The sequence below is a fragment of the Streptomyces sp. NPDC051041 genome (assembly GCF_044456065.1).
GTDB classification, from domain to species: Bacteria; Actinomycetota; Actinomycetes; order Streptomycetales; family Streptomycetaceae; genus Streptomyces; species Streptomyces glaucus.
The window spans coordinates 365736-449801 of the sequence record NZ_JBITFM010000004.1 but is presented as its reverse complement, the minus strand read 5'-3'; the positions used below and the strand labels follow the sequence as shown (position 1 = coordinate 449801).

77 protein-coding genes, 1 pseudogene and 1 riboswitch (1 of these 79 cut by a window edge) are annotated in these 84066 nt (G+C 74.0%); of the genes and pseudogenes, 46 read left to right on the top strand and 32 right to left on the bottom strand.

Annotated elements, in window-relative coordinates; genetic code table 11:
- Window positions 1–376: 376 nt before the first annotated feature.
- The gene (locus tag ACIBAI_RS10665) at window positions 377–1018 is read right to left on the bottom strand and encodes a DNA-3-methyladenine glycosylase (RefSeq protein WP_399032884.1); all 642 of its coding nucleotides are present in this window, start codon (window positions 1016–1018) and stop codon (window positions 377–379) included.
- Window positions 1019–1211: 193 nt separating this feature from the next.
- Between ACIBAI_RS10665 and ACIBAI_RS10660 the strand changes: the two genes are divergently transcribed.
- The 3 genes from ACIBAI_RS10660 to ACIBAI_RS10650 all read left to right on the top strand — a co-directional run bounded on the left by ACIBAI_RS10660 (window position 1212) and on the right by ACIBAI_RS10650 (window position 3268).
- Window positions 1212–1994, top strand: coding sequence for a sporulation protein (locus tag ACIBAI_RS10660; RefSeq protein ID WP_399032882.1), 783 nt, complete (start codon window positions 1212–1214; stop codon window positions 1992–1994).
- Window positions 1995–2034: 40 nt separating this feature from the next.
- Window positions 2035–2574, top strand: a complete 540-nt coding sequence (locus ACIBAI_RS10655) for a YbhB/YbcL family Raf kinase inhibitor-like protein (protein WP_399032880.1) — start codon at window positions 2035–2037, stop codon at window positions 2572–2574.
- A gap of 187 nt (window positions 2575–2761) precedes the next feature.
- Window positions 2762–3268 (top strand): HNH endonuclease, encoded by a 507-nt coding sequence (locus tag ACIBAI_RS10650; protein ID WP_344608227.1) that lies wholly within the window; start codon window positions 2762–2764, stop codon window positions 3266–3268.
- Window positions 3269–3335: 67 nt separating this feature from the next.
- On the opposite strand, the gene ACIBAI_RS10645 is transcribed toward ACIBAI_RS10650, so the two are convergent.
- The 3 genes from ACIBAI_RS10645 to ACIBAI_RS10635 all read right to left on the bottom strand — a co-directional run bounded on the left by ACIBAI_RS10645 (window position 3336) and on the right by ACIBAI_RS10635 (window position 5696).
- On the bottom strand, window positions 3336–4280 hold the full coding sequence (locus tag ACIBAI_RS10645; protein ID WP_399032877.1) for an SPFH domain-containing protein: 945 nt from the start codon (window positions 4278–4280) through the stop codon (window positions 3336–3338).
- Between the two features lie 131 nt (window positions 4281–4411).
- Complete coding sequence (locus tag ACIBAI_RS10640; RefSeq protein WP_399032875.1) at window positions 4412–4843, bottom strand: NfeD family protein; 432 nt, start codon at window positions 4841–4843, stop codon at window positions 4412–4414.
- A gap of 55 nt (window positions 4844–4898) precedes the next feature.
- Complete coding sequence (locus ACIBAI_RS10635) at window positions 4899–5696, bottom strand: ABC transporter ATP-binding protein (RefSeq protein WP_399032873.1); 798 nt, start codon at window positions 5694–5696, stop codon at window positions 4899–4901.
- Window positions 5697–5847: 151 nt separating this feature from the next.
- Between ACIBAI_RS10635 and ACIBAI_RS10630 the strand changes: the two genes are divergently transcribed.
- Window positions 5848–6672, top strand: coding sequence for a hypothetical protein (locus ACIBAI_RS10630; protein WP_399032871.1), 825 nt, complete (start codon window positions 5848–5850; stop codon window positions 6670–6672).
- A gap of 141 nt (window positions 6673–6813) precedes the next feature.
- Here ACIBAI_RS10630 and chpE read toward each other — a convergent pair whose 3' ends face one another.
- The 3 genes from chpE to ACIBAI_RS10615 all read right to left on the bottom strand — a co-directional run bounded on the left by chpE (window position 6814) and on the right by ACIBAI_RS10615 (window position 9005).
- Complete coding sequence (gene chpE, locus ACIBAI_RS10625) at window positions 6814–7062, bottom strand: chaplin ChpE (protein WP_399032869.1); 249 nt, start codon at window positions 7060–7062, stop codon at window positions 6814–6816.
- Between the two features lie 163 nt (window positions 7063–7225).
- The gene (locus ACIBAI_RS10620) at window positions 7226–7867 is read right to left on the bottom strand and encodes a response regulator (RefSeq protein WP_399032867.1); all 642 of its coding nucleotides are present in this window, start codon (window positions 7865–7867) and stop codon (window positions 7226–7228) included.
- Complete coding sequence (locus tag ACIBAI_RS10615) at window positions 7860–9005, bottom strand: GAF domain-containing sensor histidine kinase (protein ID WP_399032865.1); 1146 nt, start codon at window positions 9003–9005, stop codon at window positions 7860–7862. The genes ACIBAI_RS10620 and ACIBAI_RS10615 overlap by 8 nt, the downstream gene beginning before the upstream one ends.
- A gap of 594 nt (window positions 9006–9599) precedes the next feature.
- Here ACIBAI_RS10615 and ACIBAI_RS10610 point away from each other — a divergent pair.
- Entirely contained in the window at window positions 9600–10346 is a 747-nt protein-coding gene (locus tag ACIBAI_RS10610) for a transglycosylase SLT domain-containing protein (RefSeq protein WP_399032863.1), read from the top strand.
- An 89-nt stretch (window positions 10347–10435) separates the two neighbouring features.
- On the opposite strand, the gene ACIBAI_RS10605 is transcribed toward ACIBAI_RS10610, so the two are convergent.
- A complete protein-coding gene (locus ACIBAI_RS10605; protein WP_399032861.1) occupies window positions 10436–12934 on the bottom strand; it encodes an FHA domain-containing protein in 2499 nt (832 codons plus the stop codon).
- Window positions 12935–13076: 142 nt separating this feature from the next.
- Between ACIBAI_RS10605 and ACIBAI_RS10600 the strand changes: the two are divergent.
- Together ACIBAI_RS10600 and serB are read left to right on the top strand one after the other, a co-directional pair.
- Window positions 13077–13547: pseudogene (locus tag ACIBAI_RS10600) on the top strand (streptophobe family protein); the annotation flags it as partial.
- 222 nt (window positions 13548–13769) lie between these two features.
- On the top strand, window positions 13770–14978 hold the full coding sequence (gene serB / locus ACIBAI_RS10595; RefSeq protein WP_399032905.1) for a phosphoserine phosphatase SerB: 1209 nt from the start codon (window positions 13770–13772) through the stop codon (window positions 14976–14978).
- Window positions 14979–15218: 240 nt separating this feature from the next.
- On the opposite strand, the gene ACIBAI_RS10590 is transcribed toward serB, so the two are convergent.
- The 4 genes from ACIBAI_RS10590 to ACIBAI_RS10575 all read right to left on the bottom strand — a co-directional run bounded on the left by ACIBAI_RS10590 (window position 15219) and on the right by ACIBAI_RS10575 (window position 17743).
- Entirely contained in the window at window positions 15219–15737 is a 519-nt protein-coding gene (locus ACIBAI_RS10590; protein ID WP_399032860.1) for a SixA phosphatase family protein, read from the bottom strand.
- Window positions 15738–15874: 137 nt separating this feature from the next.
- Window positions 15875–16081 (bottom strand): hypothetical protein, encoded by a 207-nt coding sequence (locus ACIBAI_RS10585; protein ID WP_344608205.1) that lies wholly within the window; start codon window positions 16079–16081, stop codon window positions 15875–15877.
- Window positions 16082–16267: 186 nt separating this feature from the next.
- Window positions 16268–16384, bottom strand: a complete 117-nt coding sequence (locus tag ACIBAI_RS10580) for an SGM_5486 family transporter-associated protein (RefSeq protein WP_344608203.1) — start codon at window positions 16382–16384, stop codon at window positions 16268–16270.
- Between the two features lie 66 nt (window positions 16385–16450).
- Complete coding sequence (locus ACIBAI_RS10575) at window positions 16451–17743, bottom strand: CynX/NimT family MFS transporter (RefSeq protein ID WP_399032857.1); 1293 nt, start codon at window positions 17741–17743, stop codon at window positions 16451–16453.
- A gap of 70 nt (window positions 17744–17813) precedes the next feature.
- On the opposite strand from ACIBAI_RS10575, the gene ACIBAI_RS10570 reads away from it, so the two are divergent.
- Window positions 17814–18515, top strand: coding sequence for a FadR/GntR family transcriptional regulator (locus ACIBAI_RS10570; RefSeq protein WP_399032855.1), 702 nt, complete (start codon window positions 17814–17816; stop codon window positions 18513–18515).
- A 16-nt stretch (window positions 18516–18531) separates the two neighbouring features.
- Here ACIBAI_RS10570 and ACIBAI_RS10565 read toward each other — a convergent pair whose 3' ends face one another.
- The 3 genes from ACIBAI_RS10565 to fabG all read right to left on the bottom strand — a co-directional run bounded on the left by ACIBAI_RS10565 (window position 18532) and on the right by fabG (window position 20566).
- Window positions 18532–18879 carry a hypothetical protein gene (locus ACIBAI_RS10565; protein ID WP_399032853.1) on the bottom strand — a complete coding sequence of 116 codons (348 nt, stop codon included), beginning with the start codon at window positions 18877–18879 and terminating at the stop codon, window positions 18532–18534.
- 194 nt (window positions 18880–19073) lie between these two features.
- Window positions 19074–19841 (bottom strand): enoyl-ACP reductase FabI, encoded by a 768-nt coding sequence (fabI, locus tag ACIBAI_RS10560; RefSeq protein WP_344608195.1) that lies wholly within the window; start codon window positions 19839–19841, stop codon window positions 19074–19076.
- A 5-nt stretch (window positions 19842–19846) separates the two neighbouring features.
- A complete protein-coding gene (fabG, locus tag ACIBAI_RS10555) occupies window positions 19847–20566 on the bottom strand; it encodes a 3-oxoacyl-[acyl-carrier-protein] reductase (RefSeq protein WP_399032851.1) in 720 nt (239 codons plus the stop codon).
- Between the two features lie 580 nt (window positions 20567–21146).
- Here fabG and ACIBAI_RS10550 point away from each other — a divergent pair.
- Genes ACIBAI_RS10550 through tyrS form a run of 3 tightly spaced genes read left to right on the top strand, consistent with a single transcriptional unit; the run spans window position 21147 to window position 25385 of the window.
- The gene (locus ACIBAI_RS10550; protein ID WP_399032849.1) at window positions 21147–22670 is read left to right on the top strand and encodes a TldD/PmbA family protein; all 1524 of its coding nucleotides are present in this window, start codon (window positions 21147–21149) and stop codon (window positions 22668–22670) included.
- Window positions 22667–24061 (top strand): metallopeptidase TldD-related protein, encoded by a 1395-nt coding sequence (locus tag ACIBAI_RS10545; RefSeq protein WP_399032848.1) that lies wholly within the window; start codon window positions 22667–22669, stop codon window positions 24059–24061. The genes ACIBAI_RS10550 and ACIBAI_RS10545 overlap by 4 nt, the downstream gene beginning before the upstream one ends.
- Window positions 24062–24116: 55 nt before the next feature.
- A complete protein-coding gene (gene tyrS / locus ACIBAI_RS10540; RefSeq protein ID WP_399032846.1) occupies window positions 24117–25385 on the top strand; it encodes a tyrosine--tRNA ligase in 1269 nt (422 codons plus the stop codon).
- Between the two features lie 66 nt (window positions 25386–25451).
- Here tyrS and ACIBAI_RS10535 read toward each other — a convergent pair whose 3' ends face one another.
- On the bottom strand, window positions 25452–25727 hold the full coding sequence (locus tag ACIBAI_RS10535) for a GlsB/YeaQ/YmgE family stress response membrane protein (RefSeq protein WP_399032844.1): 276 nt from the start codon (window positions 25725–25727) through the stop codon (window positions 25452–25454).
- A 259-nt stretch (window positions 25728–25986) separates the two neighbouring features.
- Between ACIBAI_RS10535 and ACIBAI_RS10530 the strand changes: the two genes are divergently transcribed.
- Together ACIBAI_RS10530 and ACIBAI_RS10525 are read left to right on the top strand one after the other, a co-directional pair.
- Window positions 25987–26376 (top strand): DUF3099 domain-containing protein, encoded by a 390-nt coding sequence (locus tag ACIBAI_RS10530; RefSeq protein WP_399032842.1) that lies wholly within the window; start codon window positions 25987–25989, stop codon window positions 26374–26376.
- Between the two features lie 217 nt (window positions 26377–26593).
- Window positions 26594–26818: a hypothetical protein gene (locus ACIBAI_RS10525; RefSeq protein ID WP_344608237.1), complete on the top strand. Its 225-nt coding sequence runs from the start codon at window positions 26594–26596 to the stop codon at window positions 26816–26818.
- A 117-nt stretch (window positions 26819–26935) separates the two neighbouring features.
- Here ACIBAI_RS10525 and moaA read toward each other — a convergent pair whose 3' ends face one another.
- From moaA to ACIBAI_RS10510, 3 genes are all read right to left on the bottom strand, one after another.
- The gene (gene moaA, locus ACIBAI_RS10520; RefSeq protein ID WP_399032840.1) at window positions 26936–27925 is read right to left on the bottom strand and encodes a GTP 3',8-cyclase MoaA; all 990 of its coding nucleotides are present in this window, start codon (window positions 27923–27925) and stop codon (window positions 26936–26938) included.
- Between the two features lie 156 nt (window positions 27926–28081).
- Window positions 28082–29707: a cation acetate symporter gene (locus ACIBAI_RS10515; RefSeq protein WP_399032838.1), complete on the bottom strand. Its 1626-nt coding sequence runs from the start codon at window positions 29705–29707 to the stop codon at window positions 28082–28084.
- Window positions 29704–30060, bottom strand: coding sequence for a DUF485 domain-containing protein (locus tag ACIBAI_RS10510; RefSeq protein WP_399032836.1), 357 nt, complete (start codon window positions 30058–30060; stop codon window positions 29704–29706). Before ACIBAI_RS10510 ends, ACIBAI_RS10515 begins: the two co-directional genes overlap by 4 nt.
- A gap of 316 nt (window positions 30061–30376) precedes the next feature.
- Here ACIBAI_RS10510 and ACIBAI_RS10505 point away from each other — a divergent pair, with 316 nt between their 5' ends.
- The 8 genes from ACIBAI_RS10505 (at window position 30377) to ACIBAI_RS10470 (ending at window position 39962) form a co-directional block, all read left to right on the top strand.
- Window positions 30377–31906: a S8 family peptidase gene (locus ACIBAI_RS10505; RefSeq protein ID WP_399032834.1), complete on the top strand. Its 1530-nt coding sequence runs from the start codon at window positions 30377–30379 to the stop codon at window positions 31904–31906.
- Between the two features lie 58 nt (window positions 31907–31964).
- Complete coding sequence (locus tag ACIBAI_RS10500) at window positions 31965–33506, top strand: S8 family peptidase (protein ID WP_399032833.1); 1542 nt, start codon at window positions 31965–31967, stop codon at window positions 33504–33506.
- 462 nt (window positions 33507–33968) lie between these two features.
- Window positions 33969–34976 (top strand): CopD family protein, encoded by a 1008-nt coding sequence (locus ACIBAI_RS10495; protein ID WP_399032831.1) that lies wholly within the window; start codon window positions 33969–33971, stop codon window positions 34974–34976.
- Window positions 34977–35066: 90 nt separating this feature from the next.
- Window positions 35067–36098, top strand: coding sequence for a DEDDh family exonuclease (locus ACIBAI_RS10490; protein WP_399032830.1), 1032 nt, complete (start codon window positions 35067–35069; stop codon window positions 36096–36098).
- Window positions 36099–36161: 63 nt separating this feature from the next.
- A complete protein-coding gene (locus tag ACIBAI_RS10485) occupies window positions 36162–36395 on the top strand; it encodes a hypothetical protein (RefSeq protein ID WP_399032829.1) in 234 nt (77 codons plus the stop codon).
- Between the two features lie 92 nt (window positions 36396–36487).
- Entirely contained in the window at window positions 36488–37282 is a 795-nt protein-coding gene (locus ACIBAI_RS10480; protein WP_399032827.1) for an SURF1 family protein, read from the top strand.
- A 134-nt stretch (window positions 37283–37416) separates the two neighbouring features.
- Entirely contained in the window at window positions 37417–39201 is a 1785-nt protein-coding gene (locus tag ACIBAI_RS10475; protein WP_399032825.1) for a glycoside hydrolase family 15 protein, read from the top strand.
- Window positions 39202–39206: 5 nt separating this feature from the next.
- Complete coding sequence (locus ACIBAI_RS10470; protein ID WP_399032823.1) at window positions 39207–39962, top strand: SDR family oxidoreductase; 756 nt, start codon at window positions 39207–39209, stop codon at window positions 39960–39962.
- A gap of 103 nt (window positions 39963–40065) precedes the next feature.
- On the opposite strand, the gene ACIBAI_RS10465 is transcribed toward ACIBAI_RS10470, so the two are convergent.
- From ACIBAI_RS10465 to ACIBAI_RS10440, 6 genes are all read right to left on the bottom strand, one after another.
- A complete protein-coding gene (locus ACIBAI_RS10465; RefSeq protein ID WP_399032821.1) occupies window positions 40066–40869 on the bottom strand; it encodes an enoyl-CoA hydratase/isomerase family protein in 804 nt (267 codons plus the stop codon).
- Window positions 40870–41052: 183 nt separating this feature from the next.
- Entirely contained in the window at window positions 41053–41274 is a 222-nt protein-coding gene (locus ACIBAI_RS10460; protein ID WP_003976983.1) for a helix-turn-helix domain-containing protein, read from the bottom strand.
- 335 nt (window positions 41275–41609) lie between these two features.
- On the bottom strand, window positions 41610–43208 hold the full coding sequence (locus ACIBAI_RS10455; RefSeq protein WP_399032819.1) for an ABC-F family ATP-binding cassette domain-containing protein: 1599 nt from the start codon (window positions 43206–43208) through the stop codon (window positions 41610–41612).
- Between the two features lie 250 nt (window positions 43209–43458).
- Window positions 43459–44709 (bottom strand): hypothetical protein, encoded by a 1251-nt coding sequence (locus ACIBAI_RS10450; RefSeq protein WP_399032817.1) that lies wholly within the window; start codon window positions 44707–44709, stop codon window positions 43459–43461.
- Between the two features lie 550 nt (window positions 44710–45259).
- The gene (locus ACIBAI_RS10445) at window positions 45260–46387 is read right to left on the bottom strand and encodes an alpha/beta hydrolase (RefSeq protein WP_399032815.1); all 1128 of its coding nucleotides are present in this window, start codon (window positions 46385–46387) and stop codon (window positions 45260–45262) included.
- A 189-nt stretch (window positions 46388–46576) separates the two neighbouring features.
- Window positions 46577–47248, bottom strand: a complete 672-nt coding sequence (locus tag ACIBAI_RS10440; protein ID WP_399032813.1) for a class II aldolase/adducin family protein — start codon at window positions 47246–47248, stop codon at window positions 46577–46579.
- Between the two features lie 420 nt (window positions 47249–47668).
- Between ACIBAI_RS10440 and ACIBAI_RS10435 the strand changes: the two genes are divergently transcribed.
- The 15 genes from ACIBAI_RS10435 (at window position 47669) to cobC (ending at window position 66917) form a co-directional block, all read left to right on the top strand.
- Window positions 47669–48907, top strand: a complete 1239-nt coding sequence (locus tag ACIBAI_RS10435; protein ID WP_399032811.1) for an anion permease — start codon at window positions 47669–47671, stop codon at window positions 48905–48907.
- Between the two features lie 33 nt (window positions 48908–48940).
- Window positions 48941–49162, top strand: a complete 222-nt coding sequence (locus ACIBAI_RS10430; protein WP_399032809.1) for a hypothetical protein — start codon at window positions 48941–48943, stop codon at window positions 49160–49162.
- Between the two features lie 140 nt (window positions 49163–49302).
- Window positions 49303–49445, top strand: a riboswitch (cobalamin riboswitch).
- Between the two features lie 125 nt (window positions 49446–49570).
- Entirely contained in the window at window positions 49571–50521 is a 951-nt protein-coding gene (locus ACIBAI_RS10425) for a cobalamin biosynthesis protein (protein ID WP_399032807.1), read from the top strand.
- Window positions 50518–52026 carry a cobyric acid synthase gene (locus tag ACIBAI_RS10420; protein WP_399032805.1) on the top strand — a complete coding sequence of 503 codons (1509 nt, stop codon included), beginning with the start codon at window positions 50518–50520 and terminating at the stop codon, window positions 52024–52026. Before ACIBAI_RS10425 ends, ACIBAI_RS10420 begins: the two co-directional genes overlap by 4 nt.
- Entirely contained in the window at window positions 52023–55676 is a 3654-nt protein-coding gene (gene cobN / locus ACIBAI_RS10415) for a cobaltochelatase subunit CobN (protein ID WP_399032803.1), read from the top strand. Before ACIBAI_RS10420 ends, cobN begins: the two co-directional genes overlap by 4 nt.
- Window positions 55673–57676 carry a putative cobaltochelatase gene (locus ACIBAI_RS10410; protein WP_399032801.1) on the top strand — a complete coding sequence of 668 codons (2004 nt, stop codon included), beginning with the start codon at window positions 55673–55675 and terminating at the stop codon, window positions 57674–57676. Before cobN ends, ACIBAI_RS10410 begins: the two co-directional genes overlap by 4 nt.
- Window positions 57676–58275 (top strand): cob(I)yrinic acid a,c-diamide adenosyltransferase, encoded by a 600-nt coding sequence (gene cobO / locus ACIBAI_RS10405; protein WP_399032800.1) that lies wholly within the window; start codon window positions 57676–57678, stop codon window positions 58273–58275. The genes ACIBAI_RS10410 and cobO overlap by 1 nt, the downstream gene beginning before the upstream one ends.
- Window positions 58269–59633, top strand: coding sequence for a cobyrinate a,c-diamide synthase (locus ACIBAI_RS10400; RefSeq protein WP_399032798.1), 1365 nt, complete (start codon window positions 58269–58271; stop codon window positions 59631–59633). The genes cobO and ACIBAI_RS10400 overlap by 7 nt, the downstream gene beginning before the upstream one ends.
- Window positions 59630–60361: a precorrin-2 C(20)-methyltransferase gene (gene cobI, locus ACIBAI_RS10395; protein WP_399032796.1), complete on the top strand. Its 732-nt coding sequence runs from the start codon at window positions 59630–59632 to the stop codon at window positions 60359–60361. The genes ACIBAI_RS10400 and cobI overlap by 4 nt, the downstream gene beginning before the upstream one ends.
- A gap of 205 nt (window positions 60362–60566) precedes the next feature.
- Window positions 60567–61385 (top strand): precorrin-4 C(11)-methyltransferase, encoded by an 819-nt coding sequence (cobM, locus tag ACIBAI_RS10390; protein ID WP_344607879.1) that lies wholly within the window; start codon window positions 60567–60569, stop codon window positions 61383–61385.
- A complete protein-coding gene (gene cbiE / locus ACIBAI_RS10385; RefSeq protein ID WP_399032794.1) occupies window positions 61382–62614 on the top strand; it encodes a precorrin-6y C5,15-methyltransferase (decarboxylating) subunit CbiE in 1233 nt (410 codons plus the stop codon). Before cobM ends, cbiE begins: the two co-directional genes overlap by 4 nt.
- Window positions 62611–64293: a precorrin-3B C(17)-methyltransferase gene (gene cobJ / locus ACIBAI_RS10380; protein ID WP_399032792.1), complete on the top strand. Its 1683-nt coding sequence runs from the start codon at window positions 62611–62613 to the stop codon at window positions 64291–64293. The genes cbiE and cobJ overlap by 4 nt, the downstream gene beginning before the upstream one ends.
- Before the next feature lie 14 nt (window positions 64294–64307).
- On the top strand, window positions 64308–64901 hold the full coding sequence (locus ACIBAI_RS10375; RefSeq protein ID WP_399032904.1) for a precorrin-8X methylmutase: 594 nt from the start codon (window positions 64308–64310) through the stop codon (window positions 64899–64901).
- Complete coding sequence (locus ACIBAI_RS10370) at window positions 64895–65827, top strand: sirohydrochlorin chelatase (protein WP_399032903.1); 933 nt, start codon at window positions 64895–64897, stop codon at window positions 65825–65827. The genes ACIBAI_RS10375 and ACIBAI_RS10370 overlap by 7 nt, the downstream gene beginning before the upstream one ends.
- Window positions 65817–66917, top strand: a complete 1101-nt coding sequence (gene cobC / locus ACIBAI_RS10365) for an Rv2231c family pyridoxal phosphate-dependent protein CobC (RefSeq protein WP_399032790.1) — start codon at window positions 65817–65819, stop codon at window positions 66915–66917. The genes ACIBAI_RS10370 and cobC overlap by 11 nt, the downstream gene beginning before the upstream one ends.
- A gap of 63 nt (window positions 66918–66980) precedes the next feature.
- On the opposite strand, the gene ACIBAI_RS10360 is transcribed toward cobC, so the two are convergent.
- From ACIBAI_RS10360 to ACIBAI_RS10345, 4 genes are read right to left on the bottom strand one after another with little or no spacing between them, the layout of a single operon-like run.
- Window positions 66981–68066, bottom strand: a complete 1086-nt coding sequence (locus ACIBAI_RS10360; RefSeq protein WP_399032788.1) for an amidohydrolase family protein — start codon at window positions 68064–68066, stop codon at window positions 66981–66983.
- Between the two features lie 10 nt (window positions 68067–68076).
- On the bottom strand, window positions 68077–68898 hold the full coding sequence (locus ACIBAI_RS10355; protein ID WP_399032786.1) for an amino acid ABC transporter ATP-binding protein: 822 nt from the start codon (window positions 68896–68898) through the stop codon (window positions 68077–68079).
- Window positions 68895–69728, bottom strand: a complete 834-nt coding sequence (locus ACIBAI_RS10350) for an amino acid ABC transporter permease (protein ID WP_399032784.1) — start codon at window positions 69726–69728, stop codon at window positions 68895–68897. The genes ACIBAI_RS10355 and ACIBAI_RS10350 overlap by 4 nt, the downstream gene beginning before the upstream one ends.
- Entirely contained in the window at window positions 69725–70567 is an 843-nt protein-coding gene (locus tag ACIBAI_RS10345) for a transporter substrate-binding domain-containing protein (protein ID WP_399032782.1), read from the bottom strand. Before ACIBAI_RS10345 ends, ACIBAI_RS10350 begins: the two co-directional genes overlap by 4 nt.
- 218 nt (window positions 70568–70785) lie before the next feature.
- Here ACIBAI_RS10345 and ACIBAI_RS10340 point away from each other — a divergent pair, with 218 nt between their 5' ends.
- The 6 genes from ACIBAI_RS10340 (at window position 70786) to thpD (ending at window position 76215) form a co-directional block, all read left to right on the top strand.
- Window positions 70786–71886, top strand: a complete 1101-nt coding sequence (locus tag ACIBAI_RS10340) for a pyridoxal-phosphate-dependent aminotransferase family protein (protein ID WP_399032781.1) — start codon at window positions 70786–70788, stop codon at window positions 71884–71886.
- Between the two features lie 147 nt (window positions 71887–72033).
- A complete protein-coding gene (locus ACIBAI_RS10335; protein ID WP_399032779.1) occupies window positions 72034–72576 on the top strand; it encodes a DinB family protein in 543 nt (180 codons plus the stop codon).
- Between the two features lie 327 nt (window positions 72577–72903).
- Window positions 72904–73422, top strand: coding sequence for a diaminobutyrate acetyltransferase (gene ectA / locus ACIBAI_RS10330; protein WP_399032778.1), 519 nt, complete (start codon window positions 72904–72906; stop codon window positions 73420–73422).
- Between the two features lie 92 nt (window positions 73423–73514).
- Complete coding sequence (ectB, locus tag ACIBAI_RS10325) at window positions 73515–74786, top strand: diaminobutyrate--2-oxoglutarate transaminase (protein ID WP_399032776.1); 1272 nt, start codon at window positions 73515–73517, stop codon at window positions 74784–74786.
- A gap of 119 nt (window positions 74787–74905) precedes the next feature.
- The gene (locus ACIBAI_RS10320; protein ID WP_399032774.1) at window positions 74906–75310 is read left to right on the top strand and encodes an ectoine synthase; all 405 of its coding nucleotides are present in this window, start codon (window positions 74906–74908) and stop codon (window positions 75308–75310) included.
- 5 nt (window positions 75311–75315) lie between these two features.
- Window positions 75316–76215 (top strand): ectoine hydroxylase, encoded by a 900-nt coding sequence (gene thpD / locus ACIBAI_RS10315; protein ID WP_399032773.1) that lies wholly within the window; start codon window positions 75316–75318, stop codon window positions 76213–76215.
- An 87-nt stretch (window positions 76216–76302) separates the two neighbouring features.
- On the opposite strand, the gene ACIBAI_RS10310 is transcribed toward thpD, so the two are convergent.
- From ACIBAI_RS10310 to ACIBAI_RS10300, 3 genes are all read right to left on the bottom strand, one after another.
- Window positions 76303–77355, bottom strand: a complete 1053-nt coding sequence (locus ACIBAI_RS10310; RefSeq protein ID WP_399032771.1) for an aminotransferase class V-fold PLP-dependent enzyme — start codon at window positions 77353–77355, stop codon at window positions 76303–76305.
- Window positions 77356–77452: 97 nt separating this feature from the next.
- Complete coding sequence (locus ACIBAI_RS10305) at window positions 77453–78166, bottom strand: DsbA family oxidoreductase (RefSeq protein WP_399032769.1); 714 nt, start codon at window positions 78164–78166, stop codon at window positions 77453–77455.
- 361 nt (window positions 78167–78527) lie between these two features.
- A complete protein-coding gene (locus ACIBAI_RS10300; RefSeq protein WP_399032767.1) occupies window positions 78528–80057 on the bottom strand; it encodes an aldehyde dehydrogenase (NADP(+)) in 1530 nt (509 codons plus the stop codon).
- Between the two features lie 152 nt (window positions 80058–80209).
- On the opposite strand from ACIBAI_RS10300, the gene ACIBAI_RS10295 reads away from it, so the two are divergent.
- The 4 genes from ACIBAI_RS10295 to ACIBAI_RS10280 form a co-directional block, all read left to right on the top strand.
- Window positions 80210–80983 carry an IclR family transcriptional regulator gene (locus ACIBAI_RS10295; RefSeq protein WP_399032765.1) on the top strand — a complete coding sequence of 258 codons (774 nt, stop codon included), beginning with the start codon at window positions 80210–80212 and terminating at the stop codon, window positions 80981–80983.
- Window positions 80984–81149: 166 nt separating this feature from the next.
- Entirely contained in the window at window positions 81150–82607 is a 1458-nt protein-coding gene (locus tag ACIBAI_RS10290; protein ID WP_399032763.1) for a peptidoglycan D,D-transpeptidase FtsI family protein, read from the top strand.
- A 409-nt stretch (window positions 82608–83016) separates the two neighbouring features.
- Complete coding sequence (locus ACIBAI_RS10285) at window positions 83017–83583, top strand: SigE family RNA polymerase sigma factor (RefSeq protein WP_399032762.1); 567 nt, start codon at window positions 83017–83019, stop codon at window positions 83581–83583.
- Window positions 83580–84066 carry the 5' portion of a hypothetical protein gene (locus tag ACIBAI_RS10280; RefSeq protein WP_399032760.1) on the top strand. 374 nt of this gene lie beyond the right edge of the window, so the window shows 487 of its 861 coding nt (coding positions 1–487); the start codon lies at window positions 83580–83582; the stop codon falls past the right edge of the window. Before ACIBAI_RS10285 ends, ACIBAI_RS10280 begins: the two co-directional genes overlap by 4 nt.

The following is an 84066-nucleotide window of genomic DNA, read 5'->3' as shown; positions in this document are numbered from 1 at the left end:
CGTTGACTTTTGGCACGCTGTTGAGTTCTCAAGGAACGGACGCTTCCTTCGTACTCACCCTCTCGGGCTTTCCTCCGGGCGCTTCCCTTCGGTGTCTCCGACTCTATCAGATCCTTTTCCGATCCGATTCCCAGTCGGCGGGATTTGTCTACGGGCTGGGCTTTCGCCCGGCGGCCTTTCGACATTCACTACGTTAGCCGATTCCCCGCTCGACTCATAATCGAGTCCCACAGGTTTCGAATTCAGACATGCGGACATGCCGAATTCATCCCCGCTGAGGGAAAGGCGTAGGTAGTGGATTGGCCGCTCCGGCTGCTGACGATCACAGTACCCGGTTCAGCGGCTCGGACTACATTACGTATCTCCCCGGCCCGCGTCAACCCCGGCGTCGCCTCGGTACGTGGGCCCGGTACGGGCTGACCGTCGGGTCGTCGGCGATCCAGTAACGCCAGGGGTGGACGCCCCCCTCACCCGCCACGCCGGTGCGCGGTCCGCTGCGTACCTGCTCGGAGGGGACGGGCGCGCCCGTCAGTACGCGCAGTGGCGTCTCGCCGGCGGCGCACGCGTCCGTGCCGTCCAGGGCCCGGTCCACGTCCAGGGCCGTGCACAGGCGGGCCGGCCCCTTGGCGAGTTCCTTGTCGTTGCGGGCCGAAAGACGGCGTTCCCGGGCCAGCTCCGCGCCCTCGACGATCTCGCCGGCGCGGAGCAGGACGGCGCTCGCCCTGCCCTCCGGACCGCAGACCAGGTTCATGCAGAACCACATGCCGTAGGTGAAGTAGACGTACACGTGGCCGGGGGGACCGAACATCACGCCGTTGCGGGCGGTGCGGCCCCGGTAGGCGTGGGAACCGGGATCGTTGGGGCCGTCGTAGGCCTCGACCTCGGTGAGGCGGAGCGCGATCGGACCGTCCGGGGTGGTGCGTACGAGGATGCGGCCCAGGAGGTCGGGGGCGACTTCCAGGACGGGTCGGTCGAAGAACTCCCGGGGCACAGGGGTACGGTCAGAGGTCGCGATCATGCCGTCCGAGGGTAACGCAGACGGACGGGGCGGCAGGGGCGGTCGGGGGCCGCTCGCCCTGCCGGGGCGAGGAACCGGCCACGGCCGGATCGCGTTTGTAGGGGTCAGGGGTCCGCTCGAGGATTCCCTCGCAAGTCAGAGGCCGGACGACGGAACGGGCGCCGCCCCTGGGGCCGCCTGGAAAGGGAGAGACATGGCGTTCAAGAAGCTGCTCGCGAGCCTGGGGGCCGGCGGGGCTTCGGTCGAGACGGTGCTGAACGAGGTCAACGTCGTTCCGGGCGGTGTCGTCCAGGGCGAGGTGCGGATCCAGGGCGGGTCCGTGAACCAGCAGATCGAGGGACTGTCGGTCGGGCTGCAGGCCAAGGTCGAGGTCGAGAGCGGGGACCAGGAGTACAAGCAGGACATCGAGTTCACGAAGGTGCGGCTCGGCGGGGCCTTCGAGCTGCAGGCGAACGCCGTGCACGCGGTGCCGTTCGGGCTGGAGATCCCGTGGGAGACGCCGATCACGATGATCGACGGGCAGGCGCTGCGCGGGATGAACATCGGCGTGACGACGGAGCTGGAGATCGCGCGGGCCGTGGACTCCGGTGACCTGGACCCGATCAACGTGCACCCGCTGCCGGCCCAGAAGGCGATCCTCGACGCCTTCGTCCAGCTGGGCTTCCGTTTCAAGAACGCGGACCTGGAGCGCGGCCTGATCCGGGGCACGCGGCAGAAGCTGCCGTTCTACCAGGAGATCGAGTTCCTCCCGCCGCAGCAGTACCGCGGTCTGAACCAGGTCGAGCTGAGCTTCGTGGCCGACGAGCAGGCGATGGACGTCGTGCTGGAGATGGACAAGAAGCCGGGGCTGTTCAGCGAGGGCAGCGACACCTTCCGGTCGTTCCAGGTGGGGCTGAACGACTATCAGGGGACCGACTGGGCGGCGTACCTCAACCAGTGGCTGGCCGAGGTCGGCAGCAAGCGCAACTGGTTCTAGGCTCGACCCGCAGGCAACGAACCGATCAGGAGGTACCCAGGTGACCGAGCTCAAGCGGCGGCCGCTCCCCCACGACTTCCATCCGCCCGTGCCGTCCTTCACGGTCACGAGCGAGGACGTCCAGGAAGGGGCCACGCTCAAGGACGCTCAGGTCTACGCGGCCGGCAACACCTCGCCGCACCTGCGGTGGGAGGGCTTCCCGCCCGGGACCAAGAGCTTCGCCGTGACCTGCTACGACCCGGACGCCCCGACGGGCAGCGGGTTCTGGCACTGGGTGGTGTTCGACATCCCGGCCTCGGTGACCGAGCTGCCGGCGGGTGCGGGCAGCGGCGAGTTCGAGGGTCTGCCGGAGGGCGCGATCCAGGCGCGCAACGACTACGGCACCAAGGACTTCGGCGGTGCCGCGCCGCCGGCCGGGGACGGACCGCACCGGTACGTGTTCACGGTGTACGCCGTGGACCAGGAGAAGCTCGGGCCGGACGCGGACGCCACGCCCGCGTTCGTGGGGTTCAACCTGCGGTTCCACACGATCGCGCGGGCCCAGCTGATCGGTGAGTACGAGGTGCCCGCCGAAGCCTGACGTTCACGGGACGTTTGCCCGTCTCCGGTCTTGGAAGTGATCGGAGGCGGGCATTTTTGTCGTGGGGGGCCGCGGGGTCACTCCCCGTGGGAGCAGCGGATATTGCGTTGTCCGTCCCGGCGTGCCCGGCCAGAGTTGATCCCAGCCCGCCAAGGGGTGGGCCAGGGCACACGGGAGGTGGGCTGGTATGCGGGACACGCTGGTGCTGAACGCGAGCTTCGAGCCGCTGTCGACGGTGACGCTGAACCGAGCCGTCGTTCTGGTCCTGCAGGACAAGGCCGTCGTCGAGCAGGCCCACCCCGAACTGCGGATGCGTGGAGCCGCGGTCGACATACCGGCGCCCCGCGTGATCCGGCTGTGCAGGTACGTACGGGTGCCCTTCCGGAGACAAGCGCCGTGGTCGAGGCGGGGCGTGCTGGTCCGGGACCGGCACCGCTGCGCGTACTGCGGCAGGCGGGCGACGACCGTGGACCATGTGGTGCCGCGGTCGCAAGGCGGCCGGGACACATGGCTGAACACGGTCGCCGCGTGCGCCGAGGACAACCACCGCAAGGCGAACCGGACTCCGGAGGAGGCCGGTATGACGCTGCTGCGGCAGCCCTTCGAGCCGACGCCGGCGGACGCGATGCTGCTGGCGCTGGGGCAGGAGGACTTCGACGCGCTGCCCGGGTGGCTGGCGCGCGACGCCGCGTAGGACGTACGGCACGGCACCGGGGCCCGCCTCCGTGAGGAGGCGGGCCCCGGTGCCGTGCGACGGCCGGTCAGTCGATGGACGGCTTCTCGCGGCGCTCCGCACCGTCGGGGCCGCCCTTGCCCGGCGCCCCGCCGCCCATGGCGCCGAAGTTGCCGACGGCGCCGGACAGGCCCTTGAGGGCGTCGCCGATCTCGCTGGGGACGATCCAGAGCTTGTTGGCGTCGCCCTCGGCGATCTTCGGGAGCATCTGGAGGTACTGGTAGGAGAGCAGCTTCTGGTCCGGGTCGCCGGCGTGGATCGCCTCGAAGACCGTACGGACGGCCTGGGCTTCGCCCTCGGCGCGCAGGGCGGCGGCCTTGGCCTCACCCTCGGCGCGCAGGATCTGGGACTGCTTCTCACCCTCGGCGCGCAGGATCTCGGACTGCCGGACGCCTTCGGCCTGGAGGATCGCGGCGCGCTTGTCGCGGTCGGCGCGCATCTGCTTCTCCATCGAGTCCTGGATGGAGGTCGGCGGCTCGATCGCCTTGAGTTCGACGCGGTTGACGCGGATGCCCCACTTGCCGGTGGCCTCGTCGAGGACGCCGCGCAGGGCCGCGTTGATCTCCTCGCGGGAGGTCAGGGTGCGCTCCAGGTCCATGCCGCCGATGATGTTGCGCAGCGTGGTGACGGTGAGCTGCTCGATGGCCTGGATGTAGCTGGCGACCTCGTACGTCGCGGCCCGGGCGTCGGTCACCTGGTAGTAGATGACGGTGTCGATGTTGACGACCAGGTTGTCCTGGGTGATCACCGGCTGCGGCGGGAACGGGACGACCTGTTCACGCAGGTCGATGCGGTTGCGGATGGTGTCGATGAACGGGACGACGATGTTGAGGCCCGCGTTCAGCGTCCGCGTGTAGCGGCCGAAGCGCTCGACGATGGCGGCGCTGGCCTGTGGGATGACTTGGATGGTCTTGATCAGGGCGATGAAGACCAACACCACCAGGATGATCAAGACGATGATGACCGGTTCCACCGTCGTTCCCCGTACCCTTCTCCGCCTTGGCGCTCTCGGCAGATCTTATGGTTGTCGAAGATCTTGCTGGTCGAGTCTGACAGACCGTCGCCTGCCTTGCGAGGTGTTCGCCCCAGTTGCGCCCCACGAGGTCAGATGACGATCGCCGTGGCCCCCTCGATGTCCACGACATCCACTTCCTGGCCTGCTTCGTAGGCGCGGTCGGTGTCGAGGGAGCGCGCCGACCAGACCTCGCCGGCGAGCTTGATCCGGCCGCCGGAGCCGTCGACGCGCTCCAGCACGACGGCCTGCCTGCCCTTCAACGCGTCCACACCGGTGGCGAGTTGGGGCCGCTGCGTGCGGTGCCGGGCCGCGATGGGCCGTACGACGGCGATGAGGGCGACCGAGACGACGACGAAGACGAGCACCTGGACGACGATGCCGGCGCCGAATCCCGCGGCGCCCGCGGCGGCGACGGCGCCCACCGCGAACATGGCGAACTCGGGCATCGCGGTCACAACGAGCGGGATTCCGAGCCCTGCTGCGGCGACGAGCCACCACACCCATGCGTCGATGTCGTTCACACGGTCATGGTAGGTCCGCGGGCGCCGCCGGGGACAGGGCGCGAAGCGGGCGCTGTCAGGACAGCGGCAGGCCCTGCGCGGTCCAGCGGTCGCCGACCTGCTCGACGACGAGCGGCAGTCCGAAGCAGAGGGAGAGGTTGCGGGAGGTCAGTTCGAGCTCCAGGGGGCCGGCGGTGAGGACCTTGCCCTGGCGGATCATCAGGACGTGGGTGAAGCCCGGGGGGATCTCCTCGACGTGGTGGGTGACCATGATCATCGAGGGGGCGATGGGGTCGCGGGCGAGGCGGCCGAGGCGGCGCACGAGGTCCTCGCGCCCGCCGAGGTCGAGGCCGGCGGCCGGCTCGTCGAGGAGCAGCAGCTCGGGGTCGGTCATCAGGGCGCGGGCGATGAGGGTGCGCTTGCGCTCGCCCTCGGAGAGGGTGCCGAACCTGCGGTCCAGGTACTCGGACATGCCGAGGCGGTCGAGGAAGGCGCGGGCGCGCTGCTCGTCGATGTCCTCGTACTCCTCCCGCCAGCCGGCCGTCATGCCGTACGCGGCGGTCAGCACGGTCTGCAGGACGGTCTGGCGCCTGGGCAGCTTGTCGGCCATGGCGATGCCGGCCATGCCGATGCGGGGGCGCAGCTCGAAGACGTCGGTGCCGGGCTTGCCGAGGGTCTCGCCGAGGATGGTGGCGGTGCCCCTGGTGGGGAAGAGGTAGCTGGACGCGACGTTCAGGAGGGTCGTCTTGCCGGCGCCGTTCGGGCCGAGGATGACCCAGCGCTCGCCCTCCTTGACCGACCAGGAGACCTGGTCCACCAGAGCCCGGCCCTCGCGGACCACGGATACGTCCTGAAGCTCCAGAACATCGCTCATGAGCGCGTTGTCTCCCCTTGCAGTGTGGCCGGTCTCGGCTGTCGCGTACGCCTGTGGCTCGGTCCGCCGCGCCGGTGGGCGCAGCCCTCAACGAAATCTACGCCACCGGTCGGCCCGGGCATTCCATCGGTCCGGTCCTTAGGGTGGAGGCATGCTCTCGGAACCACGCTCAGGACGCCTTGCCGCCTGGGGAAACGCCCTGATTGCCGGACTTGTGTCTCCGGATGACGCCGTGCTCGCGATCGTCGGCGAGGACGCGGCGCACCGGGTGGAGGGGCTGCCCGGCGAGTCGGCCCCGGTCGGTCTGACGCTGGCGCTGGGCCGGCTGCGGACGCTCGGCGCCTCCGGGCTGCGGGTCGCGCTGCCCGTGCCCGGGCATCCGCTGGGGCTGAGCGGGCCGCCGGAGTTCAACGCGCGGGCGCTGGAGGCTCGGGAGGCGGTGGTCTGCCACGGCGCCGCGCTGGGTCTCGTGCCGGAGGTGCACGAGGCCGGGCCCGAGGGCGACGTGCACGTGGAGGTCGTCTGGCACTGCCTGCCGGTGCGGGAGGCGCCGCCCGCCGACGTGCCGTCGCTCGGGGAGGCCGAGCGGGAGCTGGCGGAGGCGCTGCGGGAGGCGACCGAGGTGCTGACGCGGCTGGACGTGGCCGGGTCGGGGCCGGCGGCGCAGGCGGCGATCGACGCGTACCGGGCGCGGGTCGGCGGGGCGGCGCGCAGCGGTGGCCGGGTGACGGGCGGGCGGGGGCGGGAGGTGCCGGCGCCGGGGTATCCGCCGCGGGCGGTGCGGGTGCTGGAGCTGGCGCAGCGGGTGGGGGTGCTGATCTCGCTGGCGTACCGGAGCGGGGAGGGGGGCGCGGTGAGCGCCTCGGAGATGGCGGCGCGGGCGGCCGCGTTGCGGCCGGTGGAGCGGACGGCCCGGCGGGCGCAGGTCGCCGCGTACAACTCCGTCGTGGAGGAGCGGGAGCGCGGCAGGGGGTGAGGCGGGTGTCCGTGACCGGCGGCGCCCTGGGCGTGCCGGGGCGCCGCCGGTCCCCCGGGCCGCGGGCGCCGGTGACGTGCGTGACCGGTCTCCCGGGCGGCCCGGGAGACCGGAGGTCGGCGCCGGCCCGGCGGGCCGGGGTCAGCGGTTGACGGCCAGGTTGCCGAAGGCCGGGTTCAGCACACCGACGACGTTGACGCTGTTGCCGGACACGTTGACCGGGACGTGCACCGGGGCCTGGACGACGTTGCCCGAGGCGACGCCCGGCGAGCCGACGGCGGTGCCGTGGGCCACCGCGTCGCCGTCGGTGGCGGAGGCCATGCCGCTGCCGGCCGCGAGCAGACCGCCGGCCACCATCGTCACAGCCGCTGCCTTCTTCAGGTTCTTCACTTCTCAGTCCTCCTTGCGATTCCGCGGCAGTCGCCGCGGCACGCACTGGAGAACGGCGGAGACCGCCGCGGGATACGCCGAGTGGGGGACATTCCCACGACAGTATGAATCTCAGTCCGGAGGGGAACCTTTCGGGGCTCCGCGTGCCGTGAGGGGCGCGGTTTCAGCCCGTCAGGCCGTGGCGTACGGCCCACAGGGCCGCCTGGGTGCGGTCCGCCAGGTCGAGTTTCATCAGGATGTTCGAGACGTGGGTCTTCACCGTCTTCTCGGAGAGGACCAGCGCGCGGGCGATCTCCCGGTTGGAGCGGCCGTCCGCTATCAGACCGAGCACCTCGCGTTCCCGGTCCGTGAGGGAGGCTCCCCGGCCCTGTCCGGCGCCCGCCTCCTCCTGGGCGAGCAGGGCGCCCGCGACCTCCGGCTGGAGCAGGATGTGACCGGCGTGGACGGAGCGGATGGCGCCGGCCAGCGCGTCCGGGTCCACGTCCTTGTACACGTACCCGGCGGCGCCGGCCCGCAGGGCCGGGACCACCGTGCGCTGCTCGGTGAAGCTGGTGACGACGAGCACGCGCGCGGGGTGGTCCAGCTCGCGGAGCCGGCGCAGCGCCTCGACGCCGTCCGTGCCCGGCATCTTGACGTCCATGAGGATGACGTCGGGTCCGAGTTCCTCGGCCCGCCGGACGCCTTCGGCGCCGTCCGCGGCCTCGCCCACGACCTCGATGTCGTCCTGCACCTCGAGGAACGTGCGCAGACCCCGGCGGACCACCTGGTGGTCGTCCACGAGCAGCACCTTGATCGCGTCAGCCACCGGGAACCTCCATCTCGATCGTGGTGCCCTTGCCGGGCGCCGATTCCACGCCCAGCCGGCCGCCGACGCCGCTCGCCCGGTCCCGCATGGAGACCAGGCCCAGGTGGCGTCCCGCGCGGCGCACCGCCTGCGGGTCGAAGCCGCTGCCGTCGTCCGTGACCCGCAGGACCGCTCCGGCGCCGCGCCGCTCCAGGGTCACGTCGACGTGCTCCGCCCCCGAGTGCCGCAGGGCGTTGTGCAGCGCCTCCTGGGCGACGCGGAGCACGGCCTCCTCCTGGGCGGACGGCAGGGCCCTGACACCGCGGCCGGTGAAGGTCACGCGCGCGCTGTGGGCGCGGTCGAGGACCTGGGTCTGGGTGCGCAGGGTGGCGACGAGGCCGTCCTCGTCGAGGGCGGCCGGCCGCAACTCGACGACGGCCGCCCGCAGTTCGTCGGCGGCCTCGGCGGCGAGGGCGGCCACCTGCTGGAGCTCGCCCTTGGCGCGGGAGGGGTCGCGGTCGACGAGGCGGGCGGCGGCCTGGGCGGTCAGGCGGAGGGAGAAGAGCTTCTGGCTGACCGCGTCGTGCAGTTCGTGGGCGAGGCGGGAGCGCTCCTCTGCGATGGTCAGTTCGCGGCTGCGCTCGTACAGGCGGGCGTTGGTGAGGGCGATGGCGGCGTGCTGGGCGAGGATGGAGAGCAGTTCCTCGTCGTCGGCCGTGAAGCCGCAACCGCCTTCGGGCTTCGGGCAGTTCTTGTTCGCCAGGAACAGCGCCCCGATGACCTCGTCGCCGTCGCGGATCGGCAGGCCCAGGAAGTCGGCCAGCTCGGGGTGGGCGGACGGCCAGCCCCCGAAGCGGGGGTCCCGGCGGACGTCGGCGAGGCGCTCGACCTCGGCCTCGTGCAGCATCGCGGCGAGGATGCCGTGCTGGCGCGGGAGGGGGCCGATGGCCTTCCACTGCTCGTCGCTGACGCCGTCGACCACGAACTGGGCGAAGCCGCCGTGGTCGTCGGGGACGCCGAGGGCGGCGTACTGCGCGTCGAGCAGCTCGCGGGCGGAGGCGACGATCGTCTTGAGGACGTCGCGCACCTCCAGGTGCCTGCTCATGGCCAGCAGCGCGGAGCTCACCGCGGCGAGGCCGGACCGGGGGCCGTGACTCATGTCTTCACGGTACCGGCGGGTCGCGGCAGCGCGGATCGGACCGGCGACGGCCCTCTGCTACGCCGATGGCCCAGGACCCCGCCCGCGCGGCCCGGGGCCGGGACGGTCCCGGTTCCCTCGTCGAGGACACGCGTACCGGAGGGCGCCGGGACCGGGGAAGGGATGCCGCGCCGGCGTCGGTCACCGGGGCGCCGCCCGGTCCGCGCCCCGGCACGGATCCCGGGGGCGGGCCTTCCTCCGGGAGGACGGGCCTCACCCAGTGCATTGCTTACGCAACCGAGTGCGAGACCGGGGCGGGGTCCGTGTGAGCCCTCCCATAGGGCGCACGTCACGTACGAAGGGGAATAGGAGGAAGAGGGTTCGGCCTGATCGGGGAGAACAAGGGGATCTGCGCCGCTTCGCCCGCCCCCGTTCCACTACCGGGCTTCGTACGTCACGCCTTTGTTCCGGCTTTTCGCGGCCGCTAAGAATGGCTCCCGTCGCTCAACGCCGCGGGCCCTCGCCCGCGGCGTTCGCGCGGGAGGCACCCGCGCCCGCCGCCGGACGAACCGGCCGAAGAGCGACCTCCGCGCTATTCGAAGAGGTCCGTTCCGCATGTCCGATAGCTCCGGCCCCGGTGGCCGTGGTCGCGCCCTGCCTCGTACCCACAGGATCGCGGCAGCCGGTGTCGCGGCGCTCGGCGCCGCCGCCGTCGCCTTCTCCGCCGTACCCGGCGGCGCGCGGACGACCGCGGTCGAGGCCGTCCCGGCGGACCGGGTGACCTACAGCGCCGAGCGGATCACGGACGTCAGGGCCGGCGTCACCGACCAGCTCGCCGGCGCGAGCCTGAAGATCGAGCGGATCGAGGCCAAGCGGAAGGCCGACGCCGCGGCCGCCGTGCGGAAGGCCGCCGAGGCGGCCAGGAAGAAGGCGGCCGCGGCGGCCGCGGCCCGGAAGGCCGCGCAGGAGCGCCGGGCAGAGGAGGCCGCGAGCCGCGCCGCGCGGCGCACCGGGGTCGAGCGGGTCGCCGCGAGGAGCTACCCGGACAACCTCGACGGCTGGATCCGCGAGTCGCTCGACATCATGCGGAAGCACGGCATCCCGGGGTCCTACAGCGGCATCCACCGCAACATCATGCGGGAGTCCTCGGGCAACCCGAACGCCGTCAACGACTGGGACATCAACGCCGCCAACGGTGTCCCCTCCAAGGGTCTGCTGCAGGTCATCCCGCCGACCTTCCAGGCCTACCACGTGCCCGGCACGTCCTGGAACATCTACGACCCGGTCGCCAACATCACCGCCGCCTGCAACTACGCGGCCGACCGGTACGGCTCCATGGACAACGTCGACAGCGCGTACTGAGGCCGGCGCGGGCCCCCTCCCGCGCACGGACACGCCGAGGGGCGGCGCCCTCCTGACGGGGTGCCGCCCCTCGGCGTCGTACGGCGGTGCTACTTGCGCATGACCTCGGGCTCGTGGCGGCGCAGGAAGCGGGCCACGAAGAAGCCGCAGATCACGCCGAGGGCGATCAGCGCGGCCATGTCCATGGCCCAGGTGCCGACGGTGTGGTCCCACAGCGGGTCGGTTCCGGCCCCCTCCTCCGGCGGGCTGATCCTGTTGAAGTCGAGCGTGGCGCCCGCGGCGGCGACCGCCCAGCGCGACGGCATCAGGTACGAGACCTGGTTGACGCCGACCGTGCCGTTCAGGGCGAACAGACAGCCCGTGAACACGACCTGGATGATCGCGAACATCACCAGCAGCGGCATGGTCTTCTCGGCCGTCTTCACCAGCGACGAGATGATCAGGCCGAACATCATCGAGGTGAAGCCCAGCGCCATGACCGGCAGGGACAGCTCGACGAGCGTGGCGCCGCCGAGGACCAGGCCCTCCTGCGGGATCTCCCGGCTCGCGAGGCCGATGACGCCGACCAGCAGGCCCTGCCCGACGGTGATCAGGCCGAGCACGAACACCTTGGACATCAGGTACGCGGACCGCGACAGGCCGGTCGCGCGCTCCCGCTCGTAGATCACCCGCTCCTTGATCAGCTCGCGGACGGAGTTCGCGGCGCCGGCGAAGCAGGCGCCGACCGCGAGGATCAGCAGGACGGTGGTGGCCGTGCCGTTGGGGACGATCCGGCCCGTCCGCGGGTTCGGCGGGTTGGGCAGCAGGCCGCGGTCCGGGTCGATGAGCAGGCTCACCGCGCCGAGCACGGCCGGCAGGATCACCATCAGGGCGAGGAAGCCCCGGTCGGAGGCGATCACCGACAGGTAGCGCCGCACCAGCGTGCCCCACTGGGAGAACCAGCCCTGCGGCTTCGGCGGCTTCATCGCCTGCATCGGCGCGACCTGCACGGACTGCGGCGCGACCGCGTCGATGTCCGCGGCGTACATCTGGTAGTGCTGCGAGCCCTTCCAGCGGCCCGCCCAGTCGTAGTCGCGGTAGTTCTCGAAGGCGGAGAAGACGTCGGCCCAGGTGTCGTAGCCGAAGAAGTTCAGCGCCTCCTCCGGCGGGCCGAAGTAGGCGACCGCACCGCCCGGCGCCATCACCAGCAGCTTGTCGCACAGCGCCAGCTCGGCCACCGAGTGGGTGACGACGAGGACGGTGCGGCCGTCGTCGGCCAGGCTCCGCAGCAGCTGCATGACGTCGCGGTCCATGCCCGGGTCGAGGCCGGACGTCGGCTCGTCCAGGAAGATCAGCGACGGCTTGGTGAGCAGTTCCAGGGCCACGGAGACGCGCTTGCGCTGGCCGCCGGAGAGGGAGGTGACCTTCTTCTCCTTGTGGACGTCCAGCTTCAGCTCGCGCAGCACCTCGTCGATGCGGGCCTCGCGCTCGGCGGCCGTGGTGTCGGCGGGGAAGCGCAGCTTGGCCGCGTACTTGAGGGCCTTCTTGACGGTCAGCTCCTTGTGCAGGATGTCGTCCTGCGGGACCAGACCGATGCGCTGCCGCAGCTCGGCGAACTGCTTGTAGAGGTCGCGGTTGTCGTACAGGACCTCGCCCTGGTCGGCGGGGCGGTAGCCGGTGAGCGCCTTGAGCAGGGTCGACTTGCCGGAGCCGGACGGGCCGATGACCGCGATCAGCGACTTCTCCGGGACGCCGAAGGAGACGTCCCTCAGGATCTGCTTGCCGCCGTCGACCGTGACGGTCAGGTGGCGGGCGGAGAAGGACACCTCACCGGTGTCGACGAACTCCTCAAGCCGGTCGCCGACGATCCGGAACGTCGAGTGGCCGACGCCGACGATGTCGGCCGGGCCGAGCAGCCGCGCGCCGCCCTTGGGGATCGGCTGGCCGTTGACGTACGTGCCGTTGTGCGAGCCCAGGTCGCGGATCTCCATGCGGCCGTCGGGCGTCGCGTGGAACTCGGCGTGGTGCCGGGAGACCTGCAGGTCGGAGACGACCAGGTCGTTCTCCAGGGCACGGCCGATGCGCATCACGCGGCCGAGGGAGAACTGGTGGAACGTGGTCGGGCTGCGGTCGCCGTACACCGGCGGCGCCCCCGCGGCACCGCCGGGACCCTGCTGCTGCGGTATGTGCGGGGCGGCCTGCTGCGGCTGCTGCGGGACCTGCTGCGGCGCCGGCCCGGCGGGGGCCTGCCGGGCCCAGCCGGGGCCCGCGCCCTGGGGGGCGTACGGCTGCTGCCGGGGCCGGGCGGCCGGCGCCGCGGCGCCGGAGAGGTTCAGGCGCGGTCCGTCGGTCGCGTTGCCCAGGTGCACGGCCGTGCCGGGACCGAGCTCCACCTGCTGGATCCGCTGCCCCTGCACGAACGTGCCGTTGGTGCTGCCGTGGTCCTCCATGACCCATCCGCGGCCGTCGAAGCTGACCGTGGCGTGCCGCCAGGAGACCCTGGCGTCGTCGAACACGATGTCCGCCTGCGGATCGCGTCCGAGCGTGTAAGACCTGGACGGATCGAGCGTCCACGTCCGTCCGTTGGTTTCCAGTACGAGTTCCGGCACTCCATGCCCCACTGAGTTGTCCCCCGAGTCGCCCCCGACATGGGGAGTCCAGGGATGTCGAACATCGGGGGGAACTATTTCAGGCCCGGCCCTCTGACCGAAAGTCGGACCTTGTGAAAACCGCGTACGGGCGTACGGGCCGGTGCCGTTGACGCGGCGGAAACCGGGCCGGGGAGTGGTGATCCGCGCGAGGGGAACATGCGCGGCGGCCGGGCCGCGCCGCGGATCGGGGGTCCGCCAGGGGCGCGTCCACGAGCGCCGGCGCCGCCGGGTACGGCGCGAGGATGCCCGGGCGGACGTCCTGCTGTCCGTGATCGCCTCCGTGAGCTGGGCGTTGATCGGGACGGCGGGCACCGCGGCGCTCGGTCCGCGGTTGCTGGAGGTTGACGCGGCGGGCTCGCCGGGGCCGGCGACCGTGGCTGTCGTGGTCCTGGGGGCGGGGGGTCCGGTCGTTCCGTCCGGCGATGTGTCCGTCTTCGGTCTCATGGGCGCGGAGGCGGACGCCACCGTCGAAAACACGTCACTCGGGGTGAGCCTGGCCGGTGCGCTGCTGCTGTCGGGCTTCTTCCTGCGGTCCTTGCGGGCGGCGGGCGGCGTGGTCGCGCCGGCCGGACTCCTCGCGCGCGGGCGCGGTGGTCGCGCTGTTCCCGGGGGCCGTGCGGGGTGCGGGCGCCGGGGCCGCCGGGGCGCTGCCGGCGCGGGCGAGCCCGCCGGCGACCGGGGGACACGGACGGAACGCAAGGTTCCCGACGCCGGTGCGCCACCCGCTGTTCCCTGTCCGCTGAGCGGACCTCGGCAGCGCGGGGCACCGGGTGCCGGATACCGTGGAAACACCATGAGCGCATCGCAGACCTCCGACGTCCCCACCCTCCTTGTCAAGATCTTCGGCAAGGACAGGCCGGGCATCACGGCCGGCCTCTTCGACACCCTCGCCGCCTACTCGGTCGACGTGGTCGACATCGAGCAGGTCGTCACCCGTGGCCGGATCGTGCTGTGCGCGCTCGTGACCGAGCCGCCGCGAGGGCTGGAGGGCGATCTGCGGGCGACCGTCCACAGCTGGGCGGAGTCGATGAAGATGCAGGCGGAGATCATCTCCGGCATCGGCGACAACCGGCCGCGCGGGCTCGGCCGCTCCCTGGTGACCGTGCTCGGCCACCCGCTCACCGCGGAGGCGACCGCCGCGATCGCCGCCCGGATCACCAAGGCCGGCGGCAACATCGACCGCATCTTCCGGCTGGCGAAGTACCCGGTCACCGCGGTCGAGTTCGCGGTGTCCGGCGTGGCGACCGAGCCGCTGCGCACCTCCCTGGTGACCGACGCGGCGGCGCTGGGCGTGGACGTGGCGGTCGTCGCGGCCGGACTGCACCGGCGGGCGCAGCGCCTGGTCGTCATGGACGTGGACTCGACGCTCATCCAGGACGAGGTGATCGAGCTCTTCGCCGCGCACGCCGGCTGCGAGGACGAGGTCGCCGAGGTGACCGCGGCGGCGATGCGCGGGGAGCTGGACTTCGAGCAGTCGCTGCACGCGCGCGTGGCGCTGCTGGCGGGGCTGGACGCCTCGGTGGTGGAGAAGGTGCGCAGCGAGGTGCGGCTGACGCCGGGCGCCCGCACGCTGATCCGTACGCTGAAGCGGCTCGGGTACCAGGTCGGTGTCGTGTCCGGCGGTTTCACCCAGGTCACCGATGATCTGAAGGAACGGCTGGGGCTGGACTTCGCCCAGGCCAACACGCTGGAGATAGTCGACGGCAGGCTGACGGGCCGGGTGGTCGGCGAGATAGTGGACCGGGCGGGCAAGGCGCGGCTGCTGCGCCGGTTCGCCGCGGAGGCGGGCGTCCCGCTGTCGCAGACCGTGGCGATCGGCGACGGGGCCAACGACCTGGACATGCTGAACGCGGCCGGCCTCGGGGTCGCCTTCAACGCCAAGCCGGTGGTGCGCGAGGCGGCGCACACGGCGGTGAACGTGCCGTTCCTGGACACGGTCCTGTACCTGCTGGGCATCACCCGGGAAGAGGTCGAGGCGGCGGACACGCTCGACCAGCGCTGAGCGGCCGGCAGCGGCGGCCCGCCCTGATCCGCGCGGACGGCGGCTTCCCGGTACGGCGCGGGCGGCCTCCCGGCGCGACGTCCGGGGTCCCTTCGACGGCTCCCCGGGCAGGAGCGGAGTGGCGTTCGGTGCGTGCGGCGCGCGAGGGGCGGGCGGCTGCGCCGCGCAGGCTCCGGCCCGGGGGCTTGAGGCCCGGCGCCGCGGCGGTGCCGGGCCCCGGCGCGTGGCCGGACGGTCGGGTCAGTCGGCCGGCGCCCAGTAGTCGAGCAGCGTGGCCACCCCGGGCTCCACGGTCTTCCATGAGCCGGTGAAGGACAGCACGGCGAAGGCGGCGGCCGGGAAGCCGCGGCGGGCCATCCGCTCGCGGGCGTCGCCCTCGGCCGAGCCGGCCAGGATGTCGGCGAGTCCCTGCACGCCCGGGTTGTGGCCGACGAGGAGGACGTTGCGCACGTCGTCCGGGGTTTCGTCGAGCACGGCGATCAGCTCGCCCGGCGAGGCCTCGTAGATCCGCTCCTCGTAGACGGTTCTCGGCCGCTGCGGGAACTCGTGGACGGCCAGCTTCCAGGTCTCCCGCGTCCGGGTGGCGGTGGAGCAGAGGGCCAGGTCGAAGGGGATGCCGGTGTCGGCCAGCCGGCGCCCGGCCTCTGTGGCGTCCTTGCGGCCCCGCTCGGCGAGCGGTCGCTCGTGGTCGGTCACCTGTGGCCAGTCGGCTTTCGCATGCCGGAGGAGGACGATCCTGCGGGGTTCTTCGACGCTCATGAGCCCAGCTTCGCATGAAACAGGCCACGCGGCGCAGGGAGTTGACTCGCGGCTCCACCGATGCGAGACGCGGCCGGGGTGCCCGGTCCGGCCTCGCGGCCCGCCGGCACGCTCCCGCCTGCTCGTGGTCAATACACCTAGCGCGCGGTGAGCTGCCGGACCCGCTCCAGGAGCTGGCTGAGCGCGGGGTCGCCGGTGGCCGCGTGCGCGTCCGACGGGTCGAGTATCAGGGTGAGCAGCGCGATGAAGGCGAGGACGGGCAGGGCGAGGGCCCACCAGGGGAGCCGGATGTCCGCGCCGGCCCGCGTCGCCGGGTGGGGCCGGGGGTGCATGGGGGCCGACATGGGTGCCTCCGCTGTCGTCGAGTGGTCCGTGAGGCCGCCCCGCACGGCCCCACCTCGAAACTACGGAAGGCCCGGTGCCCCGCCCATCCGGTGTCCCACCCACTCGACCCTGACCCTCGCCCCCTAGGGGGCAGGGGGGTTAGCCCCACCATCGGCCGCGCGGCGGGCGCGCGCCGGCCGGCGGCGTCACGGCGAGGCGATGGACGCGATGATCCCGATGACCACGAAGATCGCGAAGAAGGCGCCGAAGACGAGCAGCATCTTCTTCTGACCGTGCTGGGGGTTGGGGTCGAGCACTGGCATGCGGCAAGTCTCCCATCCCTCACCCGGCCCGGTGCCACCGGGTCGGCGGCCCGGCGGGTCGGCCGGTCAGCGGGCGGCCTCGTCCTCCACCGTGCGGGCGCGCCCCGCCAGCACGCCCACCACCATCTGCGGGACCATCAGGGCGCACATCAGCGCGATCGGCAGGCCCCAGCCGCCGCTGTGCTGGTAGAGCACGCCCACCAGGAGCGGGCCGGGAATGGAGATCAGGTAGCCGGTGCTCTGCGCGAAGGCCGACAGCTGGGCGACGCCCGCGCCCGTCCTGGCCCGCATCCCGACCATGGTGAGGGCCAGCGGGAAGGCGCAGTTGGAGATCCCGAGCAGCACGGCCCAGGCCCAGGCACCGCCGACCGGGGCGAAGTGGAGGCCGGCGTATCCGGCCAGGCCGCAGAGGCCGAGCGCGAGCACGATCGGTCCCTGGTGGGGCAGCCGGGTGGCCAGGCGCGGGATGACGAAGGCCAGCGGCACGCCCATCACCATCGTCAGGGACAGCAGCAGCCCGGCCGTGCCCGCGGGCACGCCCGCGTCCCGGAAGATCTGCGCCATCCAGCCCATCGTGATGTAGGCGGCGGTGGCCTGGAGCCCGAAGAACACGGCGAGCGCCCAGGCGGTACGGCTCCGGGTGATCCGCAGCGCGGGCGTCTCCCCGCGCGCGGGCGCCTGCTCGGCGGCTCCGGCGCCCCGGTCCCGTACGAACGGGATCCACGGCAGTACGGCCGCCGCCGCGAGCGCCGCCCACACGGCGAGCCCGGGCTGCCAGCCGCCGCCCAGCGCGTCGGTCATCGGCACCGTCACCGCGGCCGCGAGCGAGGTGCCGAAGGCGAGGGCCATGGAGTACAGGCCGGTCATGGAGCCCACCCGGTCGGGGAACCAGCGCTTGACGATGACCGGCATCAGCACGTTGCCGACCGCGATGCCCGCGAGCGCGAGGGCGCTGGCGGCCAGGAAACCGGCCGTGCCGCCGGCGTACGGGCGCGTCAGCAGGCCCGTCGCGATGGCGGCCAGGCCGGCGCACACCACCGCGCCGGGCCCGAAGCGGCGGGCGAGCCGGGGGGCGACGGCGCCGAAGACGGCGAAGCAGAGCGAGGGCATGGAGGTGAGCAGGCCGGCCACGCTGCCGCTCATGCCGAGCCCGTCGCGGACCTCCTCGAGGAGCGCGCCGAAGCTGGTGATGGCGGGGCGGAGGTTGAGCGCGGACAGCACGATGCCGAGGACGAGCAGACGGGTCGCCCACGCGCGCGGGGCGCCGGCCCCGGCTTCCCGGGCGTCGCCTCCGGCCGGTTCGCGTACGGTCGTGGACTTCGGCGTCCGGGTTTCCTCGCCAGTCATGAAGCTCATCATAGAATCATAGGATGATTGGTTGTCCATTCCCGGGTCCGCGGTTGCGGGACCCGGTGTGCGAAGGTGTGCCGTGCCCCTGAGCCATCCCCGCCGTTCGGTGCTGTCCGAGCAGGTCATCGCCGCGCTGCGGCAGCAGATCACCTCGGGCGAGTGGCCGGTCGGCTCCCGCATCCCCACGGAGCCGGAGCTGGTCGAGCAGCTCGGGGTCGCCCGCAACACGGTCCGCGAGGCCGTCCGCGCGCTGGCGCACAACGGCCTGCTGGACATCCGCCAGGGCTCCGGCACGTACGTCGTGGCGACCAGCGAGCTGGCGGGCGTGATGCACCGCCGCTTCGCCGGCACCGATCCCCGGCACATCGCCGAGCTGCGCTCCACCCTGGAGTCGGCCGCCGCCAGACTGGCCGCCGAGCGGCGCACGGAGAAGGACCTCAAGCAGCTGGACGCGCTCCTGGCGCGGCGGGAGGAGGCCTGGGAGTCGGGTGACACGGAGGCGTTCGTGACGGCGGACGCGACCTTCCACCTGGCCGTCGTGGCCGCCTCCCACAACGACGTGATGAGCGCGATGTACGCCGATCTGGGCGAGGTGCTGCGGGACTGGCTGCGCGAGGACGTCGGCGCGGCGCTGACGCCGGAGACGTACATGGACCACGCGCGCCTGGTCGACGCGATCCGCGCGGGCGACGCCGGGACGGCCGGAGCGGAGGCGGCGGGCTATCCGCTGCTGTGCCGTCCGGGCCGGTTCGGCCCGCCTCCCGACCAGCCCGCCCGGTGACCGGCCCGCCTCCTGATCAGCCCGCCCTCCGGTGACTGATCCACACCGAACCGACCTCTTTCCAGCAGCGCCCGGTCAGCCGCACGGTCTGCGCGGGCCCGGCCTCCACCGGGGAGGTGTCGGTGTCGAGGTCCCACCAGCGGGCGCACTCGATGTGCAGGCGCACCCGGTCGGGGTCCGGGTAGGGGTTGTGGCAGTACGCGGTCACCTCGGAACCGGTGACCCGGATCCGGCACGCGGCGCCGAACGGCCGCCCCGGCGACTTTCCGGTGTCCACCCGCGCGTGCGGCATCGCCTCGCAGGCGAGGGACAGCACGAGAGCGACGGCGACGGTCGCTGAGGCCAGGCTGCGGGACAGGCGCACAAGGGGACCTCCTCGGCCGTGCTGGGGAGGGGATCGCGTGGTGGACGCGTACTCCACAGTGCGCGGTCACCGGGCGCCGCGCCCGGCCGGTGGCCCGATCGGGTGACGCGCGGGATCCGCGGACCCGCCGGACACGCCGAGGGCCCGCGCCCTCCCGGGGTGCGGGCCCTCGGCCGCCGGTCAGCCCGGCGGCGTCACGCGCCGATGGCGTGCAGACCGCCGTCCACGTGGATGATCTCGCCCGTGGTCTTCGGGAACCAGTCGCTCAGCAGGGCGACGACGCCGCGGCCGGCCGGCTCGGGGTCCTTCAGGTCCCACTCCAGCGGGGAGCGGGTGTCCCAGACGGAGGCCAGCTCGCTGAAGCCCGGGATGGACTTGGCGGCCATCGAGCCGATCGGGCCCGCCGAGATCAGGTTGCAGCGGATGTTCTGCTTGCCCAGGTCGCGCGCCATGTAGCGGTTGACGGCCTCCAGGGCGGCCTTGGCCGGGCCCATCCAGTCGTACTGCGGCCAGGCGTACTGGGCGTCGAAGGTGAGGCCGACGACCGAGCCGCCGTTCTGCATCAGCGGCAGGCAGGCCATGGTCAGCGACTTCAGGGAGAACGCCGAGACGTGCATGGCGGTGGCGACGGACTCGAACGGCGTGTTCAGGAAGTTGCCGCCGAGCGCGTCCTGCGGGGCGAAGCCGATGGAGTGGACGACGCCGTCGAGGCCGCCGAGCTCCTCGCCGACGATGTCGGCCAGGCGCCCGAGGTGCTCGTCGTTCGTCACGTCGAGCTCGACGACCTTGGTGGGCTTGGGCAGCTTCTTGGCGATGCGCTCGGTCAGCGTGGGCCGCGGGAACGCGGTCAGGATGATCTCGGCGCCCTGCTCCTGGGCCAGCTTGGCGGTGTGGAAGGCGATGGAGGACTCCATCAGCACACCGGTGATCAGGACGCGCTTGCCCTCGAGGATTCCGCTCATGGTGATCAGTGACCCATTCCCAGTCCGCCGTCAACGGGGATGACGGCTCCAGTGATGTACGAGGCGTCGTCGGAGGCGAGGAACCGCACCGCCGCGGCGATCTCCTCGGGCTGCGCGTACCGGCCGAGCGGCACCTGCGCCACGATGCCCGCGCGCTGCTCCTCGCTGAGCACCTTGGTCATGTCGGTGTCGACGAAGCCGGGCGCGACGACGTTGAAGGTGATGTTGCGCGATCCCAGCTCGCGGGCGAGGGAGCGCGCGAAGCCGACCAGGCCGGCCTTGGAGGCGGCGTAGTTGGCCTGCCCCGCCGAGCCGAGCAGACCGACGACGGACGAGATGAGCACCACGCGGCCCTTCTTGGCGCGCAGCATGCCGCGGTTGGCGCGCTTGACCACGCGGAAGGTGCCGGTGAGGTTGGTGTCGAGGACGGACGTGAAGTCCTCCTCGGACATGCGCATCAGGAGCTGGTCCTTGGTGATGCCGGCGTTGGCGACGAGGACCTCGACGTTGCCGTGCGCCTCCTCGATCTCCTTGTAGGCCTGCTCCACCTGCTCGGCGTCGGTGATGTCGCACTTGACGGCGAGGACGCCCAGATCCGTCAGGGCCGCGGGCGGCTCGCCCGAGCGGTACGTGATCGCGACCTTGTCGCCGGCGTCGGCGAACGCGCGGGCGATGGCGAGGCCGATGCCCCGGTTGCCCCCTGTGACGAGAACCGAGCGGCTCAACGGATCACCCTTTCGATAAGCGTTTGGAATACCCCGCCCCGGCACCTGGACGACAGGCGGCGATGACAGGCGGCTTCCTCGAAAACCTATCGGTCCGGGGCCGACCGCGGACAATCGGGCACCCACAGCGGCTCACCCGGCCTCCTGTCGGTTTCCTACAGTCGGCGCTCCCGGATCGGCTCGTGGCTCCGGGGCACGGGCGGCCGGGCCCGCGCGCGGGCACGCGTGTGCCGCGGACAACCGGACAGCCGGGGCGCCGGCGGGCGCGGGGGCGGAGGCGGTGGCCGTCCCCGAGCGGCCCCCGCCCCCGGCGACGGGCCCGCGGTACCGGGCGGCCGGTCCGGGGCCGGGCGGCGGCCCACCGCGCGCACCCGCCCGGGCCCGGGGTTCCGGCCGGGCTTCCCGGCCGCGCCGGCAGGGGCCGCCGCGAGGCGGGGCCGGCCGGCGGGGCGTCCGGCGTCCCCCTGTCACCGAGGAATGTGCCGGTGTGCGGCGTGGTGCGACATGCTTCACTTCCGTCCTGCGCGCCACCGGCTCGGACAGGACGGACCCAACGGTCGCCACGAAGGGAATCCCACCCGTGCCCCATGACATCGATCAGTCGTTTCTGGCACTCCCCCTACGCCCCCTCGCCGACGCCGCCCTGGCCCGCGCCCGTTCGCTCGGCGCCGAGCACGCGGACTTCCGCTTCGAGCGGGTGCGCAGCGCCTCCTGGCGGCTCAGGGACGCCCGGACCGCCGGGTCGTCGGACACCACCGACCTCGGGTACGCGGTGCGCGTGGTGCACGGCGGCGCCTGGGGCTTCGCCTCCGGCGTCGACCTGACGCCGGACGCCGCCGCCAGGGTCGCCTCGCAGGCGGTGGCCATGGCGAAGCTCTCCGCGCAGGTGACCGAGGCCGCCGGGTCGGACGAGCGGGTGGAGCTGGCCGACGAGCCGGTGCACGCCGACCGGACGTGGGTCTCGTCGTACGAAATCGATCCGTTCACCGTGCCCGACGAGGAGAAGACCGGGCTGCTGGCCGAGTGGAGCGCGCGGCTGCTGGCGGCCCACGGGGTCGACCACGTCGACGCCTCGCTGCTCACCGTGCACGAGAACAAGTTCTACGCGGACACCGCCGGGACCGTGACCACGCAGCAGCGGGTGCGGCTGCACCCGGTGCTCACCGCGGTGTCGGTGGACGACTCCAGCGGCGAGTTCGACTCGATGCGCACCCTCGCGCCGCCGGCCGGACGCGGCTGGGAGTACCTCACCGGCACCGGCTGGGACTGGGAGGGCGAACTGGAGCAGATCCCGGAGCTGCTCGCCGAGAAGATGCGCGCCCCGAGCGTCGAGCCGGGAGTGTACGACCTGGTCGTCGACCCGTCGAACCTGTGGCTGACCATCCACGAGTCCATCGGCCACGCGACCGAGCTGGACCGGGCGCTCGGCTACGAGGCCGCCTACGCCGGCACCTCCTTCGCCACCTTCGACCGGCTCGGCAAGCTGAAGTACGGCTCGGAGCTGATGAACGTCACCGGCGACCGCACCGCCGAGCACGGCCTGGCCACCGTCGGCTACGACGACGAGGGCGTCGAGGCGCAGTCCTGGGACCTGGTGAAGGACGGCGTCCTGGTCGGCTACCAGCTGGACCGGCGCATCGCGCGGCTGACCGGGTTCGAGCGGTCCAACGGGTGCGCGTACGCCGACTCCCCCGCCCATGTGCCGGTGCAGCGCATGGCCAACGTGTCGCTGCGGCCGGACCCGGCCGGGCTGTCTACCGAGGACCTGATCGGCAGCGTGGACCGGGGCGTCTACGTCGTCGGGGACCGGTCCTGGTCGATCGACATGCAGCGGTACAACTTCCAGTTCACCGGGCAGCGGTTCTTCCGGATCGAGAACGGGCGGCTCGCCGGGCAGCTGCGGGACGTCGCCTACCAGGCGACGACGACCGAGTTCTGGGGGTCGATGACCGCGGTGGGCGGCCCGCAGACGTACGTCCTGGGCGGTGCCTTCAACTGCGGCAAGGCCCAGCCGGGCCAGGTGGCCGCCGTGTCGCACGGCTGCCCCTCCGCCCTCTTCAAGGGAGTCAACATTCTGAACACCACCCAGGAGGCCGGTCGATGAGCCCGCGTACGAACAAGCCGCACGAGCTCGTCGAGCGCGCCCTGCAGCTGTCCCGGGCCGACGGCTGCGTCGTGATCGCCGACGAGCACTCGACCGCCAACCTGCGCTGGGCGGGCAACGCGCTCACCACGAACGGCGTCACGCGCGGACGCACGCTCACCGTCGTCGCCACCGTCGACGGCCGGGAGGGCACCGCCTCCGGCGTCGTCTCCCGCTCGGCGGTGACCGCCGACGAGCTGGAGGCCGTGGTGCGGGCGGCCGAGGCCGCCGCGCGGGGCGCCGGGCCGGCCGAGGACGCGCAGCCGCTGGTGGCGGGCGTGCCGGAGTCCCCCGGCTTCGCCGACGCGCCCGCCGAGACGTCGTCGGCGGTGTTCGCCGACTTCGCGCCGGCGCTCGGGGAGGCGTTCGCCCGGGCCCGGGCGGGCGGGCGGGAGCTGTACGGCTTCGCCCACCACGAGGTCGTCTCGACGTACCTGGGCACGTCGACGGGGCTGCGGCTGCGGCACGACCAGCCGACCGGGACGCTGGAGCTGAACGCCAAGTCGCCGGACGGGCTGCGGTCGGCGTGGACGGGCCGCTCCACCCGGGACTTCACGGACGTCGACCCGGCGGCGCTCGACGCCGAGCTCGCCGTACGCCTCGGCTGGGCCGAGCGGCGCGTCGAGCTGCCCGCGGGGCGGTACGAGACGCTGCTGCCGCCGACCGCGGTGGCGGACCTGCTGATCTACCAGCTGTGGTCGTCCTCGGGCCGGGACGCGGCCGAGGGGCGGACCGTGTTCTCCCGGCCGGGCGGCGGCACCCGCGTCGGCGACCGGATCAGCGGGCTGCCGCTGACGCTGCGCAGCGACCCGGCCGAGCCGGGGCTCCAGACCGCGCCCTTCGTCATCGCGCACTCCTCCGGGGGCGACCAGTCGGTGTTCGACAACGGGCTCCCGGTCCGGGGCACCGACTGGATCCGCGAGGGGAAGCTCGCGCACCTGACGACCACCCGGCACAGCGCGGCCCTGACCGGGCTGCCGGTGGCCCCGGCGATCGGCAACCTGGTGCTGGACGGCGGCGCGGACCGCTCCCTGGACGAGATGGTCGCGGACACCGGGCGCGGGCTGCTGCTGACCTGCCTGTGGTACATCCGCGAGGTCGATCCGGCGACGCTGCTGCTGACCGGCCTGACCCGGGACGGCGTCTACCTGGTCGAGAACGGCGAGGTCGTCGGCGCGGTGAACAACTTCCGGTTCAACGAGTCGCCGGTCGGCCTGCTGGGCCGGGCCACGGAGGCGGGGCGCACGGAGAAGACGCTGCCGCGGGAGTGGAGCGACTGGTTCACCCGGGCGGCGATGCCGCCGCTCAGGGTCCCGGACTTCAACATGAGCTCGGTCAGCCGGGGCGTATAACCTCGTAGTCGGCTGTCGCCCCGGCAGCCGAGGATCTTCGAGGAGAACGAGAACCGTGACGGACATCGTCGACGACCTGAAGTGGCGCGGGCTGTTCGCCCAGTCCACCGACGAGGACGCTTTGCGCAAGGCGCTCGCGGACGGTCCCGTCACGTTCTATTGCGGCTTCGACCCGACGGCGCCGTCCCTGCACGTGGGCCACCTGGTGCAGGTGCTCACGGTGCGCCGGCTCCAGCAGGCCGGGCACCGGCCGCTGGCGCTGGTCGGCGGCGCCACGGGCCTGATCGGCGATCCGCGCCCGACCGCGGAGCGCACGCTGAACTCGCCGGAGACCGTCGCGGGCTGGGTCGAGAGGCTGCGCCGCCAGATCGAGCCGTTCCTGTCCTTCGAGGGTGGGAACGCGGCCGTGCTGGTCAACAACCTCGACTGGACGCAGGGCCTGTCCGCGATCGAGTTCCTGCGGGACGTCGGCAAGCACTTCCGCGTCAACAAGATGCTGACGAAGGAGTCCGTGGCCCGGCGTCTGGAGTCCTCCGAGGGCATCAGCTACACGGAGTTCAGCTACCAGCTCCTGCAGGCCATGGACTTCCTCCAGCTGTACCGGAAGTACGGCTGCACGCTCCAGCAGGGCGGCAGCGACCAGTGGGGTAACCTCACGGCGGGCCTGGACCTGATCCACCGGCTGGAGCCGGACGCCACCGTGCACGCCTTCGCGACGCCGCTGATGACGAAGGCGGACGGCACCAAGTTCGGCAAGACCGAGGGCGGCGCCGTCTGGCTCGACCCGGAGATGACCACGCCGTACGCGTTCTACCAGTTCTGGCTGAACGTCGACGACCGGGACGTCAACCGTTACCTGCGCATCCTGTCCTTCCGGTCCCGCGAGGAGCTCGAGGAGCTGGAGCGGCAGACCGAGGAGCGCCCGCAGGCCCGCGCGGCGCAGCGCGCGCTCGCCGAGGAGCTGACGACGCTGGTGCACGGCGCCGGGCAGACGGCCGCCGTGATCGCCGCGTCCAAGGCGCTCTTCGGCCAGGGCGAGCTGGCGGAGCTGGACGAGGGGACGCTGGCCGCGGCGCTGGCGGAGGTGCCGCACATCAAGGTCGCCGAGCCGGGCCCGGTCGTGGACCTGTTCGCCGGGACCGGTCTGGTGGCCAGCAAGTCGGCCGCGCGCCGCACGGTCAAGGAGGGCGGCGCCTACGTGAACAACGTCAAGGTCGCCGGCGAGGACGCGGTCCCCGCCCGGGAGGACCTGATCCACGGGCGCTGGCTGGTGCTGCGCCGGGGGAAGAAGAACCTGGCGGCGGTCGAGGTCACCGGCGCGTGACGCGCCGCGCGGGTCCGCGTGCCCCGACGGGGCGCGCGGACCCGCGCGCCGGGCGGCGGTGCGGGTTCACGCCCGGCGCCTCTTGCCGCGGATCTGCAGGTACGCCATGTCGACGAAGAAGACGATGACGACCGCGGCCACCAGCTGGAAGATGTGCCGGCTCCAGTCGATGCCCCTGGTCTCGTCGACGCCGATGCCCCGGGCGATGGCGTTGCCGACGATCGCGCCGAGGATGCCGCAGAGGGTGGTCAGCCACAGCGGACTGTGCTGCTTGCCCGGGATGACCGCCTTGGCGATCAGGCCGAGCACGAATCCCACGATGATCGCCCACAACCAGCCCATGGCTGCCTCCTCGTCCGGCTCCACGTGAGCAGTACGGCCAGTGTCGGCCGGTACGGGGTCCGGCGCACGCCCCGTACGGCCATCCGGGGCACCCGGTGTGCGGAACCCGGCGTACGCCGTTCGTGCAGGCCGGGGTGGACCCGGTCTCGTGGACGGCGCAGGCGCGGCGTACCGTGGGAGCTGTCCGGGTCCGGTTCCCGACCGGCCCGGGCCGGTGCGGGGGCGAGAACGGTCCTATGCGGGCGGATGGTGGAATGTGATGCGGAAGCAGCATGGCGGCGGCAACGGCCAGGTGTTCCGGATCACCGGAGCCCGGACGGGCCTTCAGGAGGACGTGCGCGGCCGGCAACGCCGGTACGTGATCTCGATGTCGGTCCGTACGCTGTCGGTGATCCTCGCGGCGACGCTCTGGAACGTGGAACGGCACGTCGCGATCGTGGCCCTGGTGCTCGGCGCGGTCCTGCCCTACATCGCGGTGGTGATCGCCAACGGCGGGCGGGAGAACGCGCCGTCGCTGCCGTCGACGTTCGTGGCGCCGCCGGCGCGGCCGATGCTCGCGCCGCCCCGGGCGGAGGACGGCTCCGCGGAACCCGCCGCGGAGGACATGGCGTCCGGCTCGGCGCCGGGCGCGCGGAGCGAGCGGCCGTGACCGCGGCGGGCCGGGACGGTGGCGGGCCGCTCCGGCCGGGCCCGGGAAAACCTCAGATCAATCATGTTGTTCCGGTGCCGGGCGGCAGGCCGACCGTGACATACTTCGTAGGCGCTCCGCATCCCCCGTCGGAGCGACGGACCGACGCCGGGCAGCTCCCCCCGTGGCTGCTCGGCGTCGTCCTTGTGTGCGCCGACCGGGTTAGGGTCGGCGTGTGATGGTCCCTGATCCCGATACGCCGATCTGTTCCGCCAAGGGCTGCCGTGCCGCCGCCGTCTGGGTGCTCGCCTGGAACAACCCGAAGATCCATCCGCCGGAGCGACGCAAGACGTGGCTGGCGTGCGAGGAGCACCGGGAACACCTGTCGCAGTTCCTCGGGGTGCGCGGGTTCCTGAAGGACGTCGTCGGCTTCGAGGAGTGGGCGGCGGCCGGGAACTCCTAGCCCCGGCGCGGGCTTCCGGAGCGCTCGGCTCCGGTGCCCCGGCGGGCCTCGTACCGGACGCGGCCGGGTGCGGCGGGAGCGGGCGCCGGGCGTCGCGCCGGGGTGGACCCGGCCGGCCTAGCCCCCGATCGCGGACATCGGCCGGTCGGGCTGGACGAACGAGGGGTCGTCCAGGCCGGCGCCCGCCTTCTTGCCCCACATGGCCAGCCGCCAGATGCGGGCGATCTCCTCGTCGGGGGCGCCGGAGCGCAGGGCGGCGCGCAGGTCGGTCTCCTCGCGGGCGAACAGGCAGGTGCGTATCTGGCCGTCGGCGGTGAGGCGGGTGCGGTCGCAGGCGGCGCAGAACGGGCGGGTGACGGAGGCGATGACCCCGACGCGGTGCGGGCCGCCGTCGACGATCCAGCGCTCGGCGGGGGCCGAGCCGCGCTCCTCGGAGCCCTCGGGGGTCAGGTCGAAACGGGTGCGCAGGGAGGCCAGGACGTCGCCCGCGGTGATCATGCCGTCGCGCTTCCAGCCGTGCTGGGCGTCCAGGGGCATCTGCTCGATGAAGCGCAGCTCGTAGTCGTGCTCGATCGCCCAGGCGAGCAGGTCCGGGGCCTCGTCGCCGTTCAGTCCCGGCATCAGGACCGAGTTCACCTTCACCGGGGTCAGGCCCGCCTCGCGGGCCGCTTCGAGACCTTCGAGGACGTCCTTGTGGCGGTCGCGGCGGGTGAGGGCCTTGAAGACGTCGGGACGGAGGGTGTCCAGGGAGACGTTGACCCGGTCCAGGCCCGCCGCCTTCAGAGCCCGCGCCGTGCGCTTCAGGCCGATGCCGTTGGTGGTGAGGGACGTCCGGGGGCGCGGGTCGAGGGCCGCGACACGCTCGACGATGCCGGTCAGGCCGGGGCGCAGCAGGGGCTCGCCGCCGGTGAAGCGGACCTCCTCGATACCGAGGGAGGCGACGGCGATGCCGATCAGGCGGACGATCTCGTCGTCGGTGAGCAGGTCGGGCTTGGCCAGCCACTGCAGGCCCTCCTCGGGCATGCAGTAGGTGCACCGCAGATTGCACCGGTCGGTCAGCGAGACCCTCAGGTCGGTGGCCACTCGGCCGTAGGTGTCGATGAGCACGTGGGCCCCTCCCTCGACGCGGATCGTGCGCGGAGCACGTCCCCTCGGTGTCTGCGAGCCTACGCGACCCCGCCGACAACGTCACAGGACCGGCCCACCACGTGGGACGCGGCCCCGCCGTGGAAAGCCACGGCGGGGCCGCGCGCCGGCGTCCGCTCAGTGGGCGCCGGTGCCGGTCAGGGACCGGACCTCCAGCTCCGCGTACTTGGCGGCGTCCGGTTCCTCCTTGGACAGGACCGTGCCGAGCCAGCCCATCAGGAAGCCGAACGGGATGGAGATCAGGCCGGGGTTCTTCAGCGGGAACCAGGCGAAGTCGACGTCGGGGAACATCGCCTTGGGGTCGCCGGAGACCACGGGCGAGAACAGCACCAGCCCGACCGCCACGATCAGGCCGCCGTAGATCGACCACAGCGCGCCCTGGGTGGTGAACCGCTTCCAGAACAGGCTGTAGAGGATGGTCGGCAGGTTGGCGGACGCGGCGACCGCGAAGGCCAGGGCGACCAGGCCGGCCACGTTCAGGTCGCGGGCGAGCGCGCCGAGCGCGATGGAGACGATGCCGATGAAGACGGTCGCCCAGCGGGCCGCGCGCACCTCCTCCGCGCCGGTGGCCTCGCCCTTGCGGATGACGTTGGCGTAGATGTCGTGCGCGAAGGAGGAGGACGAGGCGAGGGTGAGGCCGGCGACGACGGCGAGGATCGTCGCGAAGGCCACCGCCGAGATGGTGGCGAGCAGGATCGCGCCCCAGGCCGAGTCGACGCCGCCGATGTGCAGGGCGAGCAGGGGGGCCGCCGTGTTGCCGGACGGGTTGGACTCGATGATCTCGTCCTGGGAGATCAGCGCGGCGGCGCCGAAGCCGAGGGCGATGGTCATCAGGTAGAAGGCGCCGATGATGCCGATGGCCCAGTTCACGGACTTCCGGGCGGCCTTGGCGTTGGGCACCGTGTAGAAGCGGATCAGGATGTGCGGCAGGCCGGCGGTGCCGAGCACCAGGGCGATGCCGAGGGAGATGAAGTCCAGCTTGGAGGTGCCGGTGGCGCCGTACTGCAGGCCGGGCTCCAGGAAGGCGGCGCCCTTGCCGCTGTTCTCGGCGGCCCGGCCGAGCAGGTCGGAGATGTTGAAGTTGAACTTCAGCAGCACCAGGAAGGTGATCAGCAGGGTGCCGCCGATGAGCAGCACGGCCTTGACCATCTGGACCCAGGTGGTGCCCTTCATGCCGCCGATGGACACGTACACGATCATCAGGATGCCGACCAGGGCGACGATGAGGATCTTGCCGGCGTCGGAGGTGATGCCGAGCAGCAGCGAGACCAGGACGCCCGCGCCCGCCATCTGGGCCAGCAGGTAGAAGATCGACACGACGATCGTGGAGGTGCCGGCGGCGGTGCGGACCGGGCGCTGGCGCATCCGGTAGGCGAGGACGTCGCCCATGGTGTAGCGGCCGGAGTTCCTGAGCGGTTCGGCCACCAGCAGCAGCGCCACCAGCCAGGCGACGAGGAAGCCGATGGAGTACAGGAAGCCGTCGTAGCCGAAGAGGGCGATCGCGCCCGCGATGCCGAGGAAGGACGCGGCCGACATGTAGTCGCCGGAGACCGCGAGCCCGTTCTGGAAGGCGCTGAACTGGCGGCCGCCCGCGTAGAAGTCGGCCGCGTCCTTGGTCTGCCGGCCCGCCCAGACGGTGATGACCAGGGTGGCCAGGACGAACACCGCGAACAGGGAGATGATCAGCGGCCGGTGCTCGCTCGCCTCGCCCGCGGCGAGAAGGGTCTGCTGTGCGGGGCTCATGCGCCGCCCTCCATCCGGGTCTTGATGGCCTCGGCCTTGGGGTCGAGCTTCGCGGCGGCGTGCCGCGAGTACCACCAGGCGATGACGAACGTGGTGACGAACTGGGCGATGCCGAAGACGAAGGCGACGTTGATGTTGCCGAACAGCTTGGTGCCCATGAAGCCGCCCGCGTAGTTCGACAGCAGCACGTACAGCAGGTACCAGGCGACGAAGGCGATGGTCAGCGGGAACGCGAAGGAGCGGAAGGAGCGGCGCAGTTCACCGAACTCCGCGCTCTGCTGCACCTCGTTGAACTCCTCGGCGGAGGGAAGGGTGCGTTGCTCTCTCGAGGGGGGCGGTGCGTCGGTGGCCACGGAGTCTCCTCGTACGACGGACATGAGCGGTATGGACCTCACAGTGATGTGGATCACGTGGGCCGGGTGGCGATGGTAGGCGTCCCCGGCGCGATCCGACAGGGGGGCTCGATCGTGCTCGTGCTCCCTGCCCAACGTCACGGCGGCGCGCGAGTACCGGTTCAACCCTCCGGGGCTCTTTCCGAACTCACTTCCGGGAAATCATTGCTGGCCAGCGGCTTCGGGAGATAGCTTCACCCTGCACCACCGTCATGTACCTGCCCGAGCACCACCTGTGTCTCGGGCCGGTTTCGTTTCAGGATGATGTGGAGACCCCATGGCTCATCTGCGTCCCAGACGCCGGCTCGCCCTCGCCGTGCCCGTCGTGCTGTCGCTGACCGCCTCGCTCGGCTTCCTGCCGGCGGCCGCGTCGGCGGCCCCGCGGACCGCCTCCGCCGCGCAGGCCGCGGACGCGCCGGAGCTGGCGTACGTCGTGAACACCAGGGCGGACGCCCGCACCATCGCGTCGGTGAAGAAGGCGATCACCGCGGCCGGCGGCACCGTCGTGGCCACCTACGGCAAGATCGGCGTGATCGTCGTCCACTCGGCGAACCCGGACTTCGGCCCGCAGATACGCGCGGCGCGCGGCGTGCAGTCGGCGGGCGCCACGCGGACGGCGCCGCTGGTCGCCGCGGGCACCACGGACGAGGGCGCGGCCGACTACCTGACGGCCGCGGAGGCCGCGAAGGTCGAGGCCGCCTCGGCGGCCGCCCCCGGCAGCGAGCCACTGGAGGCCGACCAGTGGGACCTGCGCGCGATCGGCGCCGACCGGGCCGCCCGGATCAACCCGGGCAGCAGCAAGGTGACCGTCGCCGTGATCGACACCGGCGTCGACGACACCCACCCCGACCTCGCGCCGAACTTCTCCGCGTCCCAGTCGGCGAACTGCGTCGGCGGCGTCGCGGACACCAGCGAGGGCGCCTGGCGGCCGTACACCGCCGACGACTACCACGGCACCCACGTGGCCGGTGAGATCGCCGCGGCCCGCAACGGCATCGGCGTGGCCGGTGTCGCGCCGGGCGTGAAGGTGGCCGGCATCAAGGTCAGCGACCCGCACAACGGCCTGTTCTACCCGGAGAACGTCGTGTGCGCCTTCGTGTTCGCCGCCGACCACGGCGTGGAGATCACGAACAACAGCTACTACGTGGACCCGTGGCTGTACAACTGCGAGGACGACCCCGACCAGAAGGCGATCGTCGACGCGGTCAACCGGGCCCAGCTGTACGCCCAGAAGAAGGGCATCCTGCACCTGGCCTCGGCGGGCAACTCCAACCACGACCTGGACGCGGACGCCATCGTCGACGACTCCAGCCCCGACGACTCCACGCCGGTGACGCGCACGATCGACCCGCACGAGTGCTTCGACGTGCCGACCCAGCTGCCGGGCGTGGTCACGGTCAGCGCGACGGGCGTGCAGAACCTCAAGTCGTACTACTCCTCGTACGGCGAGGGCGTCGTCGACGTCGCGGCGCCGGGCGGCGACCGCCGCTACCAGATTCCGGACACGCCGTCGAAGGACGGCCGGATCCTGTCCACCATGCCGAACAACCAGTACGCCTTCCTGCAGGGCACCTCGATGGCCTCGCCGCACGCCGCGGGCGTCGCCGCGCTGCTGAAGTCGAAGTACCCGCACGCTACGCCGGCCCAGCTGCAGGCGCTGCTGAAGGCGCAGGCGAACGAGACGGCCTGCCCCGCCTCCTACGACCAGGACGGCGACGGCACGCAGGACGCGGTGTGCGAGGGCGGCAAGCGCGGCAACGGCTTCTACGGCGCCGGCATCGTCGACGCGCTGCGCGCGGTCGAGTAGCCCGCGCCCGGGACCGCAGCTCCCCGAAGCCTTCCGAACGAACTGGAGACACTCACCTATGACAGCGCCTCACCCGCGCCTGCGGCGCGCGATCGCGATCCCGCTGGGCATGGCCATGGCGTCCGCTCTGGCGTTCCTGCCCCAGGCCACGGCCACCGCGGCGGACCTGCCCGCGGCGGACGCCCTGACGGCCGCGGCCGACGGGACCTCGCTCAGCTACGTCGTCAACGTCCGCCCCGGGCACGCCCCCTCGGCGCACGTGAAGAAGGCGATAGCCGAGGCCGGCGGCACGATCGTGACGTCGTACGACCAGATCGGCGTGATCGTCGTCCACTCGGCGGACCCCGGCTTCGCCGAGGCCGTGCGCACGGTGCGCGGCGTGCACTCGGCGGGCGCCACCCGCACCGCGCCGCTGCCCTCGGCCGCGACGACCGACATGGGCACGCCGAAGGTGCTCAGCGCGCGGGAGGCCGCCCAGGCCGCCGAGGCCGCCGGGGCCGCCGACGGGCAGGACCCGCTGCAGCCGCTGCAGTGGGACCTGCCCGCCATCAAGGCGGACCGGGCGCACGAGAAGTCGCTCGGCAGCAGCGAGGTGACGGTCGCCGTCATCGACACCGGCGTCGACGACACCCACCCCGACCTCGCGCCGAACTTCGACCGGGCCGCGTCGGTCAACTGCGTGTCGGGCAAGCCCGACACCACCGACGGCGCCTGGCGGCCGGGCGCGGCGGAGAGCCCGCACGGCACGCACGTGGCGGGCGAGATCGCCGCCGCGAAGAACGGCGTCGGCATGACGGGCGTCGCGCCCGGGGTGAAGGTCGCCGGCATCAAGGTGTCCAACCCGGACGGCTTCTTCTACACGGAGGCCGTGGTCTGCGGCTTCGTGTGGGCGGCCGAGCACGGCGTCGACGTGACCAACAACAGCTACTACACCGACCCGTGGTACTTCAACTGCACCGACGACCCCGACCAGAAGGCGCTGGTGGAGGCCGTCACCCGGGCCGCGAAGTACGCGGAGCGCAAGGGCGCGGTCAACGTCGCGGCGGCCGGCAACGAGAACTACGACCTCGCCGCCGACGAGATCGCCGACCCGTCCTCGCCGAACGACTCCACGCCCGGGGAGCGGGTCGTCGACCCGTCCCGGTGCTACGACATCCCGACCCAGCTGCCGGGTGTCGTCACGGTCGCGGCGACCGGCGCCAAGGGCCTGAAGTCGTCCTTCTCCAACTACGGCCGGGGGGTCGTCGACATCGCGGCTCCCGGCGGTGACTCGACGGCGTACCAGACGCCGGCGCCACCCGCGACCAGCGGCCTGATCCTGGGCACGCTGCCCGGCGGCCAGTGGGGCTACATGGCCGGCACGTCGATGGCGTCGCCGCACGTCGCGGGCGTCGCCGCCCTGATCAGGTCGACGCACCCGCACGCCTCCCCCGCGCTGGTGAAGACCCTGCTGTACGCGCAGGCCGACGCCACGCCGTGCACGGACCCCTACGACATCGACGGCGACGGCAAGGTCGACGCGGTGTGCGAGGGCCCGAAGAACCGCAACGGCTTCTACGGCTGGGGCACGGCCGACGCGCTGGACGCGGTGACCAGGTAGCGGCGCGGGCACGACGCGCGCGTGCGGCGGGCCGGACGGGGCGATCGCCCCGTCCGGCCCGCTTCGTCCGCCGGGCGGGAGGCCCGGCACGCGCCGGGACGGGAGTCCCCGCGCCCGGCCGCCCGAACGCCCGCGGCCGCCCGGCCCCGGCGGCGGCCGGCCCCGCGGTCCGCCGCACCCCCGGTGCGCTTCCGGGCGCTGTGCGCGAAGCGGCCGGCGGTCGCGGACAGCGCCGGGCGGCCCTCCCCGGTCCCGTGGACGACGGCCGGCGCACACCGTGGGCGCCGTACGCGCGGCGGCCCGGCCGGCCGGGCGTGTCCCCCGGGGCGCGCGGGGGCGGTTCCCCCCGGTGGGCCGGGACCGGGGCGGCCGGGGACGCGCTCCCGCGCGCCCCGCCCCGTACCGCCCGCCCGTCGTCCCCCTGACTTGCCCGGTCCTGCGGCCGGTGGCGAAGATCCCGGAGTGACCCTGACACGACCCTCCTCCGGGGTGGCCGGCGCGCGCGGCGCCCCGGAGCGTTCCGGCGCCGGCCGCGCCGTGGCCGTCCTCGTGCTGGTGGCGCTGGCCGCGCTGATCCCGCTGCTCGGCCCGTCCGCCGCGCTGCACGGCACCGGGGAGGCCGCCCCGCCCGGCGCCGGGGGCATAGCCCTGCTGCGCACGGTGCTGTTCGCGGCGCTGTGCGTCCCGGCCGGTGAGCTGTTCGTCGCCCGGCTGGCCCGCGCCGTGCCCGGCGCTCCCCCGGCCCGGCCCCGCAGCTGGTCCCCGTACGCGGCCGCCGCCGGCCTCCTCGCCGCCCTGGGACTCGCCTCGGTGGTGGCCACGGGCAATCTCGTGCCGCGCTCCCTCGCCGACATCGACGTCGGCGGCCTGTACGAGACCCGCGAGGGCGCGCTCGCCCTGCTGGAGGTCAACGCCTTCGTCGTGGCCGGGCTGTGCGCCCTCTCGGGCCGGCCCGCCGCCCAGGTCTGGCCCCTCGCGGCGGTCGTCGTCGCGGAGGCCCTGCGCGCCCATCCGCCCACCGAGCACACCCCCCTGGCCGGTTCCGGGCTGACGCTCGTGCACCTGACGTGCGCGGCACTGTGGACGGGCGGCCTGCTGCACGCGCTGCGCACCCTGCGGCGGTGGCCCCGCGCCGGGGCCGGCGCGGCCCTGCTGGGCCTGTACGCGCGCGTGGCGGCCGTCCTGCTGGCCGCCGTCACGGCGACGGGCGTGTGCAGTTCGCTGCGCCGGATGCCGCCGGACACGGTGGTGGACCAGCTGACGGCGACGGCGTACGGGCGCACCCTGCTGGCGAAGGTGCTCCTGGTGGCGGCCGTCGCCGCCCTCGCCCTGTGGGCGCGGGTCCGGCTGCGCCGGGCGGCCGACCCGCTGGCGGCCTGCTCCCCCGCGTGGGCGGAGGTCGCGGCCCTGGGGGCGGTGGTCGCGGTGTCGGGCCTGCTGACGGCGCTGCCGCTGCCGATCAGGTGGTGATCCCGGCGTCGTCACCGGGGCCGGAGGGGCGGTCCGCACCGGGCACCTGGCCCACGGTGCTGTCAGTCGCGGCCCGTATCCTCAGGGACCATGCTCGAAGACCACACGACCGCAGCGTCCTCCCCCGCACCGTGGCCGGCCGCGTATCCGCAGGGGTACGCGGTCGTCGACGTGGAGACCACCGGCCTGGCCCGGGACGACCGCATCGTCTCCGCGGCCGTCTACCGGCTGGACGCGCGCGGCGAGGTCGAGGACCACTGGTACACGCTGGTCAATCCGGAGCGCGACCCCGGGCCGGTGTGGATCCACGGCCTGACGAGCGAGGTGCTGCAAGGGGCTCCCCTCTTCGCGGACATCGCCGAGGAGTTCGCGGCCCGGCTCCGGGGCCGCGTCCTCGTCGCGCACAACGCCGTCTTCGACTGGCAGATGATCGCCCGGGAGTACGCCCGCGCCCGGTGCGAGGCGCCGGTGCGGCAGCGGCTGTGCACCATCGTGCTCGCCAAGGAGCTGGGCCTGCCGCTGCCCAACCACAAACTGGAGTCGCTCGCCGCGCACTTCGGCGTGGTCCAGCGGCGGGCGCATCACGCGCTGGACGACGCGCGGGTGCTGGCGGAGGCGTTCCGGCCGAGCCTGCTGGCCGCGGCGGCGGGCGGTCTGCGGCTGCCGCTGCACGAGTGCCGGCCGCTGACCGAGTGGACGGACCGGCCCGCGCCCCGGACCGGGCAGGGGGCGGGGTACGGCGGTCACCGGGCGGGCGGCTGGCGCCCCTCCCGCAGGAGGCCCGCGTGCCCCTACCCCAACCCCGGGCGGTACGAGGAGGGCGGGCGTCTCAAGCAGGGCATGCGGGTCGCCTTCTCCGGGGACACCTCCGTCGAGCGGGAGCTGCTGGAGGACCGCGCGACCGAGGCCGGGCTGCACGTCGCCACCAGCCTGTCCCGGCTCACCAGCCTGCTGGTGACGAACGACCCGGACTCGGGCACCTCGAAGGTGGCCAAGGCCCGGCAGTACGGCACGCCGATCGTGGACGAGGCGGCGTTCGGGCAGCTGCTGCGGGACGTCGAGCCGGCGGACGGCCGGCCCGGGCAGGCCCCGGACCCGCACGGCACCCGTACGGACGGGTGATTGCCGGGCGACTCGCCCGGCGCCCGCTCGCCCGCGCCGCGCCGACCGCCCACCCTGTGGCGCATGGCGACATGTGAAGTGTGCGGCAACGACTACGGAATGACCTTCGAGGTCCACGCGCAGGGCGCGGTGCACGTGTTCGACTGCTTCTCCTGTGCGATCCACCGCATGGCACCCATCTGCGAGCACTGCCGGGTGCAGATCATCGGGCAGGGGGTCGAGGTCGAGGGCCACTGGTACTGCGGTGCCCACTGCGCCCGCGCCGAGGGGAGGACGGGCATCGTCGACCGGGTCTGAGCACCCCGCGGACGGTTTCCGGACGCGCCCCGGGGACGGGCCCGGGCGCACCCGCCCGAGTGCACCCCGCGACCGGGTTGTACCGTCGTGGGGTGTACCGCTTCCTGCTGTCCCGCCAATGGGTGATCCTCACCCTCGTGGCGCTCGCGCTCATCCCCACGATGATCGAGCTGGGCTTCTGGCAGCTGCACCGCCATGAGCACCGCGTCGCGCTGAACCGGGTGATCGCCGACTCACTGGCGGCGAAGCCCGTGCCGGCCGAGTCCCTGACCTCGCCCGGGGCGGAGGTCGGGCGCGAGAACCTGTACCGCCGGGTGACGGCGAAGGGCCGCTTCGACGCCGCGGACGAGGTCGTCGTGCGCCGCCGCACCAACGCGGACGACGAGGTCGGCTACCACGTCCTGACCCCCTTCGTGCTCGACGACGGCAAGGTCCTCGTCGTCAACCGGGGCTGGATCCCCGCCGACGGGCCGAGCCAGACCTCGTTCCCGGAGATCCCGGCGCCCCCCTCGGGGGAGATCACCGTCACCGGGCGGCTGATGCCGGACGAGACGACCGAGGGCAGCGGGATCAAGAACGTCCGGGGCCTGCCGGACCGCCAGGTCATGCTGATCGACAGCGAGCAGCAGGCCGAGCGCCTCGGCAAGCAGGTCCTCGGCGGCTACATCGAGCTGACCTCGCCCGCACCGAAGGGCGACACGCCGGAGCTGATCCCGGCCCCCGGCCACGACGACATCGGCCCGCACCTGGCGTACGCCATCCAGTGGTGGCTGTTCTGCGCGGGCGTTCCCGTCGGCTGGTTCGTCCTGGTCCGCCGCGAGGCCCGCGAACGCGCGGAGGCGGCGCGGCGGGAGGAGACGGCGCGGGCGGAACCGGCAGCGGTGTGACCCGCGCGCGGCCCGTCCCGGGCCGCGCGCACCCGCGGGCCGGCGCTCCCCGTCCCCTGCGCCGCCGGCCTGTTCCGCTCCTCTTCCCCGTCCCGCCCTGATTGCCGCCGCGGCCCGCCGGGAACCCGGATCCCGTGCACCCCCGTATCGAGGACTACGCACTCATCGGCGACGAGCAGACCGCGGCCCTGGTCGGCATGGACGGGTCCGTGGACTGGCTGTGTCTGCCCCGCTTCGACTCGGCCGCCTGCTTCGCCCGGCTGCTCGGCGACGAGGAGAACGGCCACTGGCGGATCGCCCCCGAGGGCGCCGGGCGCTGCACCCGGCGCGCCTACCGCCCCGACACCCTGGTCCTGGACACCGAGTGGGAGACCGACCAGGGCGCGGTCCGCGTCACCGACCTGATGCCCCAGCGCGACCGCGCCCCCGACCTCGTACGCATCGTCGAGGGCCTGCGCGGTGAGGTGACCGTGCACAGCGTGCTCCGGCTGCGCTTCGACTACGGCTCGATCGTGCCGTGGGTGCGCAGGGCCGACGGGCACCGGGTGGCCGTGGCCGGGCCGGACTCGGCGTGGCTGCGCAGCGAACCCGAGGTGCGCAGCTGGGGCGAGGAGAACGCCACCCACGCGGAGTTCACCGTCACCCCGGGCGACAAGGTCGCGTTCGTGCTCACCTGGCACCCCTCGCACGAGCCGCGGCCGCCGCTGGTCGACCCGTTCGAGTCGCTGCGGCACAGCGTGGCGGACTGGCGGGCCTGGGCGTCCCGCTGCCGCTACCACGGGCCGTACCGGGACGCCGTGGTGCGTTCCCTGATCACCCTCAAGGCGCTCACGTACGCCCCCACCGGCGGCATCGTCGCCGCCGCCACGACCTCGCTGCCCGAGGAATTGGGCGGGGTGCGCAACTGGGACTACCGCTTCTGCTGGCTGCGCGACTCCACCCTCACCCTGGGCGCGCTGCTGGCGGCCGGCTACCAGGAGGAGGCCGAGGCCTGGCGCGACTGGCTGCTGCGCGCGGTCGCGGGCGACCCGGCGGACCTGCAGATCATGTACGGCCTGGCGGGCGAGCGCCGGCTGCCCGAGTTCGAGCTGCCCTGGCTGTCCGGCTTCGCCGGCTCCCGGCCCGTGCGGATCGGGAACGGCGCCGTGAAGCAGCTGCAGCTGGACGTGTACGGCGAGGTCATGGACACGTTGTCGCTGGCGCGGGACGCGGGTCTGCCGGCCAAGCCGGACATATGGGCGGTGGAGTGCGCCCTGATGGACTTCCTGACGACGGCCTGGCGGCAGCCGGACGAGGGGCTGTGGGAGGTGCGCGGCGGGCGCCGCCACTTCGTGCACTCGAAGGTGATGGTGTGGGTGGCCGCCGACCGGGCCGTGCGCACCCTGGAGCGGTACCCGCGGCTGGACGGCGACCTGGAGGGCTGGCGGAGGCTGCGCGAGGAGGTGCACCGGGAGGTGTGCGAGCTGGGCTACGACCCGGAACGCAACACCTTCACGCAGTCCTACGGCTCGCGCGAGCTGGACGCCGCGCTGCTGCTGATCCCGCGCGTGGGTTTCCTGCCGCCGGACGATCCGCGGGTGCTGGGCACCATCGACGCGGTCCGCAAGGAGCTCGGCCACGAGGGCCTGCTGCACCGCTACAGCACCGAGGACACCGCCGTCGACGGGCTGCCGGGCGGCGAGGGCACGTTCCTGGTGTGCTCGTTCTGGCTCGCGGACGCGCTGCACATGACGGGCCGTACCGAGGAGGCCCGGGAGCTGTTCGAGCGGCTGGTCGGACTCGCCAACGACGTGGGCCTGCTGTCCGAGGAGTACGACCCCGTCTCCGGCCGCCAGCTCGGCAACGTGCCGCAGGCGTTCAGCCACATCGGCCTGGTGAACACCGCCCTCGCCCTGTTCGGGACCGAGGGGGCAGGATAAGGGCCATGGATCTTGGACTGAAGGACCGGGTGTACGTCGTCACCGGGGCCACCCGGGGGCTCGGCAACGCCTCCGCGCGCGAACTCGTCGCCGACGGCGCGAAGGTGGTCGTGACGGGACGGGACGACAGGAGCGTCGCCGACGCGGCCGCCGCGCTGGGCCCGAACGCGGTCGGCCTGGCCGCGGACAACGCCGACGCCGCGACGCCCGCGCGCCTCATCACGGCCGCGCGCGAGCACTTCGGCCGCTTCGACGGCGTCCTCGTCAGCGTGGGCGGACCGCCGCCGGGCTTCGTCGCCGACACCTCGGACGAGCAGTGGCAGGCGGCGTTCGAATCGGTGTTCCTGGGGGCGGTGCGGCTCGCCCGCGCGGCGGCGGCCGAGCTGGCCGCGGGCGGAGTGATCGGCTTCGTCCTGTCGGGGTCGGTGCACGAGCCGATTCCGGGGCTGACCATCTCCAACGGGCTGCGGCCGGGGCTCGCCGGGTTCGCCAAGTCCCTCGCGGACGAGCTGGGACCGCGCGGGATCCGGGTCGTGGGGCTGCTGCCGGGGCGTATCGACACGGACCGGGTCCGTCAGCTGGACAGCCTGTCCGCCGACCCGGAGGCGACGCGGGTGGCCGCCGAGTCCCGCATCCCGCTGCGGCGGTACGGCACGCCGGAGGAGTTCGGGCGTGCGGCGGCGTTCCTGCTGTCGCCGGCCGCCTCGTATCTGACGGGCGTCATGCTGCCGGTGGACGGCGGGGTGCGGCACGGGTTCTGACGACGGCCGCCCGCCGGTCCTCTGCCTCGGCCCGGTCGCGCGATGCCGTCGCGCGACCGGGCGGGGCGCCGGCGGCCGGGGCGGCGTGCGCGCCCGGCACGGCTCATTCGCCGAGTCCGGCCAGGTCCCGCAGCCGGCGTGCCTGAGCGGCCCGCTCGGCGACGCGCTGGGCCTCGTGGTCCCGCTCCAGCGCGCCGCGCAGCAGGGCCTTGGTCTCGATCACGGCGTCCCGCGGCGCGGCCAGCAGCGCCGCGGCCAGGTCCCGCACCGCGCCGTCGAGCTGGGCCGCCGGCACGGCGAGGTTCGCCAGCCCCGTGCTCACGGCCTCGTCGGCCGTCACGAACCGCCCGGTCAGGCAGATCTCCAGGGCGCGGGCGTACCCGACCAGCCTCACCAGGGGGTGCGTGCCGGTCAGGTCCGGCACCAGGCCCAGGCTGGTCTCGCGCATGGCGAACTGCACGTCGTCCGCGACGACGCGCAGGTCACAGGCGAGGGCGAGCTGGAAACCCGCCCCGATGGCATGTCCTTGCACGGCGGCGACCGACACGATGTCGCTGCGCCGCCACCAGGTGAACGCCTCCTGGTACTCGGCGATGGTCGCGTCCAGTTCGGCGTCGCCGCCGCGCGCGAGGTCGAGGAACGACGGCTCGCCGTCGAATCCCTCGGGTGTGAACGCCTGCCGGTCCAGTCCGGCCGAGAACGACTTGCCCTCGGCCCGCAGCACGACGACCCGGACGGAGCCCGGCAGCAGCCGCCCGGCCTCGGTGAGCGCCCGCCACAGGGCGGGGCTCTGCGCGTTGCGCTTGGCCGGATTGGTCAGCGTCACCGTGGCGATCGCGTCGTCGACGGTGAGCCGTACGCCGTCCTTGTCGAGTGCGGGACCCAGGTCCTGGGCGGGCGATGCCATGGACGCCTCCGATGCGTGCGGTCACGGTCCGTGCCGTGCGACGGCTCGCACGCCGTTCGACGACACAGCTAAGTGACTGCACAGTAACCACCCGGCCGGTCCGGGGTCACCCCCGGCCCCTCGCGGCGCCGGAGGACGGCCGGCCGGATGGCCACCGTCGAAGTCGAGGGGCCGCCCGGGATGTCAGGCCGACGTGGCCTTCTTGCCCCGGGTCGCCCCGCCACGCCCTCGGAGCGTGACGCCCGACTCGCTGAGCATGCGGTGCACGAAGCCATACGAGCGGCCGGTCTCCTCGGCCAACGCCCGGATGCTCGCACCGGCGTCGTACTTCTTCTTCAGGTCTGCCGCGAGCTTGTCGCGCGCGGCGCCGGTCACCCGGCTGCCCTTCTTCAGAGTCTCGGCCACCCGTGCCTCCTCATGGGAAGTGCGCTCTGGTCTCCTCATGATCACCCCTCCGGGCCCCGATGGCCACCCATTCGGCAAGGTCCGTGAGACAAGGTTGTGACGACGGGAGTGCGTCCGCACAAGCGGAATTCAACATTCCGCAGGTTCGCGTCCGAACGGTCGAACGGGCCGCTTCACGAAAGAGCAGGTCAGAACGGCGCGACGGCCGGGCCCTCGGCACATGAGGGCCCGGCCGCGCGACCGATGGAGGACACACCTCGGTACGAGGAGATCTCACGCAGATGAGGGATCACGGATCGGCCGAATGATCCATACGCTGTCGATCACTTATTCGATCAAGCGAGGGTGACGAGGTCCGCGTAGTCCGCGCCCCACAGGTCCTCGACCCCGTCCGGCAGCAGGATGATCCGCTCCGGCTGGAGCGCCTCGACGGCTCCCTCGTCGTGCGTGACCAGGACGACCGCGCCCTTGTAGGTGCGCAGCGCGCCGAGGATCTCCTCGCGGCTGGCCGGGTCGAGGTTGTTGGTGGGCTCGTCCAGGAGCAGCACGTTCGCGGAGGAGACCACCAGGGTCGCGAGCGCCAGCCGGGTCTTCTCGCCGCCGGAGAGGACACCGGCCGGCTTGTCGACGTCGTCGCCGGAGAACAGGAACGAGCCGAGCACCTTGCGGACCTCGACGAGGTCCATGTCGGGCGCGGCGGAGCGCATGTTCTCCAGGACCGTGCGGTCGGCGTCGAGGGTCTCGTGCTCCTGGGCGTAGTAGCCGAGCTTGAGGCCGTGGCCGGGGACGACCATGCCGGTGTCCGGCTGCTCGACGCCCGCGAGGAGCCGCAGCAGGGTGGTCTTGCCGGCGCCGTTGAGGCCGAGGATGACGACCCTGGAGCCCTTGTCGATGGCCAGGCTGACATCGGTGAAGATCTCCAGCGAGCCGTACGACTTCGACAGTCCCTCCGCCATGAGCGGGGTCTTGCCGCAGGGCGCGGGCTCGGGGAAGCGCAGCTTGGCGACCTTGTCCTGCTGGCGGATCTCCTCCAGCCCGGACAGCAGCTTCTCGGCCCGCCGGGCCATGTTCTGCGCGGCGACCGTCTTGGTGGCCTTGGCGCGCATCTTGTCGGCCTGGGCGTTGAGCGCGGCGGCCTTCTTCTCGGCGTTGGCGCGCTCCCGCTTGCGGCGCTTCTCGTCGGCCTCGCGCTGCTGCTGGTAGAGCTTCCAGCCCATGTTGTAGATGTCGATCGTGGCGCGGTTGGCGTCCAGGTAGAACACCTTGTTGACGACCGTCTCGACCAGGTCGACGTCGTGGCTGATGACGATGAAGCCGCCGCGGTAGGTCTTCAGGTAGTCGCGCAGCCAGACGATCGAGTCGGCGTCGAGGTGGTTGGTGGGCTCGTCGAGCAGCAGCGTGTCCGCGTCGGAGAAGAGGATGCGGGCCAGTTCGATGCGGCGGCGCTGACCGCCGGAGAGCGTGTGCAGGGGCTGGCCGAGCACCCGGTCGGGCAGGTTGAGCGCGGCGGCGATGGTGGCGGCCTCGGCCTCGGCGGCGTACCCGCCCTTGGTGAGGAACTCCGTCTCCTGGCGCTCGTACTGCCGCATCGCCTTCTCGCGGGTGGCGCCCTTTCCGGTGGCGATGCGCTGCTCGTTCTCGCGCATCTTGCGGATCAGCACGTCCAGGCCGCGGGCGGAGAGGATGCGGTCGCGGGCGAGCACGTCCAGGTCGCCGGTGCGGGGGTCCTGGGGGAGGTAGCCGACCTCGCCGGAGCGGGTGACGGTGCCGGCGGCGGGGATGCCCTCGCCGGCGAGGACCTTGGTCAGGGTGGTCTTGCCGGCGCCGTTGCGGCCGACCAGGCCGATGCGGTCGCCCTTGGCGACCCGGAAGGTGGCGTTCTCGACGAGGACGCGGGCACCGGCGCGCAGCTCGATGCCGGAGGCGGAGATCACGGTCAGACTCCTGGGCGGATACGGGGGCGGGATGGGCGGCTGAGGACGTTCCCGCCGTCTAATGCGCGAGGAGAATGGCCATGGGGCCAGTCTAGCGGGGCCGTGCAACCAGTTTTTCTGCGTCCAGGCGTTCGGGCGGTCCCGGCGTGCGGGGACCGCCGCCGGGGAGGCTGCACGGCCCGGGGCGGGGGCGGCGTCCGGAGCGCCGGCGCGCGCCGCCTCCCGGGGGGACGGTCCGGAGGCCGCCCGCTCAGCTGCCTCCGGTGTGCACCTGGAAGGCGGCCCGGCGTACGGCCTTGGCCAGCGCGGGGTCGGGGTGCGCGGCGGCGAGCGCGACCAGGACCTGCACGGTGCGCGGGTGGCCGACGGCGCGCACCTCGTCGAGGAGCTGGGGGACGGTCGGCTGCACCGCGGACTCCAGGTGCCGCACCAGCATCGGCGCCTCCCCGTGGTCGGCGACGGCGGCGGCGGTGTCGACCCACAGCCACGTCGCCTCCTCCCGGGTGAGGACCTCGTGGGCGTCCTCCGGGTCGACCCCGTCGTGCTCGGCCAGCCACAGCAGGGCGTACGGCCGCAGCGCCGGCTCGTCGACCACGGCACGGACGTCGGGCTCGGCGGGGGCGCCGACCACGCGCAGCGCCTCGAAGGCGAGGCCGCGCAGCAGGGCGTCCTCGCCCCGGGCGGCGTCGAGCAGTTCGGTGACGGCGCTGCCGACGGGGCGGGCGGCGAGCCAGGCGCGGTATTCGGCGCGGGCCGCGTTCGGGCGGAGCTGGGCGCAGCCGCGGAGCATGTCCTCGGCCGACTGCTCGATGTTGCCAGCGGGGCTCTGGGCGGCGACGCAGATCTGCTCCAGCTTGACCCAGACCGCCCAGTTGCCGAGCGGGGTGAGCGTGGCCTGGCCGTCCCCGTAGGTGAGGGCGCCGACGGAGGCGAGGGCGCGCAGGGCCCAGTCCAGGAGCGGGGCGAGCGGGGTGTCGTCGGCGGTCCGCGGGTCCCGCGGCTCGGGCTGCGGGCCGTAGGGGATCTCGCAGCGCTCGGTGCGCAGTTCGGTGACGCGCTGCTCCAGCAGGTCCAGGAGCTGCGGCACGGGCACGGGGCCGGCGGACAGCTGGAGGAAGGAGAGCACCTGCGGCATCGCCGAGACGACCTCGGCGACGGCGGCGGGCTCGTGCCCCTCGGGTTCCGGGCAGGCGAGCGACCAGGCGTCGAACAGGGCGACCCAGCCGCGCAGCACGGCGCTGTCGTCGCGGTCCCAGGCCCGCAGCCGCCAGCCGGGGCGGGCGCTGTCGCCGTGCACCTCGACGAGGCCGGCGAGGCGGGCGGTGTCCCAGTCGGCCCGGACCTGAGCCACGGTCAGGCCGAGGTCGGCCGCCGCCTGTTCGGCGGTCGCCTCGGAGAGGGTGGCCGTGCCGTCGGAGGTCGCGTTCCGGCGGCCGGGGCCGAGGGCGGCGTCGGCCCAGCGGGCGACGCGGACCGCACCGGCCAGACCGGAGCGCGCCATTCTGGCCAGCTCCGCCGGGGCCGGCGTGCCCTCCGGGGGGCGCGGGGCGGCGCGGCGGGGACGCCGCTGGTTCACAGCTCTGGGGGCGGCGGCCAGGGGTCGCGGGCGGACGAGTCGAAGCCTGGAGTCGCGCGGGATACGGGACGTCACGGGTGCAGTCTTCCGGTTGACGGTCCGAAAACCCAAACGGAATGTCACGGGGGGCGACGGGAATGGCCAACGCACGGGCCGCGCGGGCCGCCGGGGGCCGGGATCAGGCCAGGGGCACGGCACTAAGCGGAACGGGGGGCGGGCGGGACCGGGGGAGGGTTGCGGGAGCGGGGCGAGGGGGTGGACGAGGGGTGTCGGACAGGTCCGGGCGGGCGGCGGCGCGGCCGCCTCGTACCGCCGGCCGCGCCGCCCCGGGCCGTGTCCGCGCACCGGGCGCGTCCTCGTCCGGCGGGGCGGTCCGGCGGACGGGGCCGCCGGCGCGCGGGCGCACCGCCGACGCCCCGGGAGCACCAGCCGCACGCGGGGCGTCCCCGGTCCCCGCGGCCGGCGCGGCGGGGGTTCACATCAGCGGGGTCAGGAAGCGGCGCAGGACCTCCTCGTAGGCGTCCGGATCGGCGTTCCACATGGCCGCGTGCGGGGCCTGGCGGACCGTGTGGAGGGCGACCAGGTCGGGGCGGGCGCCGGCGAGGCGCCGGGACAGCTGCCAGGGGGCCACCGTGTCGTCCGGGCCGTGGAAGATCAGCGTCGGGACCGTGACGAGGTCGATCCCCGCGGGGCCGGCGGGGTGGCCGGTGTGCATCCCGGCCCGGCCCTGGGCCGCGCGGACCGCGAGCGGCAGCAGCACCCCGGGCGTGTGACGGGCCGCGGCGAGGGCGCGCAGCGCCGCCTCCCAGCTGAGCACCGGGGAGTCCAGCACCAGCCCCGCGACGTGGTGGCGCAGTCCGGAGCGCGCCGCGGCGCGCAGCGCCATCGTGGCGCCGGTGGACCAGCCGTGCAGGACGATCTGCCGGGCGCCGTGCCGCACGGCGTACCGGAGCGCCGCGTCCAGGTCGCGCCACTCGGTCTCGCCGAAGTGGTGGAGCCCGTCCGGGGAACGGGGGGCGCCGGGGTCGCCGCGGTAGGCCGGGACGAGCACCGGGAGGTGGTGGCGGTGCAGGAGCTCCATGACGTTCATGGCGTGTTCGCGGGTGGCGCCCAGGCCGTGCACCGTGATGACCCAGATGTCCCGTACGCCGGGCACGAACCAGGCCGGGAGCGGGCCGAGTTCGCCGGGGATCTCGACGTCGGTGTGGTCCAGGCCGAGGGCGGCGCCCGGATCGCCGACGTGCACGTTGGGGGTGAGCCACGCCTTGTCGCCGGGTTTCAGGGTGCCGTGCGTCACCCGTTCCAGGCGGCGTACGACGGTGTCGGCGGAGTGGGAGGCGGTGCGCAGGACGGGGCCGACGACCGCGTGGGAGCCGTCGCCGACGAGGCCGTAGCGGCCGGGTCGCAGGGTGGCCAGGTGCCGGGTGAGGGCTATCCGGCCCGCGGCGGTGGCGTGCACGGTGAGCCGGGGTTCGGTGGGCAGGGGCCCGCCCGGGGGCGCCTTGAGCGCGGCGTCGCTGGCGAACCTGCCGGCCGCGACGCCGGCGGCGCCGGCTGCCAGGGCCATGGTGACGGCGGCGGCCGCCGCTTTGACAGTACGCACGGGTCCAGTGTCCAGGCGGACCCCGTCTTCGGCCAGTGGTGGGGCGGCCGCGGGTGGCGGCCGCGCGGACCGGGGGCGGCGTCCGCGGGCGGGACCGGAGGAGGCGGGTCCGGGCGGCGTCCCGGGAGCCGGGGCGCCGTGGCCGGAGGGCGGGGCACGACGCGCGGGCGGGACGGCGGCGGGCGGCGGTCAGCCCTTCTGGCCGTACCCCCGCAGCCTCTCCCCCACCTCCGCCAGCTGCCGCTCCGACAGCAGCGACGGGGACCGGCCCGGGACCGAGGAGGCGGTCAGCCACAGCCGGCACATCCACTCCAGTTGGGCGGTGCGGTCGTAGGCCTGGTCGAGGGTGGCGCCGTGGGTGAGGGTGCCGTGGTTCTGCAGCAGGCAGCCGGAGCGGCCGTCGAGGGCGCGGAGCACGTTCCGGGCCAGTTCCTCGGAGCCGTAGGGCGCGTACGGGGCGACCCGGACGGGACCGCCGAGCGCGGCGGCCATGTAGTGGATCGGCGGGAGCTCGTGGAGGAGGGTCGAGACGGCCGTCGCGTGCACGGCGTGGGTGTGGACGACGGCGCGGGCGTCGGTGGCGCGGTAGACGGCGAGGTGCATGGGCAGTTCGCTGGTCGGGACGAGGCTGCCGAGCACCCGCCGGCCGTCGAGGCCGACGCCGGTCACGTCGTCCGGCGTCAGCCGGTCGTAGGGGACGCCCGACGGTGTGACCAGGACCGTGTCCCCGACCCGCACGGAGACGTTGCCGGAGGTGCCGACGACCAGCCCGTCCGACACCGTGCGGCGGGCCGTGGCCACGAGCGCCGCCCAGGCGCGTGCCTCCTCGTCGCGCACCCGCCTCTCCCCCGGTTCCGTCACGCCTCGCGTCTCCTTCCGGGCCTCGTGCGCGGCCCGCCGGTCCCGTCGTCCGGCGGCGCGGCCGTCCCGCCGGACGACCGGGCCACTGTAGGCCGGAAGGCGGGCGTCCGGCAGAGGACACCGCCGGCCGGGTGGCCGCCGCGGGCGTTTCGGCAGGGCGGCGGCGCGGGCGGCGGCGGTGCCGGGTGACCGAGATCTCCCCAGCGGGTCCCGGCCCGGCCGCGTAGGTCCATGGTGGGCTTCTGACCTGGGAAAACGGCCGGATCACGGGGGCGTCGGGGGCCGGGCGCGGCCCGCTGGGACGAGACGGGACGGCACCCCCCTGTCAGGGTCACCGCCAATCCCACCTCAGTTCATCTTCCGTTCACCCTGGTTACCTACGGTCGACCAGCCAATGACCTCGAACGATTGCCTGGGTAAATGGAAAGCTTCTCGCTGATCCTCGCGATTGTGGTGGTAACCGCACTCGCGTTCGATTTCACGAACGGTTTCCACGACACCGCGAACGCGATGGCGACGACCATTTCGACCGGCGCGCTGAAGCCCAAGGTCGCGGTGGCCATGTCCGCCGTCCTCAACCTCGTGGGCGCCTTCCTGTCCGTGGAGGTCGCCAACACGATCTCCAAGGGTCTCGTCGACGAGACCGGCATCCGTCCCGAGGTCATCTTCGCCGCACTGGTCGGCGCGATCCTCTGGAATCTGCTGACCTGGCTGGTCGGGCTCCCCTCCAGCTCCTCGCACGCCCTCATGGGCGGTCTGATCGGCGCCACCGTCGCCTCGGCGGGCGTCGGCGCGGTGCACGGCGACGTGCTCGTCACCAAGGTGCTGATCCCGGCGATCGCCGCCCCGGTCGTCGCGGGCGTCGCGGCGATGCTCGCCACCCGGCTGACGTACACGCTCGGCCGGAAGGCCGACGGCAAGGCCGCCGCCAAGGGCTACCGCGCCGGCCAGATAGCCTCCGCGGGCCTGGTCTCCCTCGCCCACGGCACCAACGACGCCCAGAAGACGATGGGCATCATCACCCTCGCCCTGGTCGCCGGCGGCACCCTCGCCCCCGACTCCGACCCGCCCCTGTGGGTCGTCCTCTCCGCCGGTCTGGCCATCGCGCTCGGCACCTACCTCGGCGGCTGGCGCATCATCCGCACCATGGGCAAGGGCCTGACCGACCTCCAGCCGCAGCAGGGCTTCGCCGCCCAGACCAGCGCGGCCACGGTCATCCTGGCCTCCTCCCACCTCGGCTTCTCCCTCTCCACCACGCACTCGGTCTCCGGCGCCGTGATGGGCGCGGGCCTCGGCCGCAAGGGCGGGATCGTCCGCTGGTCCACCGCCACCCGCATGTTCGTCGCCTGGGGCCTCACCCTCCCGGCCGCGGCCCTGGTCGGGGCGCTCGCCGAGTACGTGACCGGCTTCGGCGCCTGGGGCACCGCCCTCGTCGCGGTCTTCCTGGTCGCCTCCAGCGCCGCGATCTGGAAGATCTCCCGGCGCGAGGTCGTCGACCACACCAACGTCAACGACACCGAGGAGCCGGCCGGCGTGGTGACCACCGCCGTGGCCGCGGTGGCCCCGCCCCCCGCGGGCACGGTGACCGACGAGCTCACCGCCACGATCCCGGCGCAGGCCACCGAGTCGAAGGCCCCGCAGGCCACCACCACCGTCTGAGCCCGCGCACCCGGCACAAGGAAGAGAAGCACCATGAAGATCGACTGGGCGGCTCTCGGCTCCGTCTTCGGGGTCAGCCTCGTGGTCACCGTGGCCCTGGTGGCCCTGTTCACCCTCGGCATCGCGGGCCTGTCCCGCCGCGAGCGGGCCGCCGCGCAGGGCGGCACCGCGGCCCTCGCGGTCACCGGCGCGTACGCCTGCTTCGCGGCCTGCGCGGCGGCGGTGGCGTACGGGATCTACCTGATCGTCGCCTGAGACCGCGTCCCCCGGCGGGACGCCCCCGCTCCCCCGCCCCCGGCGCACGGCCCGCGCGCCGGGGGCGTCACGCTGCTTTGGCGCACTCCCCCTGTGGGCCTCAGCACACTCCGCCCTCGCAGGTCAGCGGCAAGTTGACGGCCCTTCCAAGCCCATGGTGGACTGCCGGGGCCAGTACGGCGGCAGGAGAGGAAGCCCGGTGGAAGTCCGGCGCGGTCCCGCCACTGTGACCGGGGCAGACGGTCCCGGGAGCCAGGAACTCTCACCGCCGGTCTCGTCGAACCAGGGCGTGGACACCCTGAGTGAGGACATATCGCCATGCGCGGCTGCCGATGGACGGCCAGGTTCACCAGCTCGACCTCCGAGTGCACCAGCGACGCCCGGCCCGGCCCGGCGGTCGGCTGAGCGATGCGGGCCGAACGCGTCTTCGCGTACGGCGCCGCCGCCGGCCTCCTCGGCGACCTGCTCCTCGGCGATCCCCGCCGCGGGCATCCGGTCGCCGTGTTCGGGCGGGCCGCGGGCGCCGTGGAACACGTGCTGTGGCGGGACCACCGCGGCTGGGGCACGCTGCACACCGCCGTGTGCGTCGGCGGCGCCGTCGCCCTCGGCGGGCTGGCCGCGCGTGCCGTACGCCCCTGCCCCGCCGCCTCCGTCGCGCTCACCGGCGCCGCCACCTGGGCCGTCGTCGGAGGAACCTCGCTGGTCCGGGAGGCCCGGACCATCGGGCGGGCCCTTCAGGCGGGGGACGTCGAGGCGGCCCGGGCACGGCTGCCGCACCTGTGCGGGCGGGACCCGCAGGCGCTCGACGCCGACGGGATCGCCCGCGCGGTCGTCGAGTCCGTCGCCGAGAACACCTCCGACGCCGTGGTGGGGGCCCTGGTGTGGGGGGCCGTGGCCGGGGTGCCGGGGCTGCTCGGGTTCCGGGCGGTGAACACCCTCGACGCGATGGTCGGGCACCGGTCGCCGAGGTACCGGCGCTACGGCTGGGCCTCCGCGCGCCTGGACGACCTCGCCGGATGGCCGGGGGCCCGGCTGACCGCCGCGCTCGCCGCCGTCGCCGGCGGCGACCCCCGCGGGGCGCTGCGGGCCTGGCGCGCCGACGCCGCCCGGCACCCGAGCCCCAACGCCGGACCCGTGGAGGCCTCCTTCGCGGGGGCGCTCGGCGTGCGGCTGGGCGGGACCCTCTCCTACGGCGGGCGGGTCGAGCACCGGCCCGTGCTCAACGCGCGCGGACGGGCCGTCGCCGTGGCCGACATCGAACGGGCCGCACGGCTCTCGCGGCGCGTCGGCTGGCTCGCGCTCGGCGTCGGCGCCGCCGCGCGGCTCCTCGTCAACGGCTTGAAGGGACGGACGTCATGAGCGGTGGTCTCCTCGTCGCCGGCACCACCTCCGACGCCGGCAAGAGCGTCGTCACCGCCGGGATCTGCCGGTGGCTGGTGCGGCAGGGGGTGAAGGTCGCGCCGTTCAAGGCGCAGAACATGTCGCTGAACTCGTTCGTGACGCGCGAGGGCGCCGAGATCGGGCGGGCGCAGGCCATGCAGGCGCAGGCGTGCCGGATCGAGCCGACCGCGCTGATGAACCCCGTGCTGCTCAAGCCGGGCGGTGAGCGAAGCAGTCAGGTGGTGCTGCTGGGCAGGCCGGTGGGCGAGCTGAGCGCCCGCGGCTACCACGGCGGGCGGCAGCAGGCGCTGCTGGGGACGGTGCTGGACTGCCTCGCCGAGCTGCGGGACGCGTACGACGCGGTGATCTGCGAGGGGGCGGGCTCCCCCGCCGAGATCAACCTGCGGCGGACCGACATCGTGAACATGGGGATCGCCCGCAACGCCCGCCTGCCCGTCCTCGTCGTCGGCGACATCGACCGCGGCGGCGTCTTCGCGTCCTTCTTCGGGACCGTCGCCCTGCTCTCCCGCGAGGACCAGGAGCTGGTCGCCGGCTTCCTCGTCAACAAGTTCCGGGGCGACGTGTCGCTGCTGGAGCCCGGCCTCGACATGCTGCGCGATCTCACCGGACGGCGCGCCTACGGCGTCCTGCCGTTCCGGCACGGGCTCGGCATCGACGAGGAGGACGGGATGGCGGTCTCCCTGCGCGGGCCGGTCCGGGAGTCGCACGTCGCCCCGCCGCTCGGCGCGGACGTGCTGCGGGTCGCCGTCTGCGCGGTCCCGCTGATGTCCAACTTCACCGACGTGGACGCGCTGGCCGCCGAGCCGGGCGTCGTGGTGCGGTTCGTGGACCGGCCCGAGGAGCTGGCCGACGCCGACCTCGTCGTGGTGCCCGGGACCCGGGGCACGGTCCGGGCGCTGGAGTGGCTGCGGGAGCGGGGACTGGCGGAGGCGATCGCCCGCAGGGCCGCCGAGCAGCGGCCCGTGCTCGGCGTCTGCGGCGGCTTCCAGCTGCTCGGCGAGCACATCGAGGACGAGGTCGAGAGCCGCCGGGGCCACGTCGACGGGCTCGGCCTCCTGCCCGTCCGGGTGCGGTTCGCCCGCGAGAAGACCCTCGCCCGGCCCGTCGGCGAGGCCCTCGGGGAGCCGGTCGAGGGGTACGAGATCCACCACGGGGTCGCCGAGGTCACCGGCGGCGAGCCCTTCCTGGACGGCTGCCGGGTCGGCCAGACCTGGGGCACGCACTGGCACGGCTCGCTGGAGTCGGACGGTTTCCGGCGGGCCTTCCTGCGCGAGGTGGCGGCCGCCGCGGGCCGCCGCTTCGTGCCGGCCCCCGACACGTCGTTCGCCGCGCTGCGCGAGGAGCAGCTCGACCGGCTCGGCGACCTGATCGAACAGCACGCGGACACGGACGCGCTGTGGCGGCTCATCGAGTCGGGCGCGCCGCAAGGACTGCCTTTCATTCCACCGGGAGCGCCCGCATGAGCACTGTGTTGTTGTTGTCGACCGCCGACACGGACCTGCTGGCGGCCCGCGCCTCCGGCGCCCCCTACCGGATCGGCAACCCGACCCGGGTGGACGTCGAGGCCGAGCTGCCCGCGCTGCTCGACGGCGCCGACGTCGCCGTCGTGCGGCTGCTGGGCGGCAAGCGCGCCTGGGAGGACGGGCTGGCCGCGCTGAAGGCGTCCGGCGTCCCGACCGTGCTGCTGGGCGGCGAGGCCGTGCCGGACGCGGAGCTGATGGCCGAGTCGTCGGTGCCGGCCGGGGTCGTGGCGGAGGCGCTGAAGTACCTCGTCGAGGGCGGGCCCGCCAACCTCGCCGAACTCGCGCGGTTCCTGTCGGACACCGTGCTGCTCACCGGCGAGGGGTTCGCCGCGCCGCGCGCGATGCCCGAGTACGGCGTCCACGGCTCCCGCCCCCTTCGGGACGGCCGCCCCACCGTCGGCGTGCTCTTCTACCGCGCCCACGAACTGAGCGGCAACACCGCCTTCGTGGACGTCCTGTGCGACGCGATCGAGGCGCGGGGCGCCAACGCCCTCCCGGTGTACTGCGGTTCGCTGCGCGGCGCGGACCCCGGGCTCTACGAGCTCCTCGGCCGGGCCGACGCCCTGGTCGCCACCGTGCTCGCGGCCGGCGGCACGCACGCCTCGCAGGCGTCGGCGGGCGGCGACGAGGAGTCCTGGGACGTCGGGGCGCTGGCCGAGCTGGACGTGCCGGTGCTGCAGGGGCTGTGCCTGACCACGTCGCGGAGCGCCTGGGAGGAGTCCGACGCCGCCCTGTCCCCCATGGACGCGGCGATGCAGGTCGCCATCCCGGAGTTCGACGGGCGGCTGATCACCGTGCCGTTCTCCTTCAAGGAGCAGGGCCCGGACGACGTGCCCGTGTACGTCGCCGACCCGGAGCGGGCCGCGCGCGTCGCCGGGATCGCCGTGCGCCACGCCCGGCTGCGGCACAAGCCGAACGCCGAGAAGCGGATCGCGCTGGTCTTCACCGCCTACCCGACCAAGCACTCCCGCGTCGGCAACGCGGTCGGGCTCGACACCCCGGTCTCGGCGGTGCGGGTGCTGGACGCGCTGCGAGACGCCGGGTACGCGGTCGAGGGGCATCCCGACGACGGCGACGAGCTGATCCACCGGCTCATCGAGGCCGGCGGGCACGACGTCGAGTGGCTGACGGAGGAGCAGCTGGCCGCCGCGCCCGCGCGGGTGCCGCTGGCCGACTACCGGGCGTGGTTCGACCGGCTCGACCCGGAGCTGAGGGACGCCATGACCGAGGCCTGGGGCGAGCCGCCGGGTTCGCTCTACGTCGACGGGGACGACATCGTCCTCGCCTGTCTGCGGTTCGGGAACGTCGTCGTGATGATCCAGCCGCCGCGCGGCTTCGGCGAGAACCCCATCGCGATCTACCACGACCCGGACATGCCGCCCTCGCACCACTACCTGGCGGCCTACCGGTGGCTGGAGAACAGCTTCGGGGCCGACGCGATCGTGCACATGGGCAAGCACGGCACGATGGAGTGGCTGCCCGGCAAGGGACTGGGCCTCGGCGCCGGCTGCGCCCCGGACGCGGTCCTCGGCGACCTGCCGCTGGTCTACCCGTTCATCGTCAACGACCCCGGCGAGGGCACCCAGGCCAAGCGGCGCGGGCACGCCACCGTCGTCGACCACCTGGTGCCGCCGATGGCGCGCGCCGACACCTACGGCGACCTCGCCAAGCTGGAGCAGCTCCTCGACGAGTACGCGCTCGTGTCCGACCTGGACCCGGCGAAGGCGCCCGCCGTGCGCGCCCAGATCTGGACGCTGGTCAAGGCCGCCGAACTCCACCACGACCTGCACGTGGACGAGCAGCCGGACGACGACGAGTTCGACGAGTTCGTCATGCACATCGACGGCTACCTGTGCGAGATCAAGGACGTGCAGATCCGCGACGGGCTGCACGTGCTGGGCGGCGGCCCGGTGGGCGAGCCGCGCGTCAACCTCGTGCTCGCCGTGCTGCGCGCCTCGCAGGTGTGGGGCGGGCGGGCGAACGCCCTGCCGGGCCTGCGGGCCTCGCTGGCCGAGCACTTCGGGCTGGTGGAGAAGGAGCTGCTGGCCGAGCCGGGCGCGCCGGTGAAGGTGCCGGCCGAACTGACGGACCTGGTCGAGGGACCGGCCCGCAGCGCGGCCGACGCGATCGACCTGCTGGAGCAGCTGTGCCGGCGGATCGCGCAGGGAATGGAGGACCGCGGGTGGGCCGCCGCCGAGAGCGGCGCCGTCCTGCGGGACGTGCTCGGCGCCGAACTCCCCGGCGTCCTCGCCGTGCTGGAGTTCGCCTGCACCGAGGTCGTGCCGCGGCTGGCCCGCACCACCGACGAGATCGGGCACGTCCTCAAGGCGCTCGACGGCGGCTACGTCCCGGCCGGCCCGTCCGGCTCCCCGACCCGGGGCCTGGTCAACGTCCTGCCGACCGGCCGGAACTTCTACTCGGTCGACCCCAAGGCCATCCCGTCCCGGCTGAGCTGGGAGGTCGGCCAGTCGCTCGCGGACTCGCTGGTGCAGCGGTACCTGCAGGACACCGGCGCGTACCCGAAGTCCGTCGGACTGACCGTCTGGGGCACGTCCGCCATGCGCACCCAGGGCGACGACATCGCCGAGATCCTGGCGCTGCTGGGCTGCCGCCCGGTGTGGGACGACGCCTCGCGCCGGGTGACCGGCTTCGAGGTGATCCCGCTGGCGGAGCTGGGCCGGCCGCGCATCGACGTCACCGTCCGCATCTCCGGCTTCTTCCGGGACGCGTTCCCGCACGTCGTCGGACTGATCGACGACGCGGTACGGGCCGTGGCCGAGCTGGAGGAGCCCGCCGAGTCCAACTACGTCAAGGCGCACGCCGACGAGGACACCGCCGAGCACGGCGACCGGCGCCGGGCCACGGCCCGCATCTTCGGCTCCAAGCCGGGCGCGTACGGCGCCGGCCTGCTGCCGCTGATCGACGCCCGGAACTGGCGCTCCGACGCCGACCTGGCCGAGGTGTACGCCGTCTGGGGCGGCTACGCCTACGGGCGCGGGCTCGACGGGCGGGCGGCGCGCGGCGACATGGAGACCGCGTTCCGGCGGATCGCCGTCGCCGCGAAGAACGTCGACACCCGCGAGCACGACCTCGTCGACGCCGACGACTACTTCCAGTACCACGGCGGCATGGTCGCCATGGTGCGCCACCTGACGGGCGCCAGCCCCGAGGCGTACGTGGGCGACTCGGCCACGCCGGACCAGGTGAGGACGCGCACGCTCGGCGAGGAGACGCACCGGGTCTTCCGGGCCCGGGTGGTCAACCCGCGCTGGATGGCGGCGATGCGGCGGCACGGCTACAAGGGCGCCTTCGAGATGGCGGCGACCGTCGACTACCTCTTCGGCTACGACGCCACGGCCGGGGTCGTGGACGACTGGATGTACGAGAAGCTCAGCGCCGAGTACGTCTTCGACCCGGAGAACCGGGACTTCATGAAGAAGTCCAACCCGTGGGCGCTCCGCGGGATCACCGAGCGGCTGCTCGAGGCCGCCGACCGCGGCCTGTGGGCCGAGCCAGACGCGCAGACCCTGGAGCGGCTGCGCGCCACCTACCTGGAGCTCGAAGGCGACCTGGAGGGCGACGACCAGTGACCACCCCGTTCCCGTTCACAGCCGTCGTCGGCCAGGACGACCTCAGGCTCGCGTTGTTGTTGAACGCCGTCAGCCCGGCGGTCGGCGGGGTGCTGGTGCGCGGTGAGAAGGGCACCGCCAAGTCCACGGCCGTGCGGGCGCTGTCGGCGCTGCTGCCCGCGGTGGCCGTCGTGCCCGGGTGCCGTTTCTCCTGCGACCCGGCCGCCCCCGACCCGGGCTGCCCGGACGGCCCGCACGAGCCGGGCGCCGGGGCCGAACGGCCCGCCCGGATGGTGGAGCTGCCGGTCGGTGCCTCCGAGGACCGGCTGGTCGGCGCCCTGGACATCGAGCGGGCCCTCGCGGAGGGCGTGAAGGCCTTCGAGCCCGGCCTGCTCGCCGAGGCGCACCGCGGCATCCTCTACGTCGACGAGGTCAACCTCCTCCACGACCACCTCGTGGACCTGCTGCTGGACGCGGCGGCGATGGGCGCCTCGTACGTCGAGCGCGAGGGCGTCTCCGTGCGCCACGCGGCCCGGTTCCTGCTGGTCGGGACCATGAATCCCGAGGAGGGCGAGCTGCGCCCGCAGCTGCTCGACCGGTTCGGCCTGACCGTCGAGGTCGCGGCCTCGCGGGAGCCCGACCAGCGGGTGGAGGTGGTGCGGCGGCGCCTCGCCTACGACGACGACCCGGCCGGCTTCGCCGCGCGCTGGGCCGAGGAGGAGGCCGCCGTGCGGGCGCGGATCGCGGCGGCGCGCGCGCTGCTGCCCGAGGTGCGCCTCGGCGACGGGGCGCTCCGGCAGATCGCGGCGACCTGCGCCGCCTTCGAGGTGGACGGCATGCGCGCCGACATCGTGATGGCGCGCACGGCGACCGCGCTGGCCGCGTGGGCCGGGCGGACCGACGTGCTCGCCGAGGACGTGCGGCAGGCCGCGCTGCTGGCGCTGCCGCACCGCCGGCGGCGCAACCCGTTCGACGCGCCGGGCCTGGACGAGGACAGGCTCGACGAGACGCTCCGGCAGTCCGGGGGCGGGGACGGCGACGGGGACGACGACCCGGATCCCGGTCCGGACGGGCCCGGCGGAGGGGGCGGGCAGCCGCCCTCCGAAGGCCCCCGCGGGGGTGATCCGGACGCGCGGCCCGAGGCCGGGGACGGCGGGGAGCCGCAGGGCTCCGGGGCCGGGCAGCAGGCGCCCGCCCCCGCCGCGGAGCCTTTCCGCACCCGGGTGCTGAGCGTGCCCGGCGTCGGCGAGGGCGTGGCCGGGCGGCGCTCGCGGGCGCGGACCGAGCACGGGCGGACCACCGGGGCCCGGCGGCCCCGGGGCGCGCTGACCAAGCTGCACCTGGCGGCGACCGTGCGGGCCGCCGCGCCGCACCAGCGGGCGCGGGGGCGCAGCGGGCCGGGGCTGGTGGTGCGCCGGGACGACCTGCGGCAGGCGGTGCGCGAGGGGCGCGAGGGCAATCTCGTGCTGTTCGTCGTGGACGCCTCCGGGTCCATGGCGGCGCGGCAGCGGATGGGCGCCGTGAAGGGCGCCGTGCTGTCGCTGCTGCTCGACGCCTACCAGCGGCGGGACAAGGTGGGGCTGGTCACCTTCCGGGGGCCGGGCGCCGAGGTCGCGCTGCCGCCGACCTCGTCGGTCGACGCGGCGGCGGCCCGGCTGCGGTCGCTGCCGACGGGCGGCCGCACCCCGCTCGCGGCCGGGCTGCTGAAGGCCCACGACGTGCTGCGGGTGGAGCGGCTGCGGGATCCCGCGCGGCGGGCGCTGCTCGTGGTGGTGACCGACGGCCGCGCCACGGGCGGGCCGGAGCCGGTGGCCACGGCGGAGCGTGCCGCGCGGCTGTTCGCGGCCGAGGACGTCGCGTCCGTGGTCGTGGACTGCGAGTCGGGGCCGGTGCGGCTCGGGCTCGCCGGGCGGCTCGCGGGCGCGCTGGGCGGTGCGGCGGTGACGCTGGACGAGCTGCGGGCGGACTCGATCGCCGGACTGGTCAGGGATGTGCAGGGAACGTCGAGGAGGGCCGCGTAGTGCCGAAGGGACAGCCGAGTGTCGTACCGGACGACGGGCTGACGACCCGTCAGCGGAGGAACCGGCCGCTGGTCGTGGTGCACACCGGCGTCGGCAAGGGCAAGTCGACCGCCGCCTTCGGGCTGGCGCTGCGCGCCTGGAACCAGGGCTGGCCGATCGGGGTGTTCCAGTTCGTGAAGTCGGCCAAGTGGAAGGTCGGCGAGGAGCGGGCGCTGCGCGTGCTCGGGGACTCCGGCGAGGGCGGCACGGTCGCCTGGCACAAGATGGGCGAGGGCTGGTCCTGGGTCCAGCGCGACGCGCAGATGGACAACGAGGAGAAGGCCCGGGAGGGCTGGGAGCAGGTCAAGCGCGACCTGGCGGCCGAGACGTACCGGCTGTACGTGCTCGACGAGTTCGCCTACCCGATGCACTGGGGCTGGGTCGACACCGACGAGGTCGTGCAGGTGCTGCGCGACCGGCCCGGCACCCAGCACGTGGTGATCACCGGCCGCAACGCGCCGGAGAAGCTGGTCGACTTCGCGGACCTGGTGACCGACATGTCCAAGGTCAAGCACCCCATGGACGCCGGGCAGAAGGGGCAGAGGGGCATCGAGTGGTGACCTCCTCGTCCGTGCCCCGGCTGGTGATCGCCGCGCCCTCCTCGGGCAGCGGCAAGACCACCGTCGCCACGGGGCTGATGGCCGCGTTCGCCGCGCGGGGGCTCGCCGTGTCCCCGCACAAGGTCGGGCCGGACTACATCGACCCCGGGTACCACGCGCTCGCCACCGGGCGGGCGGGGCGCAACCTCGACGCCTACCTGTGCGGGCCGGAGCTGATCGGGCCGCTGTTCGCGCACGGGGCGCGCGGGTGCGACCTCGCCGTGGTCGAGGGCGTGATGGGGCTGTACGACGGGGCCGCCGGGGAGGGCGAGCTGGCGTCCACCGCCCAGGTGGCGAAGCTGCTGCGGGCGCCGGTGGTGCTGGTCGTGGACGCCTCGTCGCAGTCGCGGTCGGTGGCGGCGCTGGTGCACGGGTTCGCCTCCTGGGACCCGCGGGTGCGGATCGGGGGCGTGATCCTGAACAAGGTCGGCTCCGACCGGCACGAGGAACTGCTGCGGGAGGCGCTGGACGCGGCCGGGGTGCCGGTGCTGGGGGTGCTGCGCCGGACCCCGCAGGTGGACACGCCGTCCCGGCACCTGGGGCTGGTCCCGGTCGCCGAGCGGCGCGCCCAGGCCGTGGAGGCCGTCGCCGCCATGGCCGCGCAGGTGGCCGCCGGGTGCGACCTGGAGGCGCTGCTCGCGCTGGCCCGGAGCGCGGGCGCGCTGGCGGACGAGCCGTGGCGGGCGCCGGCCGCGCCGGTCGCCCCGGCGGACGGGCGCCCGGTGGTCGCCGTCGCCGGCGGCCCCGCCTTCACCTTCTCCTACGCCGAGCACACCGAGCTGCTCGCCGCCGCCGGCGCCGAGGTCGTCCCCTTCGACCCGCTGCGGGACGAGCGCCTGCCCGACGGCACGCGCGGGCTGGTGATCGGCGGCGGGTTCCCCGAGGTGTACGCCGCCGAGCTGTCCGCCAACGAGCCGCTGCGCCGGGCGGTCGCCGGGCTGGCGCTCGGCGGCGCCCCGGTGGCCGCCGAGTGCGCCGGGCTGCTGTACCTGTGCCGGGAGCTGGACGGGCGGCCGATGTGCGGGGTGCTGGACGCCTCCGCCCGGATGAGCGAGCGGCTCACCCTCGGCTACCGGGACGCGGTGGCCGTCGGCGACAGCGTGCTCGCCGCCGCGGGGACCCGGATGCGGGGGCACGAGTTCCACCGGACCGTCGTCGAGCCCGGCGCCGGGACGGCTCCCGCCTGGGGCGTGCGCGCCCCCGCGCGGCGGGTCGAGGGTTTCGTACAGCGCGGTGTGCACGCGAGTTATCTGCACACGCACTGGGCGTCCGCGCCCGGTGTCGCCCGTCGGTTCGTGGAGAGGTGCCGCACGTCATGAGCAGCAGGCTGGTCGGAGTCGGGGTCGGCCCCGGGGACCCGGAGCTGGTGACCGTCAAGGGGGTCAACGCCCTGCGGGCCGCCGAGGTCGTCGTCGTCCCCGTCATGGACACGGGCGAGCGGGGGCGGGCCGAGGCGACCGTGCTGCACTACGTGCCCGGCGAGAAGGTCGTCCGGGTGGTGTTCGCGCTGAACGAGCGGTCCGACCGGGCCCGGCGCGAGGCGGCCTGGGACGCGGCCGGGAAGCGGGTGGCCGAGCTGCTGGAGCGGCACGGCTCGGTCGCCTTCGCGACCATCGGCGACCCCAACGTGTACTCGACGTTCACCTACCTCGCGCAGACCGTGGCCGGCCTGGTGCCGGGCGTCGTCGTGGAGACCGTGCCGGGCGTCACCGCCATGCAGGACCTGGCGGCCCGCTCGGGCGCGGTGCTGACCGAGGGCACCGAGCCGCTGACGCTGGTGCCGGTCACCGCCGGTTCCGCCGTGCTCAGGGAGGCGCTCGCCGGACCCGGGACCGTCGTCGCCTACAAGTTCGGCCGGCAGGCCGGGGAGGTCGTCGAGGCGCTGCGGGAGACCGGGCGGCTGGCGGACGCCGTGTGGGGGTCGGCGCTGGGGCTGCCGGAGGAGTCGATCCGGCCGGCCGCCGACCTCGACGGCGCGGCCCTGCCCTACCTGTCGACGCTGATCGCGCCCGCGCGGCGCGAGGGCGGGCGGGGCGGCAAGCTGTGAGCCCGGACCGCGGTGCCGACCGGGCCCCGGCGGCCGGCCGCCGGGGCCCGCTGCCGCCCGGCACGCCCCGGCGCCCGGCCCGCGTGCCCCCGCCCGCCCCGGACGGCCGCGGACACCGGCCCCGCGCCGCGGCACGGCCCCCCGCCGCCCTCCGCCTCCTCCATCCGCACACGCAGTGACATCCGTACGAGAGGACCCGAATCCCATGGCCGATGCCCCCGCCGGCAAGGTGACCTTCGTCGGTGCCGGCCCCGGCGCCGCCGACCTGCTGACGTTCCGCGCCGCGCGCGCCATCGCCGACGCCGACGTGGTGATCTGGGCGGCCAGCCTGGTCCAGGCGGAGGTCCTGCAGCACGCCCGCCCGGACGCGGAGATCCTCGACTCGGCGACGATGCCGCTGGAGGACGTGGTGGCCGTGTACGAGCGGGCGCACCGGGAGGGCCTGAAGGTGGCCCGCATCCACTCGGGCGACCCGGCGCTGTGGGGCGGCACGCAGGAGCAGCTCGACCGGTGCCACGCGATCGGCATCGCCACCGAGGTCGTGCCGGGCGTCTCCTCCTTCTCCGCGGTCGCCGCCCTCGCCCAGCGGGAGCTGACCGTCCCCGAGGTCGCGCAGTCCGTGGTGCTCACCCGGCTCGGCGGCGGCAAGACGCCGATGCCGCCCGGGGAGGAGGTCCGCGAGTTCGCCCGGCACGGCACCACGATGGCGGTCTTCCTGTCGGCGGCCCGCAGCGGGCAGCTGGTGCGGGAGCTGCTGGAGGGCGGCTACCCCACGACCACCCCGGTCGTCGTCGCCCACCAGGCGACCTGGCCGGAGGAGCTGATCGTCAGGTGCACGATCGGCACGCTGGAGGAGACCGTCAAGGAGCACAAGCTGTGGAAGCACACGCTGTTCCTGGTCGGCCCGGCCCTCGACGCCCACGGCACCCGCTCGCACCTGTACCACCCCGGTCACTTCCACGGCTACCGCAAGGCCGACCCCGAGGCCCGCAGGGCGCTGCGCGAACGGGGTGCGAGCACATGATCACCGTCGTCGGCACGGGCACCGGCGCGCCCCTGGACGAGGACGTCCTCGCCGGGGCGGAGCTGGTCGTCGGCGGGCGGCGCCATCTGGACGCCGTCCGGCTGCCCGCCGGGGCGCAGCGGGTCGTCCTCGGGGCGCTGGCGCCCGCCCTGGACACCGTCGCGGAGTACGTCGCGAAGGAGCGGCCGGTGGTCGTGCTGGCCTCCGGCGACCCCGGGTTCTTCGGGATCGTGCGGGCGCTGGCCGAGCGGTTCGGCACGGACCGGCTCGACGTCCGCCCGGGTGTCTCCTCCGTCGCCGCCGCCTTCGCCCGCGCCGGGCTGCCCTGGGACGACGCCGTGGTGGTCAGCGCGCACGGACGGGAGCTGCGCACCGCGGTGAACGTGTGCCGGGCCCATCCGAAGGTCGCCGTGCTGACCGGGCCGGGGGCGGGCCCCGCGGAGCTCGGGGCCGCGCTCACCGGCCATGCCCGCGTCCTGGTCGTCGCCGCCGCGCTCGGCTCCGGGCGGGAGCGCCTGGAGCGGGTGACGCCCGCCGAGGCCGCCGCCCGCGACTGGGGCGCGGCGGTGAGCGTGGTGCTGTGCCTGGACGAGGCGCGGGCGCTCGGCCCGGCGCGGACGGTCGCCGGGCCGGCCGCGCACCCCGCCGGGTGGGCGCTGGCGGAGGACGCGTTCGCGCACCGCGACTCGATGATCACCAAGTTCGAGGTGCGGGCCCTGGCGCTGGCCCGGCTCGGGCCCCGCCCCGGCGACCTGGTCTGGGACGTCGGCGCGGGCTCCGGCTCCGTGGCCGTGGAGTGCGCGCGGCTGGGCGCCGCCGTCACCGCGGTGGAGAAGGCCCCGGACGGCGTCGGGCGGATCCGCGCCAACGCCGCCGCGCACGGCGTCGACGTGCACGTGGTGCACGGGACGGCGCCCGCGGCGCTGGCCGGCCTGGACGATCCCGACGCCGTGTTCGTCGGCGGCGGGGGCGCGGAGCTGCCCGCCGTCGTCGCGGCGTGCGCGCGGCGCGCCCGGCGGACCGTGGTGGTCGCCCTGGCCGCGCTGGACCGGGTGCCCGCGGCCCGCGCGGCCCTGGCCGGCGCCGGGTTCGACTGCGACGGGGTGCTGCTGCAGTCGTCCCGGCTGGCGCCGCTGCCGGGGGACGTGACCCGGCTCGCGGCCGCCAATCCCGTTTTCCTGCTGTGGGGCACCAGGCCCCGCACCCGTACCGAAGGAGTCGTCCAGTGATCGGTCTCGTTTCCGCCACCGCGGCGGGAGCGGCCGCGCGGGACCGGCTGGCCGCCGCCTGGCCGGACCGCACCCGCGTGTACGAGGGTCCCGCCGGGGACGCCGTACGGGCCGCGTTCGCCGAGTGCGAGCAGCTCGTGTGCTTCCTGGCCACCGGGGCGGTGGTCCGGCTGATCGCCCCGCTGCTCGGGGACAAGCGGACCGATCCGGGGGTGGTGTGCGTCGACGAGGGCGGGCGGTTCGCCGTGTCGCTGGTGGGCGGGCACGGCGGCGGGGCCAACGCGCTCGCCGTCGAGGTCGGCGAGGTGCTGGGCGCCGAGCCGGTGGTGACGACGGCGACGGACGCGGCGGGCCTGCCGGGCCTGGACACGCTGGGCCTGCCGGTGGAGGGCGACGTGGCCGGGGTGTCGCGGGCGCTGCTCGACGGCGAGCCGGTCGCCCTGGCGGCCGAGGTGGCCTGGCCGCTGCCGCCGCTGCCGGTCGCCGCCGGGGGACGCCACGTGATCCGGGTGACGGACCGGCTGGTGGAGCCCGGCGAGCGGGAGGTGCTGCTGCGGCCGCCGACCCTGGTCGTGGGCGTCGGCGCCTCCCGGGGCGCGTCCGAGGCGGAGGTGCTCGGACTGGTCGAGGACGCGCTGCGGGACGCCGGGCTGTCGGCGCGGTCGGTCGCCGAACTCGCCACCGTCGACGCCAAGGCCGACGAGCCGGGCATCGTCCGGGCCGCCGAACGGCTCGGGGTGCCCCTGGTGACGTACTCCGCCGAGGAGCTGGCGGGCGTGGCGGTGCCCAACCCGTCCGACGCGCCGCTGGCCGCCGTCGGCACGCCGTCCGTCGCGGAGGCGGCGGCCCTGCGGCGCGGCGGCGAACTCCTCGTCCCCAAGCGGAAGTCGGCCGCCTCCCCCGCCATGGCGACCTGCGCGGTCGTACGGCGGCCCGGGCGCGGGCGGCTCGCGGTGGTCGGGCTCGGCCCCGGCGCGCGGGACCTGCTCACGCCCCGCGCGAAGGCCGAACTGCGGCGCGCCTCCGTGCTCGTCGGACTCGACCAGTACGTCGACCAGATCCGCGACCTGCTGCGGCCCGGCACCCGCGTGCTGGAGTCGGGGCTCGGCGCCGAGGAGGAACGGGCCCGCACGGCCGTCGCGGAGGCCCGCAAGGGGCAGGCCGTCGCCCTGATCGGCAGCGGGGACGCCGGGGTGTACGCCATGGCCTCGCCCGCCCTCGCCGAGGCGTCCGACGACATCGACGTGGTCGGCGTGCCGGGCGTGACGGCCGCGCTCGCCGCCGCCGCGCTGCTCGGCGCGCCGCTCGGCCACGACCACGTGTCGATCAGCCTGTCCGACCTGCACACGCCGTGGGAGGTCATCGAGCGGCGGGTGCGGGCGGCGGCCGAGGCGGACCTGGTCGTGACGTTCTACAACCCGCGCAGCCGCGGCCGGGACTGGCAGCTGCCCAAGGCCCTGGCGATCCTCGCCGGGCACCGCGGGCCGGCGACGCCGGTCGGCGTGGTGCGCAACGCGTCGCGGCCGGACGAGTCCGCCCGGGTCACGACGCTGGCCGCGCTGGACGCGGCGACGGTCGACATGATGACGGTCGTGACGGTGGGCAACACCGCGACCCGCGAGATCGCGGGCCGCATGGTGACGCCGCGCGGCTACCGCTGGCAGGAGGAGACCCGGTGAGTCAGGCGAATCAGATGGATCCGGCGGCCCGCGTCGTGCACCCGATCGAGCAGGAGTCCTTCCGGCGGCTGCGCGCCCGCCTGGACACCTCGCGCTTCCCGCCGCTGACCCGGGCGGTGGTGGAGCGGGTCGTCCACTCCTCCGCCGACCTGGAGTACGCGGACGACCTCGTCATGGACGAGGGCGAGCTGGCGACGGCGCACGCCGCGCTGCACGCCGGGGCGCCCGTCGTGGTGGACGTGGAGATGGTCGCGGCGGGCATCACCCGCCGCGAGACCGTCTGCCGGCTGAGGGACGCGAGGTCCGGCCCCGGGCTGACGCGTTCGGCGCACGCCGTGCGGCTGGCGTACGAGCAGGTCGGCCCGGGCGCGCTGTGGGTGATCGGCTGCGCGCCGACCGCCCTGGAGGAGCTGCTGGCCCTGGACGCCTCCCCCGCGCTCGTCATCGGGCTGCCCGTCGGTTTCGTCGGCGCGGCCGAGTCCAAGGCGGCGCTGCGCGCCAGCGGGCTGCCCGCCGTGAGCAACGTGTCCGAGAAGGGCGGCTCGGCGGTCGCCGCCGCCGCGCTCAACGCCCTGCTGTACCACCCCCTTCCCGAGGAGACATCGTGACCACCCCGCCCGCCCTGCTGATCGCCGGCCACGGCACCCGCGACGACGCCGGAGCCGAGGCGTTCCGCGCCTTCGTGCGGGAGCTGGGGCGCCGCCACCCGGAGCTGCCCGTCGCGGGCGGCTTCATCGAGCTGTCCCCGCCGCCGCTGGGCGAGGCGGTCGCCGAGCTGGTGGAGCGGGGCGTACGCCGGTTCGCCGCCGTGCCGCTGATGCTGGTGTCCGCCGGGCACGCCAAGGGCGACATCCCGGCGGCGCTGGCCCGCGAGAAGGAACGCCACCCCGGCATCTCCTACACCTACGGCCGCCCGCTGGGCCCGCACCCGGCGCTGCTGTCCGTGCTGGAGCGGCGGCTGGACGAGGCGCTCGGCTCGACGGCGCGGACCCCGGAGGACCGGGCCGACGTGACCGTGCTGCTGGTCGGGCGCGGCTCGACCGACCCGGACGCCAACGCGGAGGTGTTCAAGGCGGCGCGGCTGCTGTGGGAGGGGCGCGGTTACGCGGCCGTGGAGACGGCGTTCGTGTCGCTGGCGGCGCCGGACGTGCCGAGCGGCCTGGACCGGTGCGCGAAGCTCGGCGCGCGGCGCATCGTCGTGCTCCCCTACTTCCTGTTCACCGGCGTCCTGCCGGACCGGGTGCGGCAGCAGGCCGAGGAGTGGGCCGCCGCGCACCCGGAGATCGAGGTGCGGTCGGCGGACGTGATCGGGCCGGAGCCGGAGCTGCTGGACCTGGTGATGGAGCGGTACCGGGAGGCCCTGGAGGGCGATCTGCGGATGAACTGCGACTCGTGCGTGTACCGCATCGCGCTGCCCGGCTTCGAGGACAAGGTGGGAGCGCCGCAGCAGCCGCACTTCCACCCCGACGACGACGGTCACCACCACCACGGGCACGGGCATCACCACCACGGCGCGCACACCCATGCGCACTGAGCACGGCACCGCGCACGGCACGGCGGGCGCCGCCGCGGACGGGCACGATCTGCGGCACCACGGGGACGCCGAGGTCCGCGACGACGGCTCCGCGCTGGTCGACCTGGCCGTGAACGTGCGCGCGGACACCCCGCCCGCGTGGCTGCGGAAGGTCGTCGCCGGATCGCTGGACTCCCTCGCGGCCTATCCGGACGGCCGGGCCGCGCGGGCGGCGGTGGCGGCGCGGCACGGGCTGCCGGCGGACCGGGTGCTGCTGACGGCGGGCGCCGCGGAGGCGTTCGTGCTGCTGGCGCGCGCCCTGCGGCCCCGCCGGCCGGTGGTCGTGCACCCGCAGTTCACGGAGCCGGAGGCGGCGCTGCGGGACGCCGGGCACACCGTCGGCCGGGTGCTGCTGCGGGAGGAGGACGGCTTCCGGCTGGACGCGGCGGCCGTCCCCGAGGAGGCCGACCTGGTCGTGATCGGCAATCCGACGAACCCGACGTCGGTGCTGCACCCGGCCGCCGCGATCGCCTCGCTCGCCCGCCCGGGGCGGACGCTGGTGGTGGACGAGGCCTTCATGGACGCGGTGCCGGGCGAGCGCGAGGCCCTGGCCGGGCGGACGGACGTGCCCGGCCTCGTCGTGCTGCGCAGCCTGACCAAGACGTGGGGGCTGGCGGGCCTGCGGATCGGCTACGTCCTGGCCGCCCCGGAGACCATCGCGGAACTGGAGCGGGCGCAGCCGCTGTGGCCGGTGTCCACGCCCGCGCTCGCGGCGGCCGAGGCGTGCGTGTCCCCGCGCGCGCTGGCGGAGGCGGCCCGCGCCGCCGACCGCATCGCCGCGGACCGGGCCCATCTCGTCGCCGGCCTGGCCCGGTTCGCCCCGCACGGTCTGCGGGTCGTCCGGCCCGCCGAGGGCCCGTTCGTCCTGGTGCGTCTCCCCGGGGCCGCCGCCGTCCGGCACCGCCTGCGCGGCCTCGGCTTCGCCGTCCGCCGCGGGGACACCTTCCCCGGCCTGGACGAACGGTGGCTGCGCCTGGCGGTACGGGACCGGCGGACGGTGGACGGGTTCCTCACGGCGCTGGAGCGGGCGGTGTCACCGGCGGCGGGATGAGCCCCGGGCCGCCTGCCGCCCCGGAGCGGGCCGGCGGGACGAGCGCCGGGCGGCCGGGCCGGCTCAGCCCACCACCCGTCCGTTCAGCACCACCCGCAGCGGCGCCGCCAGCACCCGCACGTCGGCGCGCGGGTCCTGCTCGTACACCACGAGGTCCGCGGCCGCCCCCTCGTCCAGGCCGGGGCGGCCGAGCCAGTCGCGGGCCGCCCAGGCCGCCGCCGACAGCGCCTCGACCGGCGGGATCCCGGCCGTGACCAGTTCGGCGACCTCGGCCGCCACCAGGCCGTGCGGGAGGGAGCCGCCGGCGTCGGTGCCGACGTAGACCGGGACGCCGGCGTCGTAGGCGTTGCGCACCGTGTCGTAGCGGCGCTCGTGGAGCCGGCGCATGTGGGCCGCCCAGCGGGGGAACCTGGCCTCGCCGCCGTCGGCCAGCCGGGGGAAGGTCGCGATGTTGACGAGGGTGGGGACGATGGCGACGCCGCGCGCGGCGAAGAGCGGGATCAGCTCCTCCGTCAGGCCCGTGGCGTGCTCGACGCAGTCGATGCCCGCCTCCACCAGGTCCTGGAGGGAGTCCTCCGAGAAGCAGTGGGCGGTGACGCGTGCTCCCAGGCGGTGCGCCTCGGCGATCGCCGCCTCGGCCGCCTCGCGCGGCCAGCAGGCCGCCAGGTCGCCGAGGCCGCGGTCGATCCAGTCGCCGACCAGCTTGACCCAGCCGTCGCCGCGCCGGGCCTCCCGGGCGACGTACGCGACGAGTTCGTCCGGTTCGATCTCCCAGGCGTAGTTGCGGATGTAGCGGCGGGTGCGGGCGATGTGCCGGCCGGCCCGGATGACCTTCGGGAGGTCCTGGCGGTCGTCGATCCAGCGGGTGTCCGAGGGCGATCCGGCGTCGCGGAGCAGCAGCGCGCCCGCGTCACGGTCGGTCAGCGCCTGCTTCTCGGCCACGTCCTCGGGCACCGCGCCGTGCTGGTCCAGGCCGACGTGGCAGTGCGCGTCGACGAGGCCGGGCAGCGCCCAGCCCTCGACGGTGCGGACGTCCCGGGCCCCGGCGGGGCGGTCGTGGGAGATCCGGCCGCCGATGACCCACAGCTCGTCGCGGACGTCGTCGGGGCCGACGAGCACCCGCCCCTTCACGTGCAGCACCTCGCTCATGCACGGCACCCTAGCCGGGGACCGGTCCGCCTCCGCCCACCTGGTCCGAGGTCTCCTCCTCCACCTCGGCCATGGCGGGGTCGAGGAGGCGGGAGAGGAAGTGCCGGGTGCGTTCGTGCCGGGGGTCGCCGATGACCCGCTCGGGGGCGCCGTCCTCGACGATCACGCCGCCGTCCATGAAGACGACCCGGTCGGCGACCTCGCGGGCGAAGGTCATCTCGTGGGTGACGACCATCATCGTCATGCCCTCGTCCGCCAGCCTGCGCATCACGGCCAGCACGTCCCCGACCAGTTCGGGGTCGAGCGCCGAGGTCGGCTCGTCGAACAGCATCACCTCGGGGCCCATGGCGAGGGCGCGGGCGATGGCGACGCGCTGCTGCTGGCCGCCGGAGAGGGAGGCGGGGTAGGCGTCCGCCTTCTCGGCCAGGCCCACCCGCCGCAGGTTCTCGGCGGCCACCTGCGCGGCCGTCGTCTTGTTCCGCCCGAGCACCCGGCGCTGCGGCAGCGTGAGGTTCTCGGTCACCGTCAGGTGCGGGAACAGGTTGAACTGCTGGAAGACCATGCCGATCCGGCGGCGTGCGGCGTCGATGTCGACGTCCGGGTCGGTCAGTTCGGTGCCGCCGACGAAGACCTGGCCCGCGGTGGGCTCCTCCAGCAGGTTCACGCAGCGCAGCAGGGTCGACTTGCCGGAGCCGGACGGGCCGATGACGCAGACGACCTCGCCCCGGCCGATCTCCAGGTCGATGCCGCGCAGGACCTCGTTGGCGCCGAACGACTTGCGCAGACCGCGCACCGCGATCTCCGGGGTCCCCGGGGTCTGGGGTCGGCTCATTTCACGGCCTCCTGGGCCTTCGCCTCCATGCGGCGTACGACGAAGCCGAGCGGGATGGTGACCAGCAGGTAGCACAGGCCGGCGACCAGGATCGGCGTGGAGTTGGCGGTCTGGCTGGCGAGGTCGCGGCCGTACTTGGACAGCTCGCGCTCCTCCAGGGTGACGCCGAGGAACAGCACCAGCGAGGAGTCCTTGAAGAGCAGGACCAGTTCGTTGGTGAGCGGCGGCAGGATGATCCGGAACGCCTGCGGGATGATGATCGAGACCATCGCCCGCGCGGGCGAGAAGCCCAGCGAGCGGGCCGCCTCCATCTGCCCCTTGGGCACCGCCTGGATGCCCGCGCGGATCGTCTCCGCCATGTACGCGGCGGCCACCAGGCCGAGCGCGAGGGCGACCTTGCCGTAGGTGCCGCCGACGATCTCGGTGCCGGGGAAGGCCAGCGGCACCGCCACGCCGATGAAGATGAAGATCAGCAGGGCGGGCAGGCCGCGGAAGATCTCGATGTAGATCCCGGCGAGCCAGCGGTAGGGGCCCACGGACGACAGCCGCATCAGCGCGATCACCATGCCGAGGGCCAGCCCGACGGCGAAGCCGGTCACGGTGTAGAGCACGGTGTTCTTCAGCGCCAGCGTGATGACGTCCGGGAACATCCGCCCGGCGATGTCCTCCTGCGCGAACTGGTTGCGCAGCCGTCCCCAGTCGGCCGTGACCGCGAGGGCGGCCACGGCGGCGACGAAGACGGCGTACTGGATGCCGCGCGAGACGCCGCGCTTCTGGCGCCGCGTCAGGCCCTTGCGTTTCGGCCGGAGCGCGCTCTTCGGGTCGGTCATGAGGCGGCGGGCGACGCGGCGGACTCGTCGTACGGCCCGATCCACTGCTCGTACAGCTTCTTGTACGTGCCGTCGGCCTTGGCGTCCGCGAGCGCCCTGTCGATGGCCTCGCGCAGTTCGGTGTTGCCCTTCTTCACCGTGAAGCCGTACTGCTCGCCGGTGTCGATGTTGTCGGCGACCCGGAAGGCGTCGGCGTTGGCCTTGTCCTTCAGCCAGCCCTGGACGACCGGGTAGTCGATGACGACGGCCTCCACCTGGCCGGTGCGCAGGCCGTTGAGGACCGCGTCGGAGGACTCGAAGGAGACCGGGTCGAGGCCCTTGCTCTTGGCGTAGTCCTCGCCGGTGGTCTGCGCCTGCGCGCCGACCTTGCGGCCCTCGAGGTCGGCGAACGAGCCGACGCCGCTCTTCTTGCCGACCAGCACGGCCTGGGTGGCGTTGAAGTACGGGTCGGAGAAGTCGACGTTCTTCTTCCGCTCCTCGGTGATGGTCATGCCGGCCGCGGCCAGGTCGCACTCGCCGGAGTTGAGGAACGCGCCGGTCTTGAAGTTCTCGAACGGCGTGTCGAGGATCTCCTGCCGGACGCCCAGGTCCTCGGCGACCAGGTCGATCAGGGCCACGTCGAAGCCCTGCACCCTGCCGTCGATCTCCGACTGGAAGGGCGGGTACGGCAGGTGGGTGCAGGTGGTGAGCTGGCCGTCCTTGACCAGCTCGACGCCGCCGGCGGCGGTCTTCGTGCCGCCGCCGTCGCCGCTGGAGGTGCAGGCGGCCACGAGCACCAGGCCGGCCGTCGCGGTGATGGCGGCCAGGATGCGGGTCCGGCGCCCGGGGTGCGTCTTCACGTGGGCCTCCTGTGGGGAAACTGTGACTTCGATTATAAGGAGAGCTTTGGGGCTCTCAAATCAAAGTGATGGCTGTGGGGCGGTCCGGCCTGAGAATGTCGCCGGCCGGGCCGCGGGAGCACCGGCCGGAGAGGACCGCGGAAGTCCGGTTACCCTCGTTTTCGTCCGTGAGCCTTCATCCGTCTGCCGGCCGCCCCGCGAGCGAGGAGAGCACCGCCGTGACCCACCCCCTCCTGGACCTGCCCCCGCTGAGCGCCGGGCGTTTCGCGTCGATCGAGGAGCGCGTGGCGCGCCTGCTCGGCACCGGGCAGGACGTCGTGATCATGCAGGGTGAGGCGCTGCTGCCGCTGGAGGGCGCGATCCGCGGGACGGCGGGCCCCGGGACGACCGCGCTGAACGTCGTCACCGGCCCCTACGGGCAGACCTTCGGCGACTGGCTGCGGGACTGCGGGGCGACGGTGCACGATCTCGCCGTCCCCTTCCACACGGCCGTGACCGCCGAGCAGGTCCGGCAGGCCTTCGCCGAGCACCCGGAGATCGACTTCGTGTCCCTGGTGCACGCGGAGGCGGCCACCGGGAACACCAACCCGGTCGCGGAGATCGGCGAGGTGGTGCGCGAGCGGGGCGCGCTGTTCTACCTGGACGCGGTCGCCTCCGTCGCCGCCGAGCCGGTGCTGCCGGACGCGTGGGGCGTGGACCTGTGCGTGATCGGGGCGCAGAAGGCGATGGGCGGGCCCGCCGGGGTGTCGGCGGTGTCGGTGAGCGAGCGGGCGTGGGCGCGGATGGCGGCCAACCCGCGGGCGCCGCGGCGGTCGTACCTCTCCCTGCTGGACTGGAAGGAGCGGTGGATCGACGGCGGGCGCACGACGCTGCTGCACGCGCCGGCGCAGCTGGAGATGCTGGCGCTGGAGGCGTGCCTGGAGCGGATCGAGGCCGACGGGCTGGACGCGGTGATGGCCCGGCACGCCCGTGCCGCCGCGGCGACCCGGGCGGGCGCGTCGGCGCTGGGCGGGGGGCTGGAGCCGTACGTGCGCGAGGCGCGGGAGGCGGCGCCGGTCGCCACCACGCTGCGGGCGCCGTCGGGTGTCGCGGCGTCGGACCTGGTGGCCCGGGCCCTGGCGGCCGGTCCGGCGCTGCCGCTGGCCGCCGGCGGGGGCGCGCTGGCCAAGGAGATGATCCGGGTCAACCACTACGGGCCGGACGCCACGCCGGACGTGGTGCGCGGCTGCCTGGCGGCGCTGGGCGCGGCACTCGCCGAGCAGGGGCTGGAGGTGGACGTGGACGGGGCGCTGCGGGCCGCCGAGGAAGCCTGGCGGTAAGCGCCGAGCGGCGACGGGCGGACGGGCGGGGTCCGACGGCGCAAGGCCCGGCGGTGGAGGCCCGGGCCCGGAAGGATCCCCGCCGGCCCGGACGGACCCGTCCCGCGGCCCGGAACGCCCCGGTCGGCGGCGCGGAGCGGCCCCTTCGTGCGATGTCCCCGTACGACCGGTGACAGCGCCCCGGCGCTCCCCGACGGCCGCCCCGTCCCCCTCCTCGTCGGCGACGGGCGCCCGGCGCTGGAGGGCTGGCTCGACTTCCACCGCGCCACCCCGGAGCTGAAGTGCGCCGGGCTGGACGACGCGCAGGTGCGGCTCGCGCCCGTCACGCCGTCGTCGCTGACCCTGCTCGGGCTGGTGCGGCATCCCGCCGAGACCGAGCGGAACTGGTTCCAGCGGATGGTCGGCGGGCTCGACGTGCCGCCGGTCCTCGAGGAGGGGACCGGCTACGTCCTGGATCCCGCGCGGGGACTCGACGAGGCGCTGGCGGTCTGGCGGCGGGAGATCGCGCGGGGGCGGCAGCTGTGCGCGGGACGGTCGCCGGACGACACCGTGCGGATCGCCGGCGGGCCGCCGGCCGGGGCGGAGGTCAGCGTGCGGTGGGTGCTCATCCATGTGATCGAGGAGTACGCGCGGCACAACGGTCACGCCGATCTCCTGCGGGAGTGCATCGACGGAGCGACCGGGGCCTGAATTCGACCCCCTTCTCGGAATTCCGGGGGCGCGAATTCAAGAATTACTTCAGGGCAGCTCCCCGCTTTCTCCTGCCCACCCCTCCGGAAGTCAAACGCGAAGATTCCGCGAACGCCGTCGGGGGTGTTCCGCGCAGATTCCGTGAGGGCCGCGCACGTGTGACCCATCACACAGGGCTGCCGTTTTGCCCGTTATTTACCGGACAAAGCCGGGCATAATCCCGTCGCTTCACGCGGGCCCCGCACCCGCGCGATAACACAGAAAGCCCCTGCGCGTAACCCCGCACGGCGATGCGATTTCGCATTTCCCTGAGTAAGTTCAATTCGCATGACTGCCGCGCAAGCAGAACTGCAAGCAGCCCTGCGAATCGACCGTCCGACGGTGGCCGACGGAGCCGCGTTGTGGCGGATGGCCCGGGATTCGAAGGTCCTCGACCTGAACTCGTCGTACAGCTATCTGCTGTGGTGCCGTGACTTCGCCGCCACGTCGGCCGTGGTGCGCGACGAACGCGGGGAGCCGGTCGGCTTCCTGACCGGCTACCTGCGGCCGGACCGCCCCGGCACCCTGCTCGTCTGGCAGGTGGCGGTGGACGAGGCCCACCGCGGGCGCGGGCTCGCCGCCGCGCTGCTCGACGGGGTGGCCGCCCGCACCGCCGCGCAGCACGGACTGACCGCCGTGGAGACCACCGTCACGCCGGGCAACACCGCCTCCGAGCGCCTGTTCACGTCGTTCGCCGAGCGCCACGGCGCCCGGCTGGAGCGCGAGGTGCTGTTCGGCACGGACCTGTTCCCCGACGGGCCGCACGCCCCCGAGGTCCTCTACCGCATCGGCCCCCTCTCCCTGTGACCCCACCCCTCCCGCCTTCCTGCCGGAACGATTCGCCGGTCCGGCCCCCGTCCGACCCCCCTGCTCTCCCACGCACCGAGGAGCGATCCGCCGTGACCATCACCCAGCCCGACCTGAGCGTCTTCGAGACCCTGGAGTCCGAGGTGCGCAGCTACTGCCGCGGCTGGCCCGCCGTCTTCGACCGCGCGCACGGCAGCCGTATGTACGACGAGGACGGCCGCGAGTACCTGGACTTCTTCGCCGGCGCGGGATCGCTCAACTACGGGCACAACAACCCGGTCCTGAAACGGGCGTTGCTCGACTACCTGGAGCGGGACGGCGTCACGCACGGGCTCGACATGTCGACCACGGCCAAGCGCGCCTTCCTGGAGTCGTTCCGGAACCTGGTCCTGCGCCCGCGCGACCTGCCGTACAAGGTCATGTTCCCGGGCCCGACCGGCACCAACGCCGTGGAGTCCGCGCTGAAGCTGGCGCGGAAGGTGAAGGGGCGCGAGGCCGTCGTGTCCTTCACCAACGCCTTCCACGGCATGTCGCTGGGCTCGCTCGCCGTGACCGGCAACGCCTTCAAGCGGGCCGGCGCCGGCATCCCGCTGGTGCACGGCACGCCCATGCCGTTCGACCGCTACCTGGACGGCCGGGTGCCCGACTTCCTGTGGTTCGAGCGGCTGCTGGAGGACCGGGGCTCGGGGCTCGACCGCCCGGCGGCCGTGATCGTGGAGACCGTGCAGGGCGAGGGCGGCGTCAACGTCGCCCGGCCCGAGTGGCTGCGCGGACTCGCCGAGCTGTGCGAGCGGCGCGACATGCTGCTGATCGTCGACGACATCCAGATGGGGTGCGGCCGTACCGGCGCCTTCTTCTCCTTCGAGGAGGCCGGCATCGTGCCCGACGTCGTCACCGTGTCGAAGTCGATCAGCGGCTACGGCCTGCCGATGTCGCTGTGCCTGTTCAAGCCCGAGCTGGACGTCTGGGAGCCCGGCGAGCACAACGGCACCTTCCGCGGCAACAACCCGGCCTTCGTCACGGCGACGGCCGCGCTCCGGGCGTACTGGACCGACGGGGCGGCGACGGAGAAGCAGACCCGCGCGCGCGGCGAGCAGGTCGAGCGGGGCCTGGTCTCCCTCGCCGGGGAGAACCCCGCCGACGTGAAGGAGTACCGGGGGCGCGGTCTGGTGTGGGGCCTGGAGTTCCACGACAAGCGGCGGGCGTCGCGGGTCGCGCGGCGGGCCTTCGAACTCGGTCTGCTCGTCGAGACGTCGGGCCCCGAGGGCGAGGTCGTCAAGCTGCTCCCGGCGCTCACCGTCACGCCCGACGAGCTGGACGAAGGGCTGGAGACCCTGGCCCGCGCCGTCCGCGAGACCGCCTGAACCGCCCGGCCCGGCCGAACCCGTCCGCACCGGATCCACCGAACCGACCCACCCGCACCGACCCCTTCGAGCCGGCCGTGAGCCGGCCGGGGGCACCACCGAGGAGGCATCGCAGCACCGTGATCGTCCGTTCCTTCAAGGAGATCGAGGGCACCGACCGGCATGTCAGGGCCGCGTCCGGGACCTGGGAGAGCAAACGCATCGTCCTCGCCCGGGAGAGGGTGGGCTTCTCCCTGCACGAGACGATCCTGTACGCGGGCACGGAGACGTCGATGTGGTACGCGAACCACGTCGAGGCCGTCGTCTGCGTGGAGGGCGAGGCCGAGCTGACCGACCACGAGACCGGGCGGACGTACACCATCACCCCCGGCACCCTGTACCTCCTGGACGGGCACGAGAGGCACACGCTGCGGGTCCGGCGGGACTTCCGCTGCGTCTGCGTCTTCAACCCGCCGGTGACCGGCCGGGAGGACCACGACGAGAACGGCGTCTACCCGCTGCTCACCGAGGACGAGGAGGTCTGATCACCATGACCGCGATCCCCACGACCACCGTCGACCTCTACCCGAGCCGCGGCGCCGCCGAGGTCTCCGTCCCGCGCCAGGACCCGGTCCTGTGGGGCGCGCCCGACGCGCCGGGGCCGATCCCGCCGGCCGACCTCCTGTCGTACGAGCGCGACGGCTTCCTCACCGTCGACCGGCTGATCACCGAGGACGAGGTGGAGGTCTGCCGGCGGGAGCTGCGGCGGCTGACGACCGATCCGGCGGTCCGGGCCGACGAGCGCTCGGTCGTGGAGCCGGAGTCCGGGCAGATCCGGTCCGTCTTCGAGGTCCACCGGATCAGCGAGGTGTTCGCGGACCTGGTGCGCGACGAGCGGGTCGCCGGGCGGGCGCGGCAGATCCTCGGCTCGGACGTGTACGTCCACCAGTCCCGGATCAACGTCAAGCCCGGTTTCGGGGCCGGCGGCTTCTACTGGCACTCGGACTTCGAGACCTGGCACGCCGAGGACGGACTGCCGCGGATGCGCACGGTGTCGGTGTCGATCGCGCTGACCGAGAACCTCGACACCAACGGCGGGCTCATGATCATGCCGGGGTCGCACAAGACGTTCCTCGGGTGCGCCGGGGCCACGCCGGAGGACAACTACCGGAAGTCGCTGCGGATGCAGGAGGCGGGCACGCCGTCCGACGCGGCGCTGACCGAGATGGCCTCCCGGTACGGCATCAGGCTGTTCACCGGCAAGGCCGGTTCGGCGACCTGGTTCGACTGCAACTGCATGCACGGCTCCGGCGACAACATCACGCCGTTCCCGCGCAGCAACGTGTTCATCGTGTTCAACAGCGTGGAGAACACGGCCGTCGAGCCGTTCGCGGCACCGGCGCGGCGGCCGGAGTTCATCGGTGCGCGGGACTTCACACCGGTGGAGTGACCGCGGGAGCGCCGCGGCGGTGACCGCGAGCGTCCGAAGCGGTGACCACCGGGCGGGCCCCCTGCGGGACGGGAGGCCCGCCCCGGGTCACCCGGAGAGGACGTCCAGCAGGCGGTCCACGTCCGCGGCGGTGTTGTACAGGTGGAAGGAGGCCCGCAGGTTGCCCGCGCGGGCGGAGACCTCGATGCCGGCCTCGCTCAGCGCGGGCTGCCGGTGGCCGAGTCCGGGCACGGACACGATCGCCGAGCCGGGCGCGGGCAGCGGCTCGTGGCCGAGTTCCGCGAGCCCCGCGCGGAAGCGGTCGGCGAGGGCGAGGTCGTGGGCGTGCACGGCGTCCACCCCGAGTTCCTCGATCAGGGCGAGGGAGTGGCGCAGTCCGGTGTACGTGAACAGGGCGGGCGCCAGGTCGAACCGCCGCGCGGAGCGGGCGAGTTCGGCGACGGGTCCGTAGCAGCTGTCCCAGGGGTCCTCGCCCGCGACCCAGCCGGCCAGGATCGGGGTGAGCCCGCCGAAGTCCTCCGGCACGACGAGGAAGCCGGCTCCGTGCGGCCCGAGCAGCCACTTGTAGCAGACGCAGGCGGTGTAGTCGTACGCGTCGGCCTCCACCGGCAGCCAGCCGGCGGCCTGGGAGAAGTCGACGTAGGTGCGCGCCCCGTGCTCCCGGGCCGCCTCGCGCAGCGCGGGCAGGTCGGCGATCCGCCCGTCGGCGGACTGGGCGGCGCTGACCGCGACGAGCGCGGTGCCGGGGCGGACGGACTCGGCGAGCCGCTCCAGCGGCACGGCGCGCACCTTGAGGTCGCCGCGGACGTGGAAGGCGTTCACCACGGAGGCGAAGTCGTTCTCGGCGGTGAGGACTTCGGCGCCCGCGGGCAGGGAGGCGGCGACCACCCCGGTGTACGCGGCGACCGTGGCGCCGGCCGCCACCCGGGTGACCGGGACGCCCGCCAGCCGGGCGAAGGCGGCGCGGGCGGCCTCGACGTCCTCGAACAGCGAGTCCAGCGGGCGGCCCGCGGCCCGGAGCCGCACGGCCTCGTTCAGGGCGGTCACGGCACGGGCGGGCAGGAGCCCGTTGCTCGCGGTGTTGAGGTAGGTGTTCTCCGGGGCGAACTCGGCGCGGACCAGGCTCTCGAAGGTCTCCATGGGACCACTGTGGGCCCTGGCGGACCCCAGGTCCACTGCGCGTCTTCGCGCGTCTCGTCCGAGGAACGCTCATGCGTCCGCCCCGGACCGGCGTTCCTCAGCGCCCCGGCACCGCACACCCGTCGGGGCCGCACACGTCGGCGTCACCGCCCGGGACCGGCTTCAGCGGCGGGCGCTCGCCCCACGCCCGGGCCAGCGCCTGCGCGAAGACCTCGACGGGCTGGGCCCCGGAGACGCCGTAGGCGCGGTCGAGGACGAAGAACGGCACGCCCCGCGCGCCGAGTTCGGCGGCCTCGCGCTCGTCGGCGCGCACCTCGTCCGCGTACGCGGCCGGGTCGGCCAGCACCGCGCGGGCCTCGTCCGCGTCGAGGCCGGCGGCGACGGCCAGCTCCACCAGCCGCTCGTCGTCGCCGAAGACGGAGCGCTCCTCGGCGAAGTTCGCCCGGTACAGCAGGTCCAGCAGCGCCTCCTGCCTGCCGCGCTCCTTGGCCAGGTGCAGCAGGCGGTGCATGTCGAAGGTGCCGCCGTGGTCCCGGCCGCGGGTGCGGTACTCCAGTCCCTCGGCGGCGGCCTGCGCGCCGAGGCGGTCCTCACCGGCCCGGGCCTGCTCCTCGCTCATGCCGTACTTCCGGGTGAGCATGGTGATCACCGGTTCGACGTCGCCCTTGGCGCGGCCCGGGTCGAGTTCGAAGGAGCGGTGCACCACCTCGACCCGGTCACGGTGCGGGAAGTCCCGCAGCGCCCTCTCGAAGCGGGCCTTGCCCACGTAGCACCAGGGGCAGGCGATGTCGCTCCAGATCTCGACGCGCATGGTCTCGGCTCTCTCCAGGTCGTACCGGGGCGGAGGCGGTCTCCGCGAGTAGGTACGTGAACGTTCAAGCAGGCGCGTTCATTCCCCGGCGGCCGTCAGCCGCAGGGACGGGCGCAGGCGCCGGCCGTCCGCGGCGAGCGGGCGCTCCGGGTCCGGGACCCAGCCCTGCCGGGCGGGGAGGAGGGGCGTCGGCCGTTCAGCGCCGCCTCGGGGAGAGCGCTCGCCCCGCCTCCGGCGCGCCGCGACGCCCGGCGGGGCTCTCCGGCCGGACGGTCGGGCGCGGGGGAACGGGAGGCCGGGAAGGCGCGCGTCCGCGCCCCGGGCCCTCCCGTCCCCCCACACGCCGCGTCCCGGCGACGGGTCAGCGCTCCAGCCGCCCGTTGAACCGCCGCGGCAGCCCCAGCGGGTTGTCGTCCCGCAGCTCCGGCGGCAGCAGCGCCTCCGGCGCGTTCTGGTACACGACCGGCCGCAGCCACCGCTCGATCGCCGTGCCGCCCACCGAGGTGGACGTCGAGGTGGTCGCCGGGTAGGGGCCCCCGTGGTGCTGGGCCGGGGCGACCGCGACCCCCGTCGGCCAGCCGTTCACCAGCACCCGCCCGGCCAGCGGCGTCAGCTCCTGCAGCAGCCGCGCGCCGCGGCCCTCGCCCGCCGCCTCCTGCTCCGACAGGTGCACGGTGGCGGTGAGGTTGCCGGGGAGCCGGGACAGGACGGCCTCGACCTCGGTCTCGTCCTCGTAGCGGGCCACCACGGTGACCGGCCCGAAGCACTCCTCCAGGAGCAGGTCGTGCTCGCCCTCCTCGGCCAGCCGGCTCGCCGGCACCGTCAGGAACCCGGCGCTGACCGTGTGCTCCCCGCCCGCGCCCGGCGTCACCGGCGACTCCACGTCCGGCAGCTGGGCGCGCTCGGCGACCCCGGCGACGAAGTTGTCCCGCATGCGGTGGTCGAGCAGGACGCCCGCGTCGGTGTCGCTGACCGCCTCCGTCAGCGACTTCACCAGGCGGTCGCCGGCCTCGCCGGACGGCGCCAGCACCAGGCCCGGCTTCACGCAGAACTGCCCGACGCCCAGCGTCATCGACCCGGCGAGACCGGTGCCGATCGCCTCGGCGCGCTCGGCGGCCGCGGCCTCGGTGACGACGACGGGGTTCAGGGAGCCCAGCTCGCCGTGGAACGGGATCGGCACGGGACGCGCGGCCGCCGCGTCGAACAGCGCGCGGCCGCCGCGCACCGACCCCGTGAAGCCGGCCGCGGCGATCAGCGGGTGCTTGATCAGTTCGATGCCCGCCTCGAAGCCGTGGACCAGGCCGAGCACGCCCTCGGGGACGTCGTGCCGGGCGGCGGCCCGGCGCAGCACCTTGGCGACCAGCTCGGACAGGGCCGGGTGGTCGGGGTGGGCCTTGACGACGACCGGGCAGCCGGCCGCGAACGCGCTCGCGGTGTCGCCGCCGGCGACGGAGAAGGCGAAGGGGAAGTTGGAGGCCGAGTAGACGGCGACGACGCCCAGGGGGACCTTGTAGCGGCGCAGGTCGGGGACGGGCGGGGTCGCGGTGTCGTCGGGGTGGTTGATGACGACGTCGAGGAAGGCCCCCTCGTCGACGATGTCGGCGAAGGCCCGCAGCTGGTAGCAGGTGCGGGCGAGCTCGCCGGTCAGCCGGATCGGGCCGAGCGCGGTCTCGGCGTCGGCGGTCTCCACGAGCCCGTCCTTGGCCGCCTCCAGCTCGTCGGCGCAGGAGCGCAGGAAGGCCGCGCGGACGGTGCGGTCGGCGAGGGCGCCCCGGACGGCGTGCGCGTCCCGGACCGCGGCGTCCACCTCCTGGGCCGTGGCCTCCACCGCGACCTGTTCACGCTGCTTCCCGGTACGGGGGTCGACACTCCAGACTGGTGCTGCTGCCACCGCGGGTTCCTCCACATTGATTGCCGCATGCGTTGCCGCAGATGTAGGTCGTCCACCAGGCGTGTTCGATATACTGAACACTGTTTCTGATGATGAACATGCTGCTGGAGACTATATCTCCAGCTTCTCGTCGAACGAAGGGGTCGAGGGCGATGTCGGCAGGCGAGACAGGCGGCGGAGCGCAGGTCAAGTCCGCGGTGCGGACCGTCGAATTGCTGGAGTTCTTCGCCGGCAAGCCCGGGATGCACTCCCTCGCGGCGGTCCAGGAGGCCGTCGGCTACCCCAAGTCCAGCCTCTACATGCTGCTGCGCACCCTCGTCGAGCTCGGCTGGGTGGAGACCGACGCGACGGGCACCCGGTACGGCATCGGGGTGCGGGCGCTGCTGGTGGGCACCTCGTACATCGACGGCGACGAGGTGGTCGCGGCGGCCCGCCCGACGCTGGACCGGCTCTCGGACGACACCACGGAGACCATCCACCTCGCCCGCCTGGACGGCACCAACGTCGTCTACCTCGCCACCCGCCAGTCCCAGCACTACCTGCGCCCCTTCACCCGGGTCGGCCGCCGGCTGCCCGCGCACTCGACCTCCCTGGGCAAGGCGCTGCTGAGCACCTACACGGACGAGCAGGTGCGCAAGATGCTGCCGGAGACGCTGCCCGCGCTCACCGAGAACACCATCACCGACCGGGAGAGGCTCATCGAGGAGCTGCACCAGGTGCGCGAGCAGGGCTTCGCCGTGGACCGCGAGGAGAACACGCTGGGGCTGCGCTGCTTCGGCGTGGCGATCCCCTACCGCACCCCGGCGCGGGACGCGATCAGCTGCTCGGTGCCGGTGGCGCGGCTGACCCCGGCCCACGAGCAGATGGTGAAGGACGCCCTGTTCGACGCCCGCGACCGGCTGACGCTCGCCACCCGGAGGCTCTGACCCGCGAAGGCCCGCGCGGGGCGGCCCGCACCCCGCTCGCCCGGCCGGCCCGCCCCGGCGGGCGCCGGTCCCGGCCCGCCGCACGGGCGGGCTCGTCCATGAACGCCCGATGAGAAATCCGCCGGAAGGGAACGAAGCGCTCCCGCCCGTTCGTCTCCCGGACGGGATGAACAAGACGATCAGGCACGCATCGGCCTTCGCGCTGCTCCTGGTGCTCGCCCTGCTGGTCAGGGCGACCTGGGTGCAGTTCTACGAGGCCCGGGCGCTCGCGGACGACGAGAACAACCGGCGCAATGTGATCGAGAGGTACGCGGAACCGCTCGGGAACATCGTCGTGGCCGGTGAGCCGGTCACCGGCTCGGCGCGGACGGAGAGCGGCGACCTCGCGTACAGGCGCACGTACCGGGACGGCCCGCTGTACGCGGCGGTGACGGGGTACGCCTCGCAGGCGTACGCGCCGACCCAGCTGGAGGGCATCTACGAGGAACTGCTCAACGGCACGGACCCCCGGCTGAGGACCGTGCTGGACACGGTCACCGGCGAGCGGGCGGACCCGGGCGACGTGGTCACGACGATCGACCCGGACGTGCAGAAGGCGGCGTACGAGGCGCTCGGCGACAAGAAGGGCGCGGTGGTCGCCCTCGACCCGGGCACCGGCCGCGTCCTCGCGGTGGTGTCCACGCCGTCGTACGACCCGGCGTCGCTGGCCGACGCCGATACCGCCGGAGCGGCCTGGAAGAAGCTCAACGCCGACGACGACAAGCCGCTGACCAACCGCGCGCTGCGCCAGCCGTTGCCGCCGGGCTCGACGTTCAAGCTGGTGGTGGCCGCCGCCGCGCTGGAGGACGGGCTGTACTCGTCGGTGGACGAGCCCACCGACAGCCCCGACCCGTACACGCTGCCGGGCACCACCCGGGTGCTGACCAACGAGAACCCCGACGCCCCCTGCGAGAACGCCACGATCCGGGTCGCGCTGCAGTACTCCTGCAACAACGTCTTCGCGAAGACGGCCGTCGCCCTCGGCGAGGACAAGGTGCGGGCGATGGCCGAGAAGTTCGGCTTCAACGACGACGAGCAGGACGTGCCGGTGCGGGCCTACCCGAGCGTGTACCCGTCGGACATGTACCCGTCGGAGACGGCCCTGACCGGCATCGGCCAGTTCGACGTCACCGCCACCCCGCTCCAGATGGCCATGGTGTCGGCGGCGATCGCCAACGGCGGCAGGCTGGTCTCGCCGCACATGGTGTCCCGGATCACCGACGGCGACGGCGACGTGCTGCGGGACTACGACGACGAGGCGGACGCGAAGCAGATCGTCGGCGCCGGAACCGCCGAGCAGCTCCGGTCGGCCATGCGGACGGTCGTCGAGGACGGCACGGGCACCAACGCGCGGATCGCGGGCGCGACCGTGGGCGGCAAGACGGGCACGGCCCAGCACGGCGAGAACAACAGCAAGACGCCGTACGCCTGGTTCACCTCGTACGCCGAGTCCGACGAGACGGGCGAGGCGGTCGCCGTGGCGGTCGTCGTCGAGCAGTCCGACGCGGCCCGCTCGGAGGTCAGCGGCAACGGCCTGGCGGCGCCGGTGGCCAGGGCCGCGATGAAAGCCGCGCTGGAGGACTGAACCTCCACGGCCGCAAAGCCGTCCTACTCCACGGGCCGCCCCCAACCCCCCCGGGGGCGGCCCTTCCCGTCGGCCCGCGCCGGGCAGCCGCTCGACCGGGTCGATCGCGCGGTACGCCGGGAACGGGGCGCGGGCGGACGGGCCGCCGGTCGCCGGGGCGGGAAACCGGCGCGCGCAGAACGGCCGGATCCCTCCCCCGCCGAACCCGTTCCGGGTTCCGTCCGTGTCACGGAACCGGGGCCGGGCGGCCCTCCGTTGTTCGAAGCCCTGTGCGAACCAAGCGGTTGATCACTGCTACGCTTCCGCATCTCGCCGGGGTCCCCCCGGAACATCCCCCTGTCATTCACGTGACACGCACAGGTGCCCGTCCGCCGGTTGCCGCACCTGTCGTTGCAAGGAGAGGTCGCCCGTGGGCACAGTCGTCGACGACGCCGCCTCCGTGGAGTTCCATGCCTTCTTCGAGCGCCACTACGCCGAACTGTCCCGGCTCGCCCACCTGCTGACGGGTGAGCCGGACACCGCCGACGACCTGGCGGCGGACGCGCTGCTGGCGCTCTGGCACCGCTGGGACCGGGTCCGCGCGGCCGACCATCCGGCGGCGTACGCGCGCGGAGTCGTCGCCAACCTGGCCCGGACCCGTATCCGCAGCGCGGTGCGCGAGCGCCGGCGGATCACCCTGTTCTGGTCGCAGCGCGAGGAGAAGACCGAGAACCCGGACGTGGCGGGCGTGGTCGACGTCCGGGAGGCGCTGCGCAGGCTGCCGTTCCGCAAGCGGGCCTGCGTGGTGCTGCGGCACGCGTTCGACCTGTCGGAGAAGGACACCGCGCTCGCCCTGGGCATCTCGGTGGGTACCGTGAAGAGTCAGACGTCGAAGGGAATGGCCGAACTGCAGCGGCTGCTCGGCACGCAGAAAGCTACGCAGAAGGTGCATGCCGTCATGGCTCGTACCGGTGAGACCCGGGGAAGGAACCGATGATGCAGCGGGACGTGCACGAGGAGCTGCGCGCCCGGCTGCACGAGGCGGCAGCGGCGCACGAGCCGGACCGGGCGCGCATCCTGGCCCGGGTGGAGCGGGGCATGGCGGGTCGGGCCCGCCCGGACCACCGGGCGACGCGTCCGCCGGTGTTCGGCTGGGTGCGGGTGGTGAGCGCGACGGCCGCGGTGGCGGGCGTGTTCGCGGTCGGCGGCTACGCGGTCGCCTCGGCGGTGAAGGACGAGGCTCCCCCGCAGCGGCAGGTGGCCGTCTCCCCGACGCCCACGCCGTCGCCGGACGCGACGAGCCGCGCCCCCGTGCCGCCGGCGGACCCGGTGCCGTCCACCACGCCGGAGTCCGGCGCGAGCAGCACGGCCCCCTCCCGGTCCGAGACGCCCGCCGCGCCCGCCGCCACCGCGCCGCCGGCCGCCGCCGGCGTGACGGACGGCCCGCTGTGGTCGGACGGCTCGGTGGACCCGCACAGCA

Coding starts and splice junctions, on each gene's coding strand:
- ACIBAI_RS10580 (WP_344608203.1), bottom strand. CDS start 16,384: ATGCCAGTGCTCGACCCCAACCCCCAGCACGGTCAGAAGAAGATGCTG.
- ACIBAI_RS10490 (WP_399032830.1), top strand. CDS start 35,067: ATGCTCGAAGACCACACGACCGCAGCGTCCTCCCCCGCACCGTGGCCG.
- ACIBAI_RS10435 (WP_399032811.1), top strand. CDS start 47,669: ATGGAAAGCTTCTCGCTGATCCTCGCGATTGTGGTGGTAACCGCACTC.
- cobN (WP_399032803.1), top strand. CDS start 52,023: ATGAGCACTGTGTTGTTGTTGTCGACCGCCGACACGGACCTGCTGGCG.
- ACIBAI_RS10615 (WP_399032865.1), bottom strand. CDS start 9,005: ATGAGTCACGGCCCCCGGTCCGGCCTCGCCGCGGTGAGCTCCGCGCTG.
- thpD (WP_399032773.1), top strand. CDS start 75,316: ATGACCGCGATCCCCACGACCACCGTCGACCTCTACCCGAGCCGCGGC.
- ACIBAI_RS10660 (WP_399032882.1), top strand. CDS start 1,212: ATGGCGTTCAAGAAGCTGCTCGCGAGCCTGGGGGCCGGCGGGGCTTCG.
- cobI (WP_399032796.1), top strand. CDS start 59,630: ATGAGCAGCAGGCTGGTCGGAGTCGGGGTCGGCCCCGGGGACCCGGAG.
- ACIBAI_RS10360 (WP_399032788.1), bottom strand. CDS start 68,066: ATGAGCGAGGTGCTGCACGTGAAGGGGCGGGTGCTCGTCGGCCCCGAC.
- ACIBAI_RS10290 (WP_399032763.1), top strand. CDS start 81,150: ATGAACAAGACGATCAGGCACGCATCGGCCTTCGCGCTGCTCCTGGTG.
- ACIBAI_RS10530 (WP_399032842.1), top strand. CDS start 25,987: ATGCGGAAGCAGCATGGCGGCGGCAACGGCCAGGTGTTCCGGATCACC.
- ectA (WP_399032778.1), top strand. CDS start 72,904: ATGACTGCCGCGCAAGCAGAACTGCAAGCAGCCCTGCGAATCGACCGT.
- ACIBAI_RS10485 (WP_399032829.1), top strand. CDS start 36,162: ATGGCGACATGTGAAGTGTGCGGCAACGACTACGGAATGACCTTCGAG.
- ACIBAI_RS10505 (WP_399032834.1), top strand. CDS start 30,377: ATGGCTCATCTGCGTCCCAGACGCCGGCTCGCCCTCGCCGTGCCCGTC.
- ACIBAI_RS10425 (WP_399032807.1), top strand. CDS start 49,571: ATGCGGGCCGAACGCGTCTTCGCGTACGGCGCCGCCGCCGGCCTCCTC.
- ACIBAI_RS10470 (WP_399032823.1), top strand. CDS start 39,207: ATGGATCTTGGACTGAAGGACCGGGTGTACGTCGTCACCGGGGCCACC.
- ACIBAI_RS10630 (WP_399032871.1), top strand. CDS start 5,848: ATGCTCTCGGAACCACGCTCAGGACGCCTTGCCGCCTGGGGAAACGCC.
- ACIBAI_RS10585 (WP_344608205.1), bottom strand. CDS start 16,081: ATGTCGGCCCCCATGCACCCCCGGCCCCACCCGGCGACGCGGGCCGGC.
- cobC (WP_399032790.1), top strand. CDS start 65,817: ATGCGCACTGAGCACGGCACCGCGCACGGCACGGCGGGCGCCGCCGCG.
- ACIBAI_RS10545 (WP_399032848.1), top strand. CDS start 22,667: ATGAGCCCGCGTACGAACAAGCCGCACGAGCTCGTCGAGCGCGCCCTG.
- ACIBAI_RS10465 (WP_399032821.1), bottom strand. CDS start 40,869: ATGGCATCGCCCGCCCAGGACCTGGGTCCCGCACTCGACAAGGACGGC.
- ACIBAI_RS10450 (WP_399032817.1), bottom strand. CDS start 44,709: ATGGCGCGCTCCGGTCTGGCCGGTGCGGTCCGCGTCGCCCGCTGGGCC.
- ACIBAI_RS10575 (WP_399032857.1), bottom strand. CDS start 17,743: ATGATGAGCTTCATGACTGGCGAGGAAACCCGGACGCCGAAGTCCACG.
- ACIBAI_RS10525 (WP_344608237.1), top strand. CDS start 26,594: ATGGTCCCTGATCCCGATACGCCGATCTGTTCCGCCAAGGGCTGCCGT.
- ACIBAI_RS10375 (WP_399032904.1), top strand. CDS start 64,308: ATGGATCCGGCGGCCCGCGTCGTGCACCCGATCGAGCAGGAGTCCTTC.
- ACIBAI_RS10610 (WP_399032863.1), top strand. CDS start 9,600: ATGTCCGATAGCTCCGGCCCCGGTGGCCGTGGTCGCGCCCTGCCTCGT.
- ACIBAI_RS10355 (WP_399032786.1), bottom strand. CDS start 68,898: ATGAGCCGACCCCAGACCCCGGGGACCCCGGAGATCGCGGTGCGCGGT.
- ACIBAI_RS10515 (WP_399032838.1), bottom strand. CDS start 29,707: ATGAGCCCCGCACAGCAGACCCTTCTCGCCGCGGGCGAGGCGAGCGAG.
- serB (WP_399032905.1), top strand. CDS start 13,770: ATGAGCGCATCGCAGACCTCCGACGTCCCCACCCTCCTTGTCAAGATC.
- ACIBAI_RS10590 (WP_399032860.1), bottom strand. CDS start 15,737: ATGAGCGTCGAAGAACCCCGCAGGATCGTCCTCCTCCGGCATGCGAAA.
- ACIBAI_RS10305 (WP_399032769.1), bottom strand. CDS start 78,166: ATGCGCGTCGAGATCTGGAGCGACATCGCCTGCCCCTGGTGCTACGTG.
- ACIBAI_RS10295 (WP_399032765.1), top strand. CDS start 80,210: ATGTCGGCAGGCGAGACAGGCGGCGGAGCGCAGGTCAAGTCCGCGGTG.
- ACIBAI_RS10665 (WP_399032884.1), bottom strand. CDS start 1,018: ATGATCGCGACCTCTGACCGTACCCCTGTGCCCCGGGAGTTCTTCGAC.
- ACIBAI_RS10500 (WP_399032833.1), top strand. CDS start 31,965: ATGACAGCGCCTCACCCGCGCCTGCGGCGCGCGATCGCGATCCCGCTG.
- ACIBAI_RS10535 (WP_399032844.1), bottom strand. CDS start 25,727: ATGGGCTGGTTGTGGGCGATCATCGTGGGATTCGTGCTCGGCCTGATC.
- cobM (WP_344607879.1), top strand. CDS start 60,567: ATGGCCGATGCCCCCGCCGGCAAGGTGACCTTCGTCGGTGCCGGCCCC.
- ACIBAI_RS10635 (WP_399032873.1), bottom strand. CDS start 5,696: ATGAGCGATGTTCTGGAGCTTCAGGACGTATCCGTGGTCCGCGAGGGC.
- ACIBAI_RS10350 (WP_399032784.1), bottom strand. CDS start 69,728: ATGACCGACCCGAAGAGCGCGCTCCGGCCGAAACGCAAGGGCCTGACG.
- ACIBAI_RS10420 (WP_399032805.1), top strand. CDS start 50,518: ATGAGCGGTGGTCTCCTCGTCGCCGGCACCACCTCCGACGCCGGCAAG.
- fabI (WP_344608195.1), bottom strand. CDS start 19,841: ATGAGCGGAATCCTCGAGGGCAAGCGCGTCCTGATCACCGGTGTGCTG.
- ACIBAI_RS10430 (WP_399032809.1), top strand. CDS start 48,941: ATGAAGATCGACTGGGCGGCTCTCGGCTCCGTCTTCGGGGTCAGCCTC.
- ACIBAI_RS10310 (WP_399032771.1), bottom strand. CDS start 77,355: ATGGAGACCTTCGAGAGCCTGGTCCGCGCCGAGTTCGCCCCGGAGAAC.
- cbiE (WP_399032794.1), top strand. CDS start 61,382: ATGATCACCGTCGTCGGCACGGGCACCGGCGCGCCCCTGGACGAGGAC.
- ACIBAI_RS10650 (WP_344608227.1), top strand. CDS start 2,762: ATGCGGGACACGCTGGTGCTGAACGCGAGCTTCGAGCCGCTGTCGACG.